At 71.7% G+C, this 85326-nt stretch carries 67 protein-coding genes, 1 tRNA gene, 1 rRNA gene and 2 pseudogenes; 28 read left to right on the top strand and 43 right to left on the bottom strand.

Annotated elements, in window-relative coordinates; genetic code table 11:
• Positions 1 to 124 precede the first annotated feature (124 nt).
• From hflX to miaA, 6 genes are all read right to left on the bottom strand, one after another.
• Positions 125 to 1618, bottom strand: a complete 1494-nt coding sequence (gene hflX, locus ACGFZQ_RS48850) for a GTPase HflX (RefSeq protein WP_393845970.1) — start codon at positions 1616 to 1618, stop codon at positions 125 to 127.
• Between the two features lie 158 nt (positions 1619 to 1776).
• The gene (locus tag ACGFZQ_RS48845) at positions 1777 to 3258 is read right to left on the bottom strand and encodes a M1 family metallopeptidase (RefSeq protein WP_393845969.1); all 1482 of its coding nucleotides are present in this window, start codon (positions 3256 to 3258) and stop codon (positions 1777 to 1779) included.
• A 102-nt stretch (positions 3259 to 3360) separates the two neighbouring features.
• A complete protein-coding gene (locus ACGFZQ_RS48840) occupies positions 3361 to 5478 on the bottom strand; it encodes a RelA/SpoT family protein (RefSeq protein ID WP_393845968.1) in 2118 nt (705 codons plus the stop codon).
• A 295-nt stretch (positions 5479 to 5773) separates the two neighbouring features.
• Complete coding sequence (gene dapF / locus ACGFZQ_RS48835) at positions 5774 to 6637, bottom strand: diaminopimelate epimerase (protein WP_393845967.1); 864 nt, start codon at positions 6635 to 6637, stop codon at positions 5774 to 5776.
• Positions 6638 to 6761: 124 nt separating this feature from the next.
• A complete protein-coding gene (locus ACGFZQ_RS48830; protein ID WP_393845976.1) occupies positions 6762 to 7268 on the bottom strand; it encodes a hypothetical protein in 507 nt (168 codons plus the stop codon).
• Between the two features lie 106 nt (positions 7269 to 7374).
• On the bottom strand, positions 7375 to 8313 hold the full coding sequence (miaA, locus tag ACGFZQ_RS48825) for a tRNA (adenosine(37)-N6)-dimethylallyltransferase MiaA (RefSeq protein WP_393845966.1): 939 nt from the start codon (positions 8311 to 8313) through the stop codon (positions 7375 to 7377).
• Positions 8314 to 8492: 179 nt separating this feature from the next.
• Between miaA and ACGFZQ_RS48820 the strand changes: the two genes are divergently transcribed.
• Together ACGFZQ_RS48820 and ACGFZQ_RS48815 are read left to right on the top strand one after the other, a co-directional pair.
• On the top strand, positions 8493 to 8819 hold the full coding sequence (locus ACGFZQ_RS48820; protein ID WP_393845965.1) for a hypothetical protein: 327 nt from the start codon (positions 8493 to 8495) through the stop codon (positions 8817 to 8819).
• Between the two features lie 33 nt (positions 8820 to 8852).
• A complete protein-coding gene (locus ACGFZQ_RS48815) occupies positions 8853 to 9125 on the top strand; it encodes an antitoxin (RefSeq protein WP_351728399.1) in 273 nt (90 codons plus the stop codon).
• 75 nt (positions 9126 to 9200) lie between these two features.
• Here ACGFZQ_RS48815 and ACGFZQ_RS48810 read toward each other — a convergent pair whose 3' ends face one another.
• Genes ACGFZQ_RS48810 through miaB form a run of 3 tightly spaced genes read right to left on the bottom strand, consistent with a single transcriptional unit; the run spans position 9201 to position 11800 of the window.
• A complete protein-coding gene (locus tag ACGFZQ_RS48810) occupies positions 9201 to 9908 on the bottom strand; it encodes a class III extradiol dioxygenase subunit B-like domain-containing protein (RefSeq protein WP_393845964.1) in 708 nt (235 codons plus the stop codon).
• Positions 9909 to 9965: 57 nt separating this feature from the next.
• Positions 9966 to 10235, bottom strand: a complete 270-nt coding sequence (locus tag ACGFZQ_RS48805) for a hypothetical protein (RefSeq protein WP_362576545.1) — start codon at positions 10233 to 10235, stop codon at positions 9966 to 9968.
• A gap of 35 nt (positions 10236 to 10270) precedes the next feature.
• The gene (miaB, locus tag ACGFZQ_RS48800) at positions 10271 to 11800 is read right to left on the bottom strand and encodes a tRNA (N6-isopentenyl adenosine(37)-C2)-methylthiotransferase MiaB (protein WP_351728393.1); all 1530 of its coding nucleotides are present in this window, start codon (positions 11798 to 11800) and stop codon (positions 10271 to 10273) included.
• A gap of 736 nt (positions 11801 to 12536) precedes the next feature.
• Between miaB and ACGFZQ_RS48795 the strand changes: the two genes are divergently transcribed.
• Positions 12537 to 13892, top strand: coding sequence for a beta-1,3-glucanase family protein (locus tag ACGFZQ_RS48795; protein WP_393845963.1), 1356 nt, complete (start codon positions 12537 to 12539; stop codon positions 13890 to 13892).
• 297 nt (positions 13893 to 14189) lie between these two features.
• On the opposite strand, the pseudogene ACGFZQ_RS48790 reads toward ACGFZQ_RS48795, so the two are convergent.
• Positions 14190 to 15242, bottom strand: a pseudogene (locus tag ACGFZQ_RS48790) (MMPL family transporter); the annotation flags it as partial.
• Between the two features lie 149 nt (positions 15243 to 15391).
• Between ACGFZQ_RS48790 and ACGFZQ_RS48785 the strand changes: the two are divergent.
• Positions 15392 to 16324 carry an acyl-CoA thioesterase gene (locus ACGFZQ_RS48785; protein WP_393845962.1) on the top strand — a complete coding sequence of 311 codons (933 nt, stop codon included), beginning with the start codon at positions 15392 to 15394 and terminating at the stop codon, positions 16322 to 16324.
• Positions 16325 to 16329: 5 nt separating this feature from the next.
• Here ACGFZQ_RS48785 and ACGFZQ_RS48780 read toward each other — a convergent pair whose 3' ends face one another.
• The 3 genes from ACGFZQ_RS48780 to ACGFZQ_RS48770 are packed head-to-tail and all read right to left on the bottom strand — an operon-like array spanning position 16330 to position 22500.
• Positions 16330 to 17091, bottom strand: a complete 762-nt coding sequence (locus ACGFZQ_RS48780; protein ID WP_393845961.1) for an SDR family oxidoreductase — start codon at positions 17089 to 17091, stop codon at positions 16330 to 16332.
• Positions 17081 to 18529, bottom strand: a complete 1449-nt coding sequence (locus ACGFZQ_RS48775; protein WP_393845960.1) for a coproporphyrinogen-III oxidase family protein — start codon at positions 18527 to 18529, stop codon at positions 17081 to 17083. The genes ACGFZQ_RS48780 and ACGFZQ_RS48775 overlap by 11 nt, the downstream gene beginning before the upstream one ends.
• A 35-nt stretch (positions 18530 to 18564) precedes the next feature.
• Positions 18565 to 22500 carry a type I polyketide synthase gene (locus tag ACGFZQ_RS48770; RefSeq protein WP_393845959.1) on the bottom strand — a complete coding sequence of 1312 codons (3936 nt, stop codon included), beginning with the start codon at positions 22498 to 22500 and terminating at the stop codon, positions 18565 to 18567.
• 394 nt (positions 22501 to 22894) lie between these two features.
• Here ACGFZQ_RS48770 and ACGFZQ_RS48765 point away from each other — a divergent pair, with 394 nt between their 5' ends.
• Positions 22895 to 23353, top strand: coding sequence for a GNAT family N-acetyltransferase (locus tag ACGFZQ_RS48765; protein ID WP_393845975.1), 459 nt, complete (start codon positions 22895 to 22897; stop codon positions 23351 to 23353).
• Positions 23354 to 23377: 24 nt separating this feature from the next.
• Here ACGFZQ_RS48765 and ACGFZQ_RS48760 read toward each other — a convergent pair whose 3' ends face one another.
• The 3 genes from ACGFZQ_RS48760 to ACGFZQ_RS48750 are packed head-to-tail and all read right to left on the bottom strand — an operon-like array spanning position 23378 to position 26108.
• Positions 23378 to 24310, bottom strand: coding sequence for an NAD(P)-dependent oxidoreductase (locus ACGFZQ_RS48760; protein ID WP_393845958.1), 933 nt, complete (start codon positions 24308 to 24310; stop codon positions 23378 to 23380).
• A complete protein-coding gene (locus ACGFZQ_RS48755; RefSeq protein ID WP_393845957.1) occupies positions 24310 to 25284 on the bottom strand; it encodes an aldo/keto reductase in 975 nt (324 codons plus the stop codon). The genes ACGFZQ_RS48760 and ACGFZQ_RS48755 overlap by 1 nt, the downstream gene beginning before the upstream one ends.
• Positions 25285 to 25334: 50 nt before the next feature.
• Entirely contained in the window at positions 25335 to 26108 is a 774-nt protein-coding gene (locus tag ACGFZQ_RS48750; protein WP_393845956.1) for a VIT1/CCC1 transporter family protein, read from the bottom strand.
• Positions 26109 to 26284: 176 nt separating this feature from the next.
• Between ACGFZQ_RS48750 and ACGFZQ_RS48745 the strand changes: the two genes are divergently transcribed.
• A complete protein-coding gene (locus ACGFZQ_RS48745) occupies positions 26285 to 27220 on the top strand; it encodes a LysR substrate-binding domain-containing protein (RefSeq protein WP_393845955.1) in 936 nt (311 codons plus the stop codon).
• A gap of 178 nt (positions 27221 to 27398) precedes the next feature.
• Here ACGFZQ_RS48745 and ACGFZQ_RS48740 read toward each other — a convergent pair whose 3' ends face one another.
• The gene (locus tag ACGFZQ_RS48740) at positions 27399 to 28151 is read right to left on the bottom strand and encodes an SDR family NAD(P)-dependent oxidoreductase (protein ID WP_393845954.1); all 753 of its coding nucleotides are present in this window, start codon (positions 28149 to 28151) and stop codon (positions 27399 to 27401) included.
• 378 nt (positions 28152 to 28529) lie between these two features.
• On the opposite strand from ACGFZQ_RS48740, the gene ACGFZQ_RS48735 reads away from it, so the two are divergent.
• Positions 28530 to 30002 (top strand): dihydrolipoyl dehydrogenase family protein, encoded by a 1473-nt coding sequence (locus tag ACGFZQ_RS48735; protein ID WP_393845953.1) that lies wholly within the window; start codon positions 28530 to 28532, stop codon positions 30000 to 30002.
• Between the two features lie 40 nt (positions 30003 to 30042).
• Here ACGFZQ_RS48735 and ACGFZQ_RS48730 read toward each other — a convergent pair whose 3' ends face one another.
• The 3 genes and pseudogenes from ACGFZQ_RS48730 to ACGFZQ_RS48720 form a co-directional block, all read right to left on the bottom strand.
• Positions 30043 to 30915, bottom strand: coding sequence for an isocitrate lyase/phosphoenolpyruvate mutase family protein (locus ACGFZQ_RS48730; RefSeq protein ID WP_393845952.1), 873 nt, complete (start codon positions 30913 to 30915; stop codon positions 30043 to 30045).
• A gap of 91 nt (positions 30916 to 31006) precedes the next feature.
• Positions 31007 to 32011 carry a 4-hydroxy-2-oxovalerate aldolase gene (gene dmpG / locus ACGFZQ_RS48725; protein ID WP_393845951.1) on the bottom strand — a complete coding sequence of 335 codons (1005 nt, stop codon included), beginning with the start codon at positions 32009 to 32011 and terminating at the stop codon, positions 31007 to 31009.
• Positions 32008 to 32682, bottom strand: a pseudogene (locus ACGFZQ_RS48720) (acetaldehyde dehydrogenase (acetylating)); the annotation flags it as partial. The pseudogene ACGFZQ_RS48720 and the gene dmpG, both read right to left, overlap by 4 nt.
• A gap of 177 nt (positions 32683 to 32859) precedes the next feature.
• On the opposite strand from ACGFZQ_RS48720, the gene ACGFZQ_RS48715 reads away from it, so the two are divergent.
• From ACGFZQ_RS48715 to ACGFZQ_RS48705, 3 genes are all read left to right on the top strand, one after another.
• Positions 32860 to 33408 (top strand): histidine phosphatase family protein, encoded by a 549-nt coding sequence (locus ACGFZQ_RS48715; protein ID WP_393845974.1) that lies wholly within the window; start codon positions 32860 to 32862, stop codon positions 33406 to 33408.
• 123 nt (positions 33409 to 33531) lie between these two features.
• Complete coding sequence (locus tag ACGFZQ_RS48710; protein WP_393845950.1) at positions 33532 to 33888, top strand: DUF6204 family protein; 357 nt, start codon at positions 33532 to 33534, stop codon at positions 33886 to 33888.
• Positions 33889 to 34077: 189 nt separating this feature from the next.
• Positions 34078 to 35538, top strand: coding sequence for a hypothetical protein (locus ACGFZQ_RS48705; RefSeq protein WP_393845949.1), 1461 nt, complete (start codon positions 34078 to 34080; stop codon positions 35536 to 35538).
• A gap of 7 nt (positions 35539 to 35545) precedes the next feature.
• Here the strand turns inward: ACGFZQ_RS48705 and ACGFZQ_RS48700 are convergent, their stop codons facing one another.
• Positions 35546 to 35956 (bottom strand): MazG nucleotide pyrophosphohydrolase domain-containing protein, encoded by a 411-nt coding sequence (locus ACGFZQ_RS48700; RefSeq protein WP_393845948.1) that lies wholly within the window; start codon positions 35954 to 35956, stop codon positions 35546 to 35548.
• Positions 35957 to 36054: 98 nt separating this feature from the next.
• On the opposite strand from ACGFZQ_RS48700, the gene ACGFZQ_RS48695 reads away from it, so the two are divergent.
• Entirely contained in the window at positions 36055 to 37053 is a 999-nt protein-coding gene (locus ACGFZQ_RS48695; RefSeq protein WP_393845947.1) for a TAXI family TRAP transporter solute-binding subunit, read from the top strand.
• 38 nt (positions 37054 to 37091) lie between these two features.
• On the opposite strand, the gene ACGFZQ_RS48690 is transcribed toward ACGFZQ_RS48695, so the two are convergent.
• The gene (locus ACGFZQ_RS48690) at positions 37092 to 38489 is read right to left on the bottom strand and encodes an ATP-binding protein (RefSeq protein ID WP_393845946.1); all 1398 of its coding nucleotides are present in this window, start codon (positions 38487 to 38489) and stop codon (positions 37092 to 37094) included.
• Between the two features lie 9 nt (positions 38490 to 38498).
• Positions 38499 to 39185 carry a response regulator transcription factor gene (locus tag ACGFZQ_RS48685; RefSeq protein ID WP_351728335.1) on the bottom strand — a complete coding sequence of 229 codons (687 nt, stop codon included), beginning with the start codon at positions 39183 to 39185 and terminating at the stop codon, positions 38499 to 38501.
• A 319-nt stretch (positions 39186 to 39504) separates the two neighbouring features.
• On the opposite strand from ACGFZQ_RS48685, the gene ACGFZQ_RS48680 reads away from it, so the two are divergent.
• The 8 genes from ACGFZQ_RS48680 (at position 39505) to ACGFZQ_RS48645 (ending at position 45938) form a co-directional block, all read left to right on the top strand.
• Complete coding sequence (locus tag ACGFZQ_RS48680) at positions 39505 to 40281, top strand: amino acid ABC transporter ATP-binding protein (protein ID WP_351728333.1); 777 nt, start codon at positions 39505 to 39507, stop codon at positions 40279 to 40281.
• Positions 40282 to 40340: 59 nt separating this feature from the next.
• Complete coding sequence (locus ACGFZQ_RS48675; protein WP_351728330.1) at positions 40341 to 41177, top strand: glutamate ABC transporter substrate-binding protein; 837 nt, start codon at positions 40341 to 40343, stop codon at positions 41175 to 41177.
• A gap of 149 nt (positions 41178 to 41326) precedes the next feature.
• Positions 41327 to 41992, top strand: a complete 666-nt coding sequence (locus tag ACGFZQ_RS48670; protein WP_393845945.1) for an amino acid ABC transporter permease — start codon at positions 41327 to 41329, stop codon at positions 41990 to 41992.
• A complete protein-coding gene (locus ACGFZQ_RS48665; protein ID WP_393845944.1) occupies positions 41989 to 42897 on the top strand; it encodes an amino acid ABC transporter permease in 909 nt (302 codons plus the stop codon). The genes ACGFZQ_RS48670 and ACGFZQ_RS48665 overlap by 4 nt, the downstream gene beginning before the upstream one ends.
• Before the next feature lie 235 nt (positions 42898 to 43132).
• Positions 43133 to 44755 carry an FAD-dependent monooxygenase gene (locus ACGFZQ_RS48660; RefSeq protein ID WP_393845973.1) on the top strand — a complete coding sequence of 541 codons (1623 nt, stop codon included), beginning with the start codon at positions 43133 to 43135 and terminating at the stop codon, positions 44753 to 44755.
• A 63-nt stretch (positions 44756 to 44818) separates the two neighbouring features.
• Complete coding sequence (locus tag ACGFZQ_RS48655) at positions 44819 to 44905, top strand: putative leader peptide (RefSeq protein WP_350779852.1); 87 nt, start codon at positions 44819 to 44821, stop codon at positions 44903 to 44905.
• Positions 44906 to 44979: 74 nt separating this feature from the next.
• Positions 44980 to 45522 (top strand): cysteine dioxygenase, encoded by a 543-nt coding sequence (locus ACGFZQ_RS48650; protein WP_393845943.1) that lies wholly within the window; start codon positions 44980 to 44982, stop codon positions 45520 to 45522.
• Positions 45513 to 45938 carry a rhodanese-like domain-containing protein gene (locus tag ACGFZQ_RS48645; RefSeq protein ID WP_393845972.1) on the top strand — a complete coding sequence of 142 codons (426 nt, stop codon included), beginning with the start codon at positions 45513 to 45515 and terminating at the stop codon, positions 45936 to 45938. The genes ACGFZQ_RS48650 and ACGFZQ_RS48645 overlap by 10 nt, the downstream gene beginning before the upstream one ends.
• Before the next feature lie 16 nt (positions 45939 to 45954).
• On the opposite strand, the gene ACGFZQ_RS48640 is transcribed toward ACGFZQ_RS48645, so the two are convergent.
• The 3 genes from ACGFZQ_RS48640 to recA form a co-directional block, all read right to left on the bottom strand.
• A complete protein-coding gene (locus ACGFZQ_RS48640) occupies positions 45955 to 48483 on the bottom strand; it encodes an ABC transporter permease (protein WP_393845942.1) in 2529 nt (842 codons plus the stop codon).
• 132 nt (positions 48484 to 48615) lie between these two features.
• On the bottom strand, positions 48616 to 49521 hold the full coding sequence (gene recX, locus ACGFZQ_RS48635) for a recombination regulator RecX (protein WP_393845941.1): 906 nt from the start codon (positions 49519 to 49521) through the stop codon (positions 48616 to 48618).
• A gap of 4 nt (positions 49522 to 49525) precedes the next feature.
• A complete protein-coding gene (recA, locus tag ACGFZQ_RS48630) occupies positions 49526 to 50656 on the bottom strand; it encodes a recombinase RecA (protein ID WP_393845940.1) in 1131 nt (376 codons plus the stop codon).
• Positions 50657 to 51160: 504 nt separating this feature from the next.
• Between recA and ACGFZQ_RS48625 the strand changes: the two genes are divergently transcribed.
• The 4 genes from ACGFZQ_RS48625 (at position 51161) to ACGFZQ_RS48610 (ending at position 54639) form a co-directional block, all read left to right on the top strand.
• A complete protein-coding gene (locus ACGFZQ_RS48625; protein ID WP_382539754.1) occupies positions 51161 to 51436 on the top strand; it encodes a polyprenyl synthetase in 276 nt (91 codons plus the stop codon).
• Positions 51429 to 52481: a polyprenyl synthetase family protein gene (locus ACGFZQ_RS48620; RefSeq protein ID WP_393845939.1), complete on the top strand. Its 1053-nt coding sequence runs from the start codon at positions 51429 to 51431 to the stop codon at positions 52479 to 52481. Before ACGFZQ_RS48625 ends, ACGFZQ_RS48620 begins: the two co-directional genes overlap by 8 nt.
• 82 nt (positions 52482 to 52563) lie before the next feature.
• On the top strand, positions 52564 to 53724 hold the full coding sequence (locus ACGFZQ_RS48615) for an oxygenase MpaB family protein (RefSeq protein WP_393845938.1): 1161 nt from the start codon (positions 52564 to 52566) through the stop codon (positions 53722 to 53724).
• 87 nt (positions 53725 to 53811) lie between these two features.
• Positions 53812 to 54639, top strand: a complete 828-nt coding sequence (locus tag ACGFZQ_RS48610) for a hypothetical protein (RefSeq protein WP_393845937.1) — start codon at positions 53812 to 53814, stop codon at positions 54637 to 54639.
• Positions 54640 to 54849: 210 nt separating this feature from the next.
• On the opposite strand, the gene ACGFZQ_RS48605 is transcribed toward ACGFZQ_RS48610, so the two are convergent.
• Positions 54850 to 56103 (bottom strand): AI-2E family transporter, encoded by a 1254-nt coding sequence (locus ACGFZQ_RS48605; protein WP_393845936.1) that lies wholly within the window; start codon positions 56101 to 56103, stop codon positions 54850 to 54852.
• A gap of 60 nt (positions 56104 to 56163) precedes the next feature.
• Positions 56164 to 56358: a DUF3046 domain-containing protein gene (locus ACGFZQ_RS48600; RefSeq protein ID WP_351728303.1), complete on the bottom strand. Its 195-nt coding sequence runs from the start codon at positions 56356 to 56358 to the stop codon at positions 56164 to 56166.
• An 80-nt stretch (positions 56359 to 56438) separates the two neighbouring features.
• Between ACGFZQ_RS48600 and ACGFZQ_RS48595 the strand changes: the two genes are divergently transcribed.
• Positions 56439 to 57383, top strand: a complete 945-nt coding sequence (locus ACGFZQ_RS48595; RefSeq protein WP_393845935.1) for a hypothetical protein — start codon at positions 56439 to 56441, stop codon at positions 57381 to 57383.
• 44 nt (positions 57384 to 57427) lie between these two features.
• Here ACGFZQ_RS48595 and ACGFZQ_RS48590 read toward each other — a convergent pair whose 3' ends face one another.
• Genes ACGFZQ_RS48590 through ACGFZQ_RS48580 form a run of 3 tightly spaced genes read right to left on the bottom strand, consistent with a single transcriptional unit; the run spans position 57428 to position 59398 of the window.
• Positions 57428 to 57736 (bottom strand): AzlD domain-containing protein, encoded by a 309-nt coding sequence (locus ACGFZQ_RS48590; RefSeq protein WP_393845934.1) that lies wholly within the window; start codon positions 57734 to 57736, stop codon positions 57428 to 57430.
• Positions 57733 to 58479: an AzlC family ABC transporter permease gene (locus ACGFZQ_RS48585; protein WP_351728296.1), complete on the bottom strand. Its 747-nt coding sequence runs from the start codon at positions 58477 to 58479 to the stop codon at positions 57733 to 57735. The genes ACGFZQ_RS48590 and ACGFZQ_RS48585 overlap by 4 nt, the downstream gene beginning before the upstream one ends.
• Positions 58480 to 58489: 10 nt before the next feature.
• On the bottom strand, positions 58490 to 59398 hold the full coding sequence (locus tag ACGFZQ_RS48580) for an AraC family ligand binding domain-containing protein (RefSeq protein WP_393845933.1): 909 nt from the start codon (positions 59396 to 59398) through the stop codon (positions 58490 to 58492).
• 89 nt (positions 59399 to 59487) lie between these two features.
• Here ACGFZQ_RS48580 and ACGFZQ_RS48575 point away from each other — a divergent pair, with 89 nt between their 5' ends.
• From ACGFZQ_RS48575 to ACGFZQ_RS48565, 3 genes are all read left to right on the top strand, one after another.
• A complete protein-coding gene (locus ACGFZQ_RS48575) occupies positions 59488 to 64437 on the top strand; it encodes an ATP-dependent helicase (RefSeq protein ID WP_393845932.1) in 4950 nt (1649 codons plus the stop codon).
• Between the two features lie 106 nt (positions 64438 to 64543).
• The gene (locus ACGFZQ_RS48570) at positions 64544 to 65380 is read left to right on the top strand and encodes an Fpg/Nei family DNA glycosylase (RefSeq protein WP_393845931.1); all 837 of its coding nucleotides are present in this window, start codon (positions 64544 to 64546) and stop codon (positions 65378 to 65380) included.
• 32 nt (positions 65381 to 65412) lie between these two features.
• A complete protein-coding gene (locus tag ACGFZQ_RS48565) occupies positions 65413 to 66177 on the top strand; it encodes an SDR family NAD(P)-dependent oxidoreductase (RefSeq protein WP_393845930.1) in 765 nt (254 codons plus the stop codon).
• 327 nt (positions 66178 to 66504) lie between these two features.
• Here the strand turns inward: ACGFZQ_RS48565 and ACGFZQ_RS48560 are convergent, their stop codons facing one another.
• The 9 genes from ACGFZQ_RS48560 to ACGFZQ_RS48520 form a co-directional block, all read right to left on the bottom strand.
• Positions 66505 to 66975: a Dps family protein gene (locus tag ACGFZQ_RS48560; protein ID WP_393845929.1), complete on the bottom strand. Its 471-nt coding sequence runs from the start codon at positions 66973 to 66975 to the stop codon at positions 66505 to 66507.
• A 207-nt stretch (positions 66976 to 67182) separates the two neighbouring features.
• Entirely contained in the window at positions 67183 to 67557 is a 375-nt protein-coding gene (locus tag ACGFZQ_RS48555; protein ID WP_362576491.1) for a helix-turn-helix transcriptional regulator, read from the bottom strand.
• A 109-nt stretch (positions 67558 to 67666) separates the two neighbouring features.
• Positions 67667 to 68212, bottom strand: coding sequence for a CinA family protein (locus tag ACGFZQ_RS48550; protein ID WP_393845928.1), 546 nt, complete (start codon positions 68210 to 68212; stop codon positions 67667 to 67669).
• Complete coding sequence (gene pgsA / locus ACGFZQ_RS48545) at positions 68209 to 69093, bottom strand: CDP-diacylglycerol--glycerol-3-phosphate 3-phosphatidyltransferase (protein ID WP_393845927.1); 885 nt, start codon at positions 69091 to 69093, stop codon at positions 68209 to 68211. Before pgsA ends, ACGFZQ_RS48550 begins: the two co-directional genes overlap by 4 nt.
• On the bottom strand, positions 69090 to 70571 hold the full coding sequence (gene rimO, locus ACGFZQ_RS48540) for a 30S ribosomal protein S12 methylthiotransferase RimO (RefSeq protein ID WP_393845926.1): 1482 nt from the start codon (positions 70569 to 70571) through the stop codon (positions 69090 to 69092). Before rimO ends, pgsA begins: the two co-directional genes overlap by 4 nt.
• A gap of 92 nt (positions 70572 to 70663) precedes the next feature.
• Positions 70664 to 71506, bottom strand: a complete 843-nt coding sequence (locus ACGFZQ_RS48535) for a RodZ domain-containing protein (RefSeq protein ID WP_351728269.1) — start codon at positions 71504 to 71506, stop codon at positions 70664 to 70666.
• 275 nt (positions 71507 to 71781) lie between these two features.
• Complete coding sequence (locus ACGFZQ_RS48530) at positions 71782 to 74538, bottom strand: DNA translocase FtsK (protein ID WP_393845925.1); 2757 nt, start codon at positions 74536 to 74538, stop codon at positions 71782 to 71784.
• Positions 74539 to 74662: 124 nt separating this feature from the next.
• Positions 74663 to 75343: a two-component system response regulator gene (locus tag ACGFZQ_RS48525; RefSeq protein ID WP_393845924.1), complete on the bottom strand. Its 681-nt coding sequence runs from the start codon at positions 75341 to 75343 to the stop codon at positions 74663 to 74665.
• Between the two features lie 274 nt (positions 75344 to 75617).
• Positions 75618 to 81077, bottom strand: coding sequence for a HAMP domain-containing protein (locus ACGFZQ_RS48520; RefSeq protein WP_351728262.1), 5460 nt, complete (start codon positions 81075 to 81077; stop codon positions 75618 to 75620).
• Positions 81078 to 81489: 412 nt separating this feature from the next.
• Between ACGFZQ_RS48520 and ACGFZQ_RS48515 the strand changes: the two genes are divergently transcribed.
• Positions 81490 to 84246 carry a SpoIIE family protein phosphatase gene (locus tag ACGFZQ_RS48515; RefSeq protein WP_351728260.1) on the top strand — a complete coding sequence of 919 codons (2757 nt, stop codon included), beginning with the start codon at positions 81490 to 81492 and terminating at the stop codon, positions 84244 to 84246.
• 62 nt (positions 84247 to 84308) lie between these two features.
• Here the strand turns inward: ACGFZQ_RS48515 and ACGFZQ_RS48510 are convergent.
• The 3 genes from ACGFZQ_RS48510 to rrf all read right to left on the bottom strand — a co-directional run.
• A tRNA-Thr gene (locus ACGFZQ_RS48510) sits at positions 84309 to 84381 on the bottom strand.
• Between the two features lie 76 nt (positions 84382 to 84457).
• The gene (locus ACGFZQ_RS48505) at positions 84458 to 85120 is read right to left on the bottom strand and encodes a DegT/DnrJ/EryC1/StrS family aminotransferase (RefSeq protein ID WP_393845971.1); all 663 of its coding nucleotides are present in this window, start codon (positions 85118 to 85120) and stop codon (positions 84458 to 84460) included.
• Between the two features lie 113 nt (positions 85121 to 85233).
• Positions 85234 to 85326 (bottom strand): 5S ribosomal RNA (gene rrf, locus ACGFZQ_RS48500); the annotation flags it as partial.

The raw sequence follows: 85326 nt of genomic DNA, 5'->3' as shown, positions 1-85326 counted from the left end.
TTCTTGCGGCCCTGAGGGCTCCGTACCTTCCGAATCTCGAAGTCCATCGCATCCCCTGAACTGGGGTGTTGCGACAACCACTAGAACGGAAGGAAAAGGGAGCGGGCCTTTCGCCTGCGAACTGTCAGGCTGCCGGGGCCGGCACGTACGGCGTGAGTTCCGCCGCCAGTTCCTCGTGGACCCGGACCTTGAGCAGGGTGCCCTCGGCGGTGTGCTCCTCCGAGAGGACCTCGCCCTCGTTGTGGGCGCGGGCGACCAGCTTGCCGTGGGTGTACGGGACCAGGGCCTCGATCTCGACCGACGGGCGGGGCAGCTCGTCGTCGATCAGGGCGAGGAGCTCCTGGATGCCCTGGCCGGTGCGGGCCGAGACCGCGAGGGAGCGCTTCTCGTTGCGCAGCAGCCGCTGGAGGACCAGCGGGTCGGCCGCGTCCGCCTTGTTGATCACCACGATCTCGGGTACGTCGGTGGCGCCGACGTCCCTGATCACCTCGCGTACGGCGGCCAGCTGCTCCTCCGGGACCGGGTGCGAGCCGTCGACCACGTGCAGGATCAGGTCGGCGTCGCCGACCTCCTCCATGGTGGAGCGGAACGCCTCGACCAGGTGGTGGGGCAGGTGGCGCACGAAGCCGACGGTGTCGGTCAGCGTGTAGAGGCGGCCGCTCGGGGTCTCCGCGCGGCGGACCGTCGGGTCCAGGGTCGCGAACAGGGCGTTCTCGACCAGGACACCGGCGCCGGTGAGGCGGTTGAGCAGGGAGGACTTGCCGGCGTTGGTGTAGCCCGCGATGGCGACGGACGGCACCTTGTGACGCTTGCGCTCCTGGCGCTTGATGTCGCGGCCGGTCTTCATCTCCGCGATCTCCCGGCGCATCTTCGCCATCTTCTCGCGGATCCGCCGCCGGTCCGTCTCGATCTTGGTCTCACCGGGACCACGGGTGGCGAGGCCGCCGCCCGAGCCGCCGCCCATCTGCCGGGACAGCGACTGACCCCAGCCTCGCAGCCGCGGCAGCATGTACTGCATCTGCGCGAGCGCGACCTGCGCCTTGCCCTCTCGGGACTTGGCGTGCTGGGCGAAGATGTCCAGGATCAGGGCGGTCCGGTCGATGACCTTGACCTTGACGACGTCCTCCAGCTGGATCAGCTGGCCCGGGCTCAGCTCACCGTCGCAGATGACGGTGTCCGCGCCCGTTTCGACGACGATGTCGCGCAGCTCCAGGGCCTTGCCGGAGCCGATGTAGGTGGCCGCGTCGGGCTTGTCGCGGCGCTGGATGACACCGTCGAGCACCAGCGCGCCCGCCGTCTCGGCGAGGGCGGCCAGCTCCGCGAGGGAGTTGTCCGCGTCCTGCACGGTGCCCGTGGTCCACACCCCGACCAGCACGACCCGCTCCAGACGGAGCTGTCGGTACTCGACCTCGGTGACGTCCTCGAGCTCGGTGGAGAGGCCCACCACGCGGCGCAGGGCCGCGCGCTCGGAGCGGTCGAACTGGTCGCCGTCCCGCTCTCCGTCGATCTCGTGGCTCCAGGCGACGTCCTCTTCCATCAGGGCATCGGCCCGAAGACCTTCGGGGTAGTCCTGCGCGAGGCGCCTGGTGTCCTGGGAAGGGGAAGAAGAGGAGGTCATTGGGTCCTTACGTCGATGGGGATGCCGAAATCGGCTTTCAGTTGCTCAACGTACGAGTACCCCGGGAGATTCCCCGTGACCCGTACCGTGCCGACTCCATGATGGTCGCACGGTACGTCCCGTCACGGCACCGTGTTATTCCGGGGGCCGCGCCGCCGTCACCTCTTGGACTGCTTGGCCGGGGCCGGGGTCTGCTTCCAGTCCGGGTGCCCGGGCATGGGCGGGGTCTTCTCGCCGTACAGCCAGGCGTCGAAGAAGCCGGTGAGGTCGCGGTTCGCGACCGCGGAGGCCAGCTTCACGAAGTCGGCGGTGGTGGCGGTGGCGTCCTTGTGGCGCTGCACCCAGATCCGTTCCAGGCGCTCGAAGGCGGGCTTGCCGATCTCCTGGCGCAGGGCGTAGAGGGCCAGGGCGGCGCCGTCGTAGATGTTGGGGCGGAAGATGCTGATCTTCTGGCCGGGGTCGGGCGCCTTGGGCCGGGCGGGCGGTCCGCCGGCGGCGCGCCAGCGGTCGGAGGCGCCGTAGGAGGCCTTCATGCGGTTGATCATGGGCTGGTTGCCCTTCTCCTCCGCGTAGAGCGCCTCGTACCAGGTGGCGTGGCCCTCGTTCAGCCATACGTCCGACCAGACGCGCGGGCTGACGCTGTCGCCGAACCACTGGTGGGACAGCTCGTGCACCATGATCGACTCGATGTACCACTTGGGGTACGCGGGCTGGGTGAACAGGTTCTTCTCGAAGAGGGAGAGGGTCTGGGTCTCCAGCTCGAAGCCGGTGGACGCCTGTGCCATGAGCACGCCGTAGGTCTCGAAGGGGTACGTCCCGACCTTGCTCTCCAGCCAGGCGATCTGGTCCGGGGTCTTGGCCAGCCAGGGTTCGAGGGTCTTGGCGTCGGCGCTCGGGACGACGTCCCGGACGGGCAGGCCGTGCGGGCCGGTGCGGTGCAGTACGGCGGAGCGGCCGATGGAGACCTGGGCCAGTTCGGTGGCCATGGGGTGCTGGGTGCGGTAGGTCCAGGTGGTCTGCCGGCCGATGCGGGAGGACTCGGTGGGGAGGCCGTTGGCGACGACGGTGTAGCCGTTCGGGGCGGTGATGTGGAAGGTGAACATCGCCTTGTCGGACGGGTGGTCGTTGCACGGGAAGACCAGGTGGGCGGCGTCGGCCTGGTTGGCCATGGCGAGCCCGTCGGTGGTGCGCACCCAGCCGCCGTCCTGGCCCTTGGCGGGCACCGGGTCGCTGGTGTGCTTCACGGTGATCCGCGTCCAGCTGCCCTGCCGCAGCGGCTGGTCCGGGGTGACGACCAGGTCGTCGCCGGCGCTGTCGAAGGCGGCGGCCCGGCCGTCGACCTCGACGGACTCGACCTTGCCGTGCGCGAAGTCCAGGTTGACCCGGTCCAGGTCGGTGGTGGCCCAGGCGTCGATGGTGGTGACGGCCTGGAGCGGCTTGTCGTTGCTGCCGGGGTAGGTGAAGGAGAGGTCGTACGACGCCACGTCGTACCCCGGGTTTCCGAGGTACGGGAAGAGCCGGTCGCCGATGCCCAGTGACGTCGGCGGGGCGCTCGCGCCGAGCAGGGCGACGGAGACGGCGGAGGCGAGCAGGGCGGTGTGCCGGCGCCGGGGCCGACCGGCGCGGAGGGTGAGCGACATGAACCACCGCTACCAGCGCGCTCCCGGCTCCCGGCGGCGACGCGCGCCCGATCCACTCGAACGGGTAACTAGGACGCACCTCTCGTCGGCCAGAACGGCCGCCTACTGGTGTTGTGCTCGGTCGACGTCGTACACCCCGGCCACGTTGCGCATCGCGCGCATCAGGGCCGGCAGGTGGGCCGCGTCGGGGAGCTCGACGGTGTAGGTGTGGCGGACGCGCTGCTGGCTGGGTGGTTCCACGGTGGCCGAGACGATCTCTGCGCCCTCCTGGGCCATCGCCTCGGTGAGGTCGGCGAGCAGATGGGGGCGGCCGAACGATTCGGCGACCAGGGTGACCCGGCAGGCGGTGCTGTCGCCCCAGCTCACGGCGGTCTCGGGGCGCCCGGTGCCCTTCATGTGGGCCACCGAGGCGCAGGCCACGCGGTGCACGGTGACCACTCCCCCGCGCACGGCGAAGCCGGTGACCTCGTCGGGCGGTACGGGGGTGCAGCAGCCGGCCAGCCGTACGGTCGCGTCGGGCCGGTCGACGACCATGGCGCTGGCGGTGCGGGGCGTGGGTGCCTGGGGCTCCGGGATCGGGCGCGTGGGTACGGCCACCGGGGCGTGGGGCTCTTCGGTGCTGTCCGGATGGGTGGCGAGCCAGCGCTGGATGGCGATGCGCGCGGCGGGCGTGTGGGCGTGCTCCAGCCACTCCCGGGAGGGTTCGGAGGCCGGGTCCTGGCCCATCAGCAGCTGGACGGTGTCGCCGTCCTTGAGGACGGTGCTGAGGGTGGCGAGCCGGCCGTTGACCCGGGCGCCGATGCAGGCGTGCGCGTCCTCGCCGTACTGGGCGTAGGCGGCGTCCACGCAGGTGGCGCCCTCGGGGAGGCCGAGGGTGCCGCCGTCGGGGCGGAAGACGGTGATCTCGCGGTCCTGGGCGAGGTCCTCGCGGAGGGTGGACCAGAAGGTGTCGGCGTCGGGCGCGGCCTTCTGCCAGTCGAGGAGGCGGGAGAGCCAGCCGGGGCGGGTCGGGTCGGCGCGCTCGCCGTCGGCCGGGGCCTCGGAGCCGGGCGCGTCGGCGGCCGGGGCGTAGGGGTTGCCGAGGGCGACGACGCCGGCCTCGGCGACCTTGTGCATCTGGTGGGTGCGGATGAGGACTTCGGCGACCTGCCCGTCGGCGCGGGCCACCGCCGTGTGGAGCGACTGGTACAGGTTGAACTTCGGTACGGCGATGAAGTCCTTGAACTCCGAGACCACCGGGGTCAGACAGGTGTGCAGTTCGCCGAGTACGGCGTAACAGTCCGCGTCCTCGTTGACCAGCACAAGCAGCCGGCCGAAGTCGGCGCCGCGCAGTTCGCCGCGTTTGCGGCTGACGCGGTGGACGGAGACGAAGTGCCGTGGCCGGATGAGGACTTCGGCGGGGATGTCGGCCTCGCGCAGCACCCCGCGCACCTCGTCGGAGATCACCGCGAGGGGGTCGTCCGCGCGGGCCGCGTTCTCGGCGATCAACTCCCGTGTGTGCGCGTACTCCTCGGGGTGCAGGATCGCGAAGACGAGGTCCTCCAGCTCGGTCTTCAGTGCCTGCACGCCGAGCCGTTCGGCGAGCGGGATGAGGACGTCACGGGTGACCTTGGCGATGCGCTCCTGCTTCTCCGGGCGCATCACGCCGAGGGTGCGCATGTTGTGCAGACGGTCGGCGAGCTTGATCGACATCACCCGGACGTCGCTGCCGGTGGCGACGAGCATCTTCCGGAACGTCTCGGGTTCGGCGGCGGCCCCGTAGTCGACCTTCTCGAGTTTCGTCACCCCGTCGACCAGGTAACGGACCTCCTCGCCGAACTGTTCCCGCACCTGGTCGAGGGTCACATCGGTGTCCTCGACGGTGTCGTGGAGCAGAGATGCCGTCAGGGTCGTGGTCTCCGCGCCCAGTTCGGCCAGGATCAGGGTGACCGCGAGGGGGTGGGTGATGTACGGCTCGCCGCTCTTGCGCATCTGGCCGCGGTGCGAGGACTCGGCCAGGACGTAGGCGCGGCGCAGGGGTTCGAGGTCGGCGTCGGGGTAGTGGGCGCGGTGTGCCTCGGCGACATGGCCGATGGCGTCGGGCAGCTTGCCGCGGGCCGCGTTGCCGAGGAGCGCGGCCCGGCCGAGCCGGCGCAGGTCGATCCGGGGGCGGGCCTTCCTGCGGGCCGCTGTGGGCACTACAGGTCCGGGCGTCGCAGGGTTCGTGGCCTCCGCACTCATGGGCACCTCCGGCTCGTGGACCGGCGGACGGGATCCCTGGGCATGCAACGGCTCAGGGATTGGCGACATTCCCCCGTCCGTGCCGGTGCTTGATGCTACCGAGCCCAACAGTCCCGACTGACCGCCTCCCGCCCAGCGTGAAACGGATCACCCATTCGAGCGACGACTTGGAGGTTTACGATTTTGCGCCACCTGTTCGGGGGGTGGCCGACGTTTCTCGCCACCGGGGCAACGCGGGCTGTGGATCCGGAGGTTGTACGACGCCCCCGACCACGGTTCCCGACGTCCGGTCGGTTCAACGGGCGGCGTTTTCCAGCCATTCGGAGTCGATCTCGCCTTCGGCCACGATCACGGCGGGGCCGGTCATCTCGATCTCGCCGTCGGGCCGTTCGGTGATGACGAGGCGTCCGCCGGGCACGTCCACGGTGTACGTCGCCGGGGTTCCGGTGACGGCGGGGTCGGCGCCGTCGCGGCGGGCGGTGGCCACGGCGACCGCGCAGGCGCCGGTGCCGCAGGAGCGGGTCTCGCCGGAGCCGCGCTCGTGCACGCGCATCGCGACGTGGCCGGGGCCGCGGTCGACGACGAACTCGACGTTGACCCCTTCGGGGTAGGCCGAGGGCGGGCTGAAGGGGGGCGGACTGTAGAGGTCGCCGGCGTGCGCGAGGTCCTCGACGAAGGCGACGGCGTGCGGGTTGCCCATGTTCACGTTCCGGGCGGGCCAGCTGCGGTCGCCGACGCTCACCGTGACGTCGCTCTCGGGGAGGCGGGCGCGGCCCATGCCGGCGGTGACGTCGCCGTCCTTGGCGATGTGGACGGTCTTCACACCGCCGCGGGTGGCGACGGCGAAGTCGCCCTCCGTGACGTGGCCGGCGTGCTGGAGGTAGCGGGCGAAGACGCGGATGCCGTTGCCGCACATCTCGGCGATCGATCCGTCGCCGTTGCGGTAGTCCATGAACCACTCCGCGTCGGCGGCCATCCCCTTGGCCTCGGGGTGCGCGGCGGACCGGACGACGTGCAGCACGCCGTCCGCGCCGAGGCCGGCGCGGCGGTCGCAGAGGGCGGCTACGGCGGCCGGGGTGAGGTCCAGGGCGTTGTCCGGGTCCGGGACGATCACGAAGTCGTTCTCGGTGCCGTGGCCCTTGAGGAAGGGGATGGTCATTCTTCGAGGGTACGGGAGGGGTTTCAGGAGCGGAGCCGACCGGTGGGAAGCTGCGGGTGCGTTGTGGCTGGTCGCGCAGTTCCCCGCGCCCCTGACGGGGCGCTCCAATGAGCGCGGTCGTATCTCAGCGCAGTCGCGCCACTCGCCAGACAGCCAGGACGACCACGATCGCCACCAGGACCACGTATCCGAGCACCACACGCCAGTCGGGCCTGCGGTCCGAGCCCCGCGCGGGGAAGCCCGGCAGGGTGTAGCCCACCCGGCGGGCCGCCGTCATGCCCCAGCCTGCCGCGCAGGAGCAGATCAGCAGGCCCAGCATCGCGATCACCGCGCCGCTGTCGCCGAAGTCGAAGGCCAGGGGGAAGGCGAACATCAGGGAGCCCACCGCGGCCAGGCCCACGATCGGGGCCAGCTGCCACAGGCGCAGACGGCGCTGCGGGCGGAGCTCGACCTCGACCTCGGGGCCGCTGGTGAACATCTCCTCCGGCTCGGGGCCGTCGGCGGTCACCCCGCCGCCCACCGTGTCGTCAGGACCGTCCGGCGTCAGTCGGTCCTCGCCCGTCTCCGGATCACCCGGTTCCACGGCGACGTGCTCGGTGTCTCGTGCGGTGTCGCGAGGGCCGGCCTCCATCGCCACGCGCCCTCCCAACTAGGACTCCACTTGCGATCGAAGCTCGATGATGGCACGGCGCCGGAGGCCTCGATGACCGGTGGCGCATCCCGATGCCATGACGTGATCAGGCTGTGACCGGTCGTTCGAGCAACGCCAGGGCCTGCCGCGGAAGTTCTCCGCGGTCCGCCGCGGCCCCACTCAACCAGTGCACCCGGGGGTCGCGCCTGAACCATGAATCCTGACGGCGCGCGAAGCGCTTGGTGGCACGAACGGTCTCGGCGCGTGCTTCCGCTTCCGTGCACTCCCCGGCGAGCGCCGTGAGGACCTGCTGGTAGCCGAGCGCACGTGACGCCGTACGGCCCTCGCGCAGCCCGTGCGCCTCCAGTGCGCGCACCTCGTCCACGAGCCCGGCCTCCCACATCCGGTCGACGCGCAGCGCGATGCGCTCGTCGAGTTCGGGGCGGGCCACGTCGACGCCGATCTGGACGGTGTCGTAGACCGAGTCATGGCCCGGGAGGTTGGCGGTGAAGGGCCGGCCGGTGATCTCGATCACCTCCAGGGCCCTGACGATACGGCGCCCGTTGCTGGGCAGGATGGCGCGGCCGGCCTCGGGGTCGGCGGCGCACAGCCGGGCGTGCAGGGCGCCGGAGCCGCGCAGCGCGAGTTCCTCCTCCAGGCGGCCCCTGACCTCGGGGTCGGTGCCGGGGAACTCCAGGTTGTCGACGGCGCCGCGGATGTAGAGCCCGGAGCCGCCGACCAGGACCGGCCAGCGGCCCTCGGCGAGCAGGGCGTCGATACGGGCGCGGGCGAGCCGCTGGTACTCGGCGACGGAGGCCGTGACGGTCACGTCCCAGACGTCGAGCAGGTGGTGCGGCACGTCGGCGCGCTCCTCGGGCGTCAGCTTGGCGGTGCCGATGTCCATCCCCTGGTACAGCTGCATGGAGTCGGCGTTGACGACCTCACCGCCGAGCCGTTGGGCCAGGAAGACGCCGAGGTCGGACTTTCCGGCCGCGGTGGGGCCGACGACGGCGATGACACGGGGGGTGGGGGGTGCGCTGCTCACCGCACCAGTCTCGCAAACCTCGGGGGCGGGTCTCGAACGAGTTACGTGACAGTCCGTGTCCGGCTTCGTTGCCCGTTGCGAGGTTCCCGCCGCCGGCGAGAGGCGGTGACCGGGGTGGCGCAAACGGACGCACCGGGTCACGCGGGATTTCGCTCACACGAGTAACGTATGGAGTGGATATGGGCGTTTTTGCACGATTCCTCGGGAAGAAGTCGAAGGCCGCGGAGGAGCCGGACACCGAGGCGCCGTCCGGTACCGAGCCGGACGCGTCCGCGGCGGAGGAGGCGGTGGAGAGCACTGCGGAGAACGCGGCGGAGAACACTGCGGAGGAGACGGCCGGGGCGACGGCGGCGAAGGAGCCGGGCCAGGACGGCGGCGGGAGCGTGGAGGCGCCGGCGGAACCTGAGCCCGTCGCGGTCGCCGGCGCCGAGAGCACCGAGATCCCCCAGCAGCAGTCCGCCAAGGAGGCCGCCGACAACGAGGTCGGCGAGGACGCCCGCACATAGCGGCCCGCGAGGGAAGCCATAGGGAAGGTAGCCATGGGTCTTTTGGACAATTTGAAGGCCAAGCTCGCCCCGGCCAAGGACCGGGTCTCTGACTTCGCGCAGCAGCACGAGGACAAGGTCGACAAGCTCCAGCACGGCATCGACAAGGCCGCGCGGGTCGTCGACGAGAAGACCAAGGGCAAGTACAGCGACAAGATCCAGACGGGTACGGGCAGGGCCAAGGACGCCATGGACCGGTTTGTGCACCCGGACGCGACCGACCCCACCGCGCCGACCCGGCCGGAGGGCCCGCCGCCGGCTTCCTGAGCCGGGCGGACCACGCAGATCGGCGGACGGCCGAGAGTCACCCGACTCCCGGCCGTCCGCCGTTTCGCGGAGCGGTCAGGACCAGGTCGCCACGAGGTAGCAGACGCCGTACGGCGCGTCGTCGTGGAGCAGCGCCCCGGCGAGACCCGCGTCCTCGGCCGCACCGGCCAGGACCTGCCAGGGGGCCCGCCCCGAGGCCTTCAGCTCGTACGCCAGCTCGGCGTCGAGGGCCTTGATCGCCGCGAGGTCGGCGGTGCCGAGCGCGCGGGCCACCTCGGCGTCGAAGGGGGCCGCCCGCTCGTCGAGGTAGCCCGGCGCCTTGAGGGTGCGGCAGGCGCTGGCGTCGCCCATGACCAGCATCGCCACCCGCGCGGCCCGGCCGGCGATCTCCCGGCCGGTACGGACGCACCGTTCGGCCTCCAGGGGCTCTCCCACGCCCAGCCCCTCGATCGGCGCGTCGGCCCAGCCGGTGCGCTCCAGCAGCCAGGCGCCGACGGCGAGCGAGGCCGGCAGCTCCCGCTCACCGGCCCCGCCGCTCCCGAGCTGTACGCCGACGTCCACGCCGAAGCCGCGGAAGGAGCCCCGGCTGCCCTGCGGGAACACGCCCCGCCCGGGCTTCTCCGCGGGCCCGACCACCACCAGCAGGTCGGGCCGCGCGGCGGCGAGCACGCCCAGCGCGTCGGCGCAGGCGGCCCGGGCGACGTCCAGCTCGGGGGCGGCACCCGCGGCGACCTCGGGGACGAGGAGCGGCGGGCAGGGGCAGACTGCGGCGGCGACAAGCATGATCGGCAGGGTAGCGGCGACGGCCGCCGAAGGTCAGTCAGCGGCGGCCGCCCATGGTCAGTCCTCGATCAGCACGTCGGTCAGGTCGATCAACGTGAGCACCAGCACGACGAGCTTGCCGTCGCTGATCACGTACTCGATGAAGAGGTTGCGCGAGAGGGCGATCTCCCGCGTAGTCTCGTCGCCGCGGACGGGGTGGGAGAGCTTGTGCCGCGGGTCGGTCACCAGTATGGCCAGGCCGCGTTCCAGCACGTCACGCCGGTCGGCGGGCAGGCTGTCGCGCACGTGGGCGGCCTCTTCGGTGAACGCAACTCGGTACGGCAACATGTGATGCTCCTTTCCGCCCGTATTGTGGCAGGCCGTCAGTCGCAGCCGCAGCCGCTTCCCGAGGCCACCGGCAGCGGCTCCGGTACGCCGATCTTCGGCAGCCCGAGCAGCACGCCCGCCGGCTTGGCCGCCTCGGCGGCGTTGCGCTTCTCCCAGGCGTCGCCCGCGCGGGTCCGGCGCACGTCCAGCACGGCGCCCTCGGCGAGGAGGTGGTGCGGGGCGGCGTAGGTGATCTCGACCGTGACGACGTCGCCGGGGCGGACCTCCTGGTCGGGCTTGGTGAAGTGGACCAGGCGGTTGTCGGGGGCCCGGCCCGAGAGGCGGTGGGTGGCGCCGTCCTTGCGGCCCTCGCCCTCGGCGACCATCAGCTCCAGGGTGCGGCCGACCTGCTTCTTGTTCTCGTCCCAGGAGATCTCCTCCTGAAGGGCGACGAGACGCTCGTAACGCGCCTGGACGACCTCCTTGGGGATCTGGTTCTCCATGGTCGCGGCCGGGGTGCCGGGCCGCTTGGAGTACTGGAAGGTGAAGGCCTGGGTGAAGCGGGCCTCGCGGACCGCGTGCATGGTCTGCTCGAAGTCCTCCTCGGTCTCGCCGGGGAAGCCCACGATGATGTCCGTCGTGATCGCGGCGTGCGGGATGGCGGCCCGGACCTTCTCGATGATCCCGAGGTAGCGGTCCTGCCGGTACGAGCGGCGCATCGCCTTCAGGACGGTGTCCGAGCCGGACTGCATCGGCATGTGCAGCTGCGGCATCACGTTCGGGGTCTCGGCCATGGCCGCGATCACGTCGTCGGTGAAGTCACGGGGGTGCGGGGACGTGAACCGCACCCGCTCCAGGCCCTCGATGCTCCCGCAGGCGCGCAGCAGCTTGCTGAAGGCCTCGCGGTCGCCGATGTCGGAGCCGTACGCGTTGACGTTCTGGCCGAGCAGGGTGATCTCGGAGACGCCCTCGCCGACCAGCGCCTCGATCTCGGCGAGGATGTCGCCGGTGCGGCGGTCCTTCTCCTTGCCGCGCAGAGCCGGGACGATGCAGAAGGTGCAGGTGTTGTTGCAGCCGACGGAGATCGAGACCCAGGCCGCGTACGCGCTCTCGCGCCGGGTCGGCAGCGTGGAGGGGAACGCCTCCAGCGACTCGGCGATCTCGACCTGCGCCTCTTCCTGCACCCGGGCGCGCTCCAGCAGGACCGGCAGCTTGCCGATGTTGTGCGTGCCGAAGACGACGTCGACCCAGGGGGCCTTCTTCACGATGGTGTCGCGGTCCTTCTGCGCGAGGCAGCCGCCGACCGCGATCTGCATGCCCGGGCGCTTCGTCTTCATCGGGGCGAGGCGGCCGAGATTGCCGTAGAGGCGGTTGTCGGCGTTCTCCCGGACGGCGCAGGTGTTGAAGACCACGACATCCGCGTCGCCGTCGGAGCCCTCGGGGGCGCGGACGTATCCCGCCTCCTCCAGCAGCCCGGACAATCGCTCGGAGTCGTGGACGTTCATCTGGCACCCGTAGGTGCGGATTTCGTAGGTCTGAGATGAACGAACGTCCACTGCCGCGCTCCGGTCACTGCTGCTGGTCATGGGTCAAGAGTAGGCGGTCGCGAACGGGGCCCGTCGCGGCCGCCGCCGCTTCACCGACGGACCAGGGACGACGGACACGCCCGCCCGTACGAGGGGGGCTCCGGGCGCGGCGCTGAAGACGCAGCCTGAGCCGGCCCGCGGACCCTCGGACCAGCCGCACACGCCGAAGGCAGGGAGTCGACACGACAGCGCCTGGCACCAGGACGGCCTCGCCCGCACGGCGTCGACGGCGCCGGCCGCTCCTGCCCCTCCCCGGTCCTGCCGCCGTCCTTCTCAGGACCGCCCGAACGGCGACCTGCGCCGCTCTCGCGGAAACCCACGCCTGCCGCGGGTCCCTCCGCGGGCCGTCCGCGGGGCCGCGAACACCGCACGGCACCCCTGCCGGGTGCGCAACCAGCCCCGGTCCCGGTCACGCCTGGGAAAACCGTACGGCCTGCCCGTGATCTCCCGGAGCGGCGACATGACGGCGCGGAAAGGTCCGTACCGGTCGCGTCAAGGGTTGTAAAAGCAGGCCTGCTCGGGCCGCCCAAGCGGTCGGAAGCTGAAGGCTACGTACGCGTAGTGCGCGATCGCAGCGCCGGGATCAGCACCGTGTCGTCAACCGGGTCTCAACCCGATTGATTTCGGCTTCAGTTGTTGACGGCGGGCACCGGCGGGACTACAACCCGAGGGAGCGCTCTCCTGTCTGCTGTTGCTCCATCCCCACGCACGCCGAACCGGCTTGAGGAGACTCCGCATGCAGAGTTCCGCCAGTGCACCCACCCGCAGACAACCGGCCGGCGCCGTACGCCCACGCGCGGCTCTCGGCCTGGTCGTCGTCCTGATCGCCGCCTTCTTCGCGGTCCTCGCACCGTCGCCCGCGCACGCCGCCGACCAGTTGCTGTCCCAGGGCAGGCCCGCCACCGCCTCCTCGACCGAGAACGCGTCCTTCCCCGCGAGCGCCGCGGTCGACGGCAACACCGGCACCCGCTGGTCCTCGGCCTTCGCCGACCCGCAGTGGCTCCAGGTCGACCTCGGCTCCGTCCAGCAGCTCAGCCGGGTCACCCTGACCTGGGAGGCCGCCTACGCGACCGCCTTCCAGATCCAGACCTCCACCGACGCCACCACCTGGACCACCGTCTACTCGACGACCACGGCCACCGGCGGGACCCAGAACCTCGCCGTTACCGGCAGCGGGCGCTACGTCCGTCTCTACGGCACCGCGCGCGGCACCCCGTACGGCTACTCCCTCTGGGAGTTCCAGGTCTACGGCCCCGGGTCCACCACCCCGCCGGACGACTTCTGGGGCAGCACCAGCGACATCCCCGCGGCGAACAACGCCGTCGAGGTGAAGATCCTCAACCGCACCAACGGCAAGTACCCCGACAGCCAGGTGTACTGGAGCTTCAACGGCCAGACGCACTCCATCGCCGAGCAGCCCTACCTCGACATGCCGGCCAACTCCGCGGGCCGCATGTACTTCTACCTGGGCTCGCCCACCAGCTCGTACTACGACTTCATCGAGTTCACGGTCGGCAACAACGTCTTCAACGGCAACACCACCCGGGTCGACGCCTTCGGCCTGAAGCTGGCCATGCGCCTGCACACCAAGGACGGTTACGACGTCGAGGTCGGCGAGAACCGGCAGACCTTCGCCGAGGACCGCGCCACCACGTTCCAGCGGTTCATCGACGCGGTGCCGTCCCAGTTCGACGTGCTGGCCCAGACCCAGGCCCCGTACCGGATCATCGCGCCCGGCAGCGACCCGAGCTTCCGCGCGGGCGGCGCCAACGCCAACTACTTCACCTCGTACGCCCAGTCGGTGGGAGTGACCGCGGCCACCTCCGACATCTTCGGCTGCGCGGCCGCCCTGGCGGCCGACCCGAACATGTGCGCCGCCCTCAACCGCCACGTCGCCACCCTGCCGGCCTCCCAGCAGTCCGACCCCGCCCAGTTCTACACGGCGGCACCGGCGAACTACTACGCCAAGTTCTGGCACGACAACGCCATCAACCGCCTCGCCTACGGCTTCCCCTACGACGACGTGGCGGGCCAGTCCTCCTTCGTCTCCCACGCCAACCCGCAATGGCTCCTGGTCGCCGTCGGCTGGTAGCCGATCCGGTGGCGCGGACGCCGAACCCACACTGATCCACCGACCGGCGGGTCCTGCCGGGTCACACCCGACCCGGCCGGACCCGTCGGCTGCCGGCACCGCGAGCCGCGAACCGACCCCCGGCGCGCCGGTCATGGGCCGGGGGTGGGTGGTCCCGGCGGAACACCGGCCCGCGCAGACCCGGGGGAACGGGGACGCGAGGACCGCCAGCAGCAGTACCGCGCCGCCGCCGTAGAGCAGTGGGTGGCGCGTCACCGCCAGTGCGAACCGGTACCAGCGTCCGTTCTGCGGGGGCCCTGTCGGGCCTGCCGGGCCGCGCAGCCGGGCGAACACGTCGTAGCGGTCGACCCGATGGCCCACGACGGCGAGCAGCGCGGGCAGTACGAGGACCGCGCCCGCCGCCGCGGAGAGCACGACGGCGATACCGCCGTAGGCGAAGGACCGCAGGAAGAACTGCGGGAAGACCAGCAGGGCGACCAGGGACAGGGCCACGGTGAGCGCGGAGAACGCGACCGTCCGCCCGGCCCGGCGCACGGTGGGGCCGAGCGCCTCCCGCACGGTGGCGCCGGCGCGCAGCTCCTCCCGGAAGCGGGCGAGGACGAACAGGCTGTAGTCGATGGCGAGTCCGAGGCCGAGCGAGGTGGTGGAGTTCATCGAGTACACCGAGATCGGCACCGCGCCCGCGAGCGCGTTGAGCACGGCCCGGCTCATCAGGACCGACAGCAGCGCGATGACCAGGGGCAGGGTGGCGGCCACCGCGCCGCCGAAGACCAGCAGGAGCAGGACCAGGGTGATCGGCGCGGCGATCGCCTCGGCGAGCAGCAGATCGTGTGCGGTGCGCGCGCCGACCTCCGACTGCACCTGCGCGGGGCCGGCCGCCAGGACCGTCAGCCCCGGGGCGTGCCGCCGGACGTCCGGCAGGACCCGGCCGGCGGTCTTCGCCCGGTCGTCCTCGTCACCGCTGAGGGAGAGCGTGACCAGCCCGATGGCACCGTCGCGGGAGCGCAGCGCGGGCGCGCGGTCCGCCGTCCAGTACGAGGTGGCCTGCCGGACGCCCGGGATCCGTGCCGCGTGCCGGGTCAGGGCCGTACCCAGGGAGGTCATCTCCGCCGAGTCGACGGACGTCGTGCCGCTGAGCAGCAGCACCAGGTCGTCGGCGGCGGCCGGGAAGTGCTCGGCCACCAGGCGTTCGGCGCGGGCGGACTGCGCGCCGGGGTCGGAGAAACCCCCGTGGACCAGGCGGTGTTCCACGCCCAGGCCGCCGATCCAGGCGAGGACGACGGCGACCGCGCTCACCCACAGCACGGCGACGCGCCGCCGGTACAGCACCGCGCTGACGCGGTCCAGCATGACAGGGCCTCCCTGAGGCGCTCCGGGCAACGGACCGGCGGTGTACTGAACTGCCGCTCGCCGTCAGCCAGTTCGATTGATGGACGGGCTCTGAGCTGGCGATACTGATCCGACTGAGCACCGTCGCCGAAGCGAGCGAAGCGAGGCCCATGCACCAGGAACCCGCACTGCTGGAACTGCTCGGCCTCCTCGATCCGACCCCCGCACCCGGCCGCGACGACGCGGAGCACGGCGCACTCGAGGAGCACAGGGAGCACCGGGAGCACGAGGAGTGCTTTCTGGGGCGCCCGCCCCAGGAGCGGACCTCCCCGGTGTACGGCGGACTGGTGGCCGCCCAGGCACTGGCCGCCGCCGGCCGTACGGTGCCCGACGGGCTGCCGGTGCACGCGGTGCACTGTTCCTTCGTGCGGCCCGGCCTGCCGACGGCCTCCTTCGACCACCGGGTCGACCGGGTGAAGACCACCCCGTCCTTCGCCACCCGGCGGGTCCGTACCATCCAGCGCGGCCGTGAGGTGTTCGCGCTGACCGCCTCCTTCCACCGCCCGGAACCGGGCCTCGCCCACCAGGAGCCGATGCCGGCCGTCCCGGACCCGGAGGACCTGCCGACCTACGAGGAGCGGCTGACGAAGGCGTTCGGCGAGGCGGTCGCCCCGCTCGGGAAGCCGTACGAGACCCGCTTCGTGGGGCCGTTGAGCTTCGACGCCGAGCAGGACCCGGCGCTGGTGTCCTCCCGGACCAGGGTGTGGGTGCGGATCAGGGGCGAGGCGCCGGGCGGCGGCGAACCACTGCTCCACGCCTGCCTGCTGGTGTACGTGTGCGACGTGACCATGCTGGAGACGGTGGCGGTCCGGCACGGGGTGTCGTGGTTCCACGCCACCGCCCGAAGCCTCGACTACACCGTGTGGATCCACCGGCCCTTCCGCGCGGACGACTGGCTGCTGTGCGCCCACGAGACCCCGGTGGCCGCCGGCGGCCGGGGACTGGTCCTCGGCCGCGTCTTCACCCGCGACGGGGTGCTGGTCGCCACCCTCGCCCAGGAGGGCCTGCTGCGCGTGAGCGGCGACCGTGCGGAGGCCGGCTGAGGGGGCTATACGACCAGGCCGCCGGAGATCTCGACGGCCTGCCCGGTGATGTAGCGGGCCCGGTCGGAGGCCAGGAAGCACACCAGGTGGGCCACGTCCTGCGGGGAGCCGAACGCCTGGCCGGGGATCAGGGATCTGAGGAACTCGGCCCGGTCTGCGGGTATCGCGGCGGTCATGTCGGTCTCGATGAGTCCGGGCGCGACGGCGTTGACGGTGACGCCCCGGCTGCCGATCTCCTTGGCCAGTGCCTTGGTGAAGCCGATGATCCCGGCCTTGGCGGCGGAGTAGGCGGTCTGGCCGGGGGTGCCGTGCAGTCCGGCGGAGGAGGCGATGTTGACGATGGCGCCGCTGCGCTGTTTCACCAGGGGCATCAGCAGCGGTCTGGTGATGGTGTACATGCTGTCGAGGTTGGTGCCGATGACCTGGTGCCACTGTTCGGGGGCCATCCGTGCGAACAGGGTGTCGCGGGTGATGCCCGCGTTGTTGACGAGGATGTCGAAGCGGTCCAGCCGGTCCAGCGCCGCGGCGGCGAACCGTGCCGCCGCCTCGGTGTCGGCGACGTCGGCGTACAGCGGGGTGCAGCGCCGCTCCGGGTGGGCGGCGCACAGCTCGTCGGCGAGGGCGCGGGCCTGCTTCTCGTCGCTGTGGTAGCCGAAGACGACGTCGGCGCCCTGGGCCAGCGCCAGCCGGACGACGGCGGCGCCGATGCCCCGCGAACCCCCGGTGACCACGCAGCCGCGGCCCGCCAGCGGGAGTTCAGCCGTCACTGGCCGCCTCCGGTGTCACGGCGGCGGGCCGGCGCGACTCCTTCTTGCGCCGGGCGGCCTCCTCGCGCAGTTCGCGGTAGCGCTCCTCGGCGATCAGCGTGGAGATCATGGGCACGTAGAACGCGCCGTCGCCGACCAGCCTGATCCGCTCCGCGGTGATCGCCGCGTACCCGCGCTCGGCGAGCGCGTCCCAGATGGTGGCGAACTTCTCGTAGACGTCGACGCCGAAGCCCGTGCGGTACTGGGCCCGGTCGATCTCCGTGCTGATGAGACCGCGGAAGAGGGCCAGCAGCAGCAGGTCGTCGGGGGCGTGGCGGAAGCCCCGCTCGACCGGGAACCGGCCGGCGTCGACCGCCGCCTTGTACTGCGGCAGGCTGCGGTGGTTGATGAACGACCACGAACGGCCCGAGGGGAGCGTGGGGTTGCCGAAGAAGGTGATCGCCGCGTACCCGAGTCCGAGGCTGTCGACCTGTTCGACGCGGCTGGTGTAGCCCTCGCGGAAGTCCTTGACCGCGGGGTCTCCGGGGCGGCGGAAGTTGTACGTCGACAGCTGCTCGTAGCCCTGGTCGAGCAGGAAGTCGCGGCCCGCCCGGTACATCTCCAGGTTGGCCAGGGTGCTGGGCAGTTCGTGGAAGCGGTTGAGCGCGAAGTCGGTGGGTCCGCCGACGTTCAGCTCGTAGTGGGTGATGTCGTGGACCTCCCAGGAGACCAGGGTCCGCAGGTCCTCCAGCATGGTGTCGACTGTCTGCTGGGGCCAGCCGAAGATGATGTCGACGTTGGCGGCCAGACCGAGTTCGCGGGCCCACTCCAGGCTCTGGATGACGTGTTTGGTCGTCTGCTTGCGGCCGCTGAAGCTGTTGAGGCGCTCGTTGACCTGCTGGACGCCCATGCTGATCCGGTTCATCCCGGAGTCCCGGATGGCCGCCATCTTCTCCCGGGAGAAGAGCTGCGGGATGCCCTCCAGGGTGAGGTCCGCCCCGTCCTCGATCTCGGGAAAGAGGCGGCGCACCATGTCCATCAGCCGGTGGTAGACGGGGGCCCGGTAGAGGTTGGAGGTGCCCCCGCCGAAGTAGGCCCCGACGAGGACGGAGCCCGCCATCTGCTCCCGGTACATCTCGGCTTCGCGTTCCACGTAGCCGTAGTAGTCCTCCAGCGCGGCGTTGCCCTGGAACTCCTCGACGGGGAACAGGCAGTAGCCGCACTTCCCGGGGTCGGTCTGGATGCAGTACGGGACGCCGACGTAGAGGAAGGCGTGGGACTGCTCGCCGGTGGCGCGCAGGTGCCGGCGGTCCGCGCCGACCTCGTCCAGGGGCACGGACAGCTCGTTCCAGTACCGCGGGGACGGGAAGCCGTGCTGGATCTTGTTGACCTGGCGTTCGGTGAGATGGCTGTCGAGGTAGTCGTTGACGTGGTCGGGGCTCAACACGGTGGCCGGCACTTCCCCTCTGGGTGGGATCGGCAGCAGGGTGGCGGTCAGGAGCCCTGGCGGGCGGTGGTGGCCGGGTCCGCCAGGATCACGCGCTGGAGGAGGTACTCCGCCAGTTCCTCGATGCTCTGGTACTCCAGTGCCTCCATCGCCTTGAAGCGGAAGTCGAGCTTCTCCTGGATGCGGCGCTGGAGTTCGGTGATGCTCAGTGAGTCGAGACCGATCTCCAGCAGGGCCAGGGACGGGTCGAGGTCGTGCAGGTCGATCTCCATCTCTGCGGACATCCGGCCGAGGGTGTCGGCGATCTCGTCGGCGAGCCAGCCGATGACCACCTGGCGGCGCTCGGCGGCCGGGAGGGGCTCGACGCGGGCCCGCAGTTCCGCCCGTGAGTCGCCGCTCTCCCGGGGGCGGCCGTCGGCCGGTGCGGCGGGGCCGGCCGAGGTGCCGGTCAGCGAGGCGATGCGCCGGAACTCGATGTCGTCGAGGTCCGCGAGGAGGTTCCCGGAGTCGTCCAGCACGCTCAGCCGCGCCGAGAACGCCGTCCCGTCGGGGTTCGGGCGCAGCCGGAGGTGTCCCCAGACCTGGTCGGGCAGCGGTCCGTGCAGGGTCATCCGGCCGATGCCGACCGGGACGTGGGCTCCCCTGGCGGCGCCCTCCCGCGCCGCGGCGGCGGTCAGGTGCAGACAGCCGTCGAGCAGGGTGGCGAAGCGGTGCGCGTGGCTGACGCGGGACGCGCCGTCGGGGGCGGCCGTGATCCGGCCGAGTGCCTGCCCGCCCGTCTCGTCCAGCCACAGCTCGCGGACGGTGGAGAAGCTCGCGCCGTACTCCATGCCGTCCTCGCGGAGCAGCCCGTAGAGCCGGCCGGCCGGCAGTGCCGTGGGCATCGCCGCGCGCAGCTGCTCCGGTGGTGTCACGGGGGCGTCCCGCCGGTCGGCCGGACCGGCCTTCCCCTGGCAGTAGCGGGGCTCGCCGTCCCCGTCGCCGGCCACCGTGAACCGGTAGCCGCCCTCGGTCGAGGAGTCCTCCAGGTCGACCCGGACGGTGCTGGGTCGCGTGGGGGCCAGGATCAGCGGGCGCAGGAAGTCGACGTCGGTGAACTCGACGGCCGTGTCCGCCGCGTAGGCGTCGAGGGCCAGTTCCAGATAGCCGGTGGCCGGGAACACGGTCGCCCCGAGGACCCGGTGGTCGGCCCAGGGCGTGCCCGCCCGCACCTCGTGCCGGCGCACGATCCGGGCGGCGGCCTGCCGCGGTACGGGCACCGACGGCGCGGCCGGTACCTGCGACTGAGGTGCGGCCACGGCCGCCGTGTCGCCGGGTCCGGCGTCCGGCGCGGGCCGCACCCAGTACCGGTCCCTGCGGAACGGGTAGCGCGGGGCGGTGGAGGTACGGCGGTGGTGCGGGCCCCGGTAGAGGGCGGGGAGGTCGACGGCGGCTCCCGCCGTGAACAGGGCACCCGCGGCGGTGAGAAGGTTACGGGTGTCCCGCCCGTCGCGGCGCATGGTCGGGATCACCGTCACGCCGGTGTCGCCGAAGGCTTCGGGGATGTACGGCCCCAGAGCGGGATGGGGGCCGATCTCCAGGACCACGCCGCAGCCCAGCGCGGCCACCGCACGCATGGAGTCGTGGAACCGGACCGGCCGGCGCGCCTGCTGACTCCAGTACTCCGGGCCCTCCGCGCCGGTCAGCGCCTCGCCCGTGACATTGGAGAACACCGGGACGGCCGGGGCGGTGGTGCGCAGCCCGGCGGCCGCCTTGCCCAGTTCGGCCAGGACCGGGTCCATCAGCGGCGAGTGGAAGGCGTGCGAGGTACGCAGCCGGGTGGTACGGCTGCCCGCGGCCTCGGCACGGCGGGCCACCTCGTCGACGGCCGCCGCCCGCCCGGAGACGACCACGGCACGCGGGCCGTTGACGGCGACGACGGAGACGTCCGCCTCCCGTCCCGACAGCCAGCCCCGCACGGTCTCCGGGTCGGCGGCCACGGCCAGCATCACTCCGTCGCGCGGCAGTTCGCCCATCAGCCGGCCGCGCACCGCGCTGAAGCGGGCGGCGTCCTCCAGGGAGAGCATGCCGGCGACACACGCGGCGACGACCTCGCCGATGCTGTGCCCGACCACCGCGTCCGGGACGACTCCCCAGGACCGCAGCAGGGTGGCGAGCGCGTACTCCACGGCGAACAGCGCCGGCTGGGCGAGGCGGGTGTCGTCGAGCGCCTGCGGTGCCCGGTCCTCGAAGAGCAACTGCCGCAGGGGTACGGGCAGTTCGGGGTCGAGCAGTTCGGCGCACCGGTCGAGGGCGGCGGCGAAGGCCGGTTCGGCGCCGTACAGTTCGCGGGCCATGCCCGGGTACTGCGCGCCCTGGCCGGTGAAGACGAAGGCGGTCCTGGCGGGCTTCGCGGGGTGTCCGCCGCTGACCGACGGCGCGGTCCGGCGGGTCCGCCACAGCCGCAGGTCGTTGGCGATCTCGATACCGCCCCGCCCGGTCACCGCGAGGCGGTGGCGGTGCGCGGCGCGTCCGGCGGCGGCGGTGAAGACGGCCGCAGGCAGGGTCTCCCGATCGGTCCTGGACAGATACTCCGCCCAGCGCTCGGCCAGTACGTCCAGGCTCTCGGGGGACTTGGCGGACAGCACCAGCAGCTCGGCCGGGCGCGGCTCCGCGGCGACCGCCCAGGCCTGCGGCTTCGGCTGCGGTGCCTCCCGCAGGATGGCGTGCGCGTTGGTGCCGCTGTAGCCGAAGGAGTTGACGGCGGCCAGCCGCGGGACGTCCGTCCGGGGCCAGGGCACGGCCTCGGTGGGGACCTCCACCGAGGCACCGTCGAGGTCGATCTTGGGGTTCAGCCGGTCGAGATGGAGGCTGGCGTAGATGGTCTCGCGGTGCAGCGAGAGAGCGGCCTTGACGACGCCGAGGAGTCCGGCGGCGGCCTCGGTGTGGCCGAAGTTGCTCTTCGCCGAGCCGACGTACAGCGGCCGGCCGGCGGTGCGCGACCGGGCGTAGGCCCGGGAGATGGCGCCCATCTCGATGGGGTCGCCGACCGGGGTTCCGGTGCCGTGCGCCTCGACGTAGTCGACCTCGGCGGGGTCGACGCCGCTGCGGGCGAGCGCGGTGCGCATCACCTGCTCCTGGGTACGGCCGTTGGGGGCGGTCAGCGCGGGCGTGTGCCCGTCGTGGTTGATCGCGCTGCCGACGACGGTGGCCAGGATGGGGTCGCCCCGTTCCTCCGCGACCGACTGCCGGCGCAGCAGTACGGCCACGCAGCCCTCGCTGCGGACATAGCCGTCCGCCTTGGCGTCGAACGCCCGGCACTGCCCGCTGCGGGAGAACAGCCCCAGTTTGCAGAAGGCGACATGGACGTCGGGGTGGAGGATCAGGTTGACGCCGGCGACGACGGCCGAGTCGCACTCGCCGGTGAGGAGGGACTGCCGGGCCAGGTGCAGGGCGACCAGCGAACCGGAACAGGCGGTGTCGACCGCGAAACAGGGCCCCTTCACGTCGAGGAAGTGGGCGACCCGGCCGGCGCTGATGCTGTTCGCGTCGCTCATCGCGTCGTAGGCCGAGACACCTTTCAGCCCCTCGATGTCGCGCTTGAGGGTGCCGTAGTTGTTGGTGTTCATCAGCGCGAGGAACACGCCGGTGTCGGTGCCCCGCAGTTCCGCGGGGTCCTGTCCGGCGTTTTCGAGGGCGTGCCACACGGTCTGCAGAAGCAGGCGGTGCTGCGGATCCATCCGGACCGCCTCGGCGTCCGAGATCCCGAAGAACGCCGCGTCGAAGCGGTCGACGTCGTCCACGAATCCGCCGTGCCGGATGTAGGTCTTGCCCGGAGCCAGCGGGTCGGGGTCATAGAGTCTGTCCACGTCCCAGCGGCTGGCGGGGATCTCCTCGACACAGTCCCGCCCCTCCCGCAGCACTGTGTACAGGTCGTCCGGCCCGTGCACTCGACCGGGGAGAGTGCACCCGATCCCTACCAACGCGATGGGCTCGACATCCATGCAGGATTTCTCCTTCGAAGGACGGGAAAAGGCAGTGCCGTGGCGCCGGGGAATTCGCGTCGGGGTTCTGTTGCTCGGCGGCGAACGACAACTCCGTACGCACGTATCGGCCGAGTTTCCTTTCGGCGCACCCGTGTAAGGCTAGGTGCGCGGCCGATAAGGGGACAAGCGGCGCTATTGGGGCGGGCGATGCCCGCGAAGGGCGTGCGGGGACCGAGGGCGCGTGGCGGCGTCCGCGTGCCCACGCCATGTTCCTGCCGGGGCCCGAGGGGCGACCCGCGGGCACCGAGAGGCTCGACCGCGGCCGAGTACTACGGCACTCATCATGACGCTGATCACGGGCAACACGCTCCGAAAATCGCTTGCAGCGCCTGCCTAGAGTGCGGACACGCCTATTTCGCCGCACCTGCAAGAGATCACCCCCGACAACCTCGAGACCGCTGTCAACCTGAAAGTCCGCCCCGACCAGGAACACCTGGTGGCACCCGTGGTGAAGTCGCTCGCCGAGGCATATGTCCACCCCGGCGTCGCATGGCCCCGGCTCATCTGCGATGGCGACGAAGTCGTCGGGTTCCTCATGGCCTTCTTCGACATCGACTGGACCGGCAAAGGCACCGACTTCCGCTCCGGACTCTGGCGTCTCAACATCTCGGACGGAAAGCAGGGCCGAGGCTACGGACGTTTCGCACTGGAGTCCGTAGCCGGCGAGATCCGGCGCCGAGGAGGCACACGGCTGACGACCACCTGGCATCCCGGAGCGGATGGCCCCACAGGCTTCTATCCGGCCCTCGGCTTCCAGCCAACCGGAGTGACCAGCGGAGACCAGACGGTGGGCACGCTGGAACTGGACTGAACCCGCGTTTCCGCCGCGCCTGCCTCAGAGCCGTGCCGGGCCGGCCGCGGTGATGGCTGCGGCCACGTCGTCCGTGGCATGGCCGGACGCGATCGCCTCGTCCCAGCGCTTCAGCAGCGCCTCGGTGAGGGGCAGTTCGAGCCCGCGGTGGTCGGCGGCCGCCAGGGCGAGGGCCGCGTCCTTGCCCGCGTGATGCAGCGGGAAACCCGGGGCGAAGTCGTGCTCGACCATGGCCCGGCCCTTGGCCGTCGCGTACGGGGATCCCAGTGGGCTCTCGGTGAGGGTGCCGAGCACCAGACCGGGATCCAGCCCGAGCACACTGGTCAGGCTGACGGTCTCGGCCATGCCTTCGACCAGGACCGCGAGCCAGTTGTTCAGCACCAGCTTGAAGCAGCTGCCATCGCCGAGGCGGTCCAGCCACAGCGTCCGGTGGCCCAGCGCGTCGAACAGCGGCTGTACGCGAGCGCGCAGTGCCGGATCCCCGGAGGCGAGGACGAGCAGCTCGCCCCGTTCCGCGGGCTCGGAACTCCCGGAGACGGGTGCGTCGACGAACGCGGCGGTCCCCTCGGCGAGTTCCGCCAGCTGCCGGGTGGCGTGGACGCCGACCGTGCTCATCTGGATCCAGACCGCGTCCGGGCCGAGCGCGGTCAGGGCACCGTCGGCCCCGGTCATCGCGCTCTCCACAGCCGCGCCGTCGGTGAGCATGGTGATCAGGAACCCGGCCTCCGCGGCCGCCCCGGCCGGAGTCCCGGCGACCCGCGCGCCAAGGCCGGCCAGCGCCTCGGCCCGCTGCCGGGTCCGGTTCCACACCGTCACGTCGAACCCGGCACGCAGCAGATTGCGCGCGATGGGGGCGCCCATGACACCGGTGCCGAGGACGGCGACCCGGGTCCTTCCTGTCTGTTCGGTCCGTTCGGTCCGTTCGGTCCGTTCGGTCCGTTCGGTCGATATGGTCATCACACACTCTCCGGGGAGGGCCCGGCGACCGGGGTGGCCGCCGCCATGATCGAGTCGATGTCCTTGAGGTCGGTCTCGTCGAGCGTGAGGTCCGCGGCCGCGAGGCTGTCCTCGACGTGGTGGACGCGCCGCGCGCCGACGATCGCCGCGTCCACGCCCGGCCGGGCCAGGGTCCAGGCGATGGCCAGCTGTCCGACCGTCATGTCGCGGAAGGCCGCGAACTCCTCCAGTGCGTGGACGACCCCGAGGTTGCGCCGGTAGGTCTCGCCGCGGAAGACATCGCTCTTCGCCCGCCAGTCGTCGGCGGGGAAGACGGTGTCCTCACCGAGGGTGCCGGTCAGCAGGCCGTGCGCGAGCGGGCCGTAGACCAGGACGCCGATGCCGTGCCGGCGGGTGTAGGGCAGGACGGTGTCCTCGATCCCGCGGCGGAAGAGGTGGTACGGCGGCTGCAGCGTCTCCACCGGCAGGGTGCGGGAGAACTCGGCCATCTGCTCGGCGGAGTAGTTGGAGACGCCGACGTGCCGGATCTTGCCGGCCGCGACCAGCTCCTTGAGCGCGCCGGCGGTCTCGGCGAGCGGCACGTCCGGGTCGGGCCAGTGGACCTGGTAGAGGTCGATGTGGTCGACGCCGAGCGCGGTCAGGCTGGCGTCGACGCCCTCGCGCAGGGCGGCGGGGCTCGCGTCCCGGGCGACTCCGGTGCCGGTGCGGCGCAGGCCGCCCTTGGTGGCGATCACCAACTCGTCGCGGTGCTGGCGGAGTTCGTCTCGCAGGGCGGCTCCGAGCAGGCGTTCCGAGGCGCCGAAGCCGTACCCCTGGGCGGTGTCGAAGAAGTTCACCCCGAGCTCGCGGGCCCGGCTGATTGCCTTTCGGGCGTCGTCCTCGGCGAAGGCGCCCCAGTCCCCGCCGAGTTGCCAGGTACCGAAGGCGATGCGGGAGACCCGCAGTCCGGTCGATCCCAGTGTGGTGCTGCGCATGGTTGTCCTCCGTGCGTGATGAGTTCGTTCGGTTGTGCTGTCGATCGGCGTCAGCCGACTCTGGCGCCGATCACATGCCCGATGCCGAAGACGGCCGCGGCGGCGAGGGCGCCCACGAAGAGCTGGCGGGCCCCGGAGCGCAGCGGCGCCCGGCCGGTGAGCAGGCCGATCGCACCGCCGACGGCGAACAGGGCGCTGCCCGCCAGGGCGACGGCCAGGAGCAGGGCGGCCGTTCCCGTGAGGAAGAGGAAGGGCAGTACGGCGGCCAGGGCGCCGACGGCGAACGAGGCGAGGCTGGAGAACGCCGCCGACCACGGCGAACCCAACTCGTCCGGGTCCAGGCCGAGTTCCTCGCGGACCACGGTGTTCAGGGCGGTGTCGTGGTCCCGCATGATGGTCGTCGCGACATGCCGGGCGTCGTCCGCGTCCAGTCCCTTGTCCCGGTAGACCTGGACGAGTTCGGCCTCATGGGCGCCCGGGTCGGCGCGCAGCTGGTCGGCGGCGACCGCTATCTCCCGTTCGTAGGCCTCGCGTTGGCTGCGCATGGAGATGTACTCTCCGGCGGCCATGGAGAAGGCTCCGGCCAGCAGTCCGGCGACTCCGGCGAACAGGACGGCCGTGCCGGCGACGCCGGATCCGGCGAAGCCCATCACCAGGGCCGTGTTGGAGACCAGGCCGTCGTTGACGCCGAACACCGCGGCGCGCAGGGCGCCCGAGCGGTCGCCGTGCCGCGCTCGCTCGACGCGCTCGGTGAGGTTCCTGGTCTCGGCGTTCACCGTGCCCGCGCGAGCGGCGTACGGCCGTTCGGATGACGTCAGCGACATCGCTGCACTCCGATCCTCGATGGTGGTTTCCATCGGCGGCGAATACAGACCTGCCGGTTATTCGCCGTCGTACATACCAACGAGCGGAATGCTCCACTGTTTCCCATTCGTGGTAGATAGTCTGAGATAAGTGTTATCGCCATAAAAGATGGGCTGCGTGAGAACTGTGCAAGCGCGTGACTCCCGTCGGTGGGCGTGATGGCATGGGCGGCATGGAGTTGCGGGAGCTGCGGGCGTTCGTGGCGGTGGTGGAGGAGGGCGGGCTGTCCGCGGCCGCGCGGCGGCTGCATGTGAGCCAGCCCGCTCTGTCCCAGACGATCAGCGGACTGGAGCGGCAGCTGGGCGTACGGCTGCTGGTGCGCGGGCGCAGCGGGGTCCGGGCGACCGATGCGGGTACCGCGCTGGCCGGCGAGGCACGGGCGGTGCTCGCCCGGCACGATCAGGCGCTGCGGGTGATGGCCGGGTACGCCGGTCCGGGCGGCGGGGCGCTGCGCATCGGGATCCCCCTGGAGCTGCCGTCCGGGCTGCTCGACCCGGCGCTCGCCGAACTGGCCGAGGCGTATCCGGAGACGCGGGTGCAGGCCCGGCATCTGTCCACGGCGGACCAGCTGACCGCGTTGCGCGCCGCCGACCTCGACATCGGCTTTCTGCGGGAGCGGCCGTCGGGGCCGGAGTTCGACGCGCTGCTCGTCGTACGGGAGAAACTCGGTGTGCTGGTCGCCGTCGATCAGGCCGCCGAGCTGGCCGGGCCCGACGGCATCCCGCTCGACGCGCTCGGCACGTTGCAGTGGGTCGGGTTCCCGCGGGCCGGAAGCCCCGCCTGGTACGACGAGCTGACCGCGGTCCTGCGCGGGCACGGCCTCGATCTCGGCCCCGAGGCACCCGAGGGGCAGGCGCTGATCGCCGACGTGAAGCTGGCCGCGGTCGCCTCCGGGCAGGCCTTCGCACTGGCTCCACCGGGCTGGCAGCAGCCGTTGCCCGACCATGTGACCTGGTCACCGCTGATCGGCCACCCGCTGGTGCGGCGCACCTGGGCGGTATGGCCGTCCGACTCCCGCCGCCGCGACCTGGGCCACTTCATCGCCACCCTGGACCGTCCACCACGGGCCTGAACCCGCACACCCCGACACCGCCGACCGCGATTCGGGGCCGCCCCACCACACACGGCCGGACACGGAGACGCCTCCGGAGACGGCCGGGACACTGCCCGAGAAGCCTGGCACGCCAGCGGGGCGCCACCGGACCCGCGTGGGGCGCCGGGCGGCATGTTCCGGCGCCCCATCCGGTGCGTCAGACGGCCGTGCGGCCGCCGTCGACCGGGAGGATCGCTCCCTGTACGAAGCTCGCCGTGTCGCTCGCCAGGTAGGCGATCGCCTCGGCGATCTCCCGTGCCTCGGCGGGCCGGCCAGCGGGCGCCTGGGCGGCCAGGGCGTCGAGGTCGTCGCCCATGGCGGCCGTGCCCTCGGTACGGGTCGGGCCGGGCTCCACGGCGTTCACCCGCACGCCCCGCGGGCCGAACTCGGCGGCCCAGGCCTTGGTCAGCAGGTTGACCGCCGCCTTGCTCGACCCGTACAGCGCCATGCCCGCGAGACCGTACTCGGCGACGATCGTGCTGACATTGACGATCGCACCCTGCCCACGCTCGGCCATGCCCGGTGCCAGCTCGGCCACCAGGTAGAACGGCGCCTTCACGTTCAGGTCGTAGACGGCGTCCACATCGCCGGCCGGCGTCTCGGCCGTCGCGCCGAACGGGAAGATGCCGGCGTTGTTGACGAGGATGTCCACGCGGCCGCCGCCCAGCTCGGTGGCCCGCCTGGCCAGCTGCCGCACCGAGTCGGCGTCCCGCAGCTCGGCCGCGAGGAAGTCGGCCTTGCCGCCGCGCTCCCGGACGGCCGCGACCACCTTCTCGCCGCGCTCCGCGTCCCGTCCCGCGACCAGCACATGAGCGCCCCGTTCGGCGAACAGGGTCGCAGTCGCGGCGCCGATACCGCTGGTGGCGCCGGTCAGCAGGGCCACGCGTCCGGTCAGATCAACAGTACCCATGAGATGTCCTCAGGTATGAAATGCAGGAGACGAACCAGTCGTCCCGTCGCCTCGTCCGTGAGGTGACGGGACTCCACAAGCGCCCGGTCCCGCCGCGGATTCCGGTCCCGCCGTCGGCGGATCCGATGGCCCCCATAAGCGCGCGGACCGGTGTGCCGCCCCGGCCGCCGCCGCCCCGGCCGTACCGCGTTTGCACCGGTCAGGGGAGCCGGGCGGCCAGAGGTTGCGCTTATGGCGGGTCTTTGTGAGGCGTATGGCCGTAGGGCGATCAACTCCGCGCGTCCAGCGGTTACATGACCCGTACGGCACAGGGAGTCGCCGCCTCCGAGGTGGTGACCCAGCAGCTCGGACCGGCACCGATCGTCATGCGAGGCGGCAATGAGCGCACCACACCAAACCGCTACAAACGGTACTTACGACCTTATCGTCCTGGGCGCCGGACCGGTCGGGCAGAACGTCGCCGACCGGGCCCGGAGCGCCGGCCTCTCCGTGGCCGTCGTGGAGCGGGAGCTCGTCGGCGGCGAATGCTCGTACTGGGCCTGCGTCCCCAGCAAGGCGCTGCTGCGGCCGGTCATCGCGGTCGCCGACGCCCGCCGCGTGGACGGCGCCCGGCAGGCCGTCACCGGCCGGCTCGACAACGATGCCGTCTTCGCCCGGCGCAACCGATACGTCACCGACTGGGACGACAGCGGGCAGGCGCTGTGGGTCAAGTCCATCGGCGCCGACCTCTTCCGCGGCCACGGCCGGCTCGACGGGCCGCGCCGGGTCACCGTCACCCGGGACGACGGCGCCCGGCAGACCCTCGCCGCCCGGCACGCGGTGGCCGTCGCCACCGGCAGCCGGCCGGTGCTGCCCGGCATCCCGGGCATCGAGGAGGCCCGGCCCTGGACGAACCGGCACGGCACCGACTCCAGCACCGTCCCCGCCCGGCTGATCGTGGTCGGCGGCGGTGGGGTCGGCGTGGAGATGGCCACGCTGTGGCAGGGGCTGGGGTCACAGGTCACCCTGCTCGTCCGCCGCCGGCTGCTCCCCCGTCTGGAGGCCTTCGCCGGTGAGCTGGTCGCCCAGGGGCTGACCGAGGCGGGCGCGGACGTGCGGACCGGCGTCCAGGTGACCGCCCTGCGCCGCCCGGACCCCGCCGGACGGGTGACCGCCACGCTCGACGACGGGAGCGAGCTGGAGGCCGACGAGATCCTGTTCGCCACCGGACGGACCCCCGGCACCGACGACATCGGCCTGGAGACCGTCGGCCTGACCCCCGGCTCCTGGCTGGACGTGGACACCACCTGCCTGGTCGACGGGGTCGGGGGCGAGTGGCTGTATGCCCTCGGGGACGTCAACCACCGCGCGCTCCTCACCCATCAGGGCAAGTACCAGGCGCGGACGGCGGGGGACGCCATCGGCGCGCGGGCCGCCGGGCGGCCGCTGGACGACGGGGACTGGGGCGATCACGCCACCACCGCCGACCAGCACGCCGTGGCCCAGGTCTTCTTCACCGACCCGGAGGCGGGCGCGGTGGGCCTGACCGCCGAGCAGGCGGCGGCCGCCGGGCACCGCGTCGAGACGGTCGACCTCGACTTCAACGCCGCCCAGGGCGCCAACCTCTACGCCGACGGCTACACCGGCCATGCCCGGCTGGTCGTGGACGTGGACCGGGATGTGCTGCTCGGGGTGACCATGGTCGGCCCCGGGGTCAGCGAGCTGCTGCACTCGGCCACGATCGCGGTCGCCGGCGAGGTCCCGCTGAAGCGGCTCCGGCACACCATCGCGCCGTTCCCCACGGTCAGCGAGATCTGGGTGTTCCTCGTCGGCGCGTACCGACGCCGGCGGCAGGAACGCGACGCCGGGTGAGTTCCTGAAAGACGCGTACCGCCGACGCCGGCCGGTCGGGTCAGCCCGCCTCGGGCTTCCGCCGGAAGAGCTCGTTCAGTTCCGGCTGCGGGATCTGGTGCTCGGCGTAGGAGAAGGTGCCCCGGTCCGCCAGCTCCTTCGCCGCGCCGAGCAGCTGCGCGTACATCGCCCGGGCGATGCTGCCGCCCACCGTGACCCGGCGCACCCCGAGGTCGCGCAGGTCGGCCAGGGACACGGCGTTGCCGGTCAGGCCCATCACCACGTTCAGCGGGCCGTCGATCTCGCGCACCAGGGTGCCGATCGTCCCGGCGTCGGCCGCACCCGGCACGAACGCGCAGTCCGCGCCCGCCGCCAGGTACGCGTTGGCCCGCCGGACGGCCTCGTCGAGCGGTCCTCCGGTCAGCAGCACGTCGGTGCGGCCGACCAGGACGAACGGCTCATCGGCCGTGTCGACCGACTCCCGGGCGGCACGGATGCGGTCCGCCGAAAGCTCCGGGTCGTAGAGCGGCCGGGAGCGGTCGCCGGTGAAGTCCTCGATGTTGCCGCCGGCCGCCCCGGCCGCGAGGGTCATCGAGATCGTCTCGGCGACGGTCTCGGGCGCCGCGCCGAACCCGTCCTCCAGGTCCGCGCTCACCGGGATCCGCACCTCCGCGGCGATCTCGCCGATCCGGCGGATCATGGTCGTACGGTCGACCCGGTCGCCGTCCGACGAGGTGTCGAGGTAGTCGTGGTAGTCGTGGTCCGGGCGGCCCAGGGAGAAGGCCACCCCCGCGCTGGTGGTGGCCACGGCCGGGAAACCGGCCGACTCCAGGACGCGGGCGCTTCCCGCGTCCCAGGCGTTGGGGAGCAGGAAGCAGCCCTCCCTGTGCAACTCGACGAAGCGTGCGGCCAGTTCCCGGCGTTCAGTGTCCACGCGGCCCAGTCTGTCAGCCGGCACTGACAACGGGGCCGCAGGTCGCGGCGCGTCCGCCGGCACGGGGACCGAGGCCGCCCGTCGACGTGGGTCAGCGCCCGGCGAGGTCCAGGGCGATGTCGGTGATCATGTCCTCCTGCCCGCCGACCAGCTTGCGGCGGCCCACCTCGACCAGGATCGCCCGGGTGTCCAGGCCGTGCCTGCGGGCGGCGGCCTCGGCGTGCCGCAGGAAGCTGGAGTACACACCGGCGTAGCCGAGGGTGAGGGTCTCGCGGTCCACCCGCACCGGACGGTCCTGCAGCGGTCGCACGACGTCGTCGGCCGCGTCCATCAGCGGGAACAGGGCGCAGCCGTGCTCCCAGCCCAGCAGGTCGGCGACCGCGACGAAAGCCTCCAGCGGGCAGTTGCCGGCCCCGGCGCCCTGGCCGGCGAGGGAGGCGTCGACGCGGGTGACGCCGTTCTCCACGGCGACGACCGAGTTGGCGACCCCCAGACCCAGGTTGTGGTGGGCGTGGATGCCCAGCTCCGTCGCCGGGTCCAGGACCTCGCGGTACGCCCGGACCCGGTCACGGACGCCGTCCATGGTCAGCCGGCCGCCGGAGTCGGTGACGTACACGCAGTGCGCGCCGTACGTCTCCATCAGCTTCGCCTGGCGGGCGAGTTCGGCGGGCTCGGCGAGGTGGGACATCATCAGGAAGCCCGCCACGTCCATGCCCAGCTCCCGGGCGGCGGCGATGTGCTGGGCGGAGATGTCGGCCTCGGTGCAGTGGGTGGCCACCCGGACCGAGCGGATGCCCAGGGCATGCGCCTGCCTGAGGTCGTGGAGCGTGCCGATGCCGGGGAGGAGGAGAGTGGTCGGGATCGCCTGGTGGACGGCGCCCACGACCGCCTCGATCCACTCCCAGTCGGTGTGCGCGCCGACGCCGTAGGTGACGCTGGAGCCGGACAGGCCGTCGCCGTGGGCGACCTCGATGGCGCGGACTCCGGCGCTGTCGAGGGCGGCGGCGATGGTGCGGGCCTGGTCGACGGTGTAGCGGTGGCGGACGGCGTGCATGCCGTCCCGCAGGGTGACGTCCTGGACGTACAGACGGGTCATCGGGACGCCACCTCCGGGGCGATGGGGGTCCCCCCGCTCGGGCGAAGCCGAGAGTGGGGGTGGGCGGCGATCCGCTCGGCGGTGCGCAGCGCGGCCGAGGTCATGATGTCGAGGTTGCCGGCGTAGGCGGGCAGGTAGTGGGCGGCGCCCTCCACCTCCAGGAAGACGGACACCTTCACGGCGTCGCCGGGCGCCAGGGTGCGCAGCGGGTCGTCGGCGGCCACCCGCTCGAACTGCACCTTCTGCTTGAGGCGGTAGCCGGGGACGTACTCCTGCACGCGGGCGACCATCTCCTGCACCGAGGCCGTCACCGCCGCGTCGTCGCACTCGCCGACCAGGCAGTGCACGGTGTCCCGCATGATCAGGGGCGGTTCGGCCGGGTTGAGCACGATGATCGCCTTGCCGCGGGCCGCGCCGCCGACCTTCTCGACGGCGGCGGCCGTGGTCTCCGTGAACTCGTCGATGTTGGCGCGGGTGCCGGGGCCGGCGGAGCGGGAGGAGATCGAGGCGACGATCTCGCCGTAGTGCACGGGCGTCACGGCGGCGACGGCCGACACGATCGGGATGGTGGCCTGGCCGCCGCAGGTGACCATGTTGACGTTCGGGGCGTCCAGATGGGCGTCGCCGTTCACGGGCGGGACGACGTACGGGCCGAGCGCGGCCCGGGCGAGGAGTCCATCGGGGTCGGTGAAGCGGACGGCCGCGCGACCGGGATCGACGGTGCCGGCGAAGCCCTCGGACTCCAGGGCGAGCCGGTGTGGGTGCCGTGCCGGTCCGGCTGCCGGACCGCGTACTGTCGTGCGCGCCCGGCCCCCGTACCCGATGGACGCTCCAGGAGGAACCGCCCCGTGACCTGCCGAGTCATCCTCATAGCCCCGGCGATCACCCCCTCGCTGCGGCGGGCCCGCTTCGACGACGGCGACTCCATCGAGAACCCGGCGGCGGTGGCGCTGTCGCTGCCCGCCGGCCGTGCGGTCAGCTCCCCCAGCGTGCGCTGCCGTGAGACGGCGGCCGCGCTGGGCCTGGACGCCTCGGCGGAGCCCGGCCTGGCGGGCCTGGACGCGGGTCGCTGGCGCGGCCGGACGCTGGAGGAGGTCGGCGCCGCCGAACCGGAGGCACTGGTCCGGTGGCTGTCCGAGCCGGGAGCCGCGCCGCACGGAGGCGAATCGGTACGGGAGTTCTGCGCGCGGGTCACCGAGTGGCTGGAGGCGACGGGCCGCACGGCCGGCCGGACGATCGCGGTGGTGGAGCCGGAGGTGGTACGGGCCGTGACACTGCACGCGCTCGGGGCGCGCGAGACCGCGTTCTGGCGCGTGGACGTCCCGCCACTTGCGGCGACGGAGGTCACCGGCGGCCCGGGCCGCTGGAACCTGCGGCTCGGCCAGGTCGGCGGCTGAGGGGGCCGGCCGGCCACCGCCATTTCCGGCTCGACCGGTTCGGCCGGTTCGACGGCCAGGAGGGCCCGCGGGGTGCCGTAAATCCGCTGGAACGGCGCGCCCTGCCCTGCCTAGGGTCGCGGCATGACCACCCGCACCTTCCGCGTCACCGTCCGCGGTGTCTTCGACGGCCTCGACGCCGAGCAGCGCGCCGAACTGCTGTCCCGGGCCGCCGACCACGACGTGCTGCGCGCGGCCTTCACCCCCGAGGGCCATCTGAGTTACGACATCGCCGCACGGGCCGCCTTCACCTTCCGTTTCCTGGACACCGGAGAGGAAGAGGAGGACATCCCGGAGGCCACCGAACGCGCCGAGGAGGCGGCCAGGGCGTGGCTCGGCGAGCGCGGCTACGGCTACAAGAACCTCCGGTCCAGGGCGGAGGACCTCTCCCAGGCCCCCCTCGGCAAGCGGCAGCGCCGGGCCGCCGCGCAGCAGGGCTGACCTTCCCGGAAACGGCCACGGCGGCCTGAAGTCGCCGTGGTTCAGGTCACGTTGGGCTGTGGCCGGATTGTGGAGGCCAGGTGTCCGCGGGCGTGGCATGCTCGGGGCCACACGGAGTTACCGGCCGGTTCTACCCGTCGGTAGCCATCGTCGGTGTCTCTTCGCCACCCCCCACCCTCAGGACTGACCTTGCGCAGACGCACGAGGCCCGGGCATGCCGTCCTGCCCGCCTTCGCCGTGACCGCCCTCCTTCTCGCCGTGGGCTGCTCCGCACCCCAGCACCAGAGCACCGCCGGGGACCGCGCCCAGGAGACCGCCCGGGCCTCCGACGACACCGCCGCCGCCCGCACGGACGGCCAGGCGCTCGCCGTCGCCGCCGCGCCCGCCGCCACCACGACCGCGGCCGCCGGTTCGGCGGGTTCGGGCCGCCCGGCGCACCGCACCACGCTCACCGTCGGCTCGTACGACAGCAAGACCCGACGAGCCGTCATATCCAAGTCGGCCAAGGGGAGTTCGACCTCCCCGACCATCTCCCCCAGCCCCTCGACATCATCATCGGCAGCGCCATCGGCGTCTCCGTCGGCATCGGCAGCGACCGGACAGGCCGCCGTCGGTGACGTGATCGCCAGTGCCCCCGCGCCCGGCGCCCCGGACGGACTGCTGGCCAAGGTCACCAAGGTGATCGGCGAGACCGACGAGGGCACCGAGGTGCAGACCGCGCCCGCCACGCTCGACGCCCTGCTCGGCGACGACACGGCGAAGGGCACCGTGCCGGTCGATCCGGACGCCTTCGACGTGGACAAGCTGCTGCCCGACGTCAAGGTGTCCTGGGCCAAGTCCGGCGATGTGCGCGTCGGCCCGGCGGGCGCCACCGTGCCGCTCGGCAGCCTCCGGCTGGACGTCAGCGCCGAGGTCCCGACCGCCGCGGGCGCTCCGGCCTCCGCCTCGGCCTCGGTGTCCGGCTTCGTCCAGGTCGCCCCGCAGGTCGACTTCGCCTACGGCGGCGCGGGCACCGGCACCACGCCCGGCTCCGCCTACCTCGGCGTGTCCGGCGACTGGGACTCGGGCTGGGCGGTCAAGGGCAGGGCCGCCGCGGGCACGGCCACCCCGCTGCGCATCCCCTTCGCCAAGCTGCACGCCGACCCCGTCCTCCAGGTCGGCCCGGTCCCCGTCGTGGTCAACCTCGACCTGACCTGCTATCTCCAGATCACCGGCGACGGCAGGATCACCGTCGACGTGGAACAGAGCCTCAAGGGCGACTTCAAGGCGGGCGGCACCTTCGGCACGGCCCAGGGCTGGACGCCGGTGAGCAGCTCCGACATGACGAGCACGCCGGTGCGCACCTCGGTGACCACCACCGGCGGCGTCAAGACCGCGCTGGGCGCCGAGGCCTCGGTCGGCCTCTACGGCGCCGTCGGCGTCACCGCCGACCTGGCCCCTTACCTGCGCGGCGAAGCCTCCGGCACGGTCACCGCCACCTCCGCGACCCCGGGCGCGGACGCCCACGGCGCCTGGAACCTCTACGGCGGCGTCGACCTCTCCGGCACCCTGCGCCTCCAGCTGTCGATCTTCGGTACGCCGGTGCTGCAGCGGAGCGTCCCGCTGGGCGCCCTGCACCGCGAGTGGAAGCTGGCGGGCGGCACGCTCTGAGCCCGGGTCAGTCCGCGGCCCCCGGTATCCAGCCCTGGCGGCGCAGCTCGGCCGAGACGTCCGGCGCCCGGTAGTGCTCGCCCTTCAGCACCTTTCCGTCGGCCCGGCGGGCGACCTGCCCGTCGGGCCCCAGCTTGCTCATGTTGGACCGGTGGATCTCGGCGATCACCGCGTCGAGGTCGATGCCGTGCACCAGCGCGGTGCCGTACGCCACGTAGACCACGTCCGCCAGTTCGTGCGCGAGTCGGTCGAGGGGCCCGTCGACCGCCACCTCGGCGACCTCAGCGGCCTCCTCGGCGAGCAACTCCCCCCGGTGCGCGGCCAGCTCGGGAGAGACCTCGGCCGGTGTGGTGCGGGCGTCCAGGCCGAAGGCATGGTGGAACTCTCGGACGAGGCGGGCGGGCGAGGAGCTGGTCATGCGAACGACTCTAGCCGCCGCCACTGACACTCCCGGTCCGCCGTCCTGTCCTGGCCCGGCCCTGGTCAGGAGCGGGACCGGCTGGCAGGATCGCGCGCATGTCAAAGGTGTTCCCCCGTATCGGCAGGCGCCGCGCGCTCCAGGGCTCGGCCGCCGGCTTCGTCGCGTTCGGCCTGCTGCTGTGGTGGCTGCTGCCGCTGGGCGAGGAGCCGCCGACCGGGACGATCACCTTCAGCACCGGGACGCTGCGCGGGGTCTACCAGGAGTACGGCGAGCGGCTGCGCACCGAGCTGGGCCGGGACATGCCGGGCCTGAAGGTGAAACTGGTCCAGAGCGCGGGGTCGTACGAGAACGTGCGGCGGGTGGCGACCGGTCAGGCCGACTTCACCATCGCGGCGGCCGACGCGGTGGAGACGTACGAACTGAACGACGGCCGGGGTGCCGACCGGATGCGCGGCGTGGCGCGGCTCTACGACGACTACGTCCAGCTCGTCGTGGGGCGCGACTCGGGCATCACCAGCATCGCGCAGCTGCGGCACAAGCGGGTGGCGATAGGACTGCCCAACTCGGGTGTGCGGCTGATCGCCAACCGGGTGCTCGGTGCCGCCGGGATCGACCCCGCGAAGGACATCACCCCGGTGGCAGAAGGCATCGACACCGGCCCGGACCAGCTGCGGCGCGGCAAGATCGACGCGTTCTTCTGGTCGGGCGGGCTGCCCACCAAGGGACTGCTGGACCTCGCGAAGAAGTTCAGCTTCACCTTCGTGCCGATAGACGACAGCCTCGTCAACAAGCTGCACTCCGAGGGCGAGGCCGCGCTCTACTACCGGGCGACCAACATGCCGGAGTCGGCGTACCCGTCGGTGCAGCACGGCACGACGGTGGCGACGATCGCGGTCTCCAACCTCCTCATGACCCGCAAGGACATGGACCCACGCCTCACCGAGTGGGTGACCCGCACGGTCATCAAGAGCCGCGACGACATCGGCGCCCACGTCCACTCGGCCCAGCTGGTGGACCTCCGCACAGCGATCTACACCGACCCCCTGCCCTTGCAGGAGGGCGCACGACGGTACTACCGCTCGGTGAAGCCCTGAAGCACCACCGACCAGCCCCTACCGCCCCGCACTTCCTCTCACCCGCTCCGCGGCACCGAAACCGTCACCCGCAACCCGCCGGGCTCATGGTGCTCGTACGACAACGAACCCCCGCCCGCCGCCAGCAACGCCCGCGTGATCGACAGCCCCAGCCCCGACCCCTTCACGTTCTGGTGCCGCCCACTGCGCCAGAACCGGTCGCCGACCCGCGCGAGTTCCTCATCGGTCAGCCCCGGCCCCGTGTCGGTCACCACGACCGTCGACATGGCGCCGTCGGCCGCGACGCCCACCTCGACCACGCCCCCCTCCGGCGTGAACTTCACCGCGTTGTCGATCACCGCGTCCAGCGCGCTGGACAACGTGATCGGGTCGGCCCACCCGGTGGTCGCCGGGCACTCCCCGCTCAGCCGGACCCCCTTCGCCGCCGCGGCCGGCGCCCACGCCGCGACCCGCTCCGCCGCCAGCCGTCCGACGTCCGTCAGCATCAGGTCCGCCTCGGCGTGCTCGGCCAGCGCGAGGTCGAGCAGGTCGTCCAGGACCTGGGCGAGCCGCTTGCCCTCGGTGCGGACCGAGGCGATCTCCTCGTTGCCCTCGGGGAGTTCGAGGGCGAGCAGTTCGATGCGCAGCAGCAGCGCGGCCAGCGGGTTGCGCAGCTGGTGGGAGGCGTCGGCGACGAACGCCCGCTGCTGCTCCAGCACGTCCTCGACGTTGTCCGCCATCTCGTTGAACGCCCGGGCCAGCCGTCTGAGTTCCGGCGGACCGCCGGCCGCCGCGACCCGGGACTTGAGCCGGCCGCTGGCGATCTCGTGGGTGGTGGCGTCGAGCACCCGTACGGGCCGCAGCACCCACCCGGTCAGCCGCAGCGCCGCGCCGACGGCGAGCAGCATCGCGGCGATCTCGCCGGCGCCGATGAACAGCCAGCCGCGCAGGGTCCGTGAACGCATCGGCCCGGTGGGCGAGTCGGTGACCACCACGGCGACCACGTCACCGTCGCGGATCACCGGCGAGGCCACCACGAGCCGGGTGCGCTGCCAGGGCCACACCTGCCGCGGGTCGTGGCTGCGCCGGCTGAGCAGCGCCTCGTCGTAGGCCTCGCGCACCTCGCCCGTCTTCGGCAGGACCCAGTCGGCGGGCGCGTTGGCCATGGAGGACGCGTTGCGGTAGAAGACGCCCGCACGGATGCCGTAGACGCCGTAGTAGCTGGCGAGTTCGCGGCGGAGGGTCTCCTGGCGCTCGTCGGTCCCCGTGGGACGTGACGTGGTGGACGCGTCGGTGACGAACTGGGCGAGGGCCGCGAACCGCGCGGTGTCGTCGATCCGGTCCACGACGACCTTCTGCTGCTGGGCGGCGGCCACGCTGGCGGCGAGGGGGATGCCGAGGGCGAGCAGGACGGCCGCGAGCAGGACGATCAGCAGCGGGAGGAGACGTGTGCTCACCCGTCCCCGCTACGCGGCCGGGGCGACGAGCCGGTAACCCACGCCGCGTACGGTCTCGATGAGTGCGGGCATGCGCAGCTTCGCGCGCAGGGAGGCGACATGCACCTCCAGGGTGCGTCCGGTGCCCTCCCAGCTGGTGCGCCAGACCTCGCTGATGATCTGTTCCCGGCGGAAGACCACACCGGGCCGCTGGGCGAGCAGCGCCAGCAGGTCGAACTCCTTGCGGGTGAGCTGGACGACCGTGCCGTCCACGCTGACCTGGCGGGTGGGCAGTTCGATGTGGACGGGGCCGAGCCGGAGCGCGTTGTCGCCACCGGCCGGGCCGTCCTCGTGGTGGGTGCGCCGGCTGACGGCGTGGATCCGGGCGAGCAGTTCCCCGGTGTCGTACGGCTTCACCACGTAGTCGTCGGCGCCCAGGTTGAGGCCGTGGATGCGGGAACGGACATCCGCGCGGGCGGTGACCATGATGACCGGGGTGCTGGTGCGTTTGCGGATCTTGCCACAGACCTCGTAGCCGTCCTGGTCGGGCAGTCCGAGGTCGAGCAGGACGACGTCGTAGCCGTCGCCCTCGGGGACGAGCGCCTGGAGGGCCTCCTCGCCGCTGCGGGCGTGGGTGACGGAGAACCCGTGCCGGGCCAGGACCGCGGAGAGTGCGGCGGCGACGTGGTTGTCGTCCTCGACGAGCAGCAGTCTCATCCCGGCCCCCTCCGGTTCAGCGGTCGTATCGTCCTGGTTCGTTCTCCGCTTGCCCGCGGAGAACCTGTGCCTTGTGGAAAACGCGCGTACGCGCGCGTGCACGATGGCAGTCACGCTGATGGACGACGACGGCGTCAAGTGGGTTCCGGCGGCGCGCGGGTTCCGTTACCCGGCCGATACGCACACAGGCCACAGCTGCTACGACATGTGCCCGAATGCTATCGGATCGTGATGCTCAGATCTCCCTCAGATGTAATGACGCTGGTCATTCGCGCCAAATACATTCCTCCGCAACCGAGGAGGACGGAGCCCGATAGCGATGACCGAAGTATCGGTGGCCAAGGAAGATGTGGCCGGGACCGGCGAACTGGTCGTCCTGAAGAGCGTCAACAAGCACTTCGGCGCGTTGCACGTGCTCCAGGACATCGACCTGACGATCGCCCGCGGCGAGGTCGTCGTGGTGATCGGGCCCTCCGGGTCCGGTAAGTCGACTCTGTGCCGCACCGTCAACCGCCTGGAGACCATCGACTCCGGATCGATCACGATCGACGGCAGGGCGCTGCCCCAGGAGGGCAAGGAGCTGGCCCGGCTGCGCGCCGACGTCGGCATGGTCTTCCAGTCCTTCAATCTCTTCGCGCACAAGACGGTGCTCGAAAACGTGATGCTCGGTCAGGTGAAGGTCCGCAGGGCGGGCAGGAAGCAGGCCGAGGAGAAGGCCCGCGCCCTGCTCGACCGGGTCGGTGTGGGCACCCAGGCCGACAAGTACCCCGCGCAGCTCTCCGGCGGCCAGCAGCAGCGCGTGGCGATCGCGCGGGCGCTGGCGATGGACCCGAAGGTCATGCTCTTCGACGAGCCGACCTCGGCCCTCGACCCCGAGATGATCAACGAGGTCCTGGAGGTCATGCAGCAGCTGGCCCGGGACGGCATGACGATGATCGTCGTCACCCACGAGATGGGCTTCGCGCGGTCGGCCGCGAACCGGGTGGTCTTCATGGCCGATGGCCGGATCGTCGAACAGGCCACGCCCGACCAGTTCTTCAGCAACCCGCGCAGCGACCGGGCCAAGGACTTCCTGTCGAAGATCCTGCACCACTGAGACGCAGCAGGACCCGCTTCCTTTCCCAGACGTCTTCACCAAAACGAGGGATGTTCATCATGCAGCTCCGCAAGGTCACCGCCGCCTCGGCCGCCGTACTCGCGCTCGCCCTGTCCGCCACGGCGTGCGGCGGCAGCGACAAGGGCGACGACAGTTCGTCGGGCGGCGGCAAGATCAAGATCGGCATCAAGTACGACCAGCCCGGTCTGGGCCTCCAGGAGCCCGACGGCTCCTTCTCGGGCTTCGACGTGGACGTGGCCACGTACGTCGCCGGGCAGCTCGGTTACAAGCCGAACCAGATCGAGTTCGTGCAGACCAAGAGCGCCGACCGTGAGAACGCCCTCGCGCGCGGTGACGTGAAGTTCATCGCGGCCACCTACTCGATCACCGACGAGCGCAAGCAGAAGGTGGACTTCGCCGGCCCGTATCTGCTGGCCCACCAGGACCTGCTGGTCAAGAAGGCCTCGACCATCGCCAAGGGCACCGACCTCAACGGCAAGAACCTGTGTTCCGTGACGGGTTCGACCTCGGCGCAGAACGTCCAGAAGACGATCGCCCCGAAGGCCAACCTCAAGGAGGTCAGCACCTACTCGGAGTGCATCGCCGGCCTGCAGAGCGGCTCCGTCGACGCAGTGACCACGGACGACTCGATCCTCGCGGGCTTCGCCGCGCAGGACAAGTACAAGGGCCAGTTCAAGCTCGCGGGCCTGAAGCTGAGCAACGAGAACTACGGCGTCGGCGTCAAGAAGGGCGACTCCGCGACCCTCGACAAGATCAACACGGCGCTGGAGAAGATGGTCAGCGACGGCTCCTGGCAGAAGGCGGTCGACGCCAACTTCGGCCCGGCCGACTACAAGAACGAGCCCGCCCCGAAGGTCGGCGTGATCGTCAAGTAAGGAGTGGTTCCGCGCGCCCCGCGGAACTCCGCCGACGCAGGGATCCGGCAGGTCGCACGGTTCCTCGGGCGCGCCGCCGCCACCGCTTCCCCCGGCGGCGGCGCGCCATGCCCTCCACCTACGCCACACACCCGGAAGCGCGGGAAATCGTGTTCGACTTTCTTCAAGGCTACGACGTCCTAGGGGCGTTCTGGACGACGGTGAAACTGACCGTCTTCTCCGCCGTGGGCTCCCTGGTCTGGGGCACCCTGCTGGCCGCGATGCGGGTCAGCCCGGTCCCGCTGATGCGCGGGTTCGGCACGGCCTACGTCAACATCGTCCGGAACATCCCCCTGACGGTCATCATCATCTTCACCTCGCTCGGTCTCGCCGACATCTTCGGCGTCACCCTGGGCGCCCACGACTTCAAGATCCAGGGCTTCCGGCTGGCCGTGCTCGGCCTCAGCGCCTACACCGCGGCCTTCGTCTGCGAGGCGATCCGCTCCGGCATCAACACCGTGCCCGTCGGACAGGCCGAGGCGGCCCGCGCGATCGGGCTGAACTTCTCGCAGACCCTGCGGCTGATCGTGCTGCCGCAGGCCTTCCGCGCGGTGATCAACCCGCTGGCCAACGTCCTGATCGCCCTGACCAAGAACACCACCGTGGCCGCCGCGATCAGCGTCGTCGAGGCCGCCGCCCTGATGAAGACGATGATCGAGAACGAGGCCCAGACGGTGCCCATCGGCGCGGTCTTCGCCTTCGGCTTCGTGGTCCTGACCCTCCCGACCGGCCTGTTCCTCGGCTGGCTCGCCAAGCGCCTGGCGGTGAAGCGATGAGCTCGGTTCTGTACGACGCCCCCGGGCCCCGGGCCAAGCGGCGCAACGTCCTCCTCTCCGTCGTCTTCGTCCTGCTGCTCGCCCTCCTGCTCTGGTGGGTCTGGCAGAAAATGGACGACAAGGGCCAGCTGAAATGGGCCCTGTGGCAGCCGTTCACCACCTCCGAGGCGTGGACCACGTATCTGCTGCCCGGCCTCGGCAACACCCTCAAGGCCGCGGCCCTCGCCATGGTCATCGCCCTTCCGCTGGGCGCGGTCTTCGGCATAGCCCGGATGTCCGACCACACGTGGATACGCATCCCGGCAGGCGCCGTCGTGGAGTTCTTCCGCGCGATCCCGGTCCTGCTGCTGATGCTGTTCGCCATGGAGTTCTACGTCCGCTCCACCGACGTCGGCAGCGACGAACGGCCGCTGTACGCGGTCGTCACCGGCCTGGTGCTCTACAACGCCTCGGTGCTCGCCGAGGTGGTGCGGGCCGGTGTCCTGGCGCTGCCCAGGGGGCAGACGGAGGCGGCGTACGCGATCGGTCTGCGCAAGGGGCAGACCATGACAGGCATCCTGCTGCCGCAGGCGGTCACCGTGATGCTGCCGGCCATCGTCAGCCAGCTCGTGGTGATCGTGAAGGACACCGCGCTGGGCGGCGTGATGCTCCAGTTCACCGATCTGCTCAACGCCCGCGGCACCCTGGCCGCCAACTACGCCAACGTCATCCCGAGCTTCATCGTCGTGGCGGTCATCTTCATCGTCCTGAACCTCATCCTCACCACGTTCGCCTCGTGGCTGGAGCGTCGGCTGCGGCGCAGCAAGCGTGGCACGGGCGCGATCCTCGGCCCCGACATCGACGACATCAACGCGGGCGAGGTCGCCGGCACCTTCGCCGCGGGGGCGGGCGGCGCCAACCCCTGACCCCGGGTCAACCCGGGCGACCGACACGGAGGCAGCGGCTGCCGGGCCGCTGCCTCCCCCTTTTTCACCCGGGTTCCGGGGCCCGCGCGCCCGCCATGCTGGCGTGTCCCCGGGTGCGCCGCTTGACCGGGTGGCGCCCAGTCTGTTGCATACGTTCTGTGATCGTGCACCCTGCTCCAACGACCTGTTCATCCGTGTCCGTCGGGACTTGCGTACGGGCAGGGGGCGCCGCGCCGTGGACCCGGTGATCATCGTCGGAGCGGGGCCCGTCGGGCTTACGCTCGCCCTGGCGCTGGCGCGTCAGGAAGTGCCGTCCGTCGTCCTGGACGAGGGCCCGGGCAAGGACGAGCCGCGCCCGGCGCGCACGGTGGTGCTGCGCGAGGACACCGCCGCCCTGCTGACGCGGCTGTCCGGCGCCCCGCTCGACGAGCTGGGCACCCGCTGGACCGGCTGGCGCTCGATGCGCCGCAGGCAGGTGATGCGCGAGGTCGTCTTCGACGACGCCGGCGAACCGTCCCCGCTGCACATCGCCCAGCACACGCTCACCAACGCCCTGCGCGCCGCGATCACCGACCAGCCGCTGGTCAGGGTCGCCACGGACAGCCGGCTGGACACCGTGGAGCAGGAGCGCTCCGGTGTCACCGCGCACACCCGTGGCCCCAAGGGCACCTGGTGGCGCGGCAGTTACCTGGTGGGCTGCGACGGCCCCCGCTCGACCGTGCGCAAGCTCGTGGACATCCGCTTCCCGGGCCGTACGGCGGTGGAGCGGCACGCGGTCGCCGCGCTGCGCACGGAACTTCCGTGGCCCGGTCAGGCGTTGCTCCATCGGACCCCGCCGTGGCGGATGTCCGGGCCCTCGGCCGGGGAGGTGACCGCCCGCCCCCTCCCGGACGGCGCCTGGCGTCTGGACTGGCTGCTGCCGCCCGGCAAGGACCTGGTCACCCCCGAGCTCCTGGTGAACCGGATCCGTGAGACCCTCGCGGGCTGGACGGACGGCACCACACCGCCGTACGACCTGCTCGACACCGGGGTGCACACCGTCCATCACCGTCTCGCGCGCCGGTGGCGGGCGGGCCGGGTGTTCGTCGCCGGGGACGCGGCGCATCTCCTCGGCGCGTTCGGCACGCACGGGCTGGAAGAGGGCCTGCGGGACGTGGACAACCTCGCCTGGAAGCTGGCTCCGGCCTGGCACCACGGCCCGCACGAGGCGCTCCTCGACAGCTACCAGACCGAGCGGCGGGCGGCGATCGCCGCCCGGCTGCGCGCCGCCGACCAGGTGCTGCCGGTGCTGCGCGGCGGTGGCGGGCTGCGCGGGATCGTGCCCGGCACGGCCCGGGGGCACGACGCGCTCCTCACCGACGGTCACCTGGGGCACGGCCCGCTCGGTGCGCCGGGGGCGTACGCCGACTCGCCGCTCGCGCCCCGACACCTGGAGCACGAGATCCCGGTCGACACCCCGCCGGGGGCGCCGGTCACCGACGTCCGGGTCACCGCGGAGGACGGCACCTTCGTACAGCTGCGCTCACGGCTCGGCCGCGGTGCGCTGCTCGTCGTCCTCATCGCGCCCGGTACGGGCGTGTGGGACCGCAAGCACTGGGTCTCCGCCGGGATCATGCCCCGGCTCGCCGCGGCCGTGACCGCGCTGCCGCACCCCGCCGAGCTGCTGGTCGCCGAGGCCTACCCGGGCGCACCGGCGCACTCCGTGCTGCTCGTGCGCCCCGACGGCCATCTGGTCACCGCCCTCAACGGCGTCCGCCCGGCCGATCTGTACGCGGCCGCCGAGGCGACGCTGGGCGGCAAGGACCCGGAGAAGACGGAAGCGGAGGCGCAGGCACCGGCCGGTTCCGGGGCGCGGTGATCGCGCGGTCCACATGCTGACGGTGAGTTGACCCGCCCGCACCGGCATGGTGTACTCCGCAACGTGAACGACACCACTGTGCGCCTGTGGCGGAAGGTCCATGTCGACCTGGTCCGCTACGCGGGCTGCGTGTGTCTTCCGTCCTGCTGAATTCGCTTTTTCTCCTTCCTTCTCCGGGCGCCGTCTGCGCCCCCTTCGGCGAATCTTCATCAGGAACGGTGCACGTGTCTGCTTCTCTCTCCACCCCGTCCTCCCCCGCCTCTCCGTCCGCCTCCGCGCCCACCCAGGCGGACCTCCTCGACTTCGTCCGGCGTACGGCCGCCGACACCGAGCTGATCTCCTCGCTCCCGCTCGACCCCGAGGGCCGCACCTGGGTACGGCTCGACGGTCCCGGCGGCAGCGAGGCCTGGCTGATCGGCTGGCCGCCCGGCTCGGGCACCGGCTGGCACGACCACGCCGAGTCGGTCGGTGCCTTCCTCACCGCCACCGGTGAGCTGAAGGAGTACTCGCTCGCCACCCGGCTGCCCACCGACGGCTGGAAGACCCTGGAGCTCTCCGAGGACGTCGACCGCGAGCGTCGGCTGCCCGCCGGAAAGGGCCGCTCCTTCGGCCGCGACCACGTCCACGAGGTGCTCAACGAGTCCACCGAGCACCATGCGGTCTCCGTCCACGCCTACTACCCGCCGCTGCCGCGGATCCGCCGCTACAGCCGCAGCGGACCGGTGCTGCGCCTGGAGCAGGTCGAGCGCCCGGAGGACTGGCAGTGAGCGGCTCCGGACAGCCCTCCGTGGGCATCGACGAGTTGCTGGAGCGGGTACGGTCCGGCTACCGGCGCGTGGCGGCGCACGAGGCGTACGAAGCGGCGCGGACCGGAGACGCCCTGCTGGTCGACATCCGGTACGCGGCGCTGCGCGAGCGGGACGGGGTGATCCCGGGCGCCCTCGTCATAGAGCGCAACGAGCTGGAGTGGCGCCTGGACCCCCAGGGCAGCCACAAGACCCCCGAGGCCACCGGCCACGACCTCCAGATCGTCGTGATCTGCAACGAGGGCTACGCCTCCAGCCTGGCCGCCGCCTCCCTGCACCAGCTGGGCCTGCACCGCACGACGGACCTGATCGGCGGCTTCCAGGCCTGGAAAGCAGCGGGACTGCCGGTCAGCCCTGACAACGGCACCGACCTGTAGTCCCGTCCAGTCCCCTCTAGTCCTTGGCCGTCGCCACCGTCACCGCCGGCACCCGCAGCGCCACCCGGCCGGGAAGGGCCGCGGCCACCAGTGCGAGCAGCGCGGCAGTCGCGACGACGGTCACGTACAGCAATGGCGTGACCGTCGGTGCGGCCCGGCCCGTCATGCCCACGCTGAACGCGGTCAGTACGGCGAGCGCGATGCCGCTGCCGAGGGCCGTCGCCAGCGCCAGCACCGACAGCACCTCGGTCCGCAGCATCCGGAGCACCTGACGGCGGGTGGCCCCGGCCAGCCTGAGCAGCGCGAACTCCCGGACACGTGCGGCGACCGACATGGCGAGCGTGTTGACGACGGCGATGGCGGTGAACGCCAGGATCAGCCCCATGGCCAGGTAGTTGACCTCGGCGTTGTCCTGTTGCCGGTCGGCCTGGAGGGAGTCGGCGGCGGCCGGCGAAAGAATCCGCAGACCCGGGAACTCACGGAGCGTAGTCGCGAGTTGTGCTTGTGTACGGGCCGTGCTGACGAGGACGGAGGAGGCGAGCGGGTTGTCCACATGGTGCGAGACGAGGTCGTGGGCGAAGGTGAGATCGCCGAAGCCCAGACCCCGGGCGTAGACGGCGGCGACGGTGAGCGTGGCGGGCGTGCCGTCGCCGAGGGTGAGCCTCAGGGTGCTGCCGGGCGCCAAGTGGTGCTGATCGGCGGTCAGTTCGCTGACGGCTACGGTGCGGTCGGTGAGGCGGCCGAGGGAGCCCGCGGTGACCCTGGGGTCCCAGGTGCGGGTGAGGCCCTCGGGGGTGACGCCCTGGGCCGGGTACTTGTCGAGTCCGATGCGGACGGTCGTACGGACCACTTCGGTGACGGCGTCGTGGTGGGCACGCAACCGCTGTGCGGCTTCGGCCGGGACGCCCGGTCCCCGGGCGGCGACGACCCAGTCGGCGGTGACCCCTGCGCGGGCCTGGGCGCGGGCGGCGTCGCCGAGGGTGGACTGGACGAACAGCACGGTGCAGGTCATGCCGACGAGCAGGGTGAGAGGGGTGACGACGGAGGCCATCCGGGTGGCGTTGCCGCGCAGGTTGGCGGTGGCGAGCCGGCCTCCGTGACCGGTGAGCCGCAGCGGCCCGGCGAGCAGCAGCGCGGCCGCCTTGACCAGCAGCGGGCCGAGCAGGGCGATGGAGGTGGAGAGGACCACGACGGCGAGGAAGGTGACGGGAGTCGACGCGGGTTCGGAGCGCAGGGAGGTGAGCAGGACGACGAGCACGACCCCACCGGTGAGCAGCAGCAGACCGGCGGCGATCCGCCCCCGGTCGGACCGGGCGGGCTCGGTCCGGGACTCGGCCAGCGCCTCGGTCGGCCGGATCCGGGTGATGCGCCGGGAGGCGATACGGGCGGCGGCCCAGGCGCCGATCAGCGTCGCGACGAGCGCGGCGAACGGCGGGAAGACACCGGTGGTGTGCTGAAGCGTGGCGGGTACGGCGCCCAGGGCGACGAACCTCGTGTGCAACCAGGCGCCCAGCGGAAGCCCGAGGAGTGCGCCGAGGGTGCCGGCGGCCGCACCGACGATCAGCGCCTCGCGGCCGAGCAGCCGGCGGATCTGGCCGGGGGTGGCGGCGATGGCCCGCAGCAGGGCGAGTTCGCGGTGGCGCTGCTGGACGGTGAGCGCGAAGGTGCCGACGACCACCAGGATCGCCACGAGCAGCGCGGTGCCGCCCATGGCACCGCCCATGCTGACCAGCCGGACCCTGGCGGCGGCCGCGTCCAAGAACTCGACGGGGCCGCGGGCGTCCCCGGTGGAGACCTGGGCGGTGGTGCCGCGCAGTGTCTGTGTCACGGCCCGCTTCAGCTGGTCCGGGTCGGTGCCGTGGGCGGGCAGCACGCCGAACGCGGTGACCTGCCCAGGATGTGCGGCCAGCCGGTGGGCCTCGGCGGTGGAGAAGAAGAGGGACGTCTGGTGGCGTACTTCGGTGGCCGGGGCGGCGATTCCGGTGATCCGGTAGGCGCGCGGGGCCCGCGTCGACTGCACGGTGAGGGTGTCGCCGGGGTGCAGCCGGGCGCGTGCGGCGAGGTCGCGGTCGACGACCAGGTCGGTGGCGGCCCTGGGCGGGGTGCCGGTGACCAGTCGGTACGGGGTGAGCGCGGCTGACTCCCAGGCGTGTCCGTAGGCGGTACGGCCGCCGGTGCCGGCCGGAGTCGACGGCTGGGCGAGGAAGGTCAGTTCGGGCACGACTCGGGCGACGCCTGGCGTGTGGGTGAGCCGGGCTTCCAGGTCCGCCGGCAGCCAGGCGCGCTCGGCGATGGGTTTCGCCTTGTGCTTGACCTTGGCCTTGCCGTGCTTGTGCTTGACGGTGGTCCGGTGGACGTACTGGTCGCCGGAGACGACGACGGGGGTCGCCGCGTAGCGCTCGGTGTGGATCGTGCCGCGCAGACCGGTGTCCAGGAGGGTGCCACAGGCGGAGATCAGCGCGGCCGCGCACAGCAGGGCGAGGAAGGCACCGAGGAACCCGGTCTTGCGGGCACGGACGGTCCTGAGGGCGTAACGCAGCATCATGGCGTACACGGTTGTGCACACACGGGTCCCCGGGCACTGCGGTGGCCCGGTGTCTTGGGAGGGGGGTAACCCCACCACCCCGACAGGCCGGCGCCTCCTTCGGACTGGCCGCCCGTCAGACCTGCCCGTCCGTCAGAAGTCCCCGCCCTCAAGGAAATCCGTGTCCTCGCCCTCCTCCTCCAGGGCTTGCCGGACGACCCTGAGGGCCATGCCCTCGGGGTATCCCTTGCGGGCGAGCATGCCGGCAAGGCGGCGGATGCGCTTGTCCCGGTCGAGGCCCCGGGTGGAGCGGAGCTTGCGGGCGACGAGTTCGCGGGCCGTCTCCTCCTCCTGCTCGGAGTCGAGCCGTCCGACGGCCTCGTCGATGAGCGTCGAGTCGACGCCCTTGGTCCGCAGTTCCTGGGCGAGCGCGCGTCGGGCCAGTCCCCGGCCATGGTGCCGGGACTCCACCCACGCGTCCGCGAACGCACTGTCGTTGATCAGCCCGACCTCCTCGAACCGCGACAGCACCTCCTCGGCGACGTCGTCCGGGATCTCCCGCTTGCGCAGGGCGTCCGCGAGCTGTTTCCGGGTGCGCGGGGTCCCGGTGAGCAGGCGCAGACAGATCGCCCGCGCCCGCTCAGCCGGGTCCGCCGGAGGCTCCCCCTGCTCGGCCCTCGACAAGGAGGAGGAACCCCCGTCCTCACCTGACGGCTCCCCGGAGCCACGCCGACGGCGCGTCCCGGGCCGCCGCGAGCCACGGCCGGGTGATCCGTGTCCGCGGGGCCCGGCCGGGCCGTCGTGCGTGCCGTCCTCGTACGCGCTGTACGAGTCGGGCGGGCCGTCGTCCTCGTACGAGCCGTCACGCCCGTATGAGCCATCGCTCCCCCGTGTCGCACCCCCGTCCCGGTGCCGGCGTGCCACCGGGTGTCCCCCGCCGTCGCCCCCGTACCTGTCGCCGCCCGTGTCGTAGGGCCCGGTACCGTCCCCGGTGCCCCTCCCCCGTGGGGCACCGGGGGACATGTACTCGTGGTCGGCCCAGTCGGTTCGTCGTGTCACGGTGTCAGCTCTTGGCGGTGGCGGCCTTGGGCTTGGTGACCTTGGCGGCGGCCGGGGCGGGCACCGTCTTCGCCGGGTCGTCCGTGGCCGCGGTGACGACCGCCGCGTCCGCACCCGGCTCGGCGGCGGGCGCCTCCGGGCGGACACCGACGCCCAGCTTCTCCTTGATCTTCTTCTCGATCTCGTCGGCCAGGTCGGGGTTGTCCTTGAGGAAGTTGCGCGCGTTCTCCTTGCCCTGGCCGAGCTGGTCGCCCTCGTACGTGTACCAGGCACCGGCCTTGCGGACGAAGCCGTTCTCCACGCCCATGTCGATCAGGCCGCCCTCGCGGCTGATGCCGTGGCCGTAGAGGATGTCGAACTCGGCCTGCTTGAAGGGCGGGGCCACCTTGTTCTTGACGACCTTGACGCGGGTGCGGTTGCCGACCGCGTCCGTGCCGTCTTTCAGGGTCTCGATGCGGCGGATGTCGAGTCGCACCGAGGCATAGAACTTCAGCGCGCGGCCACCGGTCGTGGTCTCCGGGGAGCCGAACATCACGCCGATCTTCTCGCGGAGCTGGTTGATGAAGATCGCGGTGGTCTTGGACTGGTTGAGCGCACTGGTGATCTTCCGCAGCGCCTGGCTCATCAGGCGGGCCTGGAGACCGACGTGGCTGTCGCCCATCTCGCCCTCGATCTCCGCGCGCGGGACGAGCGCGGCGACGGAGTCGATGACGATGAGGTCGAGGGCGCCGGAGCGGACCAGCATGTCCACGATCTCCAGGGCCTGCTCGCCGTTGTCGGGCTGGGAGAGGATCAGGTTGTCGATGTCGACGCCGAGCTTCTGCGCGTACTCGGGGTCGAGGGCGTGCTCCGCGTCCACGAACGCGACCTGACCGCCCGCCTTCTGCGCGTTGGCCACGGCGTGCAGGGTCAGGGTCGTCTTACCGGAGGACTCCGGTCCGTAGATCTCCACGACCCGGCCGCGCGGCAGGCCACCGACGCCCAGGGCGACGTCGAGCGCGGTCGACCCGGTCGAGATGACCTCGATGGGCTCCTTCGTCCGGTCGCCCATGCGCATGACCGCGCCCTTGCCGAACTGCCGTTCAATCTGTGCGAGAGCGGCTTCGAGAGCCTTCTCGCGGTCGGTACCTGCCATGGGTTCCACCCGGTTTGCTTGAGTCGATCGCTTCACGTCAAAGACGCTAACGCCTGCCACTGACAATGCGCCCCGACGCCGGCCCGGCCTGTGGATAACTCGGGGACTTCTCCGCCGAAACCATGTCGAACTGCCACTGGAGTCCCCGTCGAGAACCCCGCCGGAGCCTCCATAAGAATGGATGTTCGATTTTCGTGTCAAGCGCACCACGCGGTACTCCCGCCACTTCCCCGCAGGGTGCCCACCCACCGCTCACCCACCCCAGGAGGGCGCGCGGAGCGGGGACGGGCGACGCCCGGGAATCGGGCGTACGCGGCACGCGGGCGGGAGCGCGCGGCGCGCCGGGGGGCGGCAGCCGGAAGCGGAACCGCGGCACGGCGTCCGCACCACCCGGCAAGACGTTCACCCGATCGTGAGTTTCCGCATGCCCGCGCCCGTAGTGCCGCGATGCTCGAAGAGGCGGCCGGTAGGCGGCGCCCCTGTGTGCCGTGGGTGGGAGAACGCATGACACGTGAGACAGGACGACGCGGCCTGGACGAGCAGGCCGTGCTGCTGGCGGCGGGACTGGCCGATCTGGCGGTGAGCACCCTGGGCACCGCCGTCGGCACGGTACGGGGGCTGCTGCGCCGCTCGGACACCGGAGCGCTTGCGGCGGAGGCCGAGCACGACCTCACCGCGCGCGGACGCCTGGTCCTGGACCGGTACGCGACCGTCCCCCCGGCCCATCTGGAGATCCTCGCCCGGCACGCCCTCGCCCGGCGGACCACCGCCGATGACTGACCGGTGGGACCCGACCGGCTTCAAGATCCGCATCGACGAGGTACTGCGCCGGTTCGTCGCCACGGAGGCCGACCAGTTCGCGGCGATCGATCCACTCCTCGGCCCGGTGGCCGAGCAGCTGGAGGCGGCGGTCACGGACGGCAAACGGCTGCGGGCGGCGTTCTGCTACTGGGGCTGGCGTGCGGTGGGGCAGCCGGACAGCGACGCGCTGGTGCGGGCGGCGGCCTCCATGGAGCTGGTGCACGCCGCCGCCGTCGTGCACGACGACCTCATCGACGACAGCCCGCTGCGGCACGGGCGCCCCACGGCACACATCGCCCTGCGTGCCGCCGTACCGGCTCATCCGTGTGCCGACGGCACCGCGCGGTCGCTGGCGATGCTCGTGGGCGATCTGCTGATGTCACTGGCCGGGCAGTTGTTCGCGACCTGTGGTCTGCCCGCCGCCTATCTCGCCCGGGGCCGCCCCCTGTGGTCGCTGCTGGCCCGGGAGCTGATCGCGGGCGAGTGCCTGGAGATCCTGCGCACCGGGACCGGCCCGGACACCGCGGCCTCGCTGAAGGTGATCCGCTACAAGACCGCCAAGTACACCGTCGAGCAGCCCCTGCTGATCGGCGGCGCCCTGGCCGGGGCGGGCGAGCGGCTGCGGGCCGGGTACTCCGCGTACGGGCTGCCGCTGGGCGAGGCGTTCCAGCTCCGCGACGACCTGCTCGGCCTGTTCGGGGAACCGGAGCACACCGGCAAGGCCAACGCCGACGACGTACGCGGCCACCGGCCCACCGCGCTGCTCGCGGAGACCTGGCGGCTCGCCCGTGACGAGGACCGGAAGCGGCTCGACGCGTTGCTCGGCAGACGCGATCTGGGTGCGGAGGGCCTGGACGCGGTCCGCGAGGTGATGTGCCGGCTCGGGGCGCCCGACCGGATCGAGCGCATGATCGGCGCGCGGGTCACGGAAGCGCTCGACGCCCTCCACGCACTGGACGTGCCGGCCCCCGCCGCCGGCGCCCTGACCGCGCTGGCCCACTCGGCGGCGGTCCGCCTGTCCTGACGCCCACCCGGTGGCACGGACGACCCCCGCGAAGAGACTCACGAAGACCCGCGAGAGACCCGCGAAGACAAGGAGCCCTGCCGTGACCCACACCGAGGCATCGTCGGACGCCCTCCGGCACGCCGGTGACGAACTCGCCGACGCCACGGTCGCCGCACTCTTCGAGCGCGGGGAGGTGGGCACGTTCAACACCCTGATGCGCTATGTCTCCACCGCCGGCGCTCCCCTGCCGGACGGGCTGCCCGACGTCGCGCGGGAGTATCTGGAGGCCACCCGGGTCCCGCCGTCGTGGGTGGACTGGGGCGAGATGGAGAAGGCCCGGCTGTTCTTCATCGACAACAACGTGCACATCGCGACCGCGCTCTCCTTCGCCTCCATGCCCGCCTGTTACGTCGTCCCGCGCATGGCGAAGCTGCTGTCGGCCACCCACGGGCTGAAGTACCCCTCCAAACGCATGGCGGAGACCGGCCAGTTCACCGTCTATCTGATGCGGCCGGACGCGTTCGAAGCCGGCAGCCGTTTCATCCCGGCCGCGCAGAAGGTGCGTCTGCTGCACGCCTCGATCCGGCATCACCTCAGGCGCGAGAACCGCTGGGACACCGAGGCGCTGGGGACGCCGATCTGCCAGGAGGACATGATCGCCGGGCAGATGTTCTTCTCGCTGCTGGTCCTCGACAGCCTGCACCGGCTCGGCATCCATCTGTCCACGGAGGGCGCGGAGGCGTACTACTACGCGTGGCGGGTGGTCGGCGCCATGCTCGGCGTCGACCAGGAGGCCGTTCCCAAGACCCTCGACGAGGCCCGCAACTTCCTCGACCAGTACATGATCCGGTACATGGGCCCCTCCGAGGAGGGCACGCACCTGACCCGGCAGCTCATCGAGCTCTACGAGGAGGTCGTCCCCGGCACCTTCTTCGACCCGGTCGTCTCGGCCCTCGTCCGCCACCTCGTCGGCGACACCTGCGCGGACTGGCTGGAGGTGCCGCGCACCCCGTGGGACACCGTCGTCAAGGCCGTACCGCACCTCCTCGGCGTCCTGGAGACCATCGAGGACCGGTCCCCGCTGGGCGCGTGGGCACTGGACCGTCTCGGCCACCTCACCGCCGTCTTCGAGCTGTCCTCCCTCACCCGTGGCCGCGTCATGCACTACGCCATCCCCGAACACCTCCGGAAGGACTACGGCGTCCAGGGCGCGGTGCCCCGCACCCGGCGGTGGACCCCGCCGGCCGCCACGGTCTCCTGACCGTCCGCACGCCTACTCCCCACGGCGTACGGCGGGTGTCTTCGACCGGACGACGACCGCGCGGACGGCCCCCGCAAGGGTGGGCGCATGCCCTCCCCCCTGGAAAGTCCGTCCTCCGCGGAAACTCCGGTCTCCCTGGAAAGTCCGCACCGGAATCCACCGGCGAGCCCCCTGCGCGGGGCCCGTCCCGCCGAGCGTCTCTGCCATGCGACCGGGGCACTCCTCGTCCTCTCCGGCCTGGTGCACCTGGTGGTGTTCGCGGTGGACGGCGGCCCCTGGTACGGCCCGGTCTCCTGGCGCAAGCCGGTCACGTTCGGGCTCTCCTTCGGGCTGACGCTGATCGCGGTCACCTGGGTCACCTCGTATCTGAGGATCGGGGAGCGGCTGCGGACCGTGCTGCTCGTCGTGTTCGCCGCCGACTGTGTGGTGGAGGTCGGCGGGATCACCCTGCAGGCGTGGCGCCGGGTGCCCTCGCACCTCGACATGGAGACGCCGTTCGACACGGCGGTGTCGATGATGCTCGCGGTGGGCGGCGGGGTCCTGGTGGTGCTGCTCACCGTCTTCGCCGTGGTGTCGTTCCGGCGGCGGCCGGCCGGTCCCGTGGGCATGGCGCTCGCCGTGCGCTCCGGGTTCGCGGTCCTGCTCGTCGCGCTGGCCTCGGGAGCCGCGATGATCGCGCGCGGGGTGGTGCTCGTCCGGACCGGTCACCAGGAGGCGGCGTACGACTCGACGGCCCCGCTCAAGCCGCTGCACGGGGTGAGTCTGCACGCGGTGCTGGTCCTGCCCGCGCTGGCCTGGCTGCTGTCCCGCACCGCCTGGAGCGAACAGGTCCGGTGGCGGGTCGTGGCCACGGCGGTGGGCTGCTACGCGGCCGCCGTGGCCGCCGCCGGGGTGTGGGCGGTGCTCACCTACTGATCGCGGTGGCCGCGAGTGGTCACGGTGACCCGCCGCCGGTCGCGGTGACCCCGCCACTGATCCGGTGCCCCGCCGCCGATCGCGGTGGCTGCCACTGGTCACGGTGACCCGCCGCCGATCCCGGCGACCCGCCACCGATCCCAGTGGCCCGCCGCCGATCCGCGGTGGCCCACCGCTGATCCCGGTGGCCCACCGCGGATGGTCGCGGCGTCAGGCCGAGCCCTCCCGTGAGTCCTCGGCCGGCCGCTGCCATATCGTCCGCCACGCGCGCGTGAGCAGCCCGGGGCCGCCCGTGTCGCGTCGGGGGCGCCCGTTCACCCGGGGGTCGTCCGTGACGTCGTACCGCTTCACATAGGCGCTCAGGAACGCCTGGAGCGTGGCGACCGCGGGGATCGCGATCAGGGCGCCGACGGCGCCGAGGAGCGCGGTGCCCGCGATGACCGAGCCGAAGGCGACCGCCGGGTGGATGTCGACGGACTTGGAGGTCAGCTTGGGCTGGAGCATGTAGTTCTCGAATTGCTGGTAGATCACGACGAACACCAGCACCCACACCGCGTACAGGGGGTTGACGGTGAACGCGATCAGCATCGGCAGCGCGCCCGCGAGGTAGGTGCCGATGGTGGGGATGAACTGCGAGACCAGGCCCACCCAGACACCGAGCACGGGCGCGTACGGCACGCCCAGGGCCTCCAGCAGGATGTAGTGGGCGATGCCGGAGATCAGCGCCATCACACCGCGCGAGTACAGATAGCCGCCGGTCTTGTCCACGGCGATCTCCCAGGCGCGCAGCACCTCGGCCTGGCGGGCGGGCGGCAGGACGGAGCACAGGGTGCGGCGCAGCCGGGGACCGTCGGCGGCGAAGTAGAAGGCGAACAGCGTGATCGTCAGCAGCTGGAAGAGGCCGCCGAGCACCTGCCCGGAGACGTCGAGCACGCCGGCCGCGCTGTTCTGCGCGTACTTGCGCAGCCAGTCGGAGTGCAGCAGGCCCTCCTGGACGTCGACCCGCTTCACGTCGGTGTGGAAGGTGTGGTTGACCCAGTTGATGACCGAGTCCAGGTAGTCCGGGAAGTCTTCGACGATCTTGATGATCTGGCCGGCCAGCATCGAGCCGAGCAGCGTGACGAATCCCGCGGTGGCGATGGCCAGGCCGAGGAAGACCAGGAAGGTCGCGACCCCCCGGCGCATTCGGCGCGAGGCCATCCAGCTCACCGCGGGCTCGATGGCGAGCGCCAGGAAGAACGCGATGAGGATGTTGATCAGCAGGCCGGTGAGCTGGTGGAAGGCCCAGCTGCCCAGCTGGAAGGCGGCGACGAGGGCGAGCGCCAGCACCATGGCGCGCGGCAGCCAGCGCGGCATGCGGGCGCTCGGTACCGCGGCGCCGGCGGCCGGGCGTCCGGCGGGCGGCGTCGTGTCGGCCGGGTATGCGTCCTGGGCGGTCCGCCCGTCGTCGTCAGTGGGTGCCACGGTGCAAGTCTCGCCGACGGCACTGACAACGCGTGGCCCGTATCCGATCTTTGTGCACGCTCAGCGCTTCTCCCCGGGAACGTTCATGACCGTGCAGACCACACGCCACACTTCCTTGGCCTCCCAGCCGGTGTCCAGCGCCTCGTGCACCGTGAGTCCGCCGAGCTCCGTCATCACATGATCGCGCGCGAAGGTGTCGGCGTACCCGGAACCGAAGTGTTCCGCCATCCGCTGCCAGAAGACCGTCAACCGCATGACACCAGTATCCCGCCCCTGAGAGTGGGCCCTGCCCGGGACCGCTTGCCGAGACCGCTTTCCGTCCTACGGTCTGACGCATGGCCGAAACCGGAGCTTCCCCACTCCCCCCTACGCCCCCGGCGCACTCCCCGCTCCTCCGCGCCAAGCAGTTCATGTGGCTCACCGCGCGCGTACTGGAGCAGCGCCTCTTCGCGTACCACTTCCTGAACGGCAGCCCCGATCCGGTGGAGACGGCGCTGGACGCCTACCGCAACGAGGACGGCGGGTACGGCCATGCGCTGGAGCCCGATCTGCGCGGTCCGGTGAGCCAGCCGCTGCACACCGGGCACGCGCTGGCCGTCCTGGACGCCGTCGGGCGCTGCGGCGGACAGCGGGTGGAGCGGGTGTGCCGCTATCTGACGTCCGTCTCCACGACGGACGGGGCACTGCCCGCGATCCATCCGAGCCAGCGCGGCTATCCGGCCGCCCCGTTCATTCCGATCACCGACGACCCGCCCAGTGAGCTGCTCGCCACCGGCCCTGTGGTGGGGCTTCTGCACCGCAACGAGGTGTGGCACGCCTGGCTGTTCCGGGCCACCGACTTCTGCTGGGAGGCCGTGGAGTCCCTGGAGAAGACGCATCCCTACGAGGTCGAGGCCGCCGTCGCCTTCCTGGACGCGGTACCCGACCGCGCCCGCGCGGAGGCGGCCGCCGACCGGCTGGGCCGCCTGGTGCGCGAGCACCGGCTGGCGGCGCTGGACCCGGAGCAGCTGGACGCGTACCCGGTGGCGCCCGGCTACGCCCCGGGCGAGCACCACTTCCCGCACGACTTCGCGAAGGCCCCGCACTCGCTGGCGCGCGCGTGGTTCACCGACGAGGAGATGGCCCGCTCGCTGGACCACCTCGCCGCCGAGCAGCAGGAGGACGGCGGCTGGCCGATCGGCTGGCTCCAGTGGGCGCCGACCACCGCCCTGGAGGCCCGCCCGATGGTGACGATCGAGGCTCTGCGCACCCTCAAGGCATACGGCCACTCCGTGGGGTGACCCATCTCTCAGCCACCTCCCCCGCCCCCGCCCTCCAGCACCGCTCAGCCCGCGATGGCCCGTACCCCCGCCGTCACCAGCACGGCCGCGCCGACGACGACCAGGAAGGGCGCGCGCAGCACCAGCGCCACGGCGGCCGCCCCGAGCCCCGCGGCCCGGGCATCCAGCACGAGCGTGTGCCCGTCGGCGAACGTCTGCTGGGCGGTGAGGGCGGCGAGCAGGGCCACCGGCAGCAGGGCGGCCAGCCGCCGCACCATCGGCCGCTCCAGGACACCCGCGGGCACCAGCAGCCCGGCGAGCTTGACGACGTAGCAGCCGAGGACGGTCGCGGCGATCGCGATCCAGGTGTTCAACGGGTCTCCTCGGAAGCGTCGTCGCGGGTACGGCCGGACCGGCGGCCGGAGACGTACAGAACGGCCGGCGCCGCCAGCGCGGCCGCCAGGACCGGCACCCCGGCGGGCAGCACGGGCAGCAGGCCGAGCCCCAGCAGCACCGCGAGCGCGGCGACCGCGCGGTCGGTCGTGGTCTTCAGCATGGGGGCGAGCAGCGCCAGGAAGACGGCGGGTCCGGCCGCGTCCAGGCCCCAGACGCCGGTGTCTCCGACGGCCTTGGCGCCGAGCGCGCCGAGCAGGGTGGTGAGGTTCCACAGCACGTACAGGCTGAGTCCGGTGACGGTGAAGCCGATCCGCGCGGCGCGCCGCGTCGGCTGGGCGAGCGTCACCGCGGTGGTCTCGTCGATCACCCACTGGGCGGCCAGCGGCCGTAGCACGCGCGGGAGGGCCAGCACCTGCGACAGACGCAGCCCGTAGAACGCGTTGCGCACCCCCAGGAAGAAGGCGCCGGCCGCCGCGGTGAGCGGGTTGCCGCCGGCCGCGAGTGCCCCGACCAGGGCGAACTGGGAGGCGCCGGTGAACACCAGGAGGCTGAGTACGCAGGTCTGGAGCAGGCCGAGCCCGCTGCCGGCCGAGGTCACCCCGAAGGCGAACCCGGAGAGTCCCACGGCGACGCCGACCCCGAGGGCGTCCCGGACGACGGCGGAGTCCGGTTTCGGCTCGCCTTCGCCGCGTATGTCTGCGAGTGCTGTCTGTTGTGCCACGCCCAGGACGCTACGTACCGCAGTCCCGCGCGTCTTGTACGTTCTTGCGCCCGCCGGGGCGCGCACCGCCGGGACCCCGCCCGCGCGGGTCCGCTCCGGATCCGCGCTCACGCTGGTAGGCCCCCGGCGGGACGCCGACGATCCGGGCGAAGTGCCGGTTGAGGTGCGGCTGGTCGGTGAATCCGACGGCGACGGCCGCCTCGGAGGGTGCGGTACCCGCGTCCAGCAGCAGCCGGGCGCGGCGCACCCGGGCGTCGGTCAGCCAGGTGTGCGGGGGCATGCCGTAGGCGTCGCGGAACGCCCGCAGCAGCGCGAAGGGACTGGTGCCGAGGTCGGTGGCGAGCCGTTCCAGCGTCGGCGGCTCGGTCATCCGCTCCTCCAGCACGGCACGCGCGCGTGCGGCGAGCTGCGCGCCGGCGGTGCGGACCTGCCGCTGCGGCAGCGGGCCGCCGTTCGACCGCAGCAGCCGGGTCACCGCCACCCGCAGCAGGGTGTCGGCGGCGAGCGCGTTGCCCTCGTCGGCGGCGCGCAGCACCCGGTGCACCAGGGCGACGCAGTACGGATCGTCGAGCACCGGGCTGACGAAGCCGGGGGTGCCCCGGATCGCGGTGGTCTCCGCGGCGATCGCCGCCACCAGTTCCGGGGACGGGTAGACCGCCCCGTACCGCCAGCCCTCGGGGACCGCGGCCCGGCCGGTGTGCGCGGTGTCGGGATTGACGAGCGCGAGCGCGCCGGCGCCGACGGTCACGTCGGACCCCCGGTGCCGGAAGACCTCGACCCCGTCCACGATCCCGGCGATCACGAAGTGCTCGTGAGTGTGCCGGACAAACGTCTTCCGGACATACCGGGCCCGCAGCAGATCGACATCGGGCAGCGCCTCGTACCGCCAGTGCCGCGCCCGCTCCCCGGATCCCGCCATGCGGCCATTGTCCACCCTGCCCGACTCCGTCCGCATCCCCGTTTTCGCAGGTCAGGCTTATTGTCAGTGGCCGGGTGCAGGATTGACCCATGGCGAAATCCGCACACCGGGCCCTCGACGGCTTCTCCCCCGCGACCCGCGGCTGGTTCACGGGGGCGTTTTCCGCGCCCACCGCGGCCCAGGCGGGCGCGTGGCAGGCCATCGGGGCGGGCTCGGACGTGCTGGTGGTCGCCCCGACCGGCTCCGGCAAGACGCTGGCCGCGTTCCTCGCGGCCCTGGACCAGCTGGCCTCGACCCCGCCCCCGGCCGACCCCAGGAAGCGCTGCCGGGTGCTGTACGTGTCCCCGCTCAAGGCCCTCGCGGTCGACGTCGAGCGGAACCTGCGCAGTCCGCTGACCGGCATCCGCCAGGAGTCCGTGCGCCTCGGTCTGCCCGAGCCGGAGGTCAGGGTCGGCATCCGCTCCGGCGACACCCCGCCCGCCGAGCGCCGCGCCCTGTCCACCCGCCCGCCGGACATCCTGATCACCACCCCGGAGTCCCTGTTCCTGATGCTGACGTCGGCCACGCGTGACGCGCTGACCGGCATCGAGACGGTGATCCTGGACGAGGTGCACGCGGTCGCCGGCACCAAGCGCGGCGCGCATCTCGCGCTCTCCCTGGAGCGGCTGGACGAGCTGCTGCCGAAGCCCGCCCGCCGCATCGGCCTGTCGGCGACCGTCCGCCCGGTCGACGAGGTGGCCCGCTACCTCTCACCGCGCCGCAAGGTGGAGATCGTCCAGCCCGAGTCCGGCAAGGAGTTCGACCTCTCCGTCGTCGTACCCGTGGAGGACATGGGCGAGCTGGGCGGCTCCCCGGCGACCGACGGCAAGGAAGGCGGGGACCGGCCGTCGATCTGGCCGCATGTGGAGGAGCGGATCGCCGACCTGGTCCAGGCCCACCGCTCGACGATCGTCTTCGCCAACTCGCGCCGGCTGGCGGAGCGCCTGTGCAACCGGCTCAACGAGATCGCGTACGAGCGCGTGACCGGCGAGCCGCTGGACGAGCACCACTCCCCCGCCGAGCTGATGGGCGGCTCGGGCGCGGCCCAGGGCGCCCCGCCGGTCATCGCCCGCGCGCACCACGGCTCGGTCTCCAAGGAGCAGCGGGCCCTGGTCGAGGAGGACCTGAAGGCCGGCCGGCTGCCCGCCGTGGTGGCCACCTCCAGCCTGGAACTGGGCATCGACATGGGCGCGGTGGACCTGGTCGTCCAGGTCGAGTCCCCGCCCTCGGTGGCCTCCGGCCTCCAGCGCGTCGGCCGGGCGGGACACCAGGTCGGCGCGGTCTCCACCGGCGTGGTCTTCCCCAAGTACCGGGGCGACCTGGTGCAGGCGGCCGTGGTCACCGAGCGGATGCGCACCGGCTCCATCGAGTCCCTGCGGGTGCCGGCCAACCCCCTCGACGTGCTGGCACAGCAGCTGGTCGCGATGACCTCGCTGGACACCTGGCAGTTCGACGACCTGCTGGCCATGGTCCGCCGCGCGGCTCCCTTCGCCTCGCTCCCGGAGTCGGCGTTCACCGCGGTCCTCGACATGCTCGCGGGCCGCTATCCGTCCGACGCCTTCGCCGAGCTGCGCCCGCGCGTGGTCTGGGACCGGGTCGCGGGCACGATCACCGGCCGCCCGGGCGCCCAGCGGCTCGCCGTCACCTCCGGCGGCACGATCCCCGACCGCGGCCTCTTCGGCGTCTTCCTCGCCGGCGCCGACCCCAAGAAGGGCGGCGGCCGGGTCGGCGAGCTGGACGAGGAGATGGTGTACGAGTCCCGGGTGGGCGATGTCTTCACCCTGGGCACCAGCTCCTGGCGCATCGAGGACATCACGCGCGACCGCGTCCTGGTCTCCCCCGCCCCCGGGGTGCCGGGCCGCCTGCCGTTCTGGAAGGGCGACCAGCTGGGCCGCCCGCTCGAACTGGGCCGCGCGGTGGGCGCCTTCCTGCGCGAGGTCGGCTCGCTCGCCAAGGACGACGCCCGGCTGCGCCTGCTCGCGGCGGGCCTGGACGCCTGGGCGGCGGACAACGTGCTGTCGTACCTCGACGAACAGCGCGAGGCCTGCGGCCATGTCCCCGACGACCGGACGATCGTCGTGGAGCGCTTCCGCGACGAACTGGGCGACTGGCGGGTCGTCGTCCACTCCCCCTTCGGCGCGCAGGTGCACGCCCCGTGGGCGCTGGCGCTCGGCGCCCGGCTCTCCGAGCGGTATGGCATGGACGCCCAGGTCATGCACGCCGACGACGGCATCGTGCTGCGGCTGCCGGACGCCGACCTGATGGGCCTGGACCTGCTCGACCAGGCCCCCACGCAGGCGGGCACCGAGTACGACGCCGAGCAGGCGCCCGTCGGCGCGGCGGACGTCGCCTTCGACAAGGGCGAGGTCGACCAGATCGTCACCGACCAGGTCGGCGGCTCGGCCCTGTTCGCCGCCCGGTTCCGCGAATGCGCGGCCCGCGCGCTGCTGCTGCCTCGCCGCAGCCCCGGCAAGCGCACCCCGCTGTGGCAGCAGCGTCAGCGTGCCGCCCAACTGCTTCAGGTGGCGAGCGAGTTCGGGTCCTTCCCGATCGTCCTGGAAGCGGTCCGCGAGTGCCTGCAGGACGTCTTCGACGTGCCGGGCCTGGTCGAGCTGATGGGTGACCTGGAGTCCCGGAAGGTCCGCCTGGTCGAGGTCACCACCCCGGAGCCGTCCCCCTTCGCCCGGTCCCTCCTGTTCGGCTATGTCGCCCAGTTCCTGTACGAGGGCGACTCCCCGCTCGCCGAGCGCCGCGCGGCCGCGCTCTCCCTGGACTCCCGGCTGCTGGCCGAGCTGCTGGGCCAGGCGGAGCTGCGCGAGCTGCTCGACGCGGACGTGCTGACCGAGCTGGAGCGCGAGCTGCAGTGGCTCACCGAGGACCGCCGGATCAAGGACCCGGAGGGCGTCGCCGACGTGCTGCGGCTGCTCGGGCCGCTCACGGACGCCGAGTTGGCCGAGCGGGGCGCCGAACCGCGGTGGGCCGAGGAGCTGGCCGGTGCCCGCCGGGCGATCAGGGTCCGGATCGGCGGCGCCGACCACTGGGCGGCGATCGAGGACGCGGGCCGGCTGCGCGACGCGCTCGGCACGGCCCTGCCGGTCGGTGTCCCCGAGGCGTTCACCGAGCCGGTGAAGGACCCGCTCGGCGACCTCCTCGCCCGGTTCGCGCGCACGCACGGCCCGTTCACGTCCGCCACGGCGGCGGCCCGGTTCGGGCTCGGAGCCGCGGTCACGGACGGCGCGCTGCAGCGGCTCGCCGCGGGCGGCCGGGTGGTGCAGGGCGAGTTCCATCCGGCGGGCATCGGCCAGGAGTGGTGCGACGCGACCGTGCTGCGCAGGCTGCGCCGCCGCTCCCTGGCCGCGCTCCGGCACGAGCTGGAGCCGGTGGCACCGGCCGCGCTCGCCCAGTTCCTGCCCCAGTGGCAGCACATCGGCAAGGGGCACGGGCTGCGTGGCGTCGACGGACTGGTGCGCGCCGTCGAGCAGTTGCAGGGCGCGTCGGTGCCGGCGTCGGCCCTGGAGAAACTGGTCCTGCCGTCCCGGGTGGCCAACTACACGCCCTCGATGCTCGACGAGCTCACCGCCGCCGGAGAGATCGTGTGGGCCGGCGCGGGCGCCCTGCCGGGCAAGGACGGCTGGGTCTCGCTGTATCTGGCGGACGCGGCCCCGCTGCTCCTGCCACCGCCGCACCCCCTGGAGCTGACGGCCCTTCACCAGTCCGTCCTGGACACCCTCTCCGGTGGCTACGGCCTGTTCTTCCGCCAGATCGCCGACCAGGTCCGCGCCACCACCCACCCCGACGCCACCGACCCCCAACTGGCCGACGCCGTCTGGGACCTGGCCTGGTCCGGTCGGCTCACCAACGACACGCTGGCCCCGATGCGCGCTCTGCTGGGCTCGGGCCGTACCGCGGGTGCCACGGCCCACCGCGCCAAGCGGACCGTCCCGCGCGGCCGCTACGGCTCCCTGACGGCCGCCGCCCGCACCGCTTCCCGTAGCGGCCCGCCGACCGTCGCCGGCCGCTGGTCCCTGCTCCCGCAGCGCGAGCCGGACACCACCGTGCGCGCCCACGCCCTGGCCCGCACCCTGCTCGACCGGCACGGCGTGGTCACCCGGGGAGCGGTCGCGGCGGAGGGCGTCGAGGGCGGCTTCTCGGCGGTGTACCGCATCCTGTCGGCGTTCGAGGAGAGCGGGCAGGCCCGCCGGGGTTACGTCGTCGAGGGGCTCGGCGCGGCCCAGTTCGCGATGGACGGCGCGGTCGACCGGCTGCGCGCCGTGTCCAACGCGCGCGACCGCGGCGCGGCCCTGCCGGGCACCGGCTTCGGCAGCACCGGCGCACCGGCGTTCGCCGGGCCCGACGGGGGCGCACCCCACGCCCCTTTCGACGGCCCCGCGCCCCTCGGCCCCATTGACGAAGCCGACTTCCCCGCCCTGGACGGCGAGTTCACCTGGCCCCCCGAGCCCCCCACCGCCCCCGGCGACTACGTCTCTTCCAACGACCTCGCCCCGACCGACCCCTTCGCCGCCCCCGGCTACGGCGGCCCCCGAGGCGGCAGCCCCGCGAACCCGTACACCTACGGCAACCACCACACCCGCACCCCCGCCGCCCCCGACCCCAGAGCCGTGGTCCTCGCCGCCGCCGACCCCGCCAACGCCTATGGCGCCGCCCTCCCCTGGCCCGAGCCCCCGACCGACGCCGGTCACAAGCCGGGCCGCAAGGCGGGCTCGCTGGTCGTCCTGGTGGACGGCGAGCTGACCCTCTACATGGAGCGCGGCGGCAAGACCCTGCTGGCCTGGCCGTCCGCCCCGGACACGGACGCCGGCGACGACCCCCGCCTGCGTACGGCGGCCGAGGCCCTCGCGGTCGCCGCCCGCGCCGGCACCCTCGGCACGGTGACGGTGGAGCGCGTCAACGGCGCCACGGCCCTGACCTCGCCCCTGGGCACCCTGCTGGAAAGAGCGGGCTTCATCGCGACCCCGCGCGGCCTGCGCCTGCGGGCGTGACCCGCCAGGAGCATGGACACCGCACCCCCCATGCGCCGCACGCGCCACCGCCACCCGCGCCCGTGCCCCCACCGCGCGCTCCACGCCCCCGTGTCACCCTTGACCCATGCCCGAAGGTGACACGGTCTGGCAGGCCGCGCGGCGCCTGCACGACGCGCTCGCGGGCAAGGTGCTGACCCGCAGCGACTTCCGGGTGCCCAAGTACGCCACCGCCGACCTCACCGGCCGTACCGTCCTCGGGACCATCCCGCGCGGCAAGCATCTGCTCACCCGCTTCGAGGGCGGCCTGACCCTGCACACGCATCTGCGGATGGAGGGCGCGTGGAAGGTCTACGGGAGCGGCGAACGCTGGAAGGGCGGCCCCGCGCATCAGATCAGGGCCGTTCTGGGTACCGCCGACCGCACCGCCGTCGGATACCGTCTCCAGGTCCTGGAGTTCCTGCGCACCGGCGAGGAGGAACGCGCCGTGGGCCACCTCGGCCCCGACCTGCTGGGCCCCGACTGGAACCCCGGCCGCGCCCTCGCCAACCTGCTCGCCGATCCCGCCCGCCAGCTCGGTGAGGCCCTGCTCGACCAGCGCAACCTCGCCGGCATCGGCAACATCTACAAGAGCGAGCTCTGCTTCCTGATCGGCGCGACTCCCTGGCTCCCGGTCGGCGCGCTCCCCGCCGACCGCGCCGCGAAACTCCCCGATCTCGCCAAGCGCCTCCTGGAGGCCAACCGCGACCGCCCGGTCCGCCAGACCACGGGCCTGCGCAACCAGGACCTGTTCGTCTACGGCCGTGCACCCCGCCCCTGTCTGCGCTGCGGCACCCCGATCCGGGTCGCCGACCAGGGCGACGGCTCCCGCGAGCGTCCCACCTACTGGTGCCCCGCCTGCCAGACCGGCCCCGCCCCCGGCTCTCGGCACACCCCGGGAAGCCGCCCCCGCCCGACTGATTGACGACCCGTCAGAAACGCTCGTACCGTCCCCTCATGTCCCTCAAGGCGTACGACCTCACCGGACGCACCGCATTCGTCACCGGGGCCGCCGGCGGTATCGGCCGGGCTTCCGCCGTGCTGCTCGCCGAGGCGGGCGCGACCGTGCACTGTGCCGATCGGAACGCGGAAGGCCTGCACGAGACGGCCACATTGATCAAGGACGCCGGCGGCACCGCCCACACCCACACCGTCGACGTCACCGACCGGGCGCAGCTCGGACAGGCCGTCCGGTCCTGCCAGCGGCTGGACGTCATGGCGGCGATCGCCGGGATCATGCACCGCAGCCCGGTGCTGGAGACCAGCGACGAGGACCTGGACCGGGTGCTGGACGTCAACTTCAAAGGTGTCCTGCACTCCTGCCGGGAGGCGGCACGCCTGATGCTCGACCGGCAGACCGGGGGCAGCATCATCACCATGGCGTCCGGTGCGATCGACACCGGCGGCCCCGGCCTGCTCTGCTACGGCGCGGCCAAGGCGGCCGTGGTCCAGCTGACCAAGACGCTCGCCACCGAGGTCGGCCGGCAGGGCATCCGCGTCAACGCGGTCGCCCCGGGCTGGACCCGCACCCCCATGACCGACCGCGACGACGGCGAGGAGCAGCGGCAGACGGAGGCGTGGATGGCCCGGATGTCGCCCCTGGGCCGGGTCGGTGAGGCGGCGGACATCGCACACGCCGTGCTGTATCTGGCGTCCGACGCCTCCTCGTTCACGACGGGCCAGATCCTGCGCCCGAACGGAGGGGTCGCGATGCCCTGGTAGCGCCCGGTGTCCGCCAGGCGGCCCGCCACCGCCCGGGACCCAGGGCCCCAGCCGCCCGGGTCCTCGGCACACAGTTGACGGGCAGCAGGCTCAGGCCCCATCCCCCGGCGGCCACGGTCCCCTCCAGGGCCCCGGCGCCGTCGGCGAAGGTGATCCGCAGCACGGCCCACCACCACACCGCCGCGAATCCCAGGGCAACCCCCCAGCGCACTATCCGTCCCACCATGGCCGCCACCTCCAGCCGGACGCTAGAACGCCGCCCGGTCCGCCGGGGAGGCGCACCGAGGGCTCACCGATGCAACGGCCGTCGGCCGGCGTCGGCCACAGCTACGCGTTCTCCGCCTGGAACATCCAGTGATGTTTCTCCAGATCCGCCGTGATCCCGATGAAGATGTCCTGGGAGACCGGATCCGGCTCCGCGGTGGCCATGACCCGCCCCCGCATCCGGGTGATCACCGCGCCCAGCGCGTCCACCAGGGCACCCACCGCGTCCGAGTCCTTGACCCAGCCGCCGGGGGCGGTGGCGATGCCGCTGTCGGCGGCCACCGTCGCCGCGCGTCCGTCCGGTGAGACGCCCAGCGCCGAGGCCCGCTCGGCGACCGTGTCGGAGTGGGTCCGGGCCGTGCCGACGACCTCGTCGAGCTGGAGGTGGACGGTCCGGAAGCGGGGGCCGACCACGTTCCAGTGGATCTGCTTGGCGATGAGTGCCAGGTCCACGAGATCGACGAGGGCGCCCTGGAGCGCCTCGGCCACGGTCTTCAGGTCCGCGTCGGACAGCGGGCTCTTCACGACGTACATGCGTCTCTCCGGTCGTTTCGCCCCCTGTCGGTCCCTCCACCATGACCGCACCATCGGATACCGGCAAATGGACGCACACCGCCGGCAGGCATGCGAAAGCCCCGGCCGCGCCTCCCCAGGTCTGCCTGGAGAAGCCCCGGCCGGGGCCTCGCACACTTCTTCTTCGACGCCGGGTCGGCGCCGCGTCGGTCTACACCCGCACAGGCGTCACGCGGCGACCACGTCCACTGCCTCGGCGGGCGCCTTGATGGTCACCCGTTCCGGTGGCACACCGGTCACCGAGACGCTTCCCAGCATCGGGCGAACCGACGCGGGCACGGACTCGGTGGCCTGAGCGGACTGGGCCAGCTCGGCGAGGGCGAGTTCGTCGCTCACTTCTCGCATGAGCTCGGACATCCGTACGTCCAGCGCGTCGCAGATGGCGGAGAGCAGCTCGGAGGAAGCCTCCTTCTGCCCCCGCTCCACCTCGGAGAGATAGCCGAGTGAGACTCGGGCGGACGAGGAGACTTCGCGCAGAGTACGGCCCTGGCGCTGGCGCTGCCGACGCAGCACGTCACCCAGCAGGCGACGGAGCAGAATCATCGGTGGCTCCCTCCTCGGACCGCGTAGCCGCATCCTTCACGCCCCACCGTACCGCCTTGCGCCGCGGCCGTGCGGGGAGCGATGTCGTGTTCACTCAGGGCTGCAAACATCAAAACCCCCCGTTCTGTTCCGTATCCTGTGTCCGCTCATTCCCGGTCTGTTCGCTCGCAAGCTCCCTCAGAAGCAGTGCGAGTACGCTCCGTACACTCTCTCTACGAATTTCCGCACGGTCGCCGTTCAACCGCAGGGCCTCCACTTTTCCGCCAGCGGCAGAACCGGAACCGGCGCCGGAAGGGCCGTCGACGGCCACGAAGACCGTGCCGACCGGGCGGCCGTCCTGGGGTTCGGGGCCGGCGACTCCGGTGGTCGCGAGACCCCAGTCGGCGCCCAGCGCCTTCCGCACTCCGGCCGCCATCTGGGCCGCGACCTGCGGATCCACCGCGCCGCGCTGGGCCAGCAGGGTGGCGTCGACACCCAGCACGTCGTGCTTGAGCTCGGTGGCGTAGGCGGTGACCGAACCCCGGAACACCTTGGACGCCCCGGGAACCGCTGTGATCTCCGCCGCTACCAGGCCGCCGGTCAGCGACTCGGCGACAGCCAGGGTCCAACCCCTCACCGTCAGTAGTCGCACCAGCTCGGCGGCCGTGGAATTCACGCTTCCGTCTCCTCCAGCGCCGCTGCGCGCTCGGCGATTCCCTGCCGCCGCAGCACAATGGCCTGTCTCACATAGTCGAGACCCGTCACGACCGTCAGAACGACGGCCGCTGCCATCACCCAGAACCTCAGGGTCGCCAGCCACCCCGTCAGTGCCAGTACGTACATCCCCACGGCCACGCCCTGGGTGAGGGTCTTGAGCTTGCCGCCGCGGCTGGCCGGGATCACGCCGTAGCGGATGACCAGGAAACGCAGCAGGGTGATCCCGAGTTCCCGGCCGAGGATCACGACCGTCACCCACCAGGGCAGATCGCCGAGCGAGGAGAGACAGATCAGCGCCGCCCCCATGATCGCCTTGTCGGCGATGGGGTCGGCGATCTTCCCGAAGTCGGTGACCAGGTTGTAGGTGCGCGCCAGATGCCCGTCGAACAGGTCGGTGATCATGGCGATGGCGAAGGCGGCCCAGGCGAGCGAGCGCCAGGCCGGGTCGTATCCGCCGCCGGCCAGCATCAGGGCGACGAAGCCGGGGACCAGGACCAGCCGGAGCATGGTCAGCAGATTGGCGACGTTCCACAGGCTGGCCTGGTTGACGGCGGCAGCGGCGATCTTCCGCCCGCCGCGCGCGGGCCTCTCCCCGTCACGGGAACCGGAACCCGCGGCCCCGATGCTCCCGCCACCGGCGTTCCCGGCACCGGAGTTCCCGGCACCAGCACCCTCAGCGCCGGAGTTCTCCGTACCGGAGTTCTCCGTACCGGAGTTCTCCGCACCAGCGTTCTGCGGACCGGAGGGATCCGGAGCGGCACCGGAGGTGGCGGCGGAGCCCGGGACGGCGCCCTGTGCGCCGGAGGAGCCGCCCGCGGCGGACGCCGGGATTCCGGTCATCTGCCGGCCTCCTCACTCCACGCGGGCACGCCCTGCAGCGGCTCGGCCACCAGGTCGACGCCCTCCGTACCGACCACCTTCGCCTCGACGATACGGCCGACGCGCAGCCCTTCGCCGCTCGTGAGCAGTACCTGCCCGTCCGTCTCCGGCGCCTGGTGGGCCGCCCGGCCGTAGACGCCGTCCTCGTCGTCCACGGACTCCACGGACTCCACGAGGACGTGCACGGTCTCGCCGACACGCTCCTCGGCCCGCTGCGAGACGAGTTCCTCGGCGAGCCGGGAGACCTGGGCCAGACGCTCGGCGACGACGTCCTCGTCAAGCTTGTTCTCGTACGTCGCCGCCTCGGTGCCCTCCTCGTCGGAGTACCCGAAGACGCCGATCGCGTCGAGCCGCGCGCCGTTCAGGAAGCGCTCCAGCTCGGCCAGGTCGGACGCGGACTCGCCGGGGAAGCCGACGATGAAGTTGGAGCGGACGCCGGCCTGCGGGGCCTTGGTCCGGATGGTGTCGAGCAGCTCCAGGAAGCGGTCGGTGTCGCCGAAGCGGCGCATGGCCCGCAGCACGCCCGGGGCGGAGTGCTGGAAGGACAGGTCGAAGTACGGCACGACGTTCGGCGTGGAGGTCAGTACGTCGATCAGGCCGGGGCGCATCTCGGCCGGCTGGAGGTAGCTGACGCGCACCCGCTCGATGCCGTCGACCTCGGCCAGCTCCGGCAGCAGTGACTCCAGGAGGCGGATGTCGCCCAGGTCCTTGCCGTAGGAGGTGTTGTTCTCGGAGACCAGCATGATCTCCTTCACGCCCTGTTCGGCCAGCCAGCGGGTCTCGTTCAGCACGTCGCTGGGGCGGCGTGAGATGAAGGAGCCGCGGAAGGAGGGGATGGCGCAGAAAGAGCAGCGCCGGTCGCAGCCGGAGGCGAGCTTGACCGAGGCGACCGGGGCGCCGTCCAGCCGGCGGCGCAGAGGCGCACGCGGGCCGGAGGCGGGCGCCAGGCCTTCCGGGAGGTCCGACGGGCCGTGCCCGGGCAGGGCCACCGACGCGGCCGAGTCCTGCCGCTCGGCCGGGCTGATGGGCAGCAGCTTGCGCCGGTCGCGCGGGGTGTGCGAGGCGTGGATGCCGCCATTGAGGATGGTCTGGAGCCGGTCGGAGATGTCGGAGTAGTCGTCGAAACCGAGCACGCCGTCCGCCTCGGGCAGCGCCTGGGCGAGTTCCTTGCCGTACCGCTCGGCCATGCAGCCCACCGCCACGACGGCCTGGGTTCTGCCGTGACCCTTGAGGTCGTTGGCCTCGAGTAGGGCGTCGACGGAGTCCTTCTTGGCGGCCTCGACAAATCCACAGGTGTTGACCACGGCGACATCCGCGTCCTGGGCGTCCTCGACGAGCTGCCAGCCGTCCGCCTCCAAACGGCCTGCGAGCTCCTCCGAGTCCACCTCGTTACGGGCGCAGCCGAGAGTGACTAGTGCGACGGTACGGCGTTCAGGCATGGGCTCAAGACTACTTCGTCCCACCGACAGCCCACGTCGAAGGGGCTGGCCGATCATGGCCAACCCCTTGGGTACGTGCTCGATCCGAACGGTTATCCGACTTCCGGGTCGCCCTTGGTGTAGGTGAGACGCTCCACGGCTCCGGGCCGGAACTGGTCCTCGATCTTCTTGCCGTTGACGTAGAGCTGGATGGCTCCGGCGTCACCGAGGATCAGGTTGATCTTGGAGCTGTCCTGGAAGGTCTTGGAGTCGCCCTTCTTCAGAAGCCCGTCGAACAGCATCCGGCCGTTGTGGTCCTTGGCCGAGATCCAGCTGCGTCCGTTCACCGCGCTGACCTGGACGGTGACCTTGTCCTGGGGTGCGGCGGCGATCGCGCTGTCGGAGGGCTCGGGGGTCTTGTCGGGCTTGCTTTCCTTGGGGGTCGGTGAGGCCGGCTTGCTGGTCGTCGGGGCGGCTCCACCGGCGACCGACTGCTTGGCGTCGTCGCCGTCGCCGCCCTTGAAGGCGGTGAAGCCGACGAAACCGATCACGACGACGATGGCGGCGACCATGGCCGCCGTCCAGTTGGGTCCTCGGCGCTCGGGGCGGATACGTTCCGCCTCGAACAGCGGGGCGGCGGGCGTCGGCGCGGGCCGCCCACCACCGTGTTCGGCCGCGAACTGCGCCAGCAGCGGCTCGGGGTCGAGGCCGACGGCCTTGGCCAGGGTCCTGATGTGCCCGCGGGCGTAGACGTCGCCGCCGCAGGGGGCGAAGTCGTCGGCCTCGATGGCATGCACGATGGCGATGCGGACCCGGGTGCTCCCGCTGATCTCGTCGACGGTCAGCCCGGCGGCGATGCGGGCCTGCTTGAGGGCTCGGCCTACGGAGGGGCGGTTTTCCTCGGACACGTCTGGGAACGGACGCTCGTCTTCAGGGGAGTTGCTGCCGATGGACACGGGGGCGCCTTTCGAGCGTGTAGCCGCCTGTGCTGGAAGTTCAGTCTATGGGGGGTACGAAAGGGTGGGGCAACCGGGCGGTGGGACTTTGTACGCCATCGGTATGGCCGGGCATCCCGATGACGGGTCAGGCGTGCGCCCCAGGGTGGGGTACCCACCTTTCCTCTCGCTCAACTTGACGTACGTCAAAGGGAAACGGTTGCCCGACGATCTCTAACGGGTGGATCACGACCGCCTCCACCCGGTCCGCAGGCGCCCGTGGCCCTGAGACAGACCTACCCCTCAGACTCCCCACGGATCACAGCAAGCACTCCGTCCAGCTCATCGGGTTTCACCAGAACGTCGCGCGCCTTGGACCCCTCGCTCGGCCCGACCACCCCGCGCGACTCCATGAGATCCATGAGCCGGCCCGCCTTGGCGAAGCCCACGCGCAGCTTGCGCTGAAGCATGGAGGTGGAGCCGAACTGCGTGGAAACGACCAGTTCGGCCGCCTGGCACAGCAGGTCGAGGTCGTCGCCGATGTCCTCGTCGATCTCCTTCTTCTGCTTGGTGCCCACGGTGACGTCGTCCCGGAAGACCGGCGCCATCTGGTCCTTGCAGTGCTGGACGATCACCGCGACCTCTTCTTCGGTGACGAACGCGCCCTGCATACGGGTCGGCTTGTTCGCCCCCATCGGCAGGAAGAGCCCGTCGCCCTTGCCGATGAGTTTCTCGGCGCCGGGCTGGTCGAGGATGACGCGGCTGTCGGCGAGCGAGGAGGTGGCGAAGGCGAGCCGGGAGGGCACGTTCGCCTTGATGAGGCCGGTGACCACGTCGACCGACGGGCGCTGGGTGGCGAGCACCAGGTGGATGCCGGCCGCCCGCGCCAGCTGCGTGATACGCACGATCGAGTCCTCGACGTCCCGGGGCGCGACCATCATCAGGTCGGCGAGCTCGTCGACGATCACCAGGAGATACGGATAGGTCTTGAGCTCCCGCTCGCTGCCCTCCGGCGTCTTCAGCTTGCCGTCCCGGATGGCCTGGTTGAAGTCGTCGATGTGCCGGTACCCGAACGCCGCCAGGTCGTCGTAGCGCAGGTCCATCTCGCGTACGACCCACTGCAGCGCCTCGGCGGCCCGCTTCGGGTTGGTGATGATCGGCGTGATCAGGTGCGGGATGCCCTCGTAGGCGGTCAGCTCGACCCGCTTGGGGTCGACCAGGACCATCCGGACGTCCTCCGGGGTCGCCCGCATCATGACGGAGGTGATCAGGCAGTTGATGCAGGACGACTTGCCGGAGCCGGTGGCGCCCGCGACGAGGATGTGCGGCATCTTGGCCAGCGAGTGCATGACGTAGCCGCCCTCGACGTCCTTGCCGAAGGCGACCAGCATCGGGTCGTCGTCCTCGGCGGACTCGGCGAGCCGCAGCACGTCACCGAGGTTGACCATCTCCCGGTCGGTGTTGGGGATCTCGATGCCGACCGCGGACTTGCCGGGGATCGGGCTGATGATCCGCACATCGGGGCTGGCGACGGCGTACGCGATGTTCTTGGTGAGGGCGGTGATCCGCTCGACCTTCACGGCGGGGCCGAGCTCGACCTCGTAGCGGGTGACCGTCGGACCGCGGGTGAAGCCGGTGACGCGCGCGTCGACCTTGAACTCGGAGAAGACGTTGGAGAGCGAGGCGACGACCTTGTCGTTGGCCTCGCTGCGCGACTTGCCCGGGCCCCCCCGGGTGAGCAGGTCCAGGGAGGGCAGCGAGTAGGTGATGTCGCCGGAGAGCTGGAGCTGCTCGGCGCGCGGGGGCAGGTCGCGGGGCTCTTCGGGGGCCGGCTTGGTCAGGTCGGCGACGACCGGTTCGACGTTGAGCTTCTCCTGCTTGGGCCGCGCGGCCGGGACCGGAGTGGGGCTGGGGCTGGGGGCCGGCACGGGCGTGGGCGTGGTGTCCTCGCGGTCGCCGACGCTGACGCCCTGGGTGAGGTCGGCGACCAGCGGCGAGGGCGGCATGCCGTGCATGACCGCGCCGTCGAGGGCGGCAGCGGCGGCCGCGGCGACGTCCACGGCGTCCATCCGACGGCCCATCTCGGGCTGCGGCACGGCGGAGCGCCGCGGGCGGCCCCGGCGCTTGGCGAGGGCCTCCTGCTCGGCGACGTCCGGATCGTAGTCCTGGGGAGCGCCGGAGCGCCTGCGGGAGCGTGCGGGCAGCGCCTGGCGCCACTGCTCGTCGTAGCGCTCGTCGTCGGTCTGCTCGTCGTACTCGTTGTACTCGTCGGGTTCGGGGTCGTGCAGCAGCCCGAGGCGGATGCCGAGCGCGCGCAGCCGCTGCGGGATCGCGTTCACCGGGGTCGCGGTGACCACGAGCAGCCCGAAGACCGTGAGCAGCGCCAGCAGCGGTACGGCGAGGACCTCGGTCATGGTGTACGTCAGCGGGGTCGCCGCCGCCCAGCCGATGAGGCCTCCGGCATCCCTTATGCCCTGCATGCCGTCGCTGCGGGCGGGCGACCCGCAGGCGATATGGACCTGGCCGAGCACGCCGATGACGAGCGCCGACAGGCCGATCACGATCCGGCCGTTGGCCTCCGGCTGCTCGGGGTGGCGCATGAACCGCAGGGCGATCATCGCGAGCAGTATCGGCACGAGCAGGTCGAGGCGGCCGAAGGCGCCGGTGACCAGGATCTCCACCAGGTCGCCGACCGGGCCGCGCAGGTCGGCCCAGGTGCCGGCGGCGACGATCAGGGCGATACCGAGCAGGAGCAGCGCGATGCCGTCCTTGCGGTGGGCCGGGTCCAGGTTCTTGGCTCCCTGTCCTATGCCGCGGAAGACGGCGCCGACGGCGTGCGCGAGGCCGAGCCAGAGGGCGCGCACCAGGCGGTAGACGCCCCCGGTCGGGCTGGGCGCCGGCTTGGGCGCCGGCGCGGCCTTCTTCGCCGCGGCCCTCTTGGCGGGCGCCTTCTTGGCCGGGGCTTTCTTCGCGGCGGCCTTTTTCGCCGGCGCCTTCGAGGGAGCGGCCTTCTTCGGGGGCTGCTTCTTGGCTGCCGAGGGACGTGAGGCCATGGGTGTGAGGTTACCGGGGGATGCGACAAGGGACACGTGTGCCCACTGCTTCACCCGTTCGTGTCGCCCTTGCGGGGGCGCGGAACTGACGCGCGCTCATCGGCAACTGTGGCCGCAGTCGTGGTCAGTTCTGCGAGGGAAGCGGTGGAGCGCCGCCGCCGGTGCCCGGTTCCAGGGCGTCCAGCGCCCGGCGCAGGCCGGTGAGTTTGCGCTCCAGATGGGCCGCCGTGGCCACCGCCGCCGCGTCCGCGGACTCGTCGTCCAGCTGCTTGGACAGCGCCTCGGCCTGCTCCTCGACGGCCGCCAGCCGCGCCGACAGCTCGGCGAGCAGCCCCGCGGACTCCTTGCCGACGACCGCGCCCTTGCCGCCACCCTCCAACTGGAGCCGAAGCAGCGCCGCCTGCTCACGGAGCTGGCAGTTCTTCATGTACAGCTCGACGAAGACCGAGACCTTGGCGCGCAGCACCCACGGGTCGAAGGGCTTGGAGATGTAGTCCACCGCGCCCGCCGCGTAGCCCCGGAAGGTGTGGTGCGGACCGTGGTTGATGGCGGTGAGGAAGATGATCGGGATGTCCCGGGTCCGCTCCCGCCGCTTGATGTGTGCCGCGGTCTCGAAACCATCCATGCCCGGCATCTGGACGTCCAGCAGAATGACCGCGAAGTCGTCCGTGAGCAGTGCCTTGAGCGCTTCCTCCCCGGACGATGCCCGCACCAGTGTCTGATCGAGCGCAGAGAGGATGGCCTCCAGCGCCAGCAGATTCTCCGGCCGGTCATCGACCAGGAGGATCTTGGCCTTCTGCACCATGGCCCGCCCTCCTCGCCCCGGATGTGCACCGGGCGCCGCCCCAGGGGACGACTCCCTTTCGCCGCCCGTCCTTGTGCCGGTCATGGTAGCCGCACCCCGCCTGTCGCCACACCCTGTCACCGCGATGTCACTGTGCACGTAGCAGAAACGCAGCCGGGGACCAGAAGGTTCCCCCAATCCCGCACTTCTACACGGGTTCCGCAACCCTGAGTCAGCAACTCCCCGTGCACACGGAAGGTTCCCGAAACGTTCACATCACATCCGTCCGTTCCGGTCACTCCTCGCGCATCCACTTCGCCATCACCGCCAGCAGGTGATCGGGGTCGACCGGCTTGGTGACGTAGTCGGAGGCGCCGGACTCGATCGCCTTCTCCCGGTCGCCCTTCATCGCCTTGGCGGTCAGCGCGATGATCGGCAGCCCGGCGAACTGCGGCATCCGACGGATCGCCGTGGTCGTCGCATAGCCGTCCATCTCGGGCATCATGATGTCCATCAGGACGACCGCGACGTCGTCGTGCTGCTCCAGGACCTCGATGCCCTCACGGCCGTTCTCCGCGTACAGCACCGACAGACCGTGCTGCTCCAGAACGCTGGTCAGCGCGAAGACGTTGCGGATGTCGTCGTCGACGATCAGCACCTTCTCCCCGCCGAACCGTACGCCCCGGCGCGGCGCCGGGGACGTCGCCTCCTGCTCGGCCAGCACCGGCCACGACTCGGCGATCTGCGGGATGGCCCGGCGGCGGCGCCGGAAGAGCGCCGCGGCACCGTTCTGGGTCTCCTGGTACGACTTCACCTCGGCCGGCGTCTCGATCTCCACGCCGGTCAGCTCGGAGCCGTGGTTCTGCGAGGCGACCAGGTCCCCGGCCTCCAGCGCGGGCACGGACTGCTGGTAGCCGTGCGGCGGCAGTTCGCTGGGGTGCAACGGCAGATACAGCGTGAACGTCGAACCACGGCCCGGCTCGCTCTGTGCGTAGATCTCACCGCCGAGCAGCTGCGCGATCTCCCGCGAGATCGACAGACCGAGACCCGTACCGCCGTACTTGCGGCTGGTCGTGCCGTCGGCCTGCTTGAACGCCTCGAAGATGACCCGCATCTTGCTGGCCGCGATACCGATGCCGGTGTCGGTCACCGAGAAGGCGATCAGCGGCGCGTCCGGATCGCTGAGCGAACCGGCCTCGAGCAGCTGCTCCCTGATCCCCACCGGCACGTCGCCGCTCGCCGGGCGGATCACCAGCTCCACCGAGCCGGAGTCGGTGAACTTCACCGCGTTGGACAGCAGGTTGCGCAGCACCTGCAACAGCCGCTGTTCGTCGGTGTGCAGGGTGGCGGGCAGCTCCGGGGAGACCCGCACCGACAGGTCGAGGCCCTTCTCCGCGGTCAGCGGCCGGAAGGTGGCCTCCACGTAGTCCACGAGCTGGACCAGCGCGATACGCGTCGGGGAGACGTCCATCTTGCCCGCCTCGACCTTCGACAGGTCGAGGATGTCGTTGATCAGCTGGAGCAGGTCGGAGCCGGCGCCGTGGATGGTCTCGGCGAACTCCACCTGCTTCGGCGAGAGGTTGCCCTCGGCGTTGTCGGCGAGCAGCTTGGCCAGGATCAGCAGCGAGTTGAGCGGGGTGCGCAGTTCGTGCGACATGTTCGCGAGGAACTCGCTCTTGTAGCGCATGGAGACCGCGAGTTGCTCGGCACGCTCCTCCAGGACCTGCCTGGCCTCCTCGATCTCGGTGTTCTTCACCTCGATGTCGCGGTTCTGCTGGGCCAGCAGCTCGGCCTTCTCCTCCAGTTCGGCGTTGGACGCCTGGAGGGCCTTCTGCCGGTTCTCCAGCTCCGCCGACCGCTCCCGCAGCTGCTCGGTCAGCTCCTGCGACTGCTTCAGCAGCACCTCGGTCTTGGTGTTGACGGAGATGGTGTTGACGCTGGTCGCGATCATCTCGGCGATCTGGTTGAGGAAGTCCTTCTGGATCTGCGTGAACGGCGTGAAGGACGCCAGCTCGATCACTCCGAGGACATTGCCCTCGAACAGCACCGGCAGCACGATCACCTGCGCCGGCGGGGCCTCGCCGAGCCCGGAGGAGATCTTCAGATAGCCGGTGGGCGCCTTCTCCACCAGGATCGTGCGCTTCTCCTGGGCGGCCGTGCCGATCAGCGCCTCACCGGGCCGGAACGACGTCGGCATGGAGCCCATCGAGTAGCCGTACGACCCCTGCATGCGCAGCTCGTAGACGTCCTCGGCCTCGGCGCCCAGGTCCTTGCCGTCGACCAGGGGCATCGCCAGGAAGAACGCGCCGTGCTGCGCGGAGACCACCGGCGTCAGCTCGCTCATGATCAGCGAGGCCACGTCCGCCAGGTCGCGGCGGCCCTGCATCAACGCCGAGATGCGCGCCAGGTTGCCCTTGAGCCAGTCCTGCTCCTGGTTGGCGACCGTGGTGTCGCGCAGGTTGGCGATCATCTTGTTGATGTAGTCCTGGAGTTCCTGGATCTCGCCGGAGGCGTCCACGTCGATCTTCAGGTTCAGGTCGCCACGGGTCACCGCGGTCGCCACGCGCGCGATGGCACGCACCTGCCGGGTCAGGTTCCCGGCCATCTCGTTCACGGACTCGGTGAGGTCCCGCCAGGTGCCGTCGACGTCACGCACGCGTGCCTGACCGCCCAGCTGCCCCTCGGTGCCCACCTCACGGGCCACCCGGGTGACCTCCTCGGCGAAGCTGGACAGCTGGTCGACCATCGTGTTGATCGTCGTCTTGAGTTCGAGGATCTCGCCACGGGCGTCGATGTCGATCTTCTTGGTCAGGTCGCCCTTGGCGATGGCCGTGGTGACCATCGCGATGTTGCGCACCTGGCCGGTCAGGTTGGACGCCATCCCGTTCACCGACTCGGTGAGGTCCTTCCACGTACCCGCCACACCCGGTACGTGCGCCTGACCGCCGAGGATGCCGTCCGTGCCCACCTCACGGGCCACCTTGGTGACCTGGTCGGCGAACGAACTCAGCGTCTTGACCATCGTGTTGATGGTGTCGGCGAGCTGCGCCACCTCACCGCTCGCCTCGATGGTGACCTGGCGGGTCAGGTCGCCGTTGGCGACCGCCGCCGCGACCTGGGAGATGTTCCGCACCTGCGTGGTCAGGTTGTTGGCCATCAGGTTCACGTTGTTGCTGAGGTCCTTCCAGATACCCGTGATACCCGGAACGTGCGCCTGACCGCCCAGGATGCCCTCGGTACCCACCTCGCGGGCCACCCGGGTCACCTGCTCGGCGAAGCTGGACAGCTGGTCGACCATCGTGTTGACCGTCGTGACGAGTTCGAGGATCTCGCCCTTCGCGTCAACGGTGATCTTCTTCGACAGGTCGCCCTTGGCGACCGCCGTCGTGACCTCGGCGATGTTGCGGACCTGGATGGTCAGGTTGTTCGCCATGAAGTTCACGGACTGCGTGAGGTCCTTCCACGTGCCCGCGACCCCCTGCACCTCGGCCTGGCCGCCGAGGATGCCCTCGGTGCCCACCTCGCGCGCCACGCGCGTGACCTCCTGGGCGAACGACGACAGCTGGTCGACCATCGTGTTCAGGGTGTTCTTGAGCTCCTGGATCTCACCGCGGGCGTCCACGGTGATCTTCTGCGACAGGTCACCCCGGGCCACCGCGGTCGCCACCTGGGCGATGTTGCGCACCTGGGCGGTGAGGTTGCCGGCCATGCCGTTCACCGAGTCCGTCAGGTCCCGCCACACACCCGCCACACCGGGCACCTGCGCCTGACCGCCGAGCCGGCCCTCCGTACCCACCTCGCGGGCCACCTTGGTGACCTGGTCGGCGAAGGCCGAGAGCTGATCGACCATCGTGTTGATGGTGCTCTTCAGTTCGAGGATCTCACCGCGCGCGTCGACGTCGATCTTCTGGGACAGGTCGCCCCGCGCCACCGCCGTCGTCACCTGGGCGATCTGCCGCACCTGCGAGGTGAGGTTGCCGGCCATGAAGTTGACGGAGTCGGTGAGCTCCTTCCAGGTGCCCGAGACGCCGTCCACGCGGGCCTGACCGCCGAGACGGCCCTCCGTGCCCACGTCCCTGGCCATCCGCGTCACCTGGTCGGCGAAGCTGGAGAGCTGGTCCACCATCGTGTTCACGGTGTTCTTCAGCTGGAGCATCTCGCCGGAGACGTCGACCGTGACCTTCTGCGAGAGGTCACCGTTGGCCACCGCCGTCGTCACCTGGGCGATGTTGCGCACCTGACCGGTGAGGTTGCGGAACGCGGTGTTGACGGAGTCGGTCAGGTCCTTCCAGGTACCGGCGGCCCCGGCCACCTGCGCCTGGCCGCCCAGTTCACCCTCGACACCGATCTCCCGGGCCACGCGGGTGACCTCGGCACCGAACGACGACAGCTGGTCGACCATGCCGTTGACGGTGTTCTTCAGCTCCAGCATCTCGCCGGCCACGTCCACGGTGACCTTCTGCGAGAGGTCACCGTTGGCCACAGCCGTGGTCACCGCGGCGATGTCCCGCACCTGGGTGGTCAGGTTCCGGAAGACCGTGTTGACGGAGTCCGTCAGGTCCTTCCAGGTGCCCGCCGCGCCCGGCACGTTCGCCTGCCCGCCGAGCTGCCCCTCGGCACCGACCTCGTTCGCCACGCGCGTGACCTCGTCCGCGAAGATCCGCAGCGTCTCGGTCATCTGGTTGATCGTCTCGGCGAGCTGCGCGACCTCACCGCGTGCCGGAACGGTCACCTTGCGCGACAGGTCACCACTGGCGACCGCGGTGGTCACCTCGGAGATCCCGCGCACCTGGGCCGTCAGGTTTCCGGCCATGGTGTTGACCGAGTCGGTGAGTTCCTTCCACGTGCCGGCGACCCCGGGCACATGCGCCTGGCCGCCCAGGATGCCGTCCGTACCCACCTCACGGGCGACCCGGGTCACCTCGGAGGAGAACGCCGACAGCTGGTCCACCATCGTGTTGACGGTTTCCTTCAGCTCCAGCATCTCGCCGGCCACCTGAACCGTGACCTTCCGGGACAGATCACCCTTGGCGACCGCCGTCGTCACCAGCGCGATGTCCCGCACCTGGGCCGTCAGCCGGTACGCCATCGTGTTGACCGAGTCCGTCAGATCCCGCCACGAACCGGACATACCGCGCACCCGGGCCTGTCCGCCCAGCTTGCCCTCGGTACCCACCTCGCTGGCCACACGCGTGACCTCGTCGGTGAACGTCGACAGCTGGTCCACCAGGTTGTTGACGGTCCGGCCGACCTTCAGGAACTCACCGCGCAGCGGATGCCCGGCCCCGTCGGGCGACGGCGACCGCAGATCCATCCGCGGCGACAGATCGCCCTCGGCCACCGCCGTGAGGACCCGGCCCACCTCGGAGACCGGCCGTACGAGGTCGTCGACGAGGGCGTTGGAGTTGTCCACGGCGGTCGCCCAGGAGCCCTCGCAGGCACCCGTCTCCAGCCGCTCCGTGAGTTTTCCCTCACGTCCGACCACGCGCCGTACCCGTGACAGCTCACCCGTGAGGTGGAGATTACGGTCGGCGACCTCGTTGAAGACCGCCGCGATCTCCGACATCACGCCGTCCCCGGACACCGTGAGCCGCTTGCGGAAGTTGCCGTCCCTCATCGACGTGAGAGCCGCCAGCAGCCGGTTCAGGGCAGCCGTGTCCACCGTGGTGGTCCCGTCGCCGCCCCGCTGCCTGCTCAGGGACGGTCCGCCTTTCGCGCGCGCCTTAGTGCCCCGCGCCGCTGCGCCAGACTCCACTGTGTCCCTCCCGCAGGGGTCGACCGTTACCACTGTGCCCGTACCGCTGTGCTCGGATACCGCCGTAGTCGGCGTAGCGCTTACTTCGGCGTACCCGTTACTGCTGCGTCTTTCTGCCAGATCGGATCCGGCCACACCAGGGGCTGCTGCCCGCTGTACACACAACGCATTCAGCCTGCCCGTACCTTCATCAGAAGCTTGCCCAGTGTTTCACCCTGGCCGAACCAGGCCATAACAGTTCGGCAGCTTCGCACATCGTCCGCACACCCTGGGGACGTAAACACTGGCGACCGGCATCCGCTCGGACGGCGAAGGTAAGTAACCTTGCATGCGGCTGTCCAGCCGCGCCGGTTTGTTCGGCCTGGGCGGTGGCACGAGAACGAGCGGGCATTCGGAGGGGCGGCCGCAGACCATGACCACCGGAGTGATCCCCGGGGGACACACCCCGGAGCCACGGCCCACGGGCGAGCGGATGCCGCAGCAGCGGCACGAGTCGGCCGGCCAGGGAAGCCCGTACGTCGAGAACCGGTCGAGGAGTTCTGTGATCACCGCGCGCGCGGCCGCCAGCTTCGAGCCCGTCGGGCGATCGGTCGCGACCGCCCGGGCCTTCGTCCGCGACACGCTCCAGGGCTGGGGCTTCGCGGACGTCGTCGACGACGCCGTGGTCCTCACCAGCGAACTGGTGACCAACGCGGTCGTGCACGCGGGCACCCACGCCGACGTCCTGTGTCTGCGCTCGGACGACGGCGTGCGCATCGAGGTCGCCGACCGCTACCCGGAACGCGAGGTCCCGCTGCAGGGCTCCGCCGTCAACATGGGCAGCCCCGACCGCGAGGGCGGCCGCGGCCTCCAGCTCTGCGCGGCCCTCGCCGCCCGCTGGGGCGTCGAGTACACACCCACGTTCAAGAATGTCTGGTTCCAGCTCGATCTCCCCGAGCGCCCGGTGGGCACCCGCGCGGCCGGCCCGTCCCTCCCCGCCGACCTGCTGCCCCTCGCCGACGGCCGGGTCCGGGTCGCGGTCGTCCAGATCGACCGCAAGGGCTCCGTCACGGCCTGGAACGAGGACGCCGAGGAACTCTTCGGCCACACCGCCGCCGACGTCACCGGCAAGCCGCTCTCCGACCTCGCCGCCTGGCCGCACACCCCGGGCACCGGCACCGGCGTCGCCGAGGCCCTCCAGCTCTCCCGCTGGGAGGGCAGTTACGGCATCCGCGGCGCCGACGGCCGGGTCACTTCCGTCTACGCCTCGCACCTGAGAGTCCGCGACACCGGCGGCGAGCCCTCCACCGTCTGCCTCCTGGTACGCGACCACGAACGCGCCGTCCTCCAGACCCCGTTGCGCCTCCCCGCCTCCGACGGCGGCGGCGCCTCCGACGGCCAGAGCGCCGACCCCTTCGAGGTGTTCATCGGTTCGCCGGCCCCGGACGACCTCGACGGTCTCCTCCAGCGCACGGTCGAGCGCGCCCGCGACATGCTCGACGGCGACTCCGCTTTCCTGCTCCTGGCGACCGACGACGAGACCGAGTTGGAGGTCCGCGCCTCCACGGGGCTGCCGTCGGCCCGTCAGCGCTTCGCGCGCGTACCCGTCGAAGCCGGCCCCGGCCGCTACGGCTCGGCCCGTATGCCGGCCGTCCACGAGGACCTGACGGCCGTTCCGGGCGCGGTCCCCCTCCTGGGCGGCACCGGCATGCGCTCGGTCGTCACGGTCCCGCTGAAGGTCGAGGGCCGCCTCACAGGCTCCCTGGGCGTCGCCGCGGAGGCCCCGGGCAGATACTCCAACGAGGAGGCGCTGCGCCTCCAGTTCGCCGCCGACCGCATCGCCCTGGCCGTCGAGTCGGCCCGCCTGGGCGAGCTGGAGCGGCTGCGCCGCGGCTCGCTCAGCTTCCTGGTCGAGGCCTCCGACCTGCTCGCCGGCACCCTGGACCGCGACCAGACCCTCGCCCTGATGGCACAGATGACGGTCCCGACCCTCGCCACCTGGTGCGCGGTGTACACGATCGCCGACCAGGCCTCCGAACCGTACCTGTCGTACGTCCTGCACGAGGACGAGGAACTCATCGACGGCATCAAGTCGTTGCTCTCCAAGGTGCCCCCGCCGGACCCGGTACCCACCCCGGGCGCCCGGGTCTGGACGGCCCCCGGCGAGCACGCCCACCAGGCCGCCCTGCGCAGCTCCATGCGCAGCCTGGGCCTGACCGGCGGCCCCGCACGCCAGGTGTCCTCCGCCATCGGCCCGACGCTCGCCACGGCCTCCGCCGTGGGCGGCGAGATCGTGGTCCTCCCCCTGGTCGCCCGCAATCGCGTCATCGGCATGCTCACCCTGGGCAAGCCCACCGACGAACACTTCCGCCAGGAGATCCTGGAACTGGCCGAGGACCTGTCCCGCCGGGCCGCCCTGGCCCTGGACAACGCCCGCCTGTACTCGGAGCGCACGGCCATCAGCCAGGCCCTCCAGCGCAGCCTCCTGCCCCCGGGCACCCCGCACATCGAAGGCGTCGAGGTCGAGGTCATCTACCGCGCGGCCGGCGAGGGCAACGAGGTCGGCGGCGACTTCTACGACGTCTTCCCCATCTCCGACGGCACGTACGGCTTCGCCATCGGCGACGTCTGCGGTACGGGCCCCAACGCGGCCGCCGTGACGGGCCTGGCGCGGCACGCGCTGCGCCTGCTGGCCCGGGAGGGCCTCAGCGGCCCGGCGGTCCTGGAGCGCCTCAACTCGGCCATCCTGGACGAGGGTGCCCGCAGCCGCTTCCTGACCCTCCTGTACGGCGAGATGCGCCCGCAGGAGGACGGCAGCGCGGAGATGAAGGTGGTGTGCGCCGGCCATCCGCTGCCGTTGCGCCTGCGCCAGGACGGCACGGTGGAGGCCGCCGCCGAACCCCAGCCGCTCCTCGGCGTCATCGAGGACCTGGAACTCTACGAGCAGACGATCACCCTCGACCCGGGTGATGTCCTCCTGTGCGTCACCGACGGTGTGACGGAGCGCCGGGAGGGCACGCGCATGCTCGGCGACGACGGCCTCGCCGATGTCCTCACGACCTGCACGGGTCTGACGGCGGGTGCGGTCGCCGCACGCATCATGCGCGCGGTGGAGCGCTTCGCGTCGGACGCTCCGTCGGACGACATGGCGATTCTGGCGATGCGGGTCCCCGGCCTTCAGAAGGACTGAGGGCGGGGACGGAAGAGGACGCAGAAAAGTCCCGCCCTTTCGGGCGGGACTTTTCTTGTCGGAGCCCCCAAACGGAATCGAACCGTTGACCTTCTCCTTACCATGGAGACGCTCTGCCGACTGAGCTATAGGGGCCTGTCGCCTTTTCGGGGTTTCCCCCGCGGCAACGGAATAGATCATACCCTGAACGGACCGGAGTTCCCAAACTCGTTCAGAAGGCGGGCTGCAGCAGTCCGCCGAGGGCGTTGCAGGCGGAGACGATCCGCTGCATCTCCCGCTTCGTCAACGAGGCGTCCACGGGCAGCGCCAGCGTCACCTCGGCCGCCAGCTCGGTTTCCGGCAGCGAGACACAGCGCCGGTATTCCGGCAGCCGGTGCACGGGCGTCTTCACCGGCACCCGGCAGTCGACTCCCTTGCCCCGCAGGGCGCGTGCGAAGGCGTCCCGGTCGGGCCGGCCGTTCCCCGGCACCCGCACGACGTACTGCTGGTAGGTGTGCCCGTCGCCACCGTCCGGCGTCCGCACCCCGCGCAGCTTCGCATCGAGGTAGGCGGCCCGCTGCCGCCGCTGAGCGACCTCGTCGTACGGCGCCTCGGACTCGCCCTGCTCCAGGACCAGCAGCCCGTGCCGCTGCCCCAGCGCGTGCAACTCCCGGATGCCGGCCCACCGTCCGAAGCGGTGTACGACAACCACGGCCGCGGACCGGGCAGTTACCGCCGCCTCCACCGCCGAGACGTCGAGGCAGTAGGTCACCGGATCTATGTCGGCGAACACCGGAAGCGCACCGGCCAGTGTCACGGCCTCGGCGACTTCCACGTTCCCGAAGGCAGGCACGATGACCTCGTCACCGACTCCGACGCCGGCGGCCCTGAGCATTGCAGCAGTACCCATGCTGGGATGCTCGGCGCGCAACGTGAACTTTGCGTTACGCATACCAAAAAAGAGCTGGACCCGGAACGGAAGTTCCGGGTCCAGCCCTTTGAATAATTGTTCGGCGGTGTCCTACTCTCCCACAGGGTCCCCCCTGCAGTACCATCGGCGCTGTAAGGCTTAGCTTCCGGGTTCGGAATGTAACCGGGCGT

It is taken from the genome of Streptomyces sp. NPDC048254 (assembly GCF_043201895.1).
Taxonomy (GTDB): domain Bacteria; phylum Actinomycetota; class Actinomycetes; order Streptomycetales; family Streptomycetaceae; genus Streptomyces.
This window is presented reverse-complemented; position numbering and strand designations above follow the sequence as displayed.

What these genes read in the sequence shown, in the direction of transcription:
- ACGFZQ_RS48515 (WP_351728260.1), top strand. Translation starts at nt 81,490, where the DNA reads ATGACCACCGGAGTGATCCCCGGGGGACACACCCCGGAGCCACGGCCC.
- ACGFZQ_RS48625 (WP_382539754.1), top strand. Translation starts at nt 51,161, where the DNA reads ATGACACGTGAGACAGGACGACGCGGCCTGGACGAGCAGGCCGTGCTG.
- ACGFZQ_RS48820 (WP_393845965.1), top strand. Translation starts at nt 8,493, where the DNA reads ATGGGCGTTTTTGCACGATTCCTCGGGAAGAAGTCGAAGGCCGCGGAG.
- rimO (WP_393845926.1), bottom strand. Translation starts at nt 70,571, where the DNA reads ATGCCTGAACGCCGTACCGTCGCACTAGTCACTCTCGGCTGCGCCCGT.
- ACGFZQ_RS48680 (WP_351728333.1), top strand. Translation starts at nt 39,505, where the DNA reads ATGACCGAAGTATCGGTGGCCAAGGAAGATGTGGCCGGGACCGGCGAA.
- ACGFZQ_RS48840 (WP_393845968.1), bottom strand. Translation starts at nt 5,478, where the DNA reads ATGAGTGCGGAGGCCACGAACCCTGCGACGCCCGGACCTGTAGTGCCC.
- dapF (WP_393845967.1), bottom strand. Translation starts at nt 6,637, where the DNA reads ATGACCATCCCCTTCCTCAAGGGCCACGGCACCGAGAACGACTTCGTG.
- dmpG (WP_393845951.1), bottom strand. Translation starts at nt 32,011, where the DNA reads ATGACCCGTCTGTACGTCCAGGACGTCACCCTGCGGGACGGCATGCAC.
- ACGFZQ_RS48700 (WP_393845948.1), bottom strand. Translation starts at nt 35,956, where the DNA reads ATGACCAGCTCCTCGCCCGCCCGCCTCGTCCGAGAGTTCCACCATGCC.
- ACGFZQ_RS48710 (WP_393845950.1), top strand. Translation starts at nt 33,532, where the DNA reads ATGACCACCCGCACCTTCCGCGTCACCGTCCGCGGTGTCTTCGACGGC.
- ACGFZQ_RS48620 (WP_393845939.1), top strand. Translation starts at nt 51,429, where the DNA reads ATGACTGACCGGTGGGACCCGACCGGCTTCAAGATCCGCATCGACGAG.
- ACGFZQ_RS48530 (WP_393845925.1), bottom strand. Translation starts at nt 74,538, where the DNA reads ATGGCCTCACGTCCCTCGGCAGCCAAGAAGCAGCCCCCGAAGAAGGCC.
- ACGFZQ_RS48610 (WP_393845937.1), top strand. Translation starts at nt 53,812, where the DNA reads ATGCCCTCCCCCCTGGAAAGTCCGTCCTCCGCGGAAACTCCGGTCTCC.
- ACGFZQ_RS48675 (WP_351728330.1), top strand. Translation starts at nt 40,341, where the DNA reads ATGCAGCTCCGCAAGGTCACCGCCGCCTCGGCCGCCGTACTCGCGCTC.
- miaB (WP_351728393.1), bottom strand. Translation starts at nt 11,800, where the DNA reads ATGACCAGCAGCAGTGACCGGAGCGCGGCAGTGGACGTTCGTTCATCT.
- ACGFZQ_RS48570 (WP_393845931.1), top strand. Translation starts at nt 64,544, where the DNA reads ATGCCCGAAGGTGACACGGTCTGGCAGGCCGCGCGGCGCCTGCACGAC.
- ACGFZQ_RS48565 (WP_393845930.1), top strand. Translation starts at nt 65,413, where the DNA reads ATGTCCCTCAAGGCGTACGACCTCACCGGACGCACCGCATTCGTCACC.
- recA (WP_393845940.1), bottom strand. Translation starts at nt 50,656, where the DNA reads ATGGCAGGTACCGACCGCGAGAAGGCTCTCGAAGCCGCTCTCGCACAG.
- ACGFZQ_RS48805 (WP_362576545.1), bottom strand. Translation starts at nt 10,235, where the DNA reads ATGTTGCCGTACCGAGTTGCGTTCACCGAAGAGGCCGCCCACGTGCGC.
- ACGFZQ_RS48760 (WP_393845958.1), bottom strand. Translation starts at nt 24,310, where the DNA reads ATGACCATATCGACCGAACGGACCGAACGGACCGAACGGACCGAACGG.
- ACGFZQ_RS48785 (WP_393845962.1), top strand. Translation starts at nt 15,392, where the DNA reads ATGCACCAGGAACCCGCACTGCTGGAACTGCTCGGCCTCCTCGATCCG.
- ACGFZQ_RS48685 (WP_351728335.1), bottom strand. Translation starts at nt 39,185, where the DNA reads ATGAGACTGCTGCTCGTCGAGGACGACAACCACGTCGCCGCCGCACTC.
- pgsA (WP_393845927.1), bottom strand. Translation starts at nt 69,093, where the DNA reads ATGACCGGAATCCCGGCGTCCGCCGCGGGCGGCTCCTCCGGCGCACAG.
- ACGFZQ_RS48795 (WP_393845963.1), top strand. Translation starts at nt 12,537, where the DNA reads ATGCAGAGTTCCGCCAGTGCACCCACCCGCAGACAACCGGCCGGCGCC.
- ACGFZQ_RS48595 (WP_393845935.1), top strand. Translation starts at nt 56,439, where the DNA reads ATGGCCGAAACCGGAGCTTCCCCACTCCCCCCTACGCCCCCGGCGCAC.
- ACGFZQ_RS48560 (WP_393845929.1), bottom strand. Translation starts at nt 66,975, where the DNA reads ATGTACGTCGTGAAGAGCCCGCTGTCCGACGCGGACCTGAAGACCGTG.
- ACGFZQ_RS48580 (WP_393845933.1), bottom strand. Translation starts at nt 59,398, where the DNA reads ATGGCGGGATCCGGGGAGCGGGCGCGGCACTGGCGGTACGAGGCGCTG.
- ACGFZQ_RS48810 (WP_393845964.1), bottom strand. Translation starts at nt 9,908, where the DNA reads ATGCTTGTCGCCGCCGCAGTCTGCCCCTGCCCGCCGCTCCTCGTCCCC.
- ACGFZQ_RS48770 (WP_393845959.1), bottom strand. Translation starts at nt 22,500, where the DNA reads ATGGATGTCGAGCCCATCGCGTTGGTAGGGATCGGGTGCACTCTCCCC.
- ACGFZQ_RS48640 (WP_393845942.1), bottom strand. Translation starts at nt 48,483, where the DNA reads ATGATGCTGCGTTACGCCCTCAGGACCGTCCGTGCCCGCAAGACCGGG.
- ACGFZQ_RS48755 (WP_393845957.1), bottom strand. Translation starts at nt 25,284, where the DNA reads ATGCGCAGCACCACACTGGGATCGACCGGACTGCGGGTCTCCCGCATC.
- ACGFZQ_RS48600 (WP_351728303.1), bottom strand. Translation starts at nt 56,358, where the DNA reads ATGCGGTTGACGGTCTTCTGGCAGCGGATGGCGGAACACTTCGGTTCC.
- ACGFZQ_RS48815 (WP_351728399.1), top strand. Translation starts at nt 8,853, where the DNA reads ATGGGTCTTTTGGACAATTTGAAGGCCAAGCTCGCCCCGGCCAAGGAC.
- hflX (WP_393845970.1), bottom strand. Translation starts at nt 1,618, where the DNA reads ATGACCTCCTCTTCTTCCCCTTCCCAGGACACCAGGCGCCTCGCGCAG.
- ACGFZQ_RS48555 (WP_362576491.1), bottom strand. Translation starts at nt 67,557, where the DNA reads ATGATTCTGCTCCGTCGCCTGCTGGGTGACGTGCTGCGTCGGCAGCGC.
- ACGFZQ_RS48575 (WP_393845932.1), top strand. Translation starts at nt 59,488, where the DNA reads ATGGCGAAATCCGCACACCGGGCCCTCGACGGCTTCTCCCCCGCGACC.
- ACGFZQ_RS48505 (WP_393845971.1), bottom strand. Translation starts at nt 85,120, where the DNA reads ATGCTCAGGGCCGCCGGCGTCGGAGTCGGTGACGAGGTCATCGTGCCT.
- ACGFZQ_RS48750 (WP_393845956.1), bottom strand. Translation starts at nt 26,108, where the DNA reads ATGTCGCTGACGTCATCCGAACGGCCGTACGCCGCTCGCGCGGGCACG.
- ACGFZQ_RS48830 (WP_393845976.1), bottom strand. Translation starts at nt 7,268, where the DNA reads ATGGAGGCCGGCCCTCGCGACACCGCACGAGACACCGAGCACGTCGCC.
- ACGFZQ_RS48735 (WP_393845953.1), top strand. Translation starts at nt 28,530, where the DNA reads ATGAGCGCACCACACCAAACCGCTACAAACGGTACTTACGACCTTATC.
- ACGFZQ_RS48695 (WP_393845947.1), top strand. Translation starts at nt 36,055, where the DNA reads ATGTCAAAGGTGTTCCCCCGTATCGGCAGGCGCCGCGCGCTCCAGGGC.
- ACGFZQ_RS48665 (WP_393845944.1), top strand. Translation starts at nt 41,989, where the DNA reads ATGAGCTCGGTTCTGTACGACGCCCCCGGGCCCCGGGCCAAGCGGCGC.
- ACGFZQ_RS48525 (WP_393845924.1), bottom strand. Translation starts at nt 75,343, where the DNA reads ATGGTGCAGAAGGCCAAGATCCTCCTGGTCGATGACCGGCCGGAGAAT.
- ACGFZQ_RS48845 (WP_393845969.1), bottom strand. Translation starts at nt 3,258, where the DNA reads ATGTCGCTCACCCTCCGCGCCGGTCGGCCCCGGCGCCGGCACACCGCC.
- ACGFZQ_RS48740 (WP_393845954.1), bottom strand. Translation starts at nt 28,151, where the DNA reads ATGGGTACTGTTGATCTGACCGGACGCGTGGCCCTGCTGACCGGCGCC.